The organism is Paraburkholderia sp. LEh10 (assembly GCF_017814945.1).
Taxonomy (GTDB): domain Bacteria; phylum Pseudomonadota; class Gammaproteobacteria; order Burkholderiales; family Burkholderiaceae; genus Paraburkholderia.
This window is the reverse complement of sequence record NZ_JAGIPX010000008.1, coordinates 1-114,162: the sequence shown is the minus strand read 5'-3', so window position 1 is coordinate 114,162 and position 114,162 is coordinate 1. Positions and strand designations below refer to the sequence as shown.

The 114,162-nt window shown below is 63.9% G+C and carries 102 protein-coding genes and 3 pseudogenes (1 of these 105 only partly in view); 55 read left to right on the top strand and 50 right to left on the bottom strand.

Features of this window, described 5'->3' with window-relative positions; all coding sequences use genetic code 11:
- Window positions 1-977, top strand: the 3' portion of a protein-coding gene (gene alc / locus J8I87_RS09190; protein WP_209931137.1) for an allantoicase. The gene continues 37 nt to the left of window position 1, outside the view; 977 of the gene's 1,014 nt are visible here — the last part of the coding sequence; its start codon lies off the left edge, out of view; the stop codon is at window positions 975-977.
- Window positions 974-1,486, top strand: a complete 513-nt coding sequence (locus J8I87_RS09185; RefSeq protein WP_209931136.1) for an ureidoglycolate lyase — start codon at window positions 974-976, stop codon at window positions 1,484-1,486. The genes alc and J8I87_RS09185 overlap by 4 nt, the downstream gene beginning before the upstream one ends.
- Window positions 1,487-2,070: 584 nt before the next feature.
- Here J8I87_RS09185 and J8I87_RS09180 read toward each other — a convergent pair.
- Both J8I87_RS09180 and uraH read right to left on the bottom strand, forming a co-directional pair.
- Window positions 2,071-3,264 carry a urate hydroxylase PuuD gene (locus J8I87_RS09180; RefSeq protein WP_209931135.1) on the bottom strand — a complete coding sequence of 398 codons (1,194 nt, stop codon included), beginning with the start codon at window positions 3,262-3,264 and terminating at the stop codon, window positions 2,071-2,073.
- Window positions 3,265-3,498: 234 nt separating this feature from the next.
- Entirely contained in the window at window positions 3,499-3,852 is a 354-nt protein-coding gene (uraH, locus tag J8I87_RS09175) for a hydroxyisourate hydrolase (protein ID WP_209931134.1), read from the bottom strand.
- 655 nt (window positions 3,853-4,507) lie between these two features.
- On the opposite strand from uraH, the gene J8I87_RS09170 reads away from it, so the two are divergent.
- The gene (locus tag J8I87_RS09170; RefSeq protein ID WP_409518737.1) at window positions 4,508-5,911 is read left to right on the top strand and encodes an 8-oxoguanine deaminase; all 1,404 of its coding nucleotides are present in this window, start codon (window positions 4,508-4,510) and stop codon (window positions 5,909-5,911) included.
- Window positions 5,912-5,966: 55 nt separating this feature from the next.
- Here the strand turns inward: J8I87_RS09170 and J8I87_RS09165 are convergent, their stop codons facing one another.
- Window positions 5,967-6,896, bottom strand: a complete 930-nt coding sequence (locus J8I87_RS09165) for a LysR substrate-binding domain-containing protein (protein ID WP_012400689.1) — start codon at window positions 6,894-6,896, stop codon at window positions 5,967-5,969.
- A gap of 268 nt (window positions 6,897-7,164) precedes the next feature.
- On the opposite strand from J8I87_RS09165, the gene J8I87_RS09160 reads away from it, so the two are divergent.
- The 4 genes from J8I87_RS09160 (at window position 7,165) to J8I87_RS09145 (ending at window position 12,062) form a co-directional block, all read left to right on the top strand.
- The gene (locus tag J8I87_RS09160) at window positions 7,165-8,778 is read left to right on the top strand and encodes an ABC transporter ATP-binding protein (protein WP_209931132.1); all 1,614 of its coding nucleotides are present in this window, start codon (window positions 7,165-7,167) and stop codon (window positions 8,776-8,778) included.
- 62 nt (window positions 8,779-8,840) lie between these two features.
- A complete protein-coding gene (locus tag J8I87_RS09155) occupies window positions 8,841-9,941 on the top strand; it encodes an ABC transporter permease (protein ID WP_209931131.1) in 1,101 nt (366 codons plus the stop codon).
- Between the two features lie 20 nt (window positions 9,942-9,961).
- The gene (locus J8I87_RS09150; protein ID WP_209931130.1) at window positions 9,962-10,891 is read left to right on the top strand and encodes an ABC transporter permease; all 930 of its coding nucleotides are present in this window, start codon (window positions 9,962-9,964) and stop codon (window positions 10,889-10,891) included.
- Between the two features lie 76 nt (window positions 10,892-10,967).
- Window positions 10,968-12,062, top strand: coding sequence for a BMP family ABC transporter substrate-binding protein (locus tag J8I87_RS09145; protein ID WP_209931129.1), 1,095 nt, complete (start codon window positions 10,968-10,970; stop codon window positions 12,060-12,062).
- A 230-nt stretch (window positions 12,063-12,292) separates the two neighbouring features.
- Here J8I87_RS09145 and J8I87_RS09140 read toward each other — a convergent pair whose 3' ends face one another.
- A complete protein-coding gene (locus J8I87_RS09140; protein ID WP_209931128.1) occupies window positions 12,293-12,502 on the bottom strand; it encodes a dodecin in 210 nt (69 codons plus the stop codon).
- A 157-nt stretch (window positions 12,503-12,659) separates the two neighbouring features.
- On the opposite strand from J8I87_RS09140, the gene J8I87_RS09135 reads away from it, so the two are divergent.
- The 5 genes from J8I87_RS09135 to J8I87_RS09115 all read left to right on the top strand — a co-directional run bounded on the left by J8I87_RS09135 (window position 12,660) and on the right by J8I87_RS09115 (window position 18,997).
- Complete coding sequence (locus J8I87_RS09135; protein ID WP_209931222.1) at window positions 12,660-13,586, top strand: NAD(P)-dependent oxidoreductase; 927 nt, start codon at window positions 12,660-12,662, stop codon at window positions 13,584-13,586.
- A 97-nt stretch (window positions 13,587-13,683) separates the two neighbouring features.
- Window positions 13,684-15,276, top strand: coding sequence for an ABC-F family ATPase (locus J8I87_RS09130; protein ID WP_209931127.1), 1,593 nt, complete (start codon window positions 13,684-13,686; stop codon window positions 15,274-15,276).
- Between the two features lie 169 nt (window positions 15,277-15,445).
- Window positions 15,446-16,882: an aldehyde dehydrogenase family protein gene (locus J8I87_RS09125; protein ID WP_209931126.1), complete on the top strand. Its 1,437-nt coding sequence runs from the start codon at window positions 15,446-15,448 to the stop codon at window positions 16,880-16,882.
- 186 nt (window positions 16,883-17,068) lie between these two features.
- The gene (locus J8I87_RS09120) at window positions 17,069-18,259 is read left to right on the top strand and encodes a nitronate monooxygenase family protein (protein ID WP_209931125.1); all 1,191 of its coding nucleotides are present in this window, start codon (window positions 17,069-17,071) and stop codon (window positions 18,257-18,259) included.
- A gap of 93 nt (window positions 18,260-18,352) precedes the next feature.
- Window positions 18,353-18,997, top strand: coding sequence for an OmpW/AlkL family protein (locus J8I87_RS09115; RefSeq protein WP_209931124.1), 645 nt, complete (start codon window positions 18,353-18,355; stop codon window positions 18,995-18,997).
- Window positions 18,998-19,109: 112 nt separating this feature from the next.
- On the opposite strand, the gene J8I87_RS09110 is transcribed toward J8I87_RS09115, so the two are convergent.
- From J8I87_RS09110 to J8I87_RS09105, 3 genes and pseudogenes are all read right to left on the bottom strand, one after another.
- Window positions 19,110-19,313, bottom strand: coding sequence for a DUF1289 domain-containing protein (locus J8I87_RS09110; protein ID WP_209931123.1), 204 nt, complete (start codon window positions 19,311-19,313; stop codon window positions 19,110-19,112).
- Window positions 19,314-19,415: 102 nt separating this feature from the next.
- A pseudogene (locus J8I87_RS44575) lies at window positions 19,416-19,682 on the bottom strand (phospholipase A); the annotation flags it as partial.
- A gap of 305 nt (window positions 19,683-19,987) precedes the next feature.
- Window positions 19,988-21,286, bottom strand: a complete 1,299-nt coding sequence (locus tag J8I87_RS09105) for an Nramp family divalent metal transporter (RefSeq protein ID WP_209931122.1) — start codon at window positions 21,284-21,286, stop codon at window positions 19,988-19,990.
- Window positions 21,287-21,803: 517 nt separating this feature from the next.
- On the opposite strand from J8I87_RS09105, the gene J8I87_RS09100 reads away from it, so the two are divergent.
- From J8I87_RS09100 to J8I87_RS09085, 4 genes are all read left to right on the top strand, one after another.
- A complete protein-coding gene (locus J8I87_RS09100) occupies window positions 21,804-22,904 on the top strand; it encodes a polyamine ABC transporter substrate-binding protein (protein WP_209931121.1) in 1,101 nt (366 codons plus the stop codon).
- A 103-nt stretch (window positions 22,905-23,007) separates the two neighbouring features.
- Window positions 23,008-24,171: an ABC transporter ATP-binding protein gene (locus J8I87_RS09095; protein WP_209931120.1), complete on the top strand. Its 1,164-nt coding sequence runs from the start codon at window positions 23,008-23,010 to the stop codon at window positions 24,169-24,171.
- A complete protein-coding gene (locus tag J8I87_RS09090) occupies window positions 24,168-25,097 on the top strand; it encodes an ABC transporter permease subunit (protein ID WP_209931119.1) in 930 nt (309 codons plus the stop codon). Before J8I87_RS09095 ends, J8I87_RS09090 begins: the two co-directional genes overlap by 4 nt.
- Entirely contained in the window at window positions 25,097-25,915 is an 819-nt protein-coding gene (locus J8I87_RS09085) for an ABC transporter permease subunit (protein WP_209931118.1), read from the top strand. Before J8I87_RS09090 ends, J8I87_RS09085 begins: the two co-directional genes overlap by 1 nt.
- Before the next feature lie 112 nt (window positions 25,916-26,027).
- On the opposite strand, the gene J8I87_RS09080 is transcribed toward J8I87_RS09085, so the two are convergent.
- Window positions 26,028-27,440 carry a methyl-accepting chemotaxis protein gene (locus J8I87_RS09080; protein WP_209931117.1) on the bottom strand — a complete coding sequence of 471 codons (1,413 nt, stop codon included), beginning with the start codon at window positions 27,438-27,440 and terminating at the stop codon, window positions 26,028-26,030.
- A 496-nt stretch (window positions 27,441-27,936) separates the two neighbouring features.
- Here J8I87_RS09080 and J8I87_RS09075 point away from each other — a divergent pair, with 496 nt between their 5' ends.
- On the top strand, window positions 27,937-28,710 hold the full coding sequence (locus tag J8I87_RS09075; protein ID WP_209931116.1) for a class I SAM-dependent methyltransferase: 774 nt from the start codon (window positions 27,937-27,939) through the stop codon (window positions 28,708-28,710).
- A gap of 56 nt (window positions 28,711-28,766) precedes the next feature.
- On the opposite strand, the gene J8I87_RS09070 is transcribed toward J8I87_RS09075, so the two are convergent.
- From J8I87_RS09070 to J8I87_RS09055, 4 genes are all read right to left on the bottom strand, one after another.
- Window positions 28,767-30,248, bottom strand: a complete 1,482-nt coding sequence (locus J8I87_RS09070; protein ID WP_209931115.1) for a flavin-containing monooxygenase — start codon at window positions 30,246-30,248, stop codon at window positions 28,767-28,769.
- 319 nt (window positions 30,249-30,567) lie between these two features.
- Complete coding sequence (locus J8I87_RS09065; protein WP_209931114.1) at window positions 30,568-31,815, bottom strand: tetratricopeptide repeat protein; 1,248 nt, start codon at window positions 31,813-31,815, stop codon at window positions 30,568-30,570.
- Window positions 31,816-31,923: 108 nt separating this feature from the next.
- Window positions 31,924-32,604, bottom strand: coding sequence for a PspA/IM30 family protein (locus J8I87_RS09060; RefSeq protein WP_209931113.1), 681 nt, complete (start codon window positions 32,602-32,604; stop codon window positions 31,924-31,926).
- Between the two features lie 480 nt (window positions 32,605-33,084).
- Window positions 33,085-33,786 carry a plasmid mobilization protein gene (locus J8I87_RS09055; protein WP_209931112.1) on the bottom strand — a complete coding sequence of 234 codons (702 nt, stop codon included), beginning with the start codon at window positions 33,784-33,786 and terminating at the stop codon, window positions 33,085-33,087.
- A gap of 618 nt (window positions 33,787-34,404) precedes the next feature.
- Between J8I87_RS09055 and J8I87_RS09050 the strand changes: the two genes are divergently transcribed.
- Entirely contained in the window at window positions 34,405-36,939 is a 2,535-nt protein-coding gene (locus J8I87_RS09050; RefSeq protein WP_209931111.1) for a penicillin-binding protein 1A, read from the top strand.
- Window positions 36,940-37,240: 301 nt separating this feature from the next.
- Here the strand turns inward: J8I87_RS09050 and J8I87_RS09045 are convergent, their stop codons facing one another.
- The 3 genes from J8I87_RS09045 to J8I87_RS09035 are packed head-to-tail and all read right to left on the bottom strand — an operon-like array spanning window position 37,241 to window position 42,962.
- Complete coding sequence (locus tag J8I87_RS09045) at window positions 37,241-38,731, bottom strand: efflux transporter outer membrane subunit (RefSeq protein ID WP_209931110.1); 1,491 nt, start codon at window positions 38,729-38,731, stop codon at window positions 37,241-37,243.
- Between the two features lie 2 nt (window positions 38,732-38,733).
- Entirely contained in the window at window positions 38,734-41,856 is a 3,123-nt protein-coding gene (locus J8I87_RS09040; protein WP_209931109.1) for an efflux RND transporter permease subunit, read from the bottom strand.
- Window positions 41,853-42,962, bottom strand: a complete 1,110-nt coding sequence (locus J8I87_RS09035; RefSeq protein WP_245253822.1) for an efflux RND transporter periplasmic adaptor subunit — start codon at window positions 42,960-42,962, stop codon at window positions 41,853-41,855. Before J8I87_RS09035 ends, J8I87_RS09040 begins: the two co-directional genes overlap by 4 nt.
- A gap of 257 nt (window positions 42,963-43,219) precedes the next feature.
- Here J8I87_RS09035 and J8I87_RS09030 point away from each other — a divergent pair, with 257 nt between their 5' ends.
- Window positions 43,220-43,840, top strand: coding sequence for a TetR/AcrR family transcriptional regulator (locus J8I87_RS09030; protein ID WP_209931107.1), 621 nt, complete (start codon window positions 43,220-43,222; stop codon window positions 43,838-43,840).
- A 62-nt stretch (window positions 43,841-43,902) separates the two neighbouring features.
- Here J8I87_RS09030 and J8I87_RS09025 read toward each other — a convergent pair whose 3' ends face one another.
- The 8 genes from J8I87_RS09025 to J8I87_RS08990 form a co-directional block, all read right to left on the bottom strand.
- On the bottom strand, window positions 43,903-44,277 hold the full coding sequence (locus J8I87_RS09025; RefSeq protein WP_209931106.1) for a cupin domain-containing protein: 375 nt from the start codon (window positions 44,275-44,277) through the stop codon (window positions 43,903-43,905).
- Between the two features lie 103 nt (window positions 44,278-44,380).
- The gene (locus J8I87_RS09020; protein ID WP_245253808.1) at window positions 44,381-45,289 is read right to left on the bottom strand and encodes an AraC family transcriptional regulator; all 909 of its coding nucleotides are present in this window, start codon (window positions 45,287-45,289) and stop codon (window positions 44,381-44,383) included.
- Between the two features lie 12 nt (window positions 45,290-45,301).
- The gene (locus J8I87_RS09015; protein WP_209931105.1) at window positions 45,302-45,532 is read right to left on the bottom strand and encodes a DUF2795 domain-containing protein; all 231 of its coding nucleotides are present in this window, start codon (window positions 45,530-45,532) and stop codon (window positions 45,302-45,304) included.
- A 75-nt stretch (window positions 45,533-45,607) separates the two neighbouring features.
- The gene (locus J8I87_RS09010) at window positions 45,608-45,859 is read right to left on the bottom strand and encodes a hypothetical protein (protein ID WP_209931104.1); all 252 of its coding nucleotides are present in this window, start codon (window positions 45,857-45,859) and stop codon (window positions 45,608-45,610) included.
- Window positions 45,860-46,169: 310 nt separating this feature from the next.
- Window positions 46,170-47,507, bottom strand: coding sequence for a C45 family peptidase (locus J8I87_RS09005; RefSeq protein ID WP_209931103.1), 1,338 nt, complete (start codon window positions 47,505-47,507; stop codon window positions 46,170-46,172).
- A 150-nt stretch (window positions 47,508-47,657) separates the two neighbouring features.
- Window positions 47,658-49,391: a ClcB-like voltage-gated chloride channel protein gene (locus J8I87_RS09000; RefSeq protein WP_209931102.1), complete on the bottom strand. Its 1,734-nt coding sequence runs from the start codon at window positions 49,389-49,391 to the stop codon at window positions 47,658-47,660.
- A 139-nt stretch (window positions 49,392-49,530) separates the two neighbouring features.
- A complete protein-coding gene (locus J8I87_RS08995; protein ID WP_209931101.1) occupies window positions 49,531-50,268 on the bottom strand; it encodes a glutathione S-transferase in 738 nt (245 codons plus the stop codon).
- Between the two features lie 133 nt (window positions 50,269-50,401).
- Window positions 50,402-51,481, bottom strand: coding sequence for a YeiH family protein (locus J8I87_RS08990; protein ID WP_209931100.1), 1,080 nt, complete (start codon window positions 51,479-51,481; stop codon window positions 50,402-50,404).
- A 120-nt stretch (window positions 51,482-51,601) separates the two neighbouring features.
- Here J8I87_RS08990 and J8I87_RS08985 point away from each other — a divergent pair, with 120 nt between their 5' ends.
- The 8 genes from J8I87_RS08985 to J8I87_RS08950 all read left to right on the top strand — a co-directional run bounded on the left by J8I87_RS08985 (window position 51,602) and on the right by J8I87_RS08950 (window position 59,117).
- Window positions 51,602-52,516, top strand: a complete 915-nt coding sequence (locus J8I87_RS08985) for a LysR family transcriptional regulator (RefSeq protein ID WP_209931099.1) — start codon at window positions 51,602-51,604, stop codon at window positions 52,514-52,516.
- Between the two features lie 128 nt (window positions 52,517-52,644).
- The gene (locus J8I87_RS08980) at window positions 52,645-53,406 is read left to right on the top strand and encodes a sugar phosphate isomerase/epimerase family protein (protein WP_209931098.1); all 762 of its coding nucleotides are present in this window, start codon (window positions 52,645-52,647) and stop codon (window positions 53,404-53,406) included.
- A 45-nt stretch (window positions 53,407-53,451) separates the two neighbouring features.
- Complete coding sequence (locus J8I87_RS08975; protein ID WP_209931097.1) at window positions 53,452-54,414, top strand: sugar kinase; 963 nt, start codon at window positions 53,452-53,454, stop codon at window positions 54,412-54,414.
- A gap of 49 nt (window positions 54,415-54,463) precedes the next feature.
- Window positions 54,464-55,744 (top strand): MFS transporter, encoded by a 1,281-nt coding sequence (locus tag J8I87_RS08970; RefSeq protein ID WP_209931096.1) that lies wholly within the window; start codon window positions 54,464-54,466, stop codon window positions 55,742-55,744.
- Between the two features lie 4 nt (window positions 55,745-55,748).
- The gene (locus J8I87_RS08965) at window positions 55,749-56,717 is read left to right on the top strand and encodes a D-glycerate dehydrogenase (protein WP_209931095.1); all 969 of its coding nucleotides are present in this window, start codon (window positions 55,749-55,751) and stop codon (window positions 56,715-56,717) included.
- Window positions 56,714-57,793 (top strand): LacI family DNA-binding transcriptional regulator, encoded by a 1,080-nt coding sequence (locus tag J8I87_RS08960; RefSeq protein ID WP_209931094.1) that lies wholly within the window; start codon window positions 56,714-56,716, stop codon window positions 57,791-57,793. Before J8I87_RS08965 ends, J8I87_RS08960 begins: the two co-directional genes overlap by 4 nt.
- Window positions 57,794-57,897: 104 nt before the next feature.
- Window positions 57,898-58,692: a YhfC family intramembrane metalloprotease gene (locus tag J8I87_RS08955; protein WP_209931220.1), complete on the top strand. Its 795-nt coding sequence runs from the start codon at window positions 57,898-57,900 to the stop codon at window positions 58,690-58,692.
- A 59-nt stretch (window positions 58,693-58,751) separates the two neighbouring features.
- Window positions 58,752-59,117 (top strand): DUF3022 domain-containing protein, encoded by a 366-nt coding sequence (locus tag J8I87_RS08950; RefSeq protein ID WP_209931093.1) that lies wholly within the window; start codon window positions 58,752-58,754, stop codon window positions 59,115-59,117.
- A gap of 63 nt (window positions 59,118-59,180) precedes the next feature.
- Here J8I87_RS08950 and J8I87_RS08945 read toward each other — a convergent pair whose 3' ends face one another.
- Window positions 59,181-59,618 carry a PGDYG domain-containing protein gene (locus J8I87_RS08945; RefSeq protein ID WP_209931092.1) on the bottom strand — a complete coding sequence of 146 codons (438 nt, stop codon included), beginning with the start codon at window positions 59,616-59,618 and terminating at the stop codon, window positions 59,181-59,183.
- A gap of 189 nt (window positions 59,619-59,807) precedes the next feature.
- Entirely contained in the window at window positions 59,808-60,308 is a 501-nt protein-coding gene (locus J8I87_RS08940; protein ID WP_209931091.1) for a Spy/CpxP family protein refolding chaperone, read from the bottom strand.
- Window positions 60,309-60,468: 160 nt separating this feature from the next.
- Here J8I87_RS08940 and J8I87_RS08935 point away from each other — a divergent pair, with 160 nt between their 5' ends.
- The 3 genes from J8I87_RS08935 (at window position 60,469) to J8I87_RS08925 (ending at window position 63,273) form a co-directional block, all read left to right on the top strand.
- Window positions 60,469-61,353 (top strand): LysR family transcriptional regulator, encoded by an 885-nt coding sequence (locus J8I87_RS08935; RefSeq protein WP_209931090.1) that lies wholly within the window; start codon window positions 60,469-60,471, stop codon window positions 61,351-61,353.
- A gap of 130 nt (window positions 61,354-61,483) precedes the next feature.
- Window positions 61,484-61,948, top strand: a complete 465-nt coding sequence (locus J8I87_RS08930; protein WP_209931089.1) for an Lrp/AsnC family transcriptional regulator — start codon at window positions 61,484-61,486, stop codon at window positions 61,946-61,948.
- A gap of 227 nt (window positions 61,949-62,175) precedes the next feature.
- Window positions 62,176-63,273, top strand: a complete 1,098-nt coding sequence (locus J8I87_RS08925; RefSeq protein ID WP_209931088.1) for a saccharopine dehydrogenase family protein — start codon at window positions 62,176-62,178, stop codon at window positions 63,271-63,273.
- Window positions 63,274-63,430: 157 nt separating this feature from the next.
- On the opposite strand, the gene J8I87_RS08920 is transcribed toward J8I87_RS08925, so the two are convergent.
- A complete protein-coding gene (locus tag J8I87_RS08920) occupies window positions 63,431-64,051 on the bottom strand; it encodes an AAA family ATPase (RefSeq protein ID WP_209931087.1) in 621 nt (206 codons plus the stop codon).
- A gap of 266 nt (window positions 64,052-64,317) precedes the next feature.
- On the opposite strand from J8I87_RS08920, the pseudogene J8I87_RS46275 reads away from it, so the two are divergent.
- From J8I87_RS46275 to corA, 3 genes and pseudogenes are all read left to right on the top strand, one after another.
- Window positions 64,318-64,528 (top strand): annotated as a pseudogene (locus tag J8I87_RS46275) (FitA-like ribbon-helix-helix domain-containing protein); the annotation flags it as partial.
- Between the two features lie 125 nt (window positions 64,529-64,653).
- A complete protein-coding gene (locus J8I87_RS08910; protein ID WP_209931229.1) occupies window positions 64,654-64,854 on the top strand; it encodes a hypothetical protein in 201 nt (66 codons plus the stop codon).
- A 164-nt stretch (window positions 64,855-65,018) separates the two neighbouring features.
- Entirely contained in the window at window positions 65,019-65,996 is a 978-nt protein-coding gene (gene corA, locus J8I87_RS08905; protein WP_209931085.1) for a magnesium/cobalt transporter CorA, read from the top strand.
- 39 nt (window positions 65,997-66,035) lie between these two features.
- Here corA and J8I87_RS08900 read toward each other — a convergent pair whose 3' ends face one another.
- Window positions 66,036-66,674, bottom strand: coding sequence for a LysE family translocator (locus tag J8I87_RS08900; protein ID WP_209931084.1), 639 nt, complete (start codon window positions 66,672-66,674; stop codon window positions 66,036-66,038).
- A 560-nt stretch (window positions 66,675-67,234) separates the two neighbouring features.
- Here J8I87_RS08900 and J8I87_RS08895 point away from each other — a divergent pair.
- The 11 genes from J8I87_RS08895 (at window position 67,235) to J8I87_RS08845 (ending at window position 84,144) form a co-directional block, all read left to right on the top strand.
- Window positions 67,235-68,191 carry a sugar ABC transporter substrate-binding protein gene (locus J8I87_RS08895; protein ID WP_209931083.1) on the top strand — a complete coding sequence of 319 codons (957 nt, stop codon included), beginning with the start codon at window positions 67,235-67,237 and terminating at the stop codon, window positions 68,189-68,191.
- A gap of 311 nt (window positions 68,192-68,502) precedes the next feature.
- Complete coding sequence (locus J8I87_RS08890; protein ID WP_209931219.1) at window positions 68,503-70,119, top strand: sugar ABC transporter ATP-binding protein; 1,617 nt, start codon at window positions 68,503-68,505, stop codon at window positions 70,117-70,119.
- The gene (locus tag J8I87_RS08885) at window positions 70,116-71,198 is read left to right on the top strand and encodes an ABC transporter permease (RefSeq protein WP_209931082.1); all 1,083 of its coding nucleotides are present in this window, start codon (window positions 70,116-70,118) and stop codon (window positions 71,196-71,198) included. The genes J8I87_RS08890 and J8I87_RS08885 overlap by 4 nt, the downstream gene beginning before the upstream one ends.
- Before the next feature lie 122 nt (window positions 71,199-71,320).
- A complete protein-coding gene (locus J8I87_RS08880) occupies window positions 71,321-72,352 on the top strand; it encodes a LacI family DNA-binding transcriptional regulator (protein WP_209931081.1) in 1,032 nt (343 codons plus the stop codon).
- A gap of 134 nt (window positions 72,353-72,486) precedes the next feature.
- Complete coding sequence (gene rbsK / locus J8I87_RS08875) at window positions 72,487-73,416, top strand: ribokinase (RefSeq protein ID WP_209931080.1); 930 nt, start codon at window positions 72,487-72,489, stop codon at window positions 73,414-73,416.
- A gap of 301 nt (window positions 73,417-73,717) precedes the next feature.
- Window positions 73,718-75,481 (top strand): methyl-accepting chemotaxis protein, encoded by a 1,764-nt coding sequence (locus tag J8I87_RS08870; protein WP_209931079.1) that lies wholly within the window; start codon window positions 73,718-73,720, stop codon window positions 75,479-75,481.
- A gap of 362 nt (window positions 75,482-75,843) precedes the next feature.
- The gene (locus J8I87_RS08865; RefSeq protein ID WP_209931078.1) at window positions 75,844-76,605 is read left to right on the top strand and encodes a 2-keto-4-pentenoate hydratase; all 762 of its coding nucleotides are present in this window, start codon (window positions 75,844-75,846) and stop codon (window positions 76,603-76,605) included.
- An 872-nt stretch (window positions 76,606-77,477) separates the two neighbouring features.
- Window positions 77,478-79,400 (top strand): PrkA family serine protein kinase, encoded by a 1,923-nt coding sequence (locus J8I87_RS08860; protein ID WP_209931077.1) that lies wholly within the window; start codon window positions 77,478-77,480, stop codon window positions 79,398-79,400.
- Between the two features lie 141 nt (window positions 79,401-79,541).
- Window positions 79,542-80,813 (top strand): YeaH/YhbH family protein, encoded by a 1,272-nt coding sequence (locus J8I87_RS08855; protein ID WP_209931076.1) that lies wholly within the window; start codon window positions 79,542-79,544, stop codon window positions 80,811-80,813.
- Window positions 80,810-82,534: a SpoVR family protein gene (locus tag J8I87_RS08850; protein WP_209931075.1), complete on the top strand. Its 1,725-nt coding sequence runs from the start codon at window positions 80,810-80,812 to the stop codon at window positions 82,532-82,534. The genes J8I87_RS08855 and J8I87_RS08850 overlap by 4 nt, the downstream gene beginning before the upstream one ends.
- Before the next feature lie 314 nt (window positions 82,535-82,848).
- Window positions 82,849-84,144 carry an MFS family transporter gene (locus J8I87_RS08845; protein WP_209931074.1) on the top strand — a complete coding sequence of 432 codons (1,296 nt, stop codon included), beginning with the start codon at window positions 82,849-82,851 and terminating at the stop codon, window positions 84,142-84,144.
- A 112-nt stretch (window positions 84,145-84,256) separates the two neighbouring features.
- On the opposite strand, the gene J8I87_RS08840 is transcribed toward J8I87_RS08845, so the two are convergent.
- Both J8I87_RS08840 and J8I87_RS08835 read right to left on the bottom strand, forming a co-directional pair.
- A complete protein-coding gene (locus tag J8I87_RS08840; RefSeq protein WP_209931073.1) occupies window positions 84,257-85,234 on the bottom strand; it encodes a glycosyltransferase family 2 protein in 978 nt (325 codons plus the stop codon).
- Window positions 85,235-85,480: 246 nt separating this feature from the next.
- Window positions 85,481-85,672 carry a hypothetical protein gene (locus tag J8I87_RS08835; protein ID WP_209931072.1) on the bottom strand — a complete coding sequence of 64 codons (192 nt, stop codon included), beginning with the start codon at window positions 85,670-85,672 and terminating at the stop codon, window positions 85,481-85,483.
- 135 nt (window positions 85,673-85,807) lie between these two features.
- Here J8I87_RS08835 and J8I87_RS08830 point away from each other — a divergent pair, with 135 nt between their 5' ends.
- Window positions 85,808-86,038 carry a hypothetical protein gene (locus J8I87_RS08830; RefSeq protein ID WP_209931071.1) on the top strand — a complete coding sequence of 77 codons (231 nt, stop codon included), beginning with the start codon at window positions 85,808-85,810 and terminating at the stop codon, window positions 86,036-86,038.
- 34 nt (window positions 86,039-86,072) lie between these two features.
- Here the strand turns inward: J8I87_RS08830 and J8I87_RS08825 are convergent, their stop codons facing one another.
- The gene (locus tag J8I87_RS08825; RefSeq protein ID WP_209931070.1) at window positions 86,073-86,537 is read right to left on the bottom strand and encodes a hypothetical protein; all 465 of its coding nucleotides are present in this window, start codon (window positions 86,535-86,537) and stop codon (window positions 86,073-86,075) included.
- A gap of 181 nt (window positions 86,538-86,718) precedes the next feature.
- Window positions 86,719-88,050 (bottom strand): MFS transporter, encoded by a 1,332-nt coding sequence (locus J8I87_RS08820; protein ID WP_409518734.1) that lies wholly within the window; start codon window positions 88,048-88,050, stop codon window positions 86,719-86,721.
- Between the two features lie 167 nt (window positions 88,051-88,217).
- On the opposite strand from J8I87_RS08820, the gene J8I87_RS08815 reads away from it, so the two are divergent.
- The 4 genes from J8I87_RS08815 (at window position 88,218) to cls (ending at window position 90,976) form a co-directional block, all read left to right on the top strand.
- Window positions 88,218-88,535, top strand: coding sequence for a hypothetical protein (locus J8I87_RS08815; RefSeq protein ID WP_209931069.1), 318 nt, complete (start codon window positions 88,218-88,220; stop codon window positions 88,533-88,535).
- Between the two features lie 298 nt (window positions 88,536-88,833).
- Window positions 88,834-89,046, top strand: coding sequence for a hypothetical protein (locus J8I87_RS08810; protein WP_209931068.1), 213 nt, complete (start codon window positions 88,834-88,836; stop codon window positions 89,044-89,046).
- A gap of 303 nt (window positions 89,047-89,349) precedes the next feature.
- Entirely contained in the window at window positions 89,350-89,610 is a 261-nt protein-coding gene (locus J8I87_RS08805) for a hypothetical protein (protein WP_209931067.1), read from the top strand.
- 103 nt (window positions 89,611-89,713) lie between these two features.
- The gene (cls, locus tag J8I87_RS08800; RefSeq protein ID WP_209931066.1) at window positions 89,714-90,976 is read left to right on the top strand and encodes a cardiolipin synthase; all 1,263 of its coding nucleotides are present in this window, start codon (window positions 89,714-89,716) and stop codon (window positions 90,974-90,976) included.
- On the opposite strand, the gene J8I87_RS08795 is transcribed toward cls, so the two are convergent.
- The 5 genes from J8I87_RS08795 to J8I87_RS08775 form a co-directional block, all read right to left on the bottom strand.
- Complete coding sequence (locus J8I87_RS08795; protein ID WP_209931065.1) at window positions 90,967-91,245, bottom strand: hypothetical protein; 279 nt, start codon at window positions 91,243-91,245, stop codon at window positions 90,967-90,969. The genes cls and J8I87_RS08795 overlap by 10 nt on opposite strands.
- Window positions 91,246-91,329: 84 nt before the next feature.
- Window positions 91,330-91,647, bottom strand: coding sequence for a high-potential iron-sulfur protein (locus J8I87_RS08790; RefSeq protein ID WP_209931064.1), 318 nt, complete (start codon window positions 91,645-91,647; stop codon window positions 91,330-91,332).
- A complete protein-coding gene (locus tag J8I87_RS08785; RefSeq protein WP_209931063.1) occupies window positions 91,628-92,398 on the bottom strand; it encodes a Pr6Pr family membrane protein in 771 nt (256 codons plus the stop codon). The genes J8I87_RS08790 and J8I87_RS08785 overlap by 20 nt, the downstream gene beginning before the upstream one ends.
- Window positions 92,399-92,545: 147 nt before the next feature.
- Entirely contained in the window at window positions 92,546-93,361 is an 816-nt protein-coding gene (locus J8I87_RS08780; RefSeq protein WP_313064319.1) for an esterase-like activity of phytase family protein, read from the bottom strand.
- Window positions 93,362-93,610: 249 nt separating this feature from the next.
- On the bottom strand, window positions 93,611-94,492 hold the full coding sequence (locus J8I87_RS08775; protein WP_245253815.1) for a formate/nitrite transporter family protein: 882 nt from the start codon (window positions 94,490-94,492) through the stop codon (window positions 93,611-93,613).
- 224 nt (window positions 94,493-94,716) lie between these two features.
- Between J8I87_RS08775 and J8I87_RS08770 the strand changes: the two genes are divergently transcribed.
- A complete protein-coding gene (locus tag J8I87_RS08770) occupies window positions 94,717-95,373 on the top strand; it encodes a J domain-containing protein (protein WP_209931061.1) in 657 nt (218 codons plus the stop codon).
- 81 nt (window positions 95,374-95,454) lie between these two features.
- The gene (locus J8I87_RS08765) at window positions 95,455-96,012 is read left to right on the top strand and encodes a hypothetical protein (RefSeq protein WP_209931060.1); all 558 of its coding nucleotides are present in this window, start codon (window positions 95,455-95,457) and stop codon (window positions 96,010-96,012) included.
- A gap of 120 nt (window positions 96,013-96,132) precedes the next feature.
- Here the strand turns inward: J8I87_RS08765 and J8I87_RS08760 are convergent, their stop codons facing one another.
- Both J8I87_RS08760 and hpaC read right to left on the bottom strand, forming a co-directional pair.
- On the bottom strand, window positions 96,133-96,441 hold the full coding sequence (locus tag J8I87_RS08760) for a hypothetical protein (protein ID WP_209931059.1): 309 nt from the start codon (window positions 96,439-96,441) through the stop codon (window positions 96,133-96,135).
- Window positions 96,442-96,589: 148 nt separating this feature from the next.
- Window positions 96,590-97,123: a 4-hydroxyphenylacetate 3-monooxygenase, reductase component gene (gene hpaC, locus J8I87_RS08755; RefSeq protein ID WP_209931058.1), complete on the bottom strand. Its 534-nt coding sequence runs from the start codon at window positions 97,121-97,123 to the stop codon at window positions 96,590-96,592.
- Window positions 97,124-97,468: 345 nt separating this feature from the next.
- On the opposite strand from hpaC, the gene J8I87_RS08750 reads away from it, so the two are divergent.
- Window positions 97,469-98,134, top strand: a complete 666-nt coding sequence (locus J8I87_RS08750; RefSeq protein WP_209931057.1) for a response regulator transcription factor — start codon at window positions 97,469-97,471, stop codon at window positions 98,132-98,134.
- Window positions 98,135-98,193: 59 nt separating this feature from the next.
- Here the strand turns inward: J8I87_RS08750 and J8I87_RS08745 are convergent, their stop codons facing one another.
- Genes J8I87_RS08745 through J8I87_RS08725 form a run of 5 tightly spaced genes read right to left on the bottom strand, consistent with a single transcriptional unit; the run spans window position 98,194 to window position 102,304 of the window.
- Entirely contained in the window at window positions 98,194-98,937 is a 744-nt protein-coding gene (locus J8I87_RS08745) for an SDR family NAD(P)-dependent oxidoreductase (RefSeq protein WP_209931056.1), read from the bottom strand.
- Window positions 98,938-98,996: 59 nt separating this feature from the next.
- The gene (locus tag J8I87_RS08740) at window positions 98,997-100,136 is read right to left on the bottom strand and encodes an amidase (protein WP_209931055.1); all 1,140 of its coding nucleotides are present in this window, start codon (window positions 100,134-100,136) and stop codon (window positions 98,997-98,999) included.
- Window positions 100,133-100,660: a nuclear transport factor 2 family protein gene (locus J8I87_RS08735; RefSeq protein ID WP_209931054.1), complete on the bottom strand. Its 528-nt coding sequence runs from the start codon at window positions 100,658-100,660 to the stop codon at window positions 100,133-100,135. The genes J8I87_RS08740 and J8I87_RS08735 overlap by 4 nt, the downstream gene beginning before the upstream one ends.
- A gap of 3 nt (window positions 100,661-100,663) precedes the next feature.
- Entirely contained in the window at window positions 100,664-101,056 is a 393-nt protein-coding gene (locus tag J8I87_RS08730) for a hypothetical protein (RefSeq protein WP_209931053.1), read from the bottom strand.
- A 51-nt stretch (window positions 101,057-101,107) separates the two neighbouring features.
- Window positions 101,108-102,304: an acyl-CoA dehydrogenase family protein gene (locus J8I87_RS08725; RefSeq protein ID WP_209931052.1), complete on the bottom strand. Its 1,197-nt coding sequence runs from the start codon at window positions 102,302-102,304 to the stop codon at window positions 101,108-101,110.
- A 196-nt stretch (window positions 102,305-102,500) separates the two neighbouring features.
- On the opposite strand from J8I87_RS08725, the gene J8I87_RS08720 reads away from it, so the two are divergent.
- Window positions 102,501-103,988: an ATP-binding protein gene (locus J8I87_RS08720; RefSeq protein ID WP_209931051.1), complete on the top strand. Its 1,488-nt coding sequence runs from the start codon at window positions 102,501-102,503 to the stop codon at window positions 103,986-103,988.
- 31 nt (window positions 103,989-104,019) lie between these two features.
- Here J8I87_RS08720 and J8I87_RS08715 read toward each other — a convergent pair whose 3' ends face one another.
- Window positions 104,020-104,520: an aromatic-ring-hydroxylating dioxygenase subunit beta gene (locus tag J8I87_RS08715; RefSeq protein WP_209931050.1), complete on the bottom strand. Its 501-nt coding sequence runs from the start codon at window positions 104,518-104,520 to the stop codon at window positions 104,020-104,022.
- On the bottom strand, window positions 104,517-105,797 hold the full coding sequence (locus tag J8I87_RS08710) for an aromatic ring-hydroxylating oxygenase subunit alpha (protein ID WP_209931049.1): 1,281 nt from the start codon (window positions 105,795-105,797) through the stop codon (window positions 104,517-104,519). The genes J8I87_RS08715 and J8I87_RS08710 overlap by 4 nt, the downstream gene beginning before the upstream one ends.
- 166 nt (window positions 105,798-105,963) lie before the next feature.
- Here J8I87_RS08710 and J8I87_RS08705 point away from each other — a divergent pair, with 166 nt between their 5' ends.
- Window positions 105,964-106,884: a LysR family transcriptional regulator gene (locus J8I87_RS08705; RefSeq protein ID WP_209931048.1), complete on the top strand. Its 921-nt coding sequence runs from the start codon at window positions 105,964-105,966 to the stop codon at window positions 106,882-106,884.
- A gap of 2 nt (window positions 106,885-106,886) precedes the next feature.
- Here the strand turns inward: J8I87_RS08705 and J8I87_RS08700 are convergent, their stop codons facing one another.
- Both J8I87_RS08700 and J8I87_RS08695 read right to left on the bottom strand, forming a co-directional pair.
- Complete coding sequence (locus tag J8I87_RS08700) at window positions 106,887-107,858, bottom strand: PDR/VanB family oxidoreductase (RefSeq protein ID WP_209931047.1); 972 nt, start codon at window positions 107,856-107,858, stop codon at window positions 106,887-106,889.
- Window positions 107,859-108,008: 150 nt separating this feature from the next.
- Window positions 108,009-108,989 carry an MDR family oxidoreductase gene (locus J8I87_RS08695; protein ID WP_209931046.1) on the bottom strand — a complete coding sequence of 327 codons (981 nt, stop codon included), beginning with the start codon at window positions 108,987-108,989 and terminating at the stop codon, window positions 108,009-108,011.
- 250 nt (window positions 108,990-109,239) lie between these two features.
- Between J8I87_RS08695 and J8I87_RS45940 the strand changes: the two genes are divergently transcribed.
- Window positions 109,240-109,605 carry a hypothetical protein gene (locus J8I87_RS45940; RefSeq protein ID WP_209931045.1) on the top strand — a complete coding sequence of 122 codons (366 nt, stop codon included), beginning with the start codon at window positions 109,240-109,242 and terminating at the stop codon, window positions 109,603-109,605.
- Between the two features lie 364 nt (window positions 109,606-109,969).
- On the opposite strand, the pseudogene J8I87_RS08685 reads toward J8I87_RS45940, so the two are convergent.
- The 3 genes and pseudogenes from J8I87_RS08685 to J8I87_RS08675 form a co-directional block, all read right to left on the bottom strand.
- Window positions 109,970-111,167, bottom strand: a pseudogene (locus J8I87_RS08685) (PQQ-binding-like beta-propeller repeat protein); the annotation flags it as partial.
- Between the two features lie 298 nt (window positions 111,168-111,465).
- Window positions 111,466-112,491, bottom strand: a complete 1,026-nt coding sequence (locus tag J8I87_RS08680; protein WP_209931044.1) for a hypothetical protein — start codon at window positions 112,489-112,491, stop codon at window positions 111,466-111,468.
- Between the two features lie 1,454 nt (window positions 112,492-113,945).
- A partial coding sequence (locus J8I87_RS08675; RefSeq protein WP_209931043.1) for a hypothetical protein occupies window positions 113,946-114,162 on the bottom strand: 217 nt, incomplete at its 5' end.

Here is a 114,162-nt window from a genome sequence, read left to right as displayed (position 1 = left end):
TCACGCGCCGTTTCGTGAATCTCGCGGACCCGCGTCTCGGCGCGCAGGCGCTCGAAGCCAGCGACGATTTCTTCGCGCCGAAGGACCGCATGCTCAATCCGGAGCCCGCCGTCTTCATCCCGGGCAAGTACGACGATCACGGCAAGTGGATGGACGGCTGGGAAACGCGCCGCAAACGCACCACGGGTTACGACTGGTGCATCGTGAAGCTCGCGCGTGCGGGCGTCATCAAGGGCTTCGATCTCGACACGAGCCACTTCACGGGTAACTTCCCGCCGGCGGCATCCGTTGAAGCGGCGCGCGTGGTCGATGGCGCGCCGAACCAGTCGACGCAATGGACCGAGATCGTTCCGTCGACGACGCTGCAAGGCAATAGCCACCACTACCTCGAAGTCGGCGACACGAACGCATATACGCACTTGCGCGTGAACATCTATCCGGACGGCGGCATCGCGCGTCTGCGTGTGTATGGCCAGCCGCAAGTCGATTGGGCGGACGCGAGCCGCACGGATCTGTTCGATCTGGCCGCGATGGAAAACGGCGCGTATCTCGTTGCCGCGAACAACCAGCATTTCGGCGCCGCATCGACGCTGCTGATGCCGGGCCGCGGCGTCAACATGGGCGACGGCTGGGAAACGCGGCGCCGCCGCGAACCCGGCAACGACTGGGCGATCGTCGCGCTCGCGCAGCCGGGCGTCATCAAGAAGATCGAGGTCGATACCGCGCACTTCAAGGGCAACTATCCGGACCGTTGCTCGATTCAGGCCGCGTATGTGACGGGCGGCACCGACAGCTCGCTGGTCACGCAGGCGATGTTCTGGCCCGTGCTGCTCGGCGAACAGAAGCTGCAGATGGACAAGCAGCACTTCTATGAAAGCGAGATCGCGGCGCTCGGTCCTATCACGCATATCCGCTTCAACATCATTCCGGACGGTGGCGTGTCGCGTCTGCGTCTATGGGGCACGCTCGCATCATGAAGACACTCGCTATCGAACCGCTGACGCGCGAAGCCTTCGCGCCGTTCGGCGACGTGATAGAACTGGAAGGCGCGAAGCAGATCCCGATCAATCTCGGCACGACGATCCGTTATCACGATCTGGCCAACGTCGATGTCACGGACGAAGGCGGCCGTACGCTCGTCAATCTGTTTCGCGGCCAGCCGCGTGCGCTGCCGTTCGAAGTGAAGATGCTCGAACGGCATCCGCTCGGCAGCCAGGCGTTCATCCCGCTCAATGACAAGCCGTATCTGGTCGTCGTCGCGCCCGCCGGCGTGCTCGACGAGTCGAAGATTCGCGCGTTCGTGACGAGCGGCTGGCAGGGCGTGAACTACGCAAAAGGCGTGTGGCACCATCCGCTGATCGCGCTGGGTGAAGTGAGCGATTTCGTCGTCGTGGATCGCGGCGGCGAAGGGCTTAATCTCAACGAGCAGGATCTGGCGGCGTCGCTTTGGCTGACCGAGGATGCGTTGAGCGCTGTCGCGGTTTGATGTGAAGTTCGCCGCGGTGGTTCGCGGCGCATGGTTGTGAAGAATGAAAAGCCCATCGCGGATGAATGTCCGCGATGGGCTTTTGCTTTGCTGGTTTGCCAGGTCGGCGGCTTGCCTGATGCCTGACATACGCTTCGATTGCCTTGGGCTCTTCACCACCGGACTGACTGCCTGGCGAGGTGCGATGGGGTCGGGAATTTTCGCCGTTTCGAATGAACTGCACGCGTCGCGTGTGCTTGCGCGCGTGAACGAGCCTCATCGCTGTGGCTCGATGGCGGGTGTTATCTGGCGACGATGATTTCGATCACCCGGCCGTATCCGTTGACAGCTTTACACGCTAACGGGCGACGTCTCGCGCACGCGGCAGCGTTGTGATGTCGTCTCGCTAGCGTCCCAACGCGCGCGGCCGTCATGCCCACGACGCCCGGGCCGCGCGCGAATGTCTTGGAGCCGGGCCCCGCGATCAACGCAGGCTTGCCCCGTTCGAAGCATCCAATCGACGAAAAAAAGCGGGCTGACGCTTGCGCGCACAGCCCGCCAACCTCGAAGAAACGGGCTTGCGCCCGTCATCGACACCACCTCTGTTATTTCACCGCGCCGCCCTGGAACCACGCGGCGATCTTCTGCCGTTCGTCGTCGGTCATGTGAGTGACGTTGCCAAGCGGCATCGCCTTGAGCGTCACGGCCTGCTGATAGATGCGCTGCGCGTTCGTCGAAATTTCTTCCGGCGTATCGAGCAGCACGCCGGCGGGCGCGCTGCCCATCAGCGTCGGATGCGCGGAGTGACACGCGACGCAGCGCTGCTGCAGCACGGGCACGATATCGGCGATCTTCATCACGGGCGCGTTTGCGGCTTCGGCGACGGGCACGACGGGCTTCGGCATGGTCCAGAAGAGCGCGCCGAACATCAGCGCGACGCCGGCAAGCGGCAGATACCACAGCACCTGGCCGCGATGGCGCATCACGAAGAACTGACGGATCAGCGCGCCTGCGAACATGATCACGACGAGCACCGCCCAGTTGTACGGATGGGTGTACGTCATCGCGTAGTGGTTCGACAGCATCGCGAACACGACGGGCAGCGTGAAGTACGTGTTGTGCACCGAGCGCTGCTTGCCGCGCTTGCCGTAGACGGGGTTCGGCGTCTCGCCCTTGAGCATCGCGTCGACCATCTTGCGCTGGCCAGGAATGATCACGAAGAACACGTTCGCCGACATGATCGTCGCGAGCATCGCGCCCATGATCAGATACGCGGCGCGTCCCGCGAAGATATGGCATGCGAGGTACGCGGCAATCAGCACGTAGATGCCCACGCAGATGCCGAGCAGCTTGTCCTTGTTGCCGAGGATCCGGCACAGCGAGTCATAGACGATCCACCCCGCAGCGAGAAAGCCGAGCGCGGAGAAGATCGCCACGACAGGGCCCATGTCGAGCACGTTCTTGTCGATCAGATACGTGTTCGGCGCAAACAGGTACAGCACGGTGAAGAGGCCGAAGCCGGACAGCCAGGTCGTGTACGACGGCCACTTCGACCAGTGCAGGTCATCGGGCATTTCGGGCGGCGCAACGGTGTACTTCTGCATGTTGTAGAAGCCGCCGCCGTGCACGTGCCACAATTCGCCGAACACGCCGCGCCGACGCTGGTTCGGGTCCGTAGGCGGCTTCAGGCTGTTGTCGAGCGCGACGAAGTAGAACGACTCCCCGATCCACGCGATCGCGGCGATGACGTGAAACCAGCGAATCGCCAGATTCAGCCAGTCGGTGATAAAGCCTTCCATGAAACTCCTCCACTCCTGATTCGTTGTTCGCGCAGCATCTCGGGTGTTGCGCGGCATGCGGGATTGTTGTGCCGCTACATGTTCGCTATCGGGTCAGTGCATGCAACGACAGTCGGATGAAATCGGGTACCGAATCAACGCGTCCCTTGGGCTTGCGCTTCGCATATGTCTCCATGCCATCTGCGAAATGCACGCACGCGCACGATCGTGCACGCGACGCGATCCCGGCCGCCGTCAGCTTCCGCGATACGTGCTATACGACCACGGCGACACCAGCAGCGGCACGTGATAATGCGCACCGGCGTCCGCCACGCCGAAACGCAGCACGACGCGATCGACGAAACGCGGTTGCGGCACTTTCGTGCCGATCGACGCGAAATAGTCGCCCGCGTGAAACACGAGTTCATATTCGCCGACGACGAGTGCATCGCCTTCGAGCAGCGGCTCGTTGCAGCGTCCGTCGTGATTGGTGGTAGTGGTTTTGAGCGCGCGGCGCGAGTCGCCGGAAAGCGCAAAGAGTTCGACCTTGATATCTGCGCCGGGACGGCCGTTTGCCGTGTCGAGCACGTGGGTAGTGAGCTTGCCCATTCGCGATTGTCCTTGTGTAGATGCGAGGTTTCAGCGGCGGCCCGATCCATCGGAGGTTGCGGCGGATCGAGGCTCCACGTCAGTGGCTACATACCCGTCGGCGGATTGAAGCGAGCGCCGTGACATCCATTGTAGAAACATTGTTCATCTCCGCGCGCGAGCGATAGGAAAGATAATGGTTGTCGCATGACGGCCCGCCTGTATGCGTCGCACAGGCAGTCCGCTGCGTGCGCGCTCGACGGCGCTGCACCGTTCGGATGCTACCGGCGCCAAAAATTCCGACTATATGCGCGGCCTGAACTCCGGTATGGCCGCCGCGCGAGTTGCCAGCGCAATTTTGTCGCCCGAAGGTTACGCCCATGCACGGTGCAACCGTGCATCCCGAAGACGGCGGAGCACGCCGGGTAACCGGGCCAATTGCGTTCGAACGCGACGCGGCGGCACGGTGGCGTGCCGGCCGGCATCGCGTTCGGACGACTTTGCGATTGCCCGGAATGCCGTGGACTGCGGCAACGAGTGGATCGATGCAGTTGCAGACGGCGGCATGCAGCGGGCGCAGTCAAATGCAGCAGTCAAATGCAGCAGTCGTATGCAGCAGCATCGTGAAGCGGCAACACAGGCGGCGAGCAGGGCAGCACTGGAGAAACCAATGACGATGCAAACCAATGCAACCGATGTAACCCGAACACCCGGCCGGCGCGGCAGGACGATGCTGGTCAGACATGCGGACGTGCTCGTGACGATGGATGGCGAGCGGCGCGAAGTCCGCGACGGCGGCCTCTATATCGAAGACAACCGGATCGTGGCCGTCGGAGCGACGGCGGAGCTACCCGCCACCGCGGACGACATCCTCGACATGCGGGGGCATCTCGTCATACCCGGCCTCGTCAATACGCACCACCACATGTACCAGAGCCTGACGCGCGCCATTCCCGCCGCCCAGGACGCCGAGTTGTTCGGCTGGCTGACGAACCTGTACAGGGTATGGGCGAATCTCACGCCGGAAATGATCGAGGTATCGACACTGACTGCGATGGCGGAACTTTTGCTGTCGGGCTGCACGACGTCGAGCGATCACCTGTACATCTACCCGAACGGCAGCCGGCTCGACGACAGCATCGCCGCCGCGCACCGCATCGGCATGCGCTTCCATGCAAGCCGCGGCAGCATGAGCGTAGGACAAAAGGACGGTGGCCTGCCGCCTGATTCCGTGGTCGAAAACGAAGCGGACATTCTGAAGGACACGCAGCGCCTGATCGAGACGTTTCACGACGACGGGCGCTACGCGATGTTGCGTGTCGTGGTCGCCCCATGCTCGCCGTTTTCCGTGAGCCGCGATCTGATGCGCGAGTCGGCTGCACTGGCGCGCCAATACGGCGTTTCGCTGCATACGCACCTCGCCGAAAACGTCAACGATATTGCATACAGCCGCGAGAAGTTCGGCATGACGCCCGCCGAGTACGCCGAGGACCTCGGCTGGATCGGCCGCGATGTCTGGCACGCGCATTGTGTGCAACTCGACGATGCGGGCATCGAACTGTTCGCGCGCACGGGAACGGGCGTCGCACATTGCCCGTGCTCGAACATGCGGCTCGCATCCGGCATCGCGCCCGTCAGAAAGATGCGGCTGGCGGGCGTGCCCGTCGGTCTGGGCGTCGACGGCTCGGCGTCGAACGACGGCGCGCAGATGGTCGCCGAAGTGCGTCAGGCGATGCTGTTGCAGCGCGTTGGTTTTGGCCCCGATGCGATGACCGCGCGCGAGGCGCTCGAGATCGCGACGCTCGGCGGCGCGCAGGTGCTGAACCGCGACGATGTCGGCGCGCTGGCGCCCGGCATGGCGGCGGACTTCGTCTCGTTCGACTTGCGCCAGCCGTTGTTTGCGGGCGCTCTGCACGATCCCGTCGCGGCGCTGGTGTTCTGCGCGCCGTCACAAGTCTCGACGAGTGTAATCGGCGGAAAGGTCGTGGTGAAAGACGGGGTCCTGACGACGCTGGATCTCGGGCCGGTCATCGAGCGGCACAACAGCCTCGCGAAGGCGCTGTACGAAAGCGCCCGATGAAAGCAGGGCGGCCGTCCAAAACCGGCGCCATCCAACACGGTGCTTATCGGTCTGCTTATCGGTCGATCAAGGTCTTGGTCGCTTCGGCGACCAGGCTGCGCAGCCAGCGCACTTCGTCGGAGTAATGCACGCGCTCGTGCCACAGCTGGTAGTACTGCATCGGCGGAAAGTCCAAGGGCGCGGGCACGACGGTCAGCGGCAGGAACTTCGCGTAGTAGTCGGCGAAGAGACGCGTGGTCGTGAAGATCAGGTCGGATTTGATCAGCACGTACGGCGCAAGGTTGAAGTACGGCAGTGTGACGACGACATGGCGCTTGAGGCGCTCGCGCGCGAGATGCACGTCGATCGCGCCGCGCTGGCCGACGGAATAGGGCGTCGGCGCGAGGTGCGGCGCGTTCAGGTACTGGTCGAGCGTGAGGCCGCCGCGCTTGGCGAACGGGTGCGTGTTGCTCATCAGGCACACGATCTGGTCGACGAACAGATTCGACAGGTGCAGTTGCTCGGGCGGTTCCGGCCAGTTGCCGACGACGATATCGAGCTTGCCGTCTTCGAGCGCCAGTTCATAGTCAAACGCGGGGCCGAGCGAGTGGAACTCGAGTGTCGCGTTCGGTGCGGCCTGACGGAAGCGTTCGACGACGGTCGGCACGAACAGCACGTTCAGGTAGTCCGGGCAGCCGATCCGGTAGCAGCGGATCGACGTTGCCGGATCGAAGTTGTGCTGCTGAAATTTAATGCGTTCGATTTCGCGCAGTGCATTCTGCACGGGCTCGAGCAGGCGCAGGCCGTACTCCGTCGGCACCATGCCGGATTTGCCGCGCACGAGCAACGGATCGCCGGTGATGTCGCGCAGGCGTCGCAGCGCGGCGCTGATGGCGGGCTGGGACTGGTTCAGCTTGACGGCGGCGCGCGTGACGCTGCGCTCCATCAAGAGTGTGTGCAGGACGCGCAGTAAGTAGGTATCGATCGCCTCGCGCTGTTGGCTCATGACTTCTCCGAAATATATGTTCTGGCTGATCGAACTGTCTTGTGGGTATATGCGTTTTAATATATAGACAAGGAGGCGTCAAGGGAGGGATACCCGCAAACCGTGCAACGGCGCGGGTCTGCGGGAATTTTGGCGGCTCGACTGACTGGGTCGATTTCGGTATCGTCGATCGCCTGCGGTAGCACGGCGAGCGTGTTCACCCGCCGATATCAGGCGGGGAGCGCGCGGCACGCGCATGCTGGCGGCCACACGCGTAATACGGAACAACATGAGCGACACACCTTCAGGCCGCCCGATGGGCGGCAGCGCACGCGCAAATGGCGCGAACCGTAGCGTCGGCGCGACACCGCGTCTCGCGCTGACGGGTATTAGCAAGGAATATCCCGCGGTGCGCGCGAACGACGACATTACGCTGATCGTCGCGCCCGGCGAAATCCACGCGGTGCTCGGCGAGAACGGCGCGGGCAAGAGCACGCTGATGAAGATCATCTACGGCGCGGTGCGGCCCGACGCGGGCGAGATCCATTGGGAAGGCCAACGGGTCGACATCGCGAATCCCGCGGCCGCGCGCAAGCTCGGCATCGGCATGGTGTTTCAGCACTTCTCGCTGTTCGAGACGCTGACGGTCGGCGAAAACATCGCGCTCGCACTCGACGAGCCGTTCGATCTGAAAGCGTTGGCGAGGCGCATCCGCGAAGTATCGGCGGATTATGGGCTCGATATCGATCCGCAGCGCCACGTGCACAGCCTCACCGTGGGCGAGCGGCAGCGCGTCGAAATCGTACGCTGTCTGCTGCAGAACCCGCGCCTGCTCATCATGGACGAGCCGACGTCGGTGCTCACGCCGCAAGCCGTGCGCAAGCTGTTCGAGACGCTGCGCCGTCTCGCGGCAGAAGGCTGCAGCATTCTCTACATCAGCCACAAGCTCGACGAAATCCAGGAACTCTGCGACACGGCAACCGTGATGCGCGGCGGCAAGGTGACGGGCCACGTGAAGCCGCGCGAAGAAACGCATGCATCGCTCGCGCAACTGATGGTCGGTCATTCTCTGCCCGACTACGAGCGACGCGCGCATTCACCTGGGGACGTGCTGCTCGACGTGAAAAATCTTTCAGCCACAAGCGACGATCCGTTCGGCACGTCGCTCGACGACGTGTCGTTCAGCGTGCACTCGGGTGAAATATTCGGCATCGCGGGTGTGTCGGGCAACGGGCAGGCCGAGCTGTTGGCGGCACTGTCGGGCGAGCACAAAGGCAATCGCGCCGATGCCGTCACGATCTGCGGTAAGCCCGCCGGTAAGCTGGGTGCAGCGGCGCGCCGCAGGCTCGGTTTTGCGTTCGTGCCGGAAGAGCGGCTCGGGCGCGGCGCGGTGCCGGCGATGTCGCTGGCCGAAAACGCGCTCTTGACGGCGCACCGGCAAAACATGGTCCGCTCGGGCTGGATCAGCGCGGGCGCGATGCGCGCGTTCGCACAGCGCTGCATCGATTCGTTCGACGTGCGCTGCGGCGGCGATGGCGCGCTGGCGCAGAGCCTGTCGGGCGGCAATCTGCAGAAGTTCATCGTCGGGCGCGAGATCCTGCAGGCACCGAAGGTGCTCGTCGTCGCGCAGCCGACATGGGGTGTCGATGTCGGCGCGGCCGCGTTCATCCGGCAGCAGTTGCTGGATCTGTCGGCGCGCGGCGTCGCGATTCTGGTGATTTCCGAGGAACTCGAAGAACTGTTCGATATTTGCGATCGGCTCGCCGTGCTGGCGCGTGGGCGTCTGTCGCCGTCGCGCAAGACAGGTGACACGAACGCGGAGGAGATCGGCCGCTGGATGGCGGGTCTTTTCGGAGACCGCGAAGGCACGCCGCCGTCCGCAGGGCAGCCGGCACACGCATGACGTAAAGTGCATCGCCCGACGCATGGGTGCATGTGCAGAAGACCACATCGACAACACGCACAATGATTCTTCCGTATCGACTCGAAGCCCGCACGACGCCCTCGCGAACGATGCAGCTCGCCGTGCCGCTGATCGCCGCTCTCCTCACGCTCGTGATCGGCTTTCTGATATTCAGTCTCGTCGGGCGTGATCCGGCGCAGGCGATGTTCGCGTTCTTCGTCGAGCCGCTGTCGAGCGTCAACGGCTGGGCGGAACTGCTGCTGAAAGCGTCGCCGCTGTGCCTGATCGGGCTGGGCCTCGCGATCGGCTATCGCGCGAACGTGTGGAACATCGGCGCGGAAGGGCAGATGGTGCTGGGCGGCATCGCGGCGAGCGGCGTCGCAATCTACTTCGATCAGGCGACAGGCTGGTGGATCCTGCCGGCGATGATGATCGCGGGCGTGCTGGGCGGCATGGTGTGGGCGGCGATTCCCGCGCTGCTCAAGAGCCGCTTCAACACCAATGAGATTCTCACGAGCCTGATGCTCACCTATGTCGCCACGCAATTGCTGATCTATCTGGTGAGCGGTCCGTGGCGCGACCCGCAGGGCATGAACTTCCCGCTTTCCGAAATGTTCTCGGGCGACGCGCTGTACCCGACGCTGTACGGCGACTGGCATTGGAAATTTCTGAAGGGCACGCGCGTCAACGCGTCGATCTTCGTGACGATCATCGCGATTCCGCTCGTGTGGCTCTTCATGCGCAAGAGCTTCGCGGGCTTCCGGATGAACGTCGGCGGTCTCGCACCGCTCGCCGCGCGCTATGCGGGCTTCTCGGACAAGAAGACGATCTGGACGTCGCTGCTCATCAGCGGCGCGCTGGCGGGCCTCGCGGGCATGGGCGAGATCGCCGGTCCCATCGGCCAGTTGCAGGCGACATGGTCGCCGGGCTACGGCTTTACCGCGATCATCGTCGTGTTCGTCGGACGGCTGCACCCAGTCGGCATCGTGCTCGCGAGTCTCCTGATGGCCTTGCTGTACCTCGGCGGCGAAGCGGTGCAGACATCGATGCAATTGCCGCAGGCGCTGTCCGGCGTGTTCCAGGGACTGCTGCTGTTCTGCCTGCTCGGCGCGGACCTGTTCGTCAACTATCGCGTTCGCCGCCGGGGCATCGCGGCATCTTAACCACGCTCGAAGCTATCAACATGGACATTCAACAAGCCAGCGCGCTCACGTCGAGTGCCGTCGCCGCCGCGATTCCGCTGATGTTCGCGGGCGTCGGCGAACTTGTCACTGAAAAGTCGGGCGTGCTCAACCTGGGCGTCGAGGGCATGATGCTGATGGGCGCGGTCGCGGGCTACGCTGTGACGGCGATCACGGGCAACCCGTGGCTCGGCGTGCTCGCCGCAATGGGCGCAGGCGTCGCGATGTCGCTGCTGTTCGCTTTCCTCGTGCTGTCGATGCTCGCCAACCAGGTCGCCACGGGGCTTTCGCTGACGATCTTCGGCATCGGTCTTTCCGCTTATGTCGGCAAGCCGTACACGTCGGCCGCCGTGCGCGAGTCGATCGGCACCTGGGTCATTCCCGGTCTTTCGAAGCTTCCTGTGCTCGGCCCCGCGCTCTTCAGCCTGACGCCGCTCGACTATCTCGCGTTCATCATGTTTGCCGTCGTCAGCTGGTTTCTGTACCGGACACGCGCTGGACTGATGTTGCGCTCGGTCGGCGAGTCGCCGCAGGTCGCGCATTCCGTCGGTTTTCCCGTGATCGGCGTGCGCTATGGCGCGACGCTGTTCGGCGGTGCAATGGCGGGACTGGCTGGAGGCTACTACTCGATCGTCAATCTGCACCTGTGGCAGGAGCAATTGACTTCAGGTCGCGGGTGGATTGCGCTTGCACTCGTCGTGTTCGCGACCTGGCGTCCGGGACGTCTGCTGATCGGTGCACTCCTGTTCGGTGCAGTCACGGGGCTGCAGTTTTATGCACAGGCGATCGGCGTACCCGTACCGACGCAGTTCCTCGCGATGCTGCCTTACGTTGCGACGATCGTCGTGCTCGTGCTGATCTCGCGTAATCCGAACACGATACGCCTGAATGCACCGGCATCGCTGGGCAAGCCGTTCTTCGCGGCGGGCTGAGCGCCCGTCGCATGCGTCGGTTGATCTGCACGCCAGTTCATCCATCGAGACACCCAATTCAACGTCAGGAGAAAACATGAAAAAAAGAACCATGCTGAGCGCGCTCGCGCTGACGGCTGCGTCGCTGGCTGCCGGCGGTGCACTGCCGCAGACGGCGTGGGCCGCCGACGTGCCCGGCGTCGCGTTCGTCTATCTCGGCAATCCGGGCGACGCGGGCTGGACCTACGCACACGACCAGGGTTCGAAGGAAGCGGAAGCAAAGTTCGGCAATAAGATCAAGATCACGCGCGTCGAGAACGTGCCGGAATCGGCCGACTCGGAGCGCGTGTTCCGCGATCTGGCGAACAAGGGCAACAAGATCATTTTTGGTTCGAGCTTCGGGTTCCAGGATTTCGAACTAAAGGTGGCGAAAGATTTTCCGGACACCGTCTTCCTGCATGCAACGGGCTACAAGAAGGCAGCCAACTTCGGCACGTATGACGTGCGCATGTATCAGGGTGCCTATCTGGCAGGGGTCGCTGCCGGCTACGTGACGAAGACGAATACGCTCGGCTTCGTCGCATCGGTGCCGATTCCCGAGGTGGTGCGCAACATCAATGCATACACGCTCGGTGCGCGTTCCGTGAATCCGAAGGTGCATACCAAGGTCATCTGGATCAATAGCTGGTTCGATCCGGGCAAGGAGAAGCAGGCGGCCGAAACGCTGATTGGCCAGGGCGCCGACGTGCTGTTGCAGAACACCGATTCGAGTGCGACGCTCGCGACGGCTTCCGAAAAGCACGTGCACGCATTCGGCTGGGATTCGGACATGAAGAAGTTCGGTCCTGACGCGCATCTGGGCTCGGTGGTCGCGCATTGGGGCGTGTATTACACGGCCGCGATCCAGCAGGTGCTCGACGGCAAGTGGAAGAACGACCCCGTGTGGTGGGGCATCCCGCAAAAGGCTGTCAATCTCGAGGACATGAACACGTCGGCCATCCCGGCCAACGCGATGAAGGATATCGACGCGAAGCGCCAGCAACTCGCGAGCGGCAAGTGGGATGTGTTCACGGGGCCCGTCAAGGATCAGTCGGGTGCAGTGAAGGTGCCGGCCGGCAAGACGCTGACCGATCCGGAACTGCAACGCCTGAACTGGTATGTAGAGGGCGTGGACGGCTCACTGCCGAAGTAAAGGGCAGGCGTGATGCGCCGGGACCAGGCGCACGACGCGGGCGCGCGCAGGTTGCGGGATTCGCCGCAGCCTTGAATTCGAGTGCATGCAATCCGTTGGACGCGTGCGAACGCTGAAGCTGCATCGGGCATTCAAGCCGGATGCAGCTTTTTTCGTATCGGCGCAAGCAGCAAGCGAACCGTGTCAGCGCGCGAGGCGGCGCGCGCTGCGTCCGTCGCCCGGCGCTGGCATCAATCCTCGATGCGCAGGCCGACCTTCAAGGTCACCTGCCAGTGCGAGACCTTGTTGTCCTCGATGTGACCGCGTGTCTCCACGACCTGAAACCAGTGAATGTTGCGCAGCGTTTTGCCTGCTTTTTCAATCGCGCACCGGACGGCGTCGTCGCTTGATGTCGTCGACGAACCGGTCAGTTCGATCTGCTTGTACACGTGCTCGCTCATGATGCACCTCCTGGTGGTCGAAAAAAGTATAGGCAATGCCTGTCGCGTGAACGAACCCGAATTCATGCCGCACATCGCGTGCCCGGCATGTTGCAACGCGACGCCGCCGGTATGATGGTCGATTCGAATGCCGTCGATCCTGGACGGCTGCGATCCGATGCAGGTCATGCATCGAACGGAGGAGAAACAAGTGGAAATCGGATTTTGCGGACCGGGGCTGATGGGTGCGCCGATCATCCGTCATCTGTTGAGTGCAGGTCATTCGGTGCAGGTGTGGAACCGGACACGCGCGAAGGCGGAAGCGCTCGTCCCGGACGGCGCGACCGTCGCGTCGACGCCTGCTGAACTCGCGGGCCGCGCGGAAGCGATTTTCCTCTGCGTGCTCGATGCAGCAGCCGTGGAGGAAGTCGTGTTCGGCGCAAACGGCATTGTGAAGGGCGTCGCCCGGGCGAGCGGGGACAGTCCTGTTCGCTGGATCGTCGATCACGGCAGCATTCCACCGTCGGCGACGCGCGCCTTCGCGCAACGGGCCGCCGAAGCGGACATCGGCTGGATCGATGCGCCCGTTTCGGGCGGCGTCGCGGGGGCGATCGCCGGCACGCTTGCCGTGATGGCAGGCGGCGAGGCGGCCGATGTCGCGGCCGTGACGCCCGTCATCGAAGCCTATGCGGCGCGCGTCACCCACATGGGCGCGGCGGGCGCCGGGCAAACCGCCAAGCTGTGCAACCAGGCGATCGTCACGTCGACGGTGGCGGCCATTGCCGAGGCCGTCAGCCTCGCGCAGCGCAGCGGCATCGACGCCGCGCGCCTCACGCAGGCGCTCGCCGGCGGCTGGGCCGACTCGGTGCTGTTGCAGACCTTCGTGCCGCGCATGACCCGGTCTGGGCAGCCGCCGATCGGCGCGCTCAGCACGTTCCAGAAGGACGTCGACACCATTGCGGCTGCAGCTTATGAAACGAGCACTCCAATGCCGGTTTCGGGCACAGTGCAGCAGCTATTGCGTCTGGGTGCAGCCATGGGGCTAGCCGATGCCGATCTGTCCGGTTTCATCGACGTGTTGCAAACCCCGCGTAAAAAGGGCTAGCAGGGCGATCGCGACAGCCCGCAGCGCGGCGCGCATGATGCGATAACCTGCTAAAATAATTGGTTTTTCGCCGATCTATCATTCAAAGGGACGCGCCGTGCTGTCTACTGCCAACATCACCATGCAATTCGGGCCGAAGCCCCTGTTCGAGAACATCTCGGTCAAATTCGGCGAAGGCAACCGCTACGGCCTGATCGGTGCGAACGGTTGCGGCAAATCGACGTTCATGAAGATTCTGGGCAGCGACCTGGAACCGAGCTCCGGCAACGTGATGCTCGAGCCGAACGTTCGCCTCGGCAAGCTGCGTCAGGACCAGTTCGCGTATGAAGACGTGCGGGTGCTCGATGTCGTGATGATGGGCCACACCGAAATGTGGGCGGCCATGACCGAGCGCGACGCGATCTACGCGAACCCGGAAGCCACCGACGACGACTACATGCACGCCGCGGAACTGGAAGCGAAGTTCGCCGAATACGACGGCTACACAGCCGAAGCCCGCGCGGGCGAACTGCTGCTCGGCATCGGCATCTCGATCGATCTGCACAACGGCCCGATGAGCAACGTCGCACCGGGCTGGAAGCTGCGCGTTCTGCTCGCGCAGGCGCTGTTCTCGAAGCCGGACGTGCTGCTGCTCGACGAGCCCACCAATAACCTGGACATCAACTCGATCCGCTGGCTCGAAGACGTGCTGAACGAGTACGACTCGACGATGATCATCATCTCGCACGACCGACACTTTCTGAACCAGGTCTGCACGCACATGGCGGACATGGACTATGGCACGCTGAAGGTTTATCCGGGCAACTACGACGACTACATGCTCGCGAGCACCCAGGCGCGCGAGCGTCAGCAGGCGGCCAACGCGAAGGCGAAGGAACGCGTCGCGGATCTGCAGGAATTCGTGCGCCGCTTCTCCGCCAACAAGTCGAAGGCGCGTCAGGCAACCAGCCGTCTGAAGATGATCGACAAGATCAAGATCGAGGAATTCAAGCCGTCGTCGCGTCAGAACCCGTTTATCCGCTTCGAGTACGAAAAGAAGCTGCACAATATTGCAGTGGTAGCGGACAGCATCACGAAGAAGTACGACCGCACGATCTTCAACAACTTCAACCTCAGCGTGCAGCCGGGCGAGCGCATCGCGATCATCGGCGAAAACGGCGCGGGCAAGACTACGCTGCTGCGTTCGCTGTTTGGCAATCTCACGCTCGAGCACGGCACGGTCAAGTGGGCTGAGAACGCGAACGTGGGCTACATGCCGCAGGACACGTACGAGGAGTTTCCAACCGACGTCACGCTGATGGACTGGATCGACCAGTACCGCAAGGAAGGCGACGACGAGCAGATGGTGCGCGGCACGCTCGGCCGTCTGCTTTTTAATGCAGACGACATCCGGAAGTCGGTGAAGGTGCTGTCGGGTGGCGAGAAGGGCCGCATGATCTGGGGCAAGCTGATGCTGGGCCGCCATAATGTGTTGCTGATGGACGAACCGACGAACCACATGGACATGGAGTCGATCGAGTCGCTGCAGATCGCGCTGGAAAAATACGACGGCACGCTGATTTTTGTGTCGCACGACCGTGAATTCGTGAGCGGGCTGGCTAGCCGCATCATCGAAGTGAAGACAGACGGCACGCTGAACGACTTTGGCGGCAATTACGAGGACTTCCTGTCGAGCCAAGGCCTGCAGTAAGCGATATCGGTGCGATATTCGTCGAAGCCCGCTTCATCCGAAGCGGGCTTTCTTTTTGGTGCCGCCGGTTCGCCCCGCAAGTAACATCGATCCGCCTCACATGTGTCCGATCGGCTCCCATGCTCCCGAGTAAAATAAATGGACTATCCAGGAGACAGGACGCAAGACAATGAAGACCTTCGAGCACTTCTATATCGACGGTAAGTGGATCAAGCCCTGCGGCACGGGCACCATCGACGTGATCGACTCTGGCACGGAAGAAATTCTTGGCCGCATTCCTGAAGGGATCGAAGCGGATGCCGAGGCAGCAATCAACGCGGCGCGTGCTGCATTCGACAGTTGGGCTGCGACGGCGCCGAAAACGCGCGGCGCCTACCTGCAAAAAATTGCCGACAACCTCAAGGCACGCACAGATGAGCTGGCAGGCTACATCTGCGGCGAAGTCGGCATGCCGATCAAGCTTGCGCGTGCAATTCAAGTGGGCGGTCCCGTGTACCACTGGAACGCGTATGCGAAGCTCGCGGGTGAATTCCAGTTCGAGCAGCGGGTCGGCAACTCGCTCGTCGTGCGTGAGCCCGTTGGCGTCGTGGCAGCGATCACGCCCTGGAACTATCCGCTAAATCAGATCACCCTGAAAGTTGCGGCGGCGCTCGCGGCAGGCTGCACTATCGTGCTCAAGCCATCCGAAGTGGCGCCGCTCAATGCATTCGTACTCGCCGAGGCAATTCATGACGCGGGGTTGCCCGCGGGCGTTTTCAACCTCGTCAGCGGTTACGGGCCTGTCGTCGGCGAGGTGTTGGCGAGTCATCCATCCGTCGACATGGTGTCGTTCACCGGCTCGACGCGCGCAGGCAAGCGCGTGTCGGAACTCGCGGCGGCATCGGTGAAGCGCGTTGCGTTGGAACTGGGCGGCAAGTCGGCATCGGTGATTCTCGACGACGCGGACTTTGCGGCGGCGATCAAGGGTACGGTGAGCGCGTGCTTCCTGAATTCGGGGCAAACGTGTTCGGCGCACACACGCATGATCGTGCCTGAGTCGCGCTACGACGAGGCGCGCGAACTCGCGAGGAAGGCGGCCGAATCATTCGTGGCGGGTGATCCGCGTGCCGAGACAACGCGGCTCGGTCCGCTTGCTTCCTCTTCCCAGCAATCACGCGTCCAGCATTATATTGCGCGTGGCATCGAGGAGGGGGCGGAGCTGGTCACGGGAGGCCTCGGCTTGCCCGATGGCATCGCGAAGGGCTTCTTCGTGAAACCAACAGTGTTCGGGCGTGTGCATCCCAAAGCAACCATTGCACAGGAGGAGATCTTCGGTCCCGTGCTGACGATCCTCACCTACAAGGACGAGGAAGAAGCGGTGCGCATCGCCAACGACTCGATCTATGGACTTGGTGGCGCGGTGTGGTCCGCCAGCGATGAACATGCAATCGGCGTCGCGCGGCGCATTCGCACGGGGCAGGTCGATATCAACGGCGGCGCATGGAACATGGCCGCGCCGTTCGGCGGCTTCAAGCAATCGGGACATGGCCGCGAAAACGGCACGTATGGGCTCGAAGAATATCTCGAGTACAAGTCAATGCAGTTGAAAGTGAACAAGCCTGCATAGCAGTGCATGAGTGTGACGTGCGGCGATTCATCCCGGAGTCGCGTGCATGACCAGTGACGGGGCGCAAGGAAAGCGCGTGTCGCCAGGCGGCACGCGCTTTTTGTTTGACCCTAGGCAAGATACTGCATACGCCAGTTGCGACCATCGAGGCTTTGCGTCGAACTCCATCGACGACGGAGGCCTCTCATGTTTCCCTCTCATCCGTTTGCGCCACTCGTGATACGTGGGCGGACACTATTGCCCGTCGTGCAGGGCGGCATGGGCGTCGGCGTGTCCGCGCACCGGCTTGCGGGCAGCGTCGCGCGCGAGGGCGCGCTCGGCACCATAGCCAGCATCGACCTGCGCCACCATCACGCCGACCTCATCGAGCGGTGCCGCGCGAGGCCCGATCGCGCGACGCTAGAAGACGCGAACCGCATCGCGCTGGCCCGTGAGATCGACGGTGCGAAGCGCCTCGCCGAGGGGCATGGAATGATCGCCGTCAACGTGATGAAGGCGGTCAACGCGCATGCGGATTACGTGCGTCTAGCGTGCGAAAAGGGCGCTGACGCGATCGTCATGGGCGCCGGTCTGCCGCTCGACCTGCCCGATCTGACACAGGGACACGACATCGCGTTGATCCCGATTCTGTCGGATAGCCGCGGCGTCGGCGTCGTGCTGAAGAAATGGATGAAGAAGGGGCGCTTGCCCGACGCGATCGTGATCGAACATCCGGCGCATGCGGGCGGTCACCTCGGGGTAACGAATCTCGACGACATGCACGACTGTCGTTTCGACTTCATGCGCGTGCTAAGCGAAATCGACGCGCTATTCGCGGCATTGCAGATCAGCCGAACTGAAGTGCCCGTGATCGTTGCCGGCGGAGTCAACAGTCATGACGCGGTGCGCGCCTGTCTGAGTGCGGGCGCCAATGGAGTGCAGGTCGGCACGCCCTTCGCCGTCACCGAAGAGGGCGACGCGCACCCGAATTTCAAGCGCGTGCTGGCAGACGCGAAACCGGACGACATCGTCGAATTCGTCAGTGTGACGGGGCTGCCCGCGCGTGCCGTGAAGACGCCCTGGCTCGAGCGCTACCTGCGCAATGAAGCACGCATACGCACGAAGATCGGTGCACTGAAGCGCGCATGTCCGACTGCACTCGAATGCCTGAGTGCATGCGGCTTGCGTGATGGCATCGAAAAGTTCGGTCACTTCTGCATCGATACACGACTCGCTGCCGCATTGCGTGGCGATGTGGCCAACGGCCTGTTTTTCCGTGGCCGCGAATCACTGCCGTTCGGTGATGCGATCCGCAGCGTGCGCGATCTTCTCGAATTGTTGCTGACGGGTGTGGCGCGACCGCCTGTCGCAGGACGTCTCGCGTTCTCGCTGGGTTGACGGGGGTCAATAAGCGCGCGGCGGAGAGCTTCGACAATGCGTTGCGCGTGACTTGGCACCGCACGCAACCACACAGAAAAATCAGGGTAGCTTATGAACAGGAAAATTCGATCAATTGCGGCCGCCCTCTGCGCAGCAGGGTTGGCGCTAACGGGCTCGCATGCGTTTGCGGCGCACGGCGATCCGGCGTCCGGCATTCACGCCGGCGACGTGCTCGTGCGTCTGCGCGCGATCACCATCGTGCCGCAGGTGCGTACCAGCGACACGCTGTCGGCGCTGAACGTCGGCGTCAACAACGCGACCGTGCCTGAACTCGACTTCACCTACATGATTCTTGACAACGTTGGCGTGGAGCTGATTCTCGCCACGTCGCGGCATCAGGTGACGTCGAACATCGGCGATCTTGGCGGCGTCAACGTGCTGCCGCCGACGCTGTTGCTGCAGTATCACTTCAATCATCAGGGACAGGTGCGGCCGTATGTCGGCGCGGGTGTGAACTACACATACTTCTACAACGACGGACTGCATGCCGGCGGCCAGCAGATCGCCGTCAAGCGCAGCAGTTTTGGTCCGGCGCTGCAAATGGGTGTCGACGTGCAACTGACGAAGTCGGTGTTCGCGAACGTCGATGTGAAGAAGGTATGGATGAAAACGGATGCATCGCTCAATGGTGCATCATTGGGCACGCTGCATATCGATCCATTGATCGTCGGCGTGGGTGTCGGGATGAAGTTCTGAGCGTCAACCGCCTGACCGACATGCAATGCAAAACGCCGGCCTCGAGCCGGCGTTTCCTTATCCACCGCTCATGCCAATGCATGAGTGTGGACCTGAACTGCGCTGAATCACATCATAGCTTGTCGTACTTGAAACGCATGGCCGTGCCCTCGCGCTCGATGCGTTCCCATACGGCGCGCTTTTCCTCATCGGCGAGAAACACCCAGTTCGACACCTCTGTCGCCGTGCGGCCACAGCCTTTGCACACTTCGTCGAAAAGCGTGGAGCAGACGCCGATGCAGGGGCTGTCGGGCAGGTCGTGCAGATTCGAAGACATCGAGTTACCTTGGACGGGAAGTGCGAGCGGTCCGCTATGGTAAACCAAAAGCGCAATCGGCTTCCGGCGCCAGTTTGAGGGTCGGCTGGCATGCATTCGAGTTCATCGGGCGTAGCTGTAGCTGATGAGTGCCGTCCGGTACCGCCGCTTGTTGCAGGCGAGCAGTTCTCGCCATAGCGATTGAAATATCCGATTCACAGATAGCCACCTCACGCGCTGCTTAGCGGGTAGGTCAGCTGCGCATCGACGCTGCCGTGCCAGTGCCTTCGTGCCTTTGCGCAGCGTCGTCGCGCGCTGCCAGTCGTCGGGGCTGCCGCATTTGAGCAGCAGCTCCACGTGGCCGCGGTAGTCGGCGATATCCGGGTTGTCGCGCTCAGCGAAATTCCGATGCAACGGATTGCATTGCACTGTGCTGCGTGCTTGTCAGCGCAAGGCTTGCAAACCGGCATCCGGCAACAACTCAAGGTCATTGTAAGAGCCAGCTTACAAAGGGAAAGTCCGCATGAAGCGACGAGCAGCAAGATCGTGCACTCGATAAGGCCCGCACAAGGCGCAGCCGCGCATCAGCGACGCGATCCAACGTGCTTCAGGTCGGCGGCGTCTCAGCGCATGCACCGACGGACCCATCGAGCGGACCTGATCCCGCTTTTCGATGCGCGCTCATGCACTCACGTCTATCCTGTCGCCGTTTCCCAAATCAACGCGCCATTCAGCGCGATGATCCCTGCAGCGCACATCCACGCGAGCACGAGGGGCACGCCTCGCACGCGCCACTCGCGCATCAGCCGCGCGTCCGATGCGAAACGGATCAACGGCAGGACGGCGAGCGGCAACTGCAGGCTCAAGACCACCTGGCTTGCAACCAGCAGTTGCGCCGAGCCATGCGGTCCGAACATCGCGACGGCCACGAGCGCGGGGCCGATCGCAAGCGAGCGCGTCAGTAGCGCGCGCTGCCAGCGTGGCAGCCGGATCTGCAGAAAGCCCTCCATCACGGCCTGGCCCGCGAGCGTGCCCGTGACGGTCGCGCTCAGCCCGCAAGCGAGGAGCGCCGCCGCAAACAGGATCGCCGCCCAGTGTGAGCCGACGATAGGCGCTATCAGCCGGTGTGCATCGGCAAGATCGGTGACGTTACGGTGGCCGCTCGCATGGAACACGGCCGCCGACACGATCAGCAGCGCGGCATTGATCACGAAGGCAAATGAAAGCGCGCTGAAGGTGCCGAAGTTGACGCCGCGCAGTGCATCGGCGATGTCGGCGTCGCTGTCGGAGCGCGCATGGTGCCTGACGAGGGCCGAGTGCAGATAGAGGTTGTGCGGCATCACTGTCGCGCCGAGGATGCCCGCCGCGAGCCACACCATGCCCGCGTTGCGCAGCAGTTCGGGGCTGGGCGTGGCGCCCGTCAACGCCGCACGCCAGTCGGGCCGCGCGAGCACCAGCTCGACCACGAAGCACAGTCCGACGAACACGATCAGCGCGACCACGGCCGCTTCGAGCGTGCGTCGGCCGTGCCGCTGCAACGCGAGCATCGCGAAGGTGCCCACGGCCGACGTCAGCACGCCCGCCGTCAGCGACACGCCGAACAGCAGTTGCAGCGCGACCGCGCTGCCGACCACCTCGGCGACATCGCAAGCGATGATCGCGACCTCGCTCGTCAGCCAGAGGAACAGCGTCGTGCGCCGGCCGGTTCGTTCGCGGCACATCTGCGCAAGATCGCGCCCTGTCACGACGCCGAGGCGCGACGACACCCACTGCAGCAGCATCGCCATCAGGCTCGACATGAACACGACGCCGAGCAGCCGATAGCCGTAGCCCGCACCGCCCGCGAGCGCCGTCGCCCAGTTGCCGGGGTCCATGTAGCCGACCGCGACGAGCGCTCCCGCGCCGATGAACGCCAGCCGGTTTCCGGCACGTGGAGGCCCCCTGCGCCGTCGGCGCCGGCGGGATGGAATCAACGTGAACGGGTTCGTGTTCATCGCAGTGTCGCGGATTCCGGAAGCTTTCGATCAGGCAAGCTGCATGCCGCGCTTTGCGGGTGCGTCTCGCAGTTACCACGATCTGGGCTTCTTTGACAGTCTATAGTGATGAGGAATGGGGCGGATCGGCACGATGCAATCCACTTCTGCGAACCTGCACTGCGCAGCGATTGCGCCGCCACGGAACGAGGTTTTTTTCGGGTGGACAGGACGCGATAACCGGATACAATTGCGCCCAATTTTGCGGTGGCGTGCCAGCCCGCGCCGTCCCAGTGCATGTCGAGCGAGGCGGGCGGGGCGGCTGCAGAGCGGGCGCATGGCACCTGCGGGGAAGCGAACCGGTGACGGATAAAAGCTGCGCGCGCTGTACCCTTTGCGCGACATCTGGCGTTTTTTTTTGAATCGGGCTTCGATTGATGGTAGTTTTCGGGTTTTTCAAGGGTAGCCGCCTGCGCCACGCAGCGGCTTGAAGCGGGGTAAGCGACCGGTTTTCGCGCCGGTCACAATGGAGAACGGGATGAAGAAACTGGTGGTGGGCCAACTGGCTGCGCTGGTGTTGTGCGCTACGCCTTTCATGTCGGCAACGGCAAAAGATACGCAACTGAATGTGTACAACTGGTCGGACTACATCGCCAAGGACACGATTCCGAACTTTACCAAGCAGACGGGCGTCCAGGTCAAGTACGACAACTACGATAGCGACGACACGCTGCAGGCCAAGCTGCTGACGGGCAACTCCGGCTATGACATCGTCGTGCCGACCAGCAACTACGCGGGCAAGCAGATCGCGGCGGGCATCTTCGCGCCGCTCGACAAGTCGAAGATTCCGAACCTCAAGTATCTCGACCCGTCGCTGATGGCGCTCGTCGCGGGCGCCGATCCCGGCAACCAGTACACGGTGCCCTGGGCGTACGGCACGACGGGCCTCGGCTACAACGTGACGAAGGCGCAGCAGATTCTCGGCAAGGGCGTCGCGCTCGACAACTGGGACATCCTCTTCAAGCCGGAAAACATTTCGAAGCTGAAAGCATGCGGCGTCTCCGTGCTCGATGCGCCGGACCAGATGTTTGCCGCCGCGCTGCACTACATCGGCAAGGACCCGATGAGCACCAACCCGGCCGACTATCGCGAAGCGCTCGCGATGATGAAGAAGATCCGTCCGTACATCACGCAGTTCAACTCGTCGGGCTATATCAACGACATGGTCGGCGGCGACGTCTGCTTCGCGTACGGCTGGTCGGGCGACGTCGTGATCGCGAAGCACCGCGCGGCGGAAGCGAAGAAGCCGTACAAGATCGACTACTACATTCCGAAGGGCGGCGCGCCTGTGTGGTTCGACGTGATGGCGATTCCGAAGGACGCGAAGCACAAGGAAGCTGCCCTCGAGTGGATCAACTACATCGAGACGCCGCAGGTCCACGCGGCGATCACGAACGCCGTCTACTATCCGAGCGCGAACCTCGAAGCGCGCAAGTATGTGGACAAGGATGTCGCGAACGACCCTGCCGTCTATCCGCCGGCGGACGTCGTCAAGACGCTGTTCCTGTTGAAGCCGCTGCCGGCTGAAATCCAGCGTCTGCAAACGCGGCTGTGGACTGAGTTCAAGTCCGGCCGCTAAGCAGGTCCGAGCCGGACGGTCGTGCAGGAAAGCAACATCATGAAGCCCTCGGTGTCCAGCCGGGGGCTTTGTTCGTCAAATGCAGGGAGAGAAGCAGCAGATCATGAGTGACCAGTCGAACGTGCTGGCAGGGGCCGGCGTGTCGTCCTCGGGCAATTCCGCCGCTGCGCAGCTCGCAGCGGAAAACTTCGTGCAGATCGTCGACGTCGTGAAGAAATTCGGCGAGACGGTCGCGGTCAAGGGCGTGAACCTGTCGGTGAAGAAGGGCGAACTGTTCGCGCTGCTCGGCAGTTCCGGCTGTGGCAAGTCGACCCTGTTGCGCATGCTCGCGGGGCTCGAGTCCGTGACGTCGGGCAAGATCCTGATCGACGGCGAAGATCTTGCGCAAATGCCGCCGTACCGGCGGCCCGTCAACATGATGTTCCAGTCGTACGCGCTCTTTCCGCATATGACGGTCGAATCGAATGTCGCGTTCGGCCTCAAGCAGGAGGGCGTGCCGAAAGCCGAGCTGAAGGAGCGCGTGCAATCCGCGCTCGAACTCGTGCAGATGGGGCGCTTCGCGAAGCGCAAACCTCATCAGTTGTCGGGCGGGCAGCAGCAGCGCGTCGCGCTCGCGCGCTCGCTTGTCAAGCGTCCGAAGCTCCTGCTGCTCGACGAGCCGATGTCCGCGCTCGACAAGCAGATCCGCCAGCGCACGCAGATCGAGCTCGTCAACATTCTCGACAAGGTCGGCGTCACCTGCATCATGGTCACGCACGATCAGGAAGAAGCGATGACGATGGCGAGCCGCCTCGCCGTGATGAGCGAAGGCGAGATCGTGCAGCTCGGCACGCCGAATGAGGTCTACGAATATCCGAACAGCCGCTTCTCGGCGGAGTTCATCGGCTCGACGAATCTGTTCGACGGCAACGTCGTCGAGGACGAGCCTGATCACGTGTATATCGAAACGCCGGACCTGCCTGTGCGCCTGTATGTGAGCCACGGCATCACGGGGCCGCTCGGCATGCCCGTGACGATCTCGGTGCGCCCCGAACGAATCGCGCTCACGCGCAAGCCGCCCGAAGGCGCGTTTAACTGGGGCAAGGGCGTCGTCACGAATATTGCGTACATGGGCGGCTACTCGCTGTATCACGTGAAGCTCGATGCGGGCAAGACGGTGATCGCTAACGTGTCGAGCCTCGCGTTGTCGGAAATCGAAACGCCGACGTGGGGCGACGAAGTGTACGTGCGCTGGAGCGCATCGGCGGGCGTGGTGCTGACGTCATGAAAAGCGCGCTGCATTCGTTCATGATGTGGCCCGCGAGCCGCTTCCGGCTGACAGGGCGCACGGCCGTCGTCGCCGGGCCGTTCATCTGGCTGTTGCTGTTCTTCCTCGTGCCGTTCCTGCTGGTCGTGAAGATCAGCTTCGCGGACTTGCAACTGGGCATTCCGCCCTATACGGAACTCACGACGATCAAGGACGGCGTGATTCACGTCGCGCTCGACCTGTCGCATTACGCGTTCCTGCTATCCGACAGTCTGTACTTCGCGACCTATGTGAACTCGGTGGTCGTCGCGGCGATCTCGACGGTGCTGTGCCTGCTGCTCGGCTATCCGATGGCGTACTACATCGCGCGCTCGAACCCCGCGACGCGCAACATCCTGATGATGGCGGTAATGCTGCCGTTCTGGACGTCGTTCCTGATTCGCGTGTATGCATGGATCGGCATTCTGAAGAACAACGGGCTGCTGAACAACTTCCTGATGTCGATGGGACTGATTCATTCGCCCATCGAGCTGTATCACACGAACACGGCCGTCTATATCGGCATGGTCTATTCATACCTGCCGTTTCTCGTGATGCCGCTCTACGCGCATCTCGTGAAGATGGACCTGACCTTGCTCGAAGCCGCGTACGATCTCGGCGCAAAGCCGTGGAAGGCGTTCTGGCAGATCACGCTGCCGCTGTCGAAGAACGGCATCATCGCGGGCTGCCTGCTGGTGTTCATCCCGGCCGTCGGCGAGTACGTGATTCCTGAACTGCTCGGCGGCGCGAATACGCTGATGATCGGCCGCGTGATGTGGAATGAGTTCTTCGACAACGCCGACTGGCCGATGGCCTCTGCCGTCACATGCGCAATGGTGCTGCTGCTGCTCGTGCCGATGGCGCTGTTCCAGTACTCGCAGGCGAAGGAACTGGAGGAGAAGCGCTGATGAAGCCGAGTCGTCTATTGCAGTTCTTTGCGCTCGCGATCGGCTTCTCGTTCCTGTATGTGCCGATCATCAGCCTCGTTGTGTACTCGTTCAATGAGTCGCAGCTCGTGACGGTGTGGACGCGCTTCTCAACGCGCTGGTATGCCGCGCTGTTGCAGGACGACGAGTTGATCGCCGCCGCATGGCTGTCGCTGCGCGTCGCGCTGTTGACGGCGTTCGCGTCGGTGATCATCGGCACGTGGGCGGGCTTCGTGCTCGCGCGCATGGGCCGGTTTCGCGGCTTCACGCTGTACACGGGGATGATCAATGCGCCGCTCGTGATTCCCGAAGTGATCCAGGGCATCTCGCTGCTGCTGCTGTTCATTGAAATGGGCAAGTGGCTCGGCTGGCCCGCGGGCCGCGGCATCTTCACGATCTGGATCGGCCACGTGATGCTGTGTATTTCCTACGTCGCGATCATCGTGCAGTCGCGCGTACGTGATCTGCATCCATCGCTCGAAGAAGCTGCACTGGACCTAGGTGCAACGCCGTTGCGCGTATTTTTCTCCATCACGCTGCCGCTGATCTCGCAGGCGCTGGTGGCGGGCTGGCTGCTGTCGTTCACACTGTCGATCGACGACGTGGTGCTGTCGGCGTTCCTGTCCGGGCCCGGCTCGACGACGCTGCCGCTGGTGGTGTTCTCGCGTGTCCGCCTTGGCCTGAATCCGGAGATGAATGCACTGGCAACGCTGTTCATCGCTGTCGTCACGGTGGGCGTGGTGGTGGCAAACCACTTCATGCAGCGCGCCGAGAAGCGGCGGCTTGCGATGGCGATCTAGTTCGGAGCGTCTCCTTGTCCTTTGCCGGCGCTGATGCGGGCGCCGGCAAAGCGAGCCCGTATCCGGGTCCGGCCGCGCGGCATCGCGCAGCACGGCGTCCTCAACGGCGTCCTCAGACGCGGTAGCCGATACGCAGGCCTCCCCAGTGCCTGCCGTTGACGAAAATGGGCGCTGAAGCATCCTTCATCAGCACATACTCGCCGCCGCCCATATCGCGCCGGTAGGTCTGCAGCAAAAAGCGTTTGATGCTGGTGCCGGCCGCGAGTCCGGTCCGGTCATTGAAGAGTCGCCTGTTCCTGCAGTTTGCTGCATTCCATACGGAATCGTCGCGCTGCGGCTGCGAGAACTTGAGGTTGTGGGTCGGCAGGTAGCCGCGCACATCGACGGCGGCGCAAAAGGCCACGCGCGGGTCGAGATCGAGCAGCGGCTCCTGGATCGACGGCAGCACGCGGTCGGTGAACTCGGTGAAGCGCGTCATGAACTGCGGCGGGTTCGTGCCGGGCAGCGACACATAGCGATCGTCGAACAGATCGTTCATCGAGAGTTCGCCGCGCGCGACGGCTGCTTCGAACAGCTTGCCGACTTGCGCGGCGGCCCGCTCGACGGCGTCGATAAACGGCGTGTCGGCCGTTGCGGCGCCCGTCGCTGCCGTCAGTTCGATCAGGTTTTCAGACACGCCCAGCAGATTGCCGAGTCGATTCTTGGCGTGCACGAAATTCGCGCTCGAATGTTCGACGTCCGTTGCGATTTCCAGCACCTGCGTCTCGAATGTATTGCATTGCTCTTCGATTTCGCCGGACAGCGTCGCGATCTGGTTCGCCTCTGCATTCAATTGCATGATCGCTTGGCCGGTCGAATGAACCGCGTCGCCGAGCATCCGCGTTCCTTCGCGCACGCGTTGCGCACGCGCGGTGTTCTCCGCGCCTTCCGTAATCAGACGCTCGGTTTGCTCGGTGAGCTTCGTGAGCGTGGTCTCGATCTGGCCCGTCGCCTGCGCCGTCTTCGCCGACAGCGTCTTCACTTCTGCCGCGACGACCGCGAAGCTCTTGCCGAACTCACCCGCGCGCGCGGCTTCGATCGCGGCGTTCAGCGCGAGCAGATGCGTCTGCCGCGCGATCAGCGAAATTTCCTCCGAAACGCGGCTCACATGCGACAGCGCCGCGCGCAACGCGCCGATCTGGCTTTCGATCACGGTCACGCCTTCGACCAGACCATGAATGTCCGACAGCGATGCTTCGAGCGTCTGCTGCGAGTGCCCGACGTCGTCCGCTGCCTGGGCGGTCACCGTGCGCATTTCGCGCGCGGCGGCGGCGATCCGGTGGTTGCCGGCGAGCGTCGCGGCAGCCGACTGGCGCAGCGTGTGGCATACGTCCGCTTGCCGCGCGACGCGCGCCGCGACTTCTTCGATATGACCCGACACGTCACAGATCTCGATGCCGAGCTTGCCTGCCTGCGAGGCGATATGCCCGACAACCGATGTAGTCCCGCCGGCACGGCGCGTGCGGCGCTTGAAAAAGCCTGTCATGGTCGAATCTCCGGGGCGGCGCAGTGCAGATGCGCGTCGTCCAATGTCCGTTGAATGTGGCCGTCAGTGCATGACGCGCGCGGCGGCTGCACGGATTGCCGCCGTCGATGAACTGCGGCACATGAACTGCGGCACATGAATTGCACTTCTTTCGCTTACGTTTTCTATACGGCGCTTTGCGGAGTCGCTTGATAGGGACTATCCCGCAGTCGATTCGGGTACGATCGGTGGTCTCCTCGCGAACCGTCGCGCCTGCCTGTCTGCCGAATCCGCCAACCAATGACCGATGATTGAATCCTTCGCGCGCGTGTCGGGCTGGGACCAGCTGGTGTATCTATGGGAACTGATCGTGATGGTGTGCAAGTTCCTGTGGAGTCTGCTGCGCCTGCTGAGCGGCGGTTGAAGCACGATGTAGCACGATGTCACGCACTGTCATGCAGGCTGAGCTGAACTACAGTAAGCTGCATCGCAATGCATTTGCCGTCGCATCCTTAAGATGACCAGCGATTCCACTCAGCGCTTTACCGATCGTGTCGCCGATTACGTCAAGTACCGGCCGAGCTATCCGCGCGAGGTCGTGACGTTCCTGCGCACGGTCTGCGGAATCGCCGAAGACGCGCGCGTCGCCGACATCGGCGCGGGCACGGGCATTTCGGCGCAGCTTTTTCTCAATGCGGGGCATGCCGTTGTCGCCGTGGAACCGAATCAGGCGATGCGCGCTGCCGCCGACGGATGGCTCAACGACTATTCCGGCTATTCGAGCGTTCACGGCACCGCCGAGGCAACGACTTTGCAATCCGGCAGCATCGATCTCGTGATCGCCGCGCAAGCGTTCCACTGGTTCGATCCCACCGCCGCGCGACGTGAATTCGCTCGCATTCTCAAACCCCGTGGTCTGATCGCGTTGTTCTGGAACAGTCGGTCGCTTGACGGCACGCCATTTCTTGCGGGCTACGAAGCACTGCTGCAACGCTTCAGCGACGACTACCAGGCAGTTGCCGAACGCTATGCGGACGATGAGTCGATGGCCGCATGGTTCGGCGAGGGCCATGCGCACAACGCGCGTTTTCCGAACGTGCAGCGGCTGGACTTCGATGGCCTGAGGGGGCGGCTGATGTCGTCGTCGTATGCGCCGAAGGCTGGGCATCCGAATCACGAGCCGATGCTCGCTGCTTTGCGGGCATTGTTCGACCGTACTGCACAAGACGGTACGGTCGAATTTGTCTATGAAACACGCGTGTACGCCGGTCGTGCACAGGACGGAAGCTAGACGGGCGAGGGCGGGCGACGCTGCGCCCGTTCAATCCGCCTGCAATGCACTTCCTCTTAACGTGAAAAGATGTACTCGGCGGCGCGCACGCGGCGCGTGCGGCGGCGGAAACTGAATGTAAAGCCCGGCCAGATGGCCGTCACCTTGCCGCTCCTCGTCTGATACCAGCTATGGCAGCCGCTCGCCCAGACGGATCGCTGCATCTGGCGCTGAAGGTCGTCATTGAATGCGCGCTGCACGTCGCTGCGCAGGTTCATCGTGCGCGCGCCGCGTCGCTGCAGTTCCCGCAGGCAATCGGCAATGTATTGCACCTGCGATTCGATCATGTAGATCATCGAGTTGTGGCCGAGGGCCGTGTTCGGTCCGACCATCATGAAGAAATTCGGAAAGTCCGCGATGCTGGTGCCGAGATACGCTTGCGGTCCGTCGCGCAGCCAGAGCGCGCCGAGTTCGGCGCCGCCGATGCCTGTCACGTCGAACGGCGCGCCGACGTCGTTCACCTGGAACCCGGTGCCACAGATGATCGCGTCGACGGCATGATGCACGCCATTGGCCGTCACGATGCCGTCACGCACGACCGTCTGGATCGGCGACGTCACCACATCGACATTCGGCTGGTTGAGCGCGGGCAAGTAGTCGCTCGACAGTAACACGCGTTTGCATCCCAACCGATAGTCGGGCGTGAGCTTGGCGCGCAGCGCCGGGTCCTTGACGCGGCGTTCCAGATAACTGCGCGCGAACTTCATTGCAGGTTCTGTCAGCTTGGGATTCACGAAAAACGCAATGCCGCGCGACTCCATCTGCCAGTAGATCGCGCCGCGCACGCAGCGTTGCGTGAAAGGCAGATGCTTGAAGAACCAGCGCGCGCGTTCGCCGATCAGCTTGTCGGGCTTCGGCAAGACCCACGGTGCGGTGCGCTGGAAGAGCATCAGCCGCGCGACCCTCGGCTGGATGCGTGGTACGAACTGGATTGCACTTGCGCCAGTGCCGATCACAGCGACGCGTTTGCCGTCAAGCGCGTACTCGTGATCCCAGCGCGCTGAATGAAATATCTTGCCGCCAAACGCATCGAGTCCATCGATCTTCGGCATGGCCGGGCGTGACAGCGGGCCGTTGGCCGCGATGACAAAATCGGCCTCGACGCTTTCATGCACGCCATTGCATGAAATATCGAGCAGCCAGACGAGTCGCGCCTCGTCGAAACGTGCAGCCATGACGCGCGCATCGAAGCGGATTGCACTGTCGATACCGTACTTGCGTGCACAATGCTTCAGATAAGCGAGTATCTCGTGCTGATGGCTGAATGCGCGTGACCATGACGGGTTCGCTTCGAACGAAAACGAATAGAGATGCGAAGGCACATCGCATGCGGCGCCTGGATAGGTGTTGTCGCGCCACGTGCCGCCCAGGTCGCTCGCTGCTTCGTAGATCGTGAATGAGGTGTATCCGAGGCGTTTTAGCCGGATCGCCATGCCGATGCCGGAGAAGCCGCTTCCGATAATCGCGATACGCATCGCGGCACGGCGGGGTGAGGGCATATGATCGGCGCTCCAGCGTAACCTCGGAGTCCAACACTCCGATAAACAGTAAGAAGACGAGAATGAAGACGGGGGTTGTCTACGTTCGTCAACGACAGCAGAAGCGCAGGGTAGACAACTGTACAGGGGCCGTCAATATCGTTGTAACGTGCCGGCTCCAGGGACGGGATGTTGGGCCATCATGATCGTCAGGCTGTTCGCGGGCGCAGCAGTCCTCGCGCAGAGCATCAGCCGTGCGCTCAGCTTCTCCATTCGAAGCCCAATGTAAAAGGGCTCCGTGAGGAGCCCTGCGTTCGATGCCGATAGTGGGCGGGCGAGATCAGGTGTCGTTCCAGCCGCCCGAATCATCGCTGCCCATATCGACGTCGCCCCCGCCGTCGCTCCAGTCGTTGGAGCCCTGGCCGAAGTCGACGGAGCCGGGGTCGTTGGTGCTGCGCTTGCGCGCTTCGTCGTCGACGATCACATCGCGCTCGATCACGCGTTCACGCCCGGAGTTGAGCGCTTCGCCGAGCAGCACGCCCGTCAGCAGCCCGCCCATGCCGGCACCGAAGCCGCCGCCCTGTTGCACGACGACGGGCGGCTGCTGTTGCTGCGGCGGATACGGATAAGGCGCTTGCGGCGCATAACCGGGTGGATAGCCAGGTGGATAAGCTTGCTGCTGGCCACGCCCGAACGCCTCGTTCGCTTCGCGCGCGTACGCGGATTCACCCCCTGTGCCCGCCGCTGCCGCCGGGGCCGCATTCGGGTCGGGCCGGCCTTCGGCGCGTGCCTTGAGACTCGCAACCTGCCGCTCGATTTCTTCGATCTGATACGGCGGCACGGGGTTCTTGCTGTTCGACAGTGCTTCGACCAGTTGGCGCAACTGCGTTTCAGCGCCTTCGACTTCCCGTTCGAGCGCTTCGTGTCCGGGTGCAGTCGATAGCTTCACGTCGAGTTTGAGCGAGCGCACTTCGTTGAGCAGGTCAGTGGCGCGCTTCAACTGGATGCGGCGGTCGTCGCCGGCGCGCGTGTCTTCCTGTGAACGCGCGCGGCGCAGCGTCCAGCGCAGGATCAGCGCAATCGCGGCGATCAGCACGGCGATGCCGATCCACATGCCCATCGACGGACCGTGCCGTTGCGGCGCCTGCTGCAACGCGGACGTCGCGGGCCCGGCTTCCTGCTGCGCGAACGGATTGTTGGTGCGATGCGTGCTATTGGTGCTGAGGCCGCCCGCCGCACCGCCGCCGACGCGCGCGGCGTCGGCGCGAAGACGCGCTTCCGTCTGCGCGAAGCGGTCGGGGTCGGTGAAGCGCACCTGCGGGTCGAGGGTCTTCGCCTGCTGCAGCTGCGCGAGCGCTTCGGAGGGGCGGCCCTCGCGATCGAGCACCTGTGCGTACAGATAGTGCGCGCGAGCGCTGTCGGGATGCGCCTTCAGCACTTCGTTCAATTGCGAGTCGGCCTTCTGCCAGTTGCCCTGTTGAATCGTCGTTTCGATCTGCGTCGCCGTCGGCACTGCAAATGCGGCGCCCGGTGCGAGCATCAGCGAGAGCGTCAGGGACAGACCGGCTGCTGCAAGGAGTTTTTTCATGATGTGGGCCGGGCGGATTGACGCCCGTCTCCATGACTATCGAGTTGCCGTGCCGCGCAAGCGTCGCATGGGATCACGGATGCCGCGCGGCACGTTGCCTGCAATGCGTTACTGCGCAGGCGTGTCCAGCTGCTTCTTCAGCGCAGCAAGACGGTCGTCGATCGACGGGCCGCGGTTCAGGTCCGCGAGCTTGTCGTCGAGCGCCTTGCCGCTTTTCACGTCGGCGGAGTCGAGGCGCGCGTCGGAGCGCGCATTCGACAGCGCGACCTTGTCTTCCAGCTTCTGAAAGTCCTCAGCAAGATTCTTGCCGCCGATGCCGCCCAGCGCCGTCGCCGCCGTATCTTTGGCCTGCGCGATCTGCTGCTTGGCCTGCAGGATGTTCGAGCGCGCATTGAGGTCATTGCGGCGCTGACGCATGTCGTCGATCTGCGTCTTCAACTGCTCGACGGAGGGCTCAAGCGTCGCGAGTTCCTTCGCGAGCGCATCGCGTTCCGCCTCGGCCGTGGCCTGCGCGCCGAGCGCCTCGCGCGCGAGCGCTTCGTCGCCGGCCTGCAGCGCGCGCTTCGCGCCGTCTTCGTATTTCTTTGCCTTGTCGGCGGCCACGTCGCGCTTGCTTTGCTGCGTGGCGACCTGCGCCTGGATTTCGATCAGCGAGTTCTCCGCCTTCGCGATGCTCTCGTCGAGTTCGCGCACGATCTGGCGCGCATCACGCGACGGGTCCTGCACGGAATCGGCTGCGTCGTTCAAGAGACCCTTGACTGTCCGCGTGATGCTGTCAAAAAGCGACATGAATACCTCCATTGATTGAAATCGACGCTGAATACCCGGCGCGTTGCACATCGCGCGAACCGAAGTCGACAGTACGTAGTTTACGCCGCGACGCGTGGGGCTGCGGGTCGTGCTGCACGCCATCAGACCGCGCGTGAGTGCCCATGTTGCAAGATGACGGATCAACTGGACCTGACATCGGGGCGCGCGTGAGGAATGCAATAGCCGCAAACAAATTTAAACGCTCGTGACGCTTCGGATGCACGTTGCGACGGGTACATGAACGGGTGTTCAACAGCTCGCGGATATTACACCACGCGCACCCTTAAAACGGTCTTAAAGTGCCATTTCTTGCGGGTCGCGGCGGCTGCATTCGCACGGTTTGCGACATGCGCGCGCGAGGGCAACGAGACGAAGGAGTCAGGTCGGCAGATTGGTGAAATCGCGCTGTTGGATTCTTTCGGATAGCCGACGATGCATCGCCACATGACAGCGCAGGGCTCAGGCGAAGCGGCCGTTGCCTTCCGCGGGATCGACGCCCGCTTCGTCGTCTTCCTGCTCGTGCGGGCGCTTGCGGGTGGCGCCGCCTTTCGATGACAGCAGTGTGGACGGTCTGGATGGCGTGTGCGCGTCGGCATGTGTGTCGATGTGCGGATCGGCATGCGCGCGGCGGGTGTCGGGCGCGTCGCGCGACGCCAGCGCGGCGGCTTTCGCGGCCGCGACGCGCGCGGCTGCCTCAGCGGCATCTTCGTCCCGATGCTCGAGCGTGCTGGCGGCCGCGAGCGCTGCAACGGGAGAAACGGCCGTCAAGGGATTGGCGGGATCGACGGGGCGCGCGAGATCGATCGGCGCAAGCGTGTCGTGCTGAGCGTCGGCGTCTGCGAAGACGCTATCGCTGTCGCTTGCGGCCGGCTTGCCGCGCGTCGCGGCCGGCTTTAGCGCGGCAGGTGTGTTTTGCCGGAGCCGGTTGCTCGCCCGGGCGACGCGCTGCAGCGCTTCGTTCAACGCGTCCGGCCCGCGCGGCGCGCGTAGCCGGTCGACGATGCTCGCCGCCTTGACCTGCTCGCTGGTCGCGCCGAAGCTCAACACCGCGCGGCGCATGAGTTCGCTGATGCTGATGCCCAGGTTGTCCGCCGCTGCGGAGATGGCGCGTTTCTGCGCGGGCGTCACGAAGACGACGATGCGTTCGCTAGGCTTGTTCATAGATCGGCTCGCGTTCATTGTTGGTGTTGAACTGCGGAGGAATCCGGGCAGGTTGGCGAGGCCTGCTTGGCGCGCGTCGAATCATCATAAGACTAAAACGCGATGCGCGGTGGCGCGCGCCCGCAAATCAGGCGGGGCGTAAAATTGCTGTCACATCAATGGGTTGCCAGAGTTGCGCGAAGATTGTCCACAGGGCTCTCCACGGGATATGTTGATAACCGCACGAGCGTGCCGCACGACGGCTCGCGCAGTCTCGCCTAGTGTTTTTCGGCACTTCGGGGCGCAATCATGAGGGAATTCTTACAAAAAAATCACGTTCTGCGCCGCTTGATTTCTTTAAAATGCGCTGTTACGTTGCGCCAGACATTGCACCGGCGCGCCGTGCGACCGGCCGGGGTAGCGTGCCGCGCGGTGCTTGTCGTCGGGGCAGAGCCGCCGACCTGCGTTGCGCTGCGCCGTGTGCGTCCTGCGCGCCGCTGCCGCTGCATCGGCGGCAAGACGCCGCTCTCTGGCGCGAAACGATGTCGCGCTGCGCCCGCACGAGCGGCACCACGATCACGATTCGAGCGCACTGCGCGAGCATAGCCGGCGTGCAGAAAAGCGCCAATCATTCCAGTCATGCCAATCATTAAACGACCGCATTCTTCCAGTTCTTCCAGGCACCCAGGGCGCGAGCCATCTTTCGGCAGCAACGACAACCCGAGCCGCGACTACCGCTACGCGCAGCGTGAAGAAGACGACCGCGACGAGCGTGGCCAGCGCGGCGGCCGCTCGATTGGCGGCACGATTGCGATGTGGTTCGCCGGGCTGTTTGCGACCGTGCTGGTGGTCGGCGCGTTGATCGTCGGCTACGCGCTCGTCGTGATGGGGCCGCAGTTGCCTTCCCTCGATGCGCTGACCGATTACCGGCCCAAGGTGCCGCTGCGCATCTACACGGCGGACCACGTGCTGATCGGCGAATTCGGCGAGGAACGCCGCAGCCTCGTGCGGTTCCAGGACATCCCCGACGTGCAGAAAAAGGCGGTGCTCGCGATCGAGGACTACCGTTTCTATGAGCATGGCGGTGTCGACTTCATCGGCATTTTGCGCGCGGGCTTCGCCGACATCATGCACGGCGGCTCGTCGCAGGGCGCGAGCACGATCACGATGCAGGTCGCGCGCAACTTCTTCCTGTCGAGCGAGAAGACGTACACGCGCAAGGTCTACGAAATGATGCTCGCGTACAAGATCGAGCGCGCGCTGACCAAGGACCAGATTCTCGAGCTGTACATGAACCAGATCTATCTGGGCGAGCGCGCGTATGGCTTTGCGGCCGCCGCGCGCGTGTACTTCGGCAAGGACCTGAAGGACATCACGCTCGCCGAAGCGGCGATGCTGGCCGGGTTGCCGAAGGCGCCGTCCGCGTACAACCCGGTCGTCAATCCGAAGCGCGCGAAGATCCGTCAGGAGTACATCCTCAAGCGGATGCTCGGTCTGAACTACATTACGCAAGCGCAGTACAACCAGGCCGTCAAGGAAGAGATCCATACGAAGACGGCGGGCAACGAGTACAGCGTGCACGCCGAGTACATCTCGGAGATGGTGCGCCAGATGATGTACGCGCAGTACAAGGACGAAACCTATACGCGCGGCCTGAACGTCACGACGACGATCGACTCCGCCGACCAGGAAGCCGCGTATCGCGCGGTGCGCAAGGGCGTGATGGACTATGAGCGCCGTCACGGCTATCGCGGTCCGGAAGGCTTCATCGAACTGCCGCCAGCGGGCGACGAGCGCGACGAGGCAATCGAAGACGCGCTGAACGATCATCCGGACAACGGTGAGATCGTGGCCGCCGTCGTGACATCGGCGACGGCGAAGGAAGTGAAGGCACAGTTGCTCGACGGCACGCAGGCGAGCGTGACGGGCGACGGCCTGCGCTTCGCGGCCGGCTCGCTGTCGGCACGCGCGGCGCAGGCACAGCGCATCCGGGCGGGTTCGATCGTGCGCCTGATCGCGGATGCGAACGGCAACTGGCAGATCACGCAACTGCCGCAAGTGGAAGGCGCGCTCGTGTCGATGACGCCGCAGGATGGCGCGATCCGCGCGCTCGTCGGCGGCTTCGACTTCAACAAGAACAAGTTCAACCACATCACGCAGGCGTGGCGCCAGCCGGGTTCGAGCTTCAAGCCGTTCATCTATTCGGCCGCGCTCGACAAGGGCCTCGGACCGGCGACGATCATCAACGACGCGCCGCTGTACTTTCCGCCGAGCGCGCCTGGCGGCGACGCGTGGGAGCCGAAGGACGACGACCAGCCCGACGGCCCGATGCCGCTGCGTCTCGCGCTGCAGAAGTCGAAGAATCTCGTGTCGATCCGCATTCTGTCGTACATCGGCACGAAGTACGCGCAGGACTACGTGACGCAGCGTTTCGGCTTCGACGCCGACAAGACGCCGCCGTATCTGCCGATGGCGCTCGGCGCGGGACTGGTCACGCCATTGCAGTCGGCGGGTGCGTACAGCGTGTTCGCGAACGGCGGTTACCGGATCAATCCATATCTGATCGCCGAAGTCGATGACGCGCACGGCCAGCCGCTGTCGCGCGCGCAGCCGCTGACGGCGGGCCGCGATGCACCGCGCACGCTGGAGCCGCGCAACGCGTACATCATGAACAGCCTGCTGCATTCCGTCGCGACGGCGGGCACGGGCGCGGGCACGAACGTGCTGCATCGTAGCGACCTGCAGGGCAAGACGGGTACGACCAACGACGCGAAGGACGGCTGGTTCGCCGGCTATCAGCAGTCGCTCGTGGCCGTTGCGTGGATGGGCTACGACCAGCCGAAGTCGCTTGGCAGCCGCGAATTCGGCGCTCAACTGGCGCTGCCCATCTGGGTCGAGTACATGCAGCGCGCGCTACGGGGCGTGCCGCAGGCCGAGCCGGAAATGCCGCCGGGCGTGACGAGCGTCGATGGCGAACTGTTCTATGCGGATATGACGCCGGGCAGCGGGTTTGTCGCGAGCATCGGCATGGATTCGTCGAATCCGCTGGCGAGCGGCGGCGATGCCGTGGGTGGCGTCGGGCCCGCGGGCATGACGCCGCCCGCGCCGCCACCAAATGTCACGTCGACGGAGAAAAAGCAGATCATGGATCTGTTCGAGTCGAACAAGCCGTGATGGCGTGAGGTTTTGATGTGCTGAAGGACGCGCCCGTGGTGGACATCATGGGCGCGTTTTTTTCTGCTTGCGGCGCGTGCATCAACAGACGATTTCGATGCAGGGTCAACGGCTTGGCGCAATTGTCCAGAGCTTATCAACAGCCCTGTCAACGGAATCTGTTGATAACGCGCGGCAAAACGGCAGCGCGCAATCCACATCGCGAGCCAAAACCGTTGCTGGCTCAACGGTTTAGCTCGCTTGTCCCGACGTTCTCAACAACCTCTTCCCCAAAAACTGGGGATAACCGTGTCGCGCGGACTCACTGCGCAGCGGCCGGACCCGTGGTGGAAGCGGATTTCGCATCGCCTGAAGGCGGCGGATTGCCCATCGCCTGAAACAGCGCCGCCGTATCGTTCAACCGCGCGCCTGTATAGCGGATCTCATCGAGCCTTGCGTTGCGATACTGCTGTTCACTGGAGCGCGACGCCGTCACAGGCACCGCGCCCAACCGATACCGCGCCGACGTTTCTTCGAACGAGCGCTGCGCCGCGCGCGCCGCGACATTCGCGGCATCGAGCGACTGCGCGTCATGCTCGAGCGAAGCCAGCGTGTCCGCGACATTCTGAAACGCGGCGAGCACTGTCTGCTTGTACTGCGACGTCGCGGCATCATACGAAGCGACAGCCGCGCGCCGCTGCGCGAACAATGCGCCGCCATGAAAGATCGGCTGCGTCAGCGATGCGCCGATGCTCCAGATCGCCCCCGCGCCCGACAGTGCGAGGGGCCAGCTAAATCCGCCTTGTCCCATCGATGCATTCAGCGTCAGGCTCGGAAACATCTGCGCCGTCGCGACGCCGACATCGGCGGCCGCCGCCTTGAGCGTCGCATCGGCCGCCTGGATGTCCGGGCGGGCCTCCAGCAGATCCGAAGGCACGGACACGGGCACCTGTCCGGGCACATGCAGCGACGCCAGATCCAGAGGCGGCGGCGCCTCGTCCGGCGTGCGCCCGAGCAGCACGGCGAGCGCGTGGCGCGTCGTCAGCAGTTGCTGGCGCGCGGCGGGCAGGCTCGCGGCGAGCGACGCGGCGCTCTGCTGTGCATTGAGCAGATCGGTATGGGGCACTGCGCCGAGATCGTAACGACGCTGCGTGTCGCGTGCCTGCTCGTTGGCGAGCGCGACAAGGCGCTCGGTCGTTTGCACCTGCGCGTCGAGCATCGCCGCGGAGATCGCCGCTGTCACGATGTTCGCGGCCAGCGCGCGCCGCGCCGCGTCGAACTGATACGCCTGCACGTTCACGCGCGAAGCGAGCGCCGCATTCGCCAGCCGCGACGCGCCGAAAATGTCGAACGTGTACTGCGCCTGCAACTGGCCGACGAACACGTTGTACAGAAACGTATTCGGCCCGACCTCGGGAATGCCGAGCGCGCGTTGCCGCGTGGCCTGCCCGCCGGCATCGATGCTCGGCAGCATGTTGCCGCCGATCTGCGCGCGCAACTGTTCGCGCGCGGCCGTGAGGCTCTTGTCGGTGGCTGCGAGGCTCGGGCTGTTGCGCAAGCCTTCATCGACGAGCGCATTGAGTTCGTCCGATTCAAACGCGCGCCACCACTGCGGCACCGCCTTCGCGCCGACGACGAACTGCTGCGCGACGCCTTGCGCGGGCACAGTCTGCGTCGGCTGTGGCTCGGCGCCGTAATGCGTGGGCTCGGGCATCGCGGGCGGATTGCCGTTGGGGCCGAACGAGCAGGCGGCGGCAACGCACACGGCCACGGCCGATGCGCAAGCCGTACGGGTCATCGAAGAGAAGCTCATGATCAATTCCCCGAATGTTCGGACGGCGCGGGACGCGGATCGCGCTCGTCGCCGCGCACGCGGAACCACGTGGCGTACAGCGCGGGCAGATAGAACAGCGTGAGCACGGTCGCGCTCGTGATGCCGCCCATCAACGCGGTTGCCATCGGGCCGAAGAAGTTGGAGCGCAAGAGCGGAATCAGCGCGAGCACGGCGGCCGCCGCCGTCAGCGTGATCGGGCGGAAGCGCCGCACCGTCGCGCCGACGATCGCATCGAAGCGCTTGTGCCCCTGCGCGATGTCCTGCTCGATCTGATCGACGAGGATCACCGAGTTGCGCATGATGATGCCGAACATCGCAATCACGCCGAGCATCGCGACAAAGCCGAACGGCTTGCCGAACAACAGCAGCGTCGCGACCACGCCGATCAGGCCGAGCGGCGCCGTGAGCACCACCATCAGCACGCGCGCGAAGCTCTGCAACTGAATCATCAGCAGCGTGAGCACCGCAATGACCATGATCGGCATCTGCGCGTTGATCGACGTCTGTCCCTTCGCGCTTTCCTCGACCGAGCCGCCGATCTCGATCCGGTAGCCGACGGGCAGCGTCGAGCGGATCTGCGCAAGCTGTCTGTCGACGGCATGCGTGACGTCGATCCCTTGTGCGTTGCCGCGCACGTCGGATTGCACGGTGATCGTCGGCTGACGGTCGCGCTCCCAGATCACGCCGTATTCGAGGTCATTGCGCATGCGGCCAAGCGTGCCGAGCGGCACCGAGCCGCTGGGCGTCGGCATCGCGAGCGTCAGCAGTTGCGACGGATCGATGCGCTCGTTCTTCGGCGCGCGCAGATCGACGCTGATCAGCTTGTCGCGCTCGCGGTATTGCGCGACCGTGTAGCCGGACAGCGTCATCGCGAGAAAGCTCGATACGTCCGTCGACGTGACGCCGAGCTCGCGCGCTTTCTTCTGATCGACTTCGAAGCGCACCGAGCGCTCGGCGGGTTCGTCCCAGTCGAACTGCACGTTTGCCGTGTTCTGGTTCGCGCGCATCGTCGCCGCGACTCTTTCGGCGATGCCACGCACCGTCGCAATGTCGTCGCCGCTCACGCGAAACTGCACGGGGTAACCGACGGGCGGGCCGTTTTCGAGGCGCGACAGACGCGTGCGGATCGCCGGGAAGTCATTGCGCAGCTTCGGTTCGAGCCAGCGCGCGAGCTTTTCGCGGTCTTCGATGGACTTCGCGGTGATCACGAACTGCGCGAAGTTCGGCTGCTGCAACTGCTGGTCGAGGGGCAGATAGAAGCGCGGTGCGCCCGTGCCGACGAAGTCCACCGCATGGTCGATCTCGGGCCGGCCTTCGAGCGCTTTTTCGATGCGCTGCGCCTGGCGCAGCGTGGCCTCGAACGATGCGCCTTCGGGCAGCCGCACATCGACGAGCAGTTCGGGCCGGTCCGAGCTTGGGAAGAACTGCTGCGGCACGAGCGTGAAGCCCGCCAGCGACACGACGAACAGAATCACGGTGATCGCGAGCACGACGAAGCGCCGCTCGACGCACCAGCTGATCCAGCCCGTCAGCCTTCGATAGAAGCGCGTTCCGTAGATATCGTGCTCGTGGTCATCCGGCTCGTGCGCTTGCCGTTTGCGCTCGGGCAGCAGGTGATAGCCGAGCATCGGGATCAGCACGACGGCGGCGAGCCACGACGCGATCAGCGCAATCGCCGACACCTCGAAAATGGAGCGCGTGTATTCGCCCGTGCTCGACTTCGCGAGCGCAATGGGCAGAAAGCCCGACACAGTGACGAGCGTGCCCGTCAGCATCGGAAAAGCGGTGCTCGTGTACGCATAGGCTGCGGCGCGCGTGCGGTTCCAGCCCTGTTCGAGCTTCACGGCCATCATTTCGACGGCGATGATCGCATCGTCGACGAGCAGGCCGAGCGCGAGCACGAGCGTGCCCAGCGACACCTTATGCAAGCCGATGTCGAACAGATACATGCACAGCGCGGTGGCGGCGAGCACGACGGGGATCGAGATCACGACCACCATGCCCGTGCGCACGCCCAACGAGACGAGACTCACGACGAGCACGATCGCCACGGCTTCGGCGACGGCTTCGAGAAAATCGTCGACGGAACGCGAGACCGCGCGCGGCATGCTCGACACTTCGGCCAGCTTCAGTCCCGCGGGCAGATGCGCCTGCAATTCCGTCATCTTCGCGTCGAGCGCCTTGCCGAGCTGGATCACGTCGCCGCCGGGCTGCATCGTCACGCCGATGCCGAGCACGGGCTTGCCCTGAAAGCGCATCTGCGTGACGGGCGGATCGTCGTAGCCGCGCTTGATCGCCGCGATGTCGCCGAGCCGGAACGAGCGGCCGTTGATGCGGATCAGCGTGTCGGCGAGCGCGTTCAGGTCGGTGAATTGCCCCGTGGGACGCACGAACACGCGGTCGTCGCGGGTCGTCAGCGTGCCGGACGGCGACACGCTGTTCTGCGAGCTGATCGCCTGCGCGAGCTGCGTCGGCGAAATGCCCAGGCGCGTCAGCTGCGTGTTCGTGATCTCGACATAGATGTGCTGGTCGGGGTCGCCGAAATAGTCGACCTTCGCGACGCCGGGCACGCGCAGCAACACCGTGCGCAATTCGTCCGCGTAGTCGTGCAGCTGCGCCGCCGAAAAGCCATCGCCTTCGAGCGTGTAGATGTTCGTGTAGACGTCGCCGAATTCGTCGTTGAAGTACGGTCCCTGAATGCTTTGCGGCAGCGTCTGCCCGATATCGCCGACCTTCTTGCGCACCTGATACCAGGTTTGCGGCACGTCCTTGACGGGCGCAGAGTCCTTCATCGTGAAGAAGATCAGCGATTCGCCGGGGCGCGAGTAGCTGCGCAAAAAATCGATCGCGGGTGTTTCCTGCAGCTTGCGGCCGATGCGGTCGGTGACTTCCTCTTGCACCTGGCGCGCCGTCGCGCCGGGCCAGAACGTGCGGATCACCATCACGCGGAAGGTGAACGGTGGATCTTCCGATTGTGCGAGCTTCGTATAGGCGAGGATGCCGAATGCCGTCGCGAGCGAGATCAGAAAAACGACCAGTGCCTGGTGACGCAGCGCCCACGCGGACAGGTTGAAGCGTCCCTCTTCGTCGTGCGCTGCGCTCATGACGCGAAATCCTCGGGATGCAGCGGCGGCACGACGCGGACCTTTTCTCCCGCCGTCACGGTATGCACGCCTTGCCAGACGACACGCTCGCCATTGTTCAGACCGTGCGAGATCGCGATGGTCCGCTCGCCGTATTGCGCCACCTGCACTCGGCGCAGTTCCAGCTGCTCGCTGCCGTTGCGCACGACCCAGACGGCGGGCGCCGTGCCGTCATGAAAGAGCGCGGTGGCGGGCAGCGTGAACAGGGATGGGTGATTCGACGCGCCATCGTGCGCGAAGTCGATGTCGGCCGTCATGCCGAGACGCACGTCCGGGCCGGGTTGCTCGAGCGTGAGTTTCGCGCGGTATGTGCGGCTTTGCGGATCGGCGGCGGGTGACAGCTCGCGTATGCGCGCATTGAACGTGCGGCCGGGCAGCGCGCCTAGCCTGACGGTTGCCGCCTGGCCGGCGCGCAGCGAAGCGAGCGCGCCCTCGGGCACGTCGCATACGACATCGATGTCTCCCGACCACGCGAGGTTGTAGACGGCCTGTCCCACGGACACGTTCTGCCCCGTATCCGCCTGTTCCGCCGTGATCACGCCCGCGTGATCGGCGGCGAGCGTCGTGTATTGCAACTGGTCTTTCGCGAGCGCGGCCTGCTGCGCGGCCTGATCGCGTTGTGCCGCCGCCGACGCGTAGGCGTCTTCCGTTTGTTCGAGCTGGGTTTGCGCGATCAGGTTCTCGCGCGCCTGCGCACGGTCGCGATCGAGCTGCTGCTTCGCGTAGACGAGCCGGTGCTGCGCGCCTTCGAGTTGGGCGCTGGCGCTGGCGGCATTTTTCTGCGCGTCGGCGGGATCGAGCCGCGCGACGATCTGGCCGTTCTGTACGACGTCGCCGAGCCTCACGCGCCGCTCGATGATCTTGCCAGCGATACGGAACGACAGCGGCGTCGAATAGCGCGCCTGCACTTCGCCAGGCAGCGACGCGGCAAGCGGCAACCCGTCGGGATGCGCGGCGACGGCCACGACGGGCCGCGGCGCGGACGCGGCGGCTTCGTTGCGGTGGCACGCCGCCAGCGTCAGCGCGCCCGCGATGACGATCACGCCGAGCTTCGCACGGTGAAACAGCAGACGGGACGACGGCGCAGATGCCTGAACTGACGCGCTTGAGCAAAACGGCTTACGCGCGATGAGCGGCGCGCCACGACGGGAACGATTCACGATACCCCCAGGCTGGTGATGCGAACGGTTACGGCAAGCCAGAGGCCACCGACGACATGCAGCGAAGCGGCTCGCTGCTTCAGATGTTGGTTTGCATTCTAATACATGCATGTATTTGAATGCAAAGATGAATCTCGTCGTGGATCGATGCTAGACTGTCAAACATGAAACGCCAACGACTCACACGCGAACAGAGCAAGGATCAGACGCGCCTGCGTCTGCTGGATGCTGCGCAAGCCATTTTCATGAAGAAGGGGTTCGTCGCGGCGAGTGTCGAAGACATCGCGGAGGCGGCGGGATACACGCGCGGCGCGTTCTATTCGAACTTCCGCAGCAAGCCCGAGCTCTTTCTCGAACTGCTGCGGCGCGACCATGAATCCATGCAGGCGGAACTGCACAGCATCTTCGAAGAGAACGCGACGCGCGAGGAAATGGAAGCGAACGTGCTGCGCTACTACAGCCGTCTGCCGCGCGACAACAAGTATTTCCTGCTATGGGTCGAAGCGAAGCTGCTCGCCGCGCGCGACGCACGCTTTCGCGCGCGCTTCAACGCGTTCCTTCACGAGAAAGTCGAGCAGTTGAGCGAATACATCACCGAGTTTTCGGTGCGCGTCGGCACGCCGCTGCCGTTGCCCGCCGAAACGCTGGCGCTCGGGCTGATGGGCTTATGCGACGGCATGCAGTTTTTCTTCACCGTCGATCCGCAGCGCGTTTCGGGCGAACGCACGGAAGAGGTGCTGGGCAATTTTTTTGCACGCGTCGTCTTCGGCAGGATGATGGAGTGAGGCGCGGGGCGCGGACGCCGCGCTCGCCCTTCACGCAGGGCGATGGACGGCAGGTCGGCCCGTCAGATCCATACGTCGTTGGCCGCTGTGCGTTCGCTCGTTTCGCTGCCCGTATTCTTCACGCCACGCGGCTCGATCAATAGCAGCTTCACTTCTTTTTCGGCGTAGGGCTTGTGCTCCTTGCCTTTCGGCACGACGAACATTTCTCCCGCCGCCAGACGCACTGCACCGTCGCGAAAGTCGATACGCAGGTCGCCCTCCAGCACGATGAAGGTTTCGTCGGTATCGGCGTGGTCATGCCAGATGAAATCGCCTTCGATCTTGACCACCTTGAACTGGTAGTCGTTCATCTCGGCGACCACGCGCGGCTGCCATTGGTCGTGGATGCGGCTCAGCTTGTCGGTGAGATTGATCGCGCGATAGGGGTGGGCGGACATGGTGGCTCCTGGCTGAAGTCGAGGTCATCCACTGTAGGCGACTGCGGGCAGAGCGTCTTGAACGTTTGTGCGAGCCCGCGCTGGTGTCATCCACCCGGGCGATTCAGCGATTCTGCTGGCTTTGCAGCATCTTCAGCCAGCGCGACGGCGTGACGCCATAAGCGGCCATGAAATGCCGCGTCATATGGCTCTGATCCGCGAAGCCGACGTCAGCGGCGGCGTCCGCGAGCGTCGTGCCGCGCAGCATCGATTGACGCGCGGCGTCGAGCCTGCGCATCGTCAGATACCGGTGCGGGCTGGTGCCGAAAAACGCGCGGAAGTCGCGCGACAGGCTCCAGCGGTCGCGCCCGCTCGCGGCAGCCAGTTCGTCGAGCGTGACGGCGCGCTCCAGCGCCGCGTGGAGGTAGTCGCGCGCCAGTTGCGCCGCGCGAAAATCGGCGCTGGCGCGCAGCGGCCGCGCGCCCGACACGGCATCGAGCGCGTGCGCGAGATCGAAGAGGGCGTCGTCCAGTTCGAGGGGATCCAGTGCGCGGTCGATGCCTTGCAGCAACGCTTCTGTCGCCGCCGCGAGGCGCGGATCGTTCGACAGGCCGCCCTCGATGAACGGCAAAGGCTTGCCTCCCAGCGCCGCCTGGAAGAGGGCGGGTTCGACGTAAATCATCCGGTAGCGAAAGCCTTCGTCGGTGCCCGCCTGGCCGTCGTGCGCCTCGTCGGGGTGCAACACCATCGTTCCACCAGGCAGGCTGTTGCACACGCTGCGCCGGTAATGAAAGCTCTGCACGCCCGCAAGCGTGCGGCCGATCGCGTATGTATCGTGCCGATGCAGCGCGTAGCCGTTGTGCTGGAAGAAGGCCTCGATGCGCTCGACGCCGCCCTGCGCGGGCGCGCGCCGGATCCAGTCGCGCGTTGCCCGTTCGGCCGATGACGAATCCGCGTGGCCAGGCGCGCTCGGGCATGCCTCGCTTTGCAGCAAAGGCGTTTCGGCCTGCCGTGTGGTGGTTCGCTTGCGCATGCCGGATGGGGTTCAGATGCTGAGGCCTGGGCCGAAATTGCTGCCGATCAGCTTGGTCACGGAGTCGATATCCGCGTAATCCTGCTCGGGCAGGCCGTCGAGCATTGACAGCACTTCGTTGCTCGCGCCAGCCTCGCGCGCCGCGTCGACGAGTGCGTCCTTGTTCAGCGGGTAAGTCACGCCACGCAGGATATCCGCAATCTGCAGGTCAATCGATTCACCAGGAATAGCCGATCCCGTCATGCTCGCGCTCCAGTGTTCTGAAAGTTGGCGACGGGTGCGGGCCATCCGTGGCTCGGATCAGGATGGCGCGCGCCGTCATGTCTGCAGATGTTCGTCCTGCGCGATGAAGCCGCGCTCCAGGTGCCGTGATTTGGGCAGTGAAATGTGCTCCCACCGCTCGGGACTGATGTCCGTCTGGGCCGCGACGTCCGGCGCGGCGGGCGCGACGGGTGCGGAGTTGGCGCGGGCGGCGGCCGTGTCGAGCGTGCCGTCCTTCGCCATATGGACGGGCGCCGCGAAGCAAGAGGCCGACAACGTCACCATGATCAACAGCGTCGAGGTTTTCATCGCTCGACCTCCTTTTGCCATGCAGCGCAGGAACTGCAGCAAGCGTTATGCCATTCCGGTGGCGGCGGAGTGGCGCCCGCCCGGCGCGGATGCCGTCTGCGAGCACCGCGCGTTCTCAACATATTACGCCAGTTATTTTTACAAGCACGGGTGAGGCACCGGGAAAGGGTGGCTTTGGCGGTTGATGCCGGATGTTCGGGCTGCTTTCGCCGCGTGACGTCGCGCGTCGCCGCGCCGGCGCGCGCGCCGTGCGGCGCGGGGGGCATCCCGTATGTAGAAAGCGGATCGCGTTAACCCGGCGTCTGATTGTCTAGCGCAGCACGTCGAATCGCGTCCACGGCCACGAGGGCCGGTCGCGCATGTAGCCGTTCAGCCAGTTCCATTGCGGGTGGCGTTTCATGAATGCCTGCGCGTCGAAAGGGCGGCCGCACGGATGGCCCCAGCGCGCAAAGAACGCCATGTCGCGCGCCATCTCGCTGTCGACGACCTTGCCATCGTTCGCGCCCCACGGGTTGAACGGGCCGTGGTCGGAGCCGCCGAAGCGCTGGTCGTCGAGTTCGAGGTGTCCGCAGATGGTCCGCGAGCACGGGTTGTCGGGGCGGTCGAGGTAGACGTCGTGATGATCGGCGATCATCGCCTTCGCGAGCTCGACGTCGATCTTGCCGCGATGCATCTCCTCCAGCTGCATGAAGCGTAGCCGCCGCGCGCCGTTTCTGCGCACGTCGGTGTAGTCCTCGCCTTCGCCCATGCATTCCTGGTTGCGGATCTTCAGGTCGGTGGCCGTGTTGTAGCCGCTGTAGAAGCCGTCCTTCGTGCTTTCGAAGCCGGAGTAGTGCAGGCCGAGCTCGTAGCGGGCGATCTCGCCCGTCTTCGTGTCGCCGAGAAGCCAGCTGTTCGCATAGCCGCCGTTGTTCGCGATCGCGAACATCTCGCACCATTCGCCGATGCTGTTCGCATACTGGGTCGCGCGCCGCGAGCGATAGAACTCCGGCGCGCCCGACGCGTTGTAGCCCGCGAAATTCGAAATCGTGGTTTCCGTCACCAACAGACCCGCCGACGTCACCCAGAAGTCCGTCAGGCTCGAAATGCAGCCGGGCAGCCCCTGCATCAGAATGCGGTTGCCCGATTCGGGAACGATATCGAAGACGACGTTGAACGCGTCGCCCGCCGCATAGCGGTCCCACGAGTTGTGCGCCATCACGATGCGGCCGTCGCGGGTTGCGCTGCCCGTGGCGATGAACGCGCTGCAATGATGTCCGCGCCGTCCGCGCCACGGCTTCAGGCCGAGTTCCGGCTTTTGCCGCGCGGCGTGCTGCGGCCACCAGCTTTGCAGCAGGTCCATGTAGCCGTTCCACGCGAGCACTTCGGCGAACGTGAGCTTCGCGCCGTCCGCGATGCCCTGGATTTCGTCGGCGAATTCGGCGTCGATTCTGGGCGCGAACTGTTGGACGGCGGCATCGATGAACGTATCGAATTCTTCGCCCGTGTCCCATTTCGCGAGGTAGCGGGCCGTGCGGATCGCGTTCTGGATTTCGGCGGCGAGCAGCTGGCCGTGCTGTTCGCCGCGGTCGTACGGCTCGCCTTCTGTGTGTACGAAGATCCAGCCCGCATGATCGCGGCGCACGGCATCGATGGACGGCTCGCTCATCCTTGCTCCCGTTCGCGAAAGCGCGCATCGCCGCCGGCGTTGCTCAGCGCCATGCGACGCGGGATGCGGCTCGTTTATGGACAATTCATTGTAGGGAAATTGCCGCGCTTTGCCATGCGCCGAACGGGAACGGCGCGAGCGGGAACGGCGCTATCGCGCCGGATTCATGCGGAAGTACGCATCGAGCAGCGAGGTCTTGTAGACGACGCCCGCAAGCGTCGGCCGCGCCGCGCTTTCGACGACGGGCAGCCGTTCGCCCTGGAACGCCATGAAATGCTGAAGCGCCACGCCAAGCGGCATGTCAGGCGTGAGCACGTCGAAATGCGGCTGCAGATAGTCCGCGGCTGTCTTCGTCGCGGTTTCGCGCTTGTCGAGCAGATCGGACGTGATGTCCTTCAATGCGACGACGCCCAGAAAGCAGCCATTCCCGTCCGTCACGTACAGATACTTGACGGGATATTCGAGGAACACGCGCGTCATGTCGTGCACGGTCGCGTTCGGTTGCACCACGGTCTGCGGCGGGCGGATCAGCTCGCGCATCTGCGTCGAGCGCAGGCGCATGCGTTCTTTTTCTTCGCGGTTGCGGTGCAGCGTGATCTCGTACATCGACGTCTTGCCGATCGCGCGCGCCGCGAAGTACGCGACCACGCACGACACCATCAGCGGCAGCACGACCTGATAGCTCAATGTCATTTCGAAGATCATCAGGATCGCCATCAGCGGGGCCTGGGTCGCGCCCGCGAGAAACGCGCCCATGCCGACCATCGCGTACGCGAACGGCGCGGACGTGCCGTGCGGCCACATTGCGTGCATGCCGAGCCCGAACAGCGAGCCGAGCACCGCACCGACGAAGAGCGTCGGCGTGAACACGCCGCCCACGGCGCCCGAGCCGACGGTGGCCGCCGTCGCGATCAGCTTGAACACGAGCACGACGACGAGCGCCGACAAGGTCCACGGCGAATGCAGGATCGAGTTGACGACGCTATAACCGTTGCCCCACACCTCGGGCGTCCACACTGACAGGATGCCGACGACGAGGCCGCCGAGCGCGAGCGTCACGGGCAACGGCATGGCCAGGCGGCGAAAGCCCGCCTTGCTGATGTCGATCAGGCGCAGGAACTGCGGCGCCGCCGCGCCGCACAGCAGACCGAGCGCGACGAAGAGCAGCACTTCGAGGCCCGCGACGGGCGGAAACACGGGCATTTCGTAAGGCGGCTTGTAGCCGGCGAATTCGCGCATCACGATGTTCGACACCACCGACGACACCACGACCGGCCCGAAGCTTTCCATCGCGATCGAGCCGAGCACGATTTCGGTGACGAAAAACGCGCCCGCGATGGGCGCGTTATAGGCGGACGTGATGCCCGCCGCCGCGCCGCACGCGACGAGCAGACGCAGCCGCGGCGGATCGAAATGCACGACGCGCCCGATCAGCGACGCGCACAGCGCCGCCAGTTGCACCATCGGACCCTCGCGGCCGATCGAGCCGCCGCTCGCGATCGTAAACAGCGACGACACGCTGCGCCACAAGCTGACGCGAACGGGCACGACACCGTCGCCGATCACAACAGCTTCCATGTAGTCGGTGTGCTGTTTCCTGTCCGCGCCGCGTTGCGCGACGAGCAGCAAAGCGCCCGCGATCAGGCCGCCAAACGCGGGCAGCGCGATGCGCATCGCAAGCGGCAGGCGCTTGGCCATTTCGACGAGGCTGCCGTCCTGGCCGGTGAATATGCGCTGCAGCAGCGAAATGCCTTCGCGAAACGCGATCGTCGCGAAGGCGCCCGCAATGCCGACGATCACCGACCACACCAGCATCGTGTGCGCATCGGACAGGCGGAACAGATTGGCGGCGCGTGTGCGCAGTCTCAGCAGGAATGAAAGCACGGCAGGAGGGGCGTCTGAAGGTGGGTTGTGCGTCGGCGCGTGCGCGCGAGAATACCATCGCGCGACTCGGGTTTTAAGGGCGGCGCACGGTGCCTGCTCGCGCGCCCGGGACATGGTGAAACGGCGAAGTCAGCTGATCTCAGCGCAGGTCCTTGTCGAGTTCGGGATAGTGGCGAAACACGCACGCCTCGTTGTAGGGCAGACGCCGTTCCGATGCGAGGTACGCGGCGATGTTCGGGCGCTCGAGCACGGCGTCGTGCAGCGCGGCGAGACGCGGATAGTGCTCGCCGAAATGCTTCATCGCGCGTGGGAATGCATAGTGCAGGGCGTCGATCAGCTGGAACATCGACAGATCGACGTAAGTGAGCGTGTCACCGACCATGTGCTCGTCGCCGGCGGGGTTCTGCCCGAGCACGCGCTCGAAATAGCGCATGAACTTCGGGATGCGATGATCGATGAAATCCGTCGCGCGGACTTTCGCGGCTTCTTTCTGTTGCTCGTAGTACATGCCCGAGGCGAGCGGGTGATGCGTGTCGTGGGCTTCCGTGACCATGTCGGCGATGGTCAGCTGCAGGCCGTTCGCGACGTAGCGCAGGCTTTCGATGTTCGGTGCCAGGTTCAGCTTCGGTCCGAGGTAGAACAGGATGTTCGCCGTCTGCGAGACGATCAGGTCGCCGTCCTGCAGGAATGGCGGCGCGTAGGGCGGATAGGGCTCAGACTTGCTGTTCATCACGTCGATCATCGAGCCCGTGCCGAGCCCGTCGTTCTCATCGCCGCGCGCGACTTCGACGTAATCGGCGCGCGCTTCTTCCAGTGCCAGCCGCACGAATTCGCCTCGGCCTTGCAATCCATCCCAGTAGTAGAGTTGATAAGTCATCGATCGGTCCTCACTCGGTTGGCAGCGGCGTCGGTTGATGCCGCGCGTGCAATCGGTTCGAAGCCAGAATTATGCCGCGCGAAAAGCACAACAGCCTCGCGCGAGGCGAGGCTTGATCGAAGGGGAGCGGGGCTTAGCCGAGCAGATGCTGGACGAGCCATGTGATGCCCAGACCGCCTGCGAAGAGCCACACATACAGGATCAGACCGGTCGTCAGCGCGCGGGGGCCGGCGTCGCGGATCTGCGACAGACGCGTTTCGATGCCGAGCGCGGTCATGGCCATTGTCAGTGCGAAGGTGTCGAGCATGTTGATCGTGCTGGTAGCGGCTTCCGGCAGGATATGCAGCGAGTTCACGGCGACACAGGCGAGAAAGCCAAGAGCGAACCAGGGCACGGCGAGCTTGCGCGGCGCATGGCCGGCTGCATCGTGCGCACCTTTAGCGGCGCGGGCCGAGCGGCTCACCCACATGCCGACGACGAGCAGCACGGGCACGAGCAGCATCACGCGGGTCATCTTGACGATGGTGGCGATATGCGTCGCTTCCGGGCTCACGTTGCTCGCCGCGCCGACCACCTGCGCGACTTCATGGATCGTGCCGCCGAAGAAGAGGCCCACGCCCGTCGTGTCCAGATGGATGATGCCGGCGCGCAGCAGCGCGGGATAGAGGAACATCGACAGCGTGCCGAACAGCACGACGCTGCCGACGGCCATCGCGCTCTTGTGCGGCTTCGATTGCAGCGTCGATTCGAAGGCGAGCACGGCCGCCGCGCCGCAGATCGCGCTGCCCGCTGCCGTGAGCAGCGCGCTGTCGCGATCGAGCTTCATCAGCTTCATGCCCGCCCAGGTGCCGATCACGAGCGTGCTGACCACGATCAGCAGCGATTCGGCGAGGCCCGGCAGGCCGACCTGCGCGATTTCCTGAATACTCACGCGCAGCCCGAAGAACGCGACCGCGATGCGCAGCAGCTTGCGCGCCGAGAAATTGACGCCGGCCGCCCAGCTTGCGGGCATGCCGTCTTTCAGCGCATTGCCATAAATCATCCCGCCGACGATGCCGACGATCAGCGGGCTAATGCCCAGACCGGCGATGGACGGAATCGCGGCGATTCGCGTGACGGCCGCCGCAAAAAGCGCGACGAACAGGATTCCGTTTATCTGGCCGCGCGTCGACGGCGCGGACGCTGGGACGGCGTGGGGATGGGTGGTGGTCATGGGTTTCAACCTCTTCGGTCAAGCTGTTTGAAGCGATGGCGCAATCCTAATTTAGATATATGAATATGAAAAATCGTGATTTAGAATGTAATGTATCGGCTAGTCTGATACATTCACGCCATGACCCCCGATCAGCTTATAACGTTCGCCGCCGTCGCCGAGCATCGCAACATCAGCCGGGCCGCGCTTGCGCTGCATCTGTCGCAGCCGGCCGTGTCCGGCCAGTTGCGCCAGTTGCAGGACGAATTCGGCGAGCCGCTGTACCTGCGCGATGGGCGCGGCGTGCGACTCACGCCCGCCGGCGAGCAACTGGCGAGCTACGCCGCGCGCCTGCGCGACACGTTCCGCCAGGCGCATGCGTACCGCGACGCGCTGCGCGGCATGGAGCAGGGCACGCTGCGCATCGGCGCGAGCACGACGCCCGCGAGCTATTTGCTGCCGTATCTGATCGCCGAGTTCACCCGCCGGTATCCCGACCTCACCGTGCATACGGACGACGGCAACACGGCGGATATCATTGGCGCGCTCGCTTCATTCGATATCGCGCTGGTCGAGGGGCATGTCGGTTCCGATTTGCCGCCGGACACCGCCGTTCATCCGTGGCGCGAGGACGAGATCGTCGCGATCATGCCGCGCACCCATCCGCTTGCTGCCGCGGGCCTCGCGGCTGTGACGCTCGCCGATCTGAGCGCGCATGCGTTGGTGCTGCGCGAGGAGGGTTCGGGCGTGCGGCAACTGATCGAACGCGGATTCGCGCGGGCGGGCGTGCCGATGCGGGTCGCGCTGGCGATCGCGGGCGTCGAGGGCGTGAAGGAGGCGGTGCGCGCCGGCATGGGCGTCGGCTTCGTGTCGGCGATGTCGATGCGCCACGAAGACGAAGCGCTGTGCCGCTTGCCCCTCGGCCCCGAGCCGCTCACGCGCCGTTTTTCGATCCTCGTGCCGCACGCGAGCGCGCCGTCGCGCATCGTCGGGCGTTTTCTCGAACTGTGCCTGAACGGCGACGCCCGGCCCGGGACGGAGGCCGTGCCCGTTTAGGGATTTCCACTATGGCGTGGGCACGCACGGCGGCGCAGTATTCGCAACGAGCGCTGCCGCGCTTTTTTAATACCCGTCTTTGGAACCGATTCCAAAGGCCGATTCGAGCCGAAATAGGGTGGGTTCTCATGCCGAAAGTCGTCATCGTGGCGAGCGCATTTGGGGTGGACGCGATCCGCAAGAGCGGTCATCACGCGTGGCTGAAGACAGCAGCCCAGGCGGGCGCCGCCGGTTTCGAAGTGCGCCGGGAGCTGTTCGCGCTGGAGGCGGAGGCGACATCTGAGGCGCTTTCCGCGCTCGGCAAGGCGATCGCGGCATGCGGGATGTGGTCCGTGTACTCGACGCCCGCCGAACTCTACGCGCCCGACGGCGCGCTCGACGAAGCCGCGCTGCGTGAGGCGCTAATCGAAGCGACGGCGCTCGGCGCGCGCTTCGTCAAGCTGCAACTGGGCGGCTTCGCGGGACGCGCGCACGGCAACACAATCGCGATGTGCACGAAGGGTATCGCGGCGCGCCTCGTCGTCGAGAACGGGCAACTGACGCGCGGCGGCTCGCTCGCGCAGTTCGAGGGACTCTTCGATGCGCTCGCGAAGGAACGGCGCAGCAGCGTGCTCGGCATGACGTTCGATATCGGCAATTGGCAATGGCCGGGCGTCGATCCCGTCGAAGCGGCGCGCAAGCTGGCGAAGCACGTCGAGTACATCCATTGCAAGGCGGTCGCGGGCGAGGGCGCGCGCCGGTTCGCCGTCGCGCCCGCCGCCGACCCCGTGTTCGCGGCCGTGCTGCCGCTGCTGCCGCGCGACGTGCCGCGCGGCATCGAATTTCCGTTCGACGCGCAGCGCCTCGCCGCCGATGCGTCGCACTACGTCGCATGGCTTGCGTCCGTGTGAAAGCGGCGGCCGCGGACTGAATCACGAGCATCACGAGGAGAATTCATGCATCCGACACTTGATGTCATCACCTACGGCGAAGCAATGGCGATGTTCGTCGCGGCCGAGACGGGCCCTCTTGCGGGCGTCGGCCAGTTCACGAAGCGCGTCGCGGGCGCCGATCTCAATGTGGCGATCGGGCTGTCGCGGCTGGGCTTCAAGGTGGGCTGGATGAGCCGCGTCGGCGCGGATTCGTTCGGCCAGTACGTGCGCGACACGCTCTCGAAGGAAGGCATCGACGCGAGCTGCGTGACGACGGATGTGCGTTATCCGACGGGCTTTCAGCTGAAGTCGAAGAACGACGACGGCAGCGACCCCGCCGTCGAGTATTTCCGCAAGGGCTCGGCGGCGAGCCATCTGTCGCTCGCCGACTACGTGCCGCAGTACGTGCTGCCCGCGCGCCATCTGCACCTGACGGGCGTCGCGCCCGCCATTTCGGCGAGCTCGCGCGAACTGGCGCTCCATCTGGCGCGCGAAATGCGGCAGGCGGGCAAGACGATCTCATTCGATCCGAACCTGCGCCCGACGCTATGGCCGTCGCGCGAAGCGATGGCTGCCGCGCTGAACGAGCTGGCGACGTTTGCCGACTGGGTGCTGCCCGGCATCGGTGAAGGCGCGATTCTGACGGGCTACACGAAAGCGGAAGACATCGCGCAGTTTTATCTCGATCGTGGCGCGAAGGGCGTGATCGTCAAGCTCGGCGCGCAAGGCGCGTACTACCGCACGGCAACCGATTCGGGGATCGTCGCGGCGCAGCCCGTCGAGCACGTCGTCGACACCGTCGGCGCGGGCGATGGCTTCGCCGTCGGCGTGGTGAGCGGACTGCTCGAAGGGCGCGCGCTGCCGCGGGCGGTGGCGCGCGGCAATCGTATCGGCGCGCTCGCGATCCAGGTGATCGGCGATTCGGAGGGCCTGCCGACGCGCGCCGAACTCGATGCCTTCGAACGCGCCGATGTGATGGCCGCGTGACAGGCGCGCTCGACGTATCGAGTAATACAGGACAACAAAGGAGACATCAATGTCATCATCACTCGCGATTCGCCGTTGGTGGACGATCATGCCGATCGTGTTCATCACCTATAGCCTCGCCTATCTCGACCGCGCGAACTACGGCTTTGCGGCCGCAGCCGGCATCAATCAGGATCTCGGCATCAGCAAGGGGCTGTCGTCGCTGATCGGCGCACTATTCTTCCTCGGCTACTTCTTCTTTCAGATTCCCGGCGCGATCTACGCGGAACGGCGCAGCGTGAAAAAGCTCGTATTCTGGAGCCTCGTGCTGTGGGGCGGCTGCGCGGCGCTGACGGGTATCGTCAGCAACATTCCGTCGCTGATGGTGATCCGCTTCCTGCTCGGCGTCGTCGAGGCGGCCGTGATGCCCGCGATGCTGATCTTCATCAGCAACTGGTTCACGAAGCGCGAGCGCTCGCGCGCGAACACGTTCCTGATTCTCGGCAACCCGGTGACAGTGCTGTGGATGTCGGTCGTGTCGGGCTATCTGGTGCATTCGTTCGGCTGGCGGCATATGTTCGTCGCGGAGGGCCTGCCCGCCGTCGTCTGGGCCGTGTGCTGGTGGTTCATCGTGAAGGACAAGCCCGAGCAGGTCTCGTGGCTGTCGGATGCCGACAAGCAGCAGCTCGCCGACACGCTGCACGCCGAGCAGGCCGCGATCAAGCCAATGCGCAACTACGGCGAAGCGTTCCGCACGCCCGCCGTCATCAAGCTGTGCGCGCAGTATTTCTGCTGGAGCATCGGCGTGTACGGCTTCGTGCTGTGGCTGCCGTCCATTCTCAAGAACGGTTCGACGCTCGGCATGGTCGAAACGGGCTGGCTCTCCGCGCTGCCGTATCTGGCCGCGACGATCGCGATGCTCGCCGCGTCATGGGCGTCGGATAAACTCAACAACCGGCGCGCGTTCGTGTGGCCGTTCCTGCTGATCGGCGCGGCGGCTTTTGCAGGCTCGTACGCGCTCGGCTCGACGCACTTCTGGATGTCATATGCGTTGCTCGTGATCGCGGGCGCCGCGATGTACGCGCCGTACGGCCCGTTCTTTGCGATCGTGCCGGAACTGCTGCCGAAGAACGTCGCGGGCGGCGCGATGGCGCTGATCAACAGCATGGGGGCGCTCGGCTCGTTTGTCGGCTCCTATGTGGTCGGTTATCTGAACGGCGCGACGGGCTCGCCTGCTGCGTCGTACGTGTTCATGAGCGTCGCGCTGGTCGCCGCCGTGGTGCTGACGCTTGCCGTCAAGTCGCAGCCGATGCAGACTTCGACGCTCGCCACTCCGTTGCAAGGAAAGTGAATCGATGAAGCGAAAGATCGTCGCCTACAAGCCGTTGCCGGATGATGTGCTGGCGTATCTCCAGCAGCATGCCGAAGTCGTGCAGGTGGACGCCGCGCAGCGCGACGCGCTCGTTGCCGCGCTGAACGACGCCGACGGCGCGATCGGCGCGAGCGTGAAGATCGCACCCGACATGCTCGACGGCGCGACGAAGCTCAAGGCGCTCTCGACGATCTCAGTGGGCTACGACAACTTCGACGTCGCTGATCTGACGAAGCGCGGCATCGTGCTCGCACACACGCCGGACGTGCTGACGGAATCGACGGCAGACACCGTGTTTTCGCTGATCCTGGCGAGCGCGCGCCGCGTCGTCGAACTCGCCGACTGGGTGAAGGCGGGCGAGTGGAAGGCGAGCATCGGGCCGGAGCTGTTCGGCGTCGATGTGCAGGGCAAGACGCTCGGCATCGTCGGGCTGGGGCGCATCGGCGGGGCGGTCGCGCGGCGCGCCGCGCTCGGCTTCAACATGAAGGTGCTGTACACGAACCGCAGCGCGAACGCAGAGGCTGAAGAGCGCTACGGCGCGCGCCGCGTCGAGCTCGATGAACTGCTCGCGACTTCCGACTTCGTCTGCCTGCAAGTGCCGTTGACGCCGCAAACGCGTCACCTGATCGGCGCGAGCGAACTGCGCAAGATGAAGAAGAGCGCGATCCTGATCAACGCGTCGCGCGGACAGACCGTCGATGAGAACGCACTGATCGAAGCGTTGCGGGCGGGCACGATCCACGGCGCGGGACTCGACGTGTTCGACCGGGAGCCCCTCGACGCAAGCTCGCCGCTGCTGACCATGAAGAATGTGGTCGCGCTGCCGCATATCGGCTCGGCGACGCACGAGACGCGTCACGCGATGGCGCGCTGCGCGGCGGAAAACCTGGTCGGCGCGCTCGACGGCACGCTGAAGATCAACATCGTCAACCGCGAAGTGCTGTCGCGATGAGCACGCCGACGGCTGGCGCGCCGCGCCGCGCAACCATCAGCGACGTCGCCCGCGAGGCGGGCACGGGCAAGACGAGCATCTCGCGTTATCTGAACGGCGAGCTCAGCGTGCTGTCGCCTCAACTGCGCGCGCGCATCGAAGCCGCGATCGAGCGGCTCGACTATCAGCCGAACCAGATGGCGCGTGGACTCAAGCGCGGCCGCAACCGGCTGATCGGCATGCTCGTCGCCGACCTGACGAACCCGTATTCCGTCGAAGTGCTGCAAGGCGTCGAGGCCGCGTGTCACGCGCTCGGCTATATGCCGCTCATCTGCCATGCGGCGAACGAAGTCGATATGGAGCGGCGCTTCGTGCAACTGCTGACCACTTACCGCGTCGAAGGCGTGATCGTCAATGCACTCGGGGTCAGCGAAGAGACGTTGCGGCCTGTCGGCGGCGGCGGGATTCCGGCCGTGCTGGTCGACCGGTCGGTGGAAGGGCTCGTCGCCGATATGGTCGGGCTCGACAACGAAGGCGCGACGGCGCTCGCGACCCGCCATCTCGTCGAGCGCGGCTTCGATCAGCTATGGTTCGTCGTGCAGCCGTTCGCGCACATCAGCTCGCGCCGCCAGCGCGAAGCCGCATTTCATCAGGCATTGCGGCAGTATCCGCAGGCGAGCGGGCGCACCGTCGTGCTCGAACTCGACGATGCGGACGAACTCGCGCAGACACTGAGCGCGCTCGATGCCGAACTGGATGCCGCGATCGCCGCGCGCGAACAGCGCGACGGCGCGCTCGCTTCATCCGCAGCGCCACGCGTCGCGCTCTTCGCGGCGAACGGTCCCGTCGCGCTGGCGCTTGCGCGGCACCTGAACCAGCGGCACGGCGCGAACTGGCAGAAGCGCGTCGCGCTGCTGTCGATCGACGATCCCGAATGGGCCGAACTCGCCGGCATCACGACGATCCGCCAGCCGACCTACGACATCGGCTATCGCGCCGTCGAGTTCCTGCATGAGCGCATCGACGGCGCGCAGGCCAGCGCGCGCGACTGCCTGTTGCCGGGTGAACTGATCGAGCGCGCGTCGACGGCACGCTGAACTTCGGGCATTCGGCCGGCGGCGCGCTTACAATGCGCGGCGGATTGCGCAGTTGCGCAGCCTGGTTCACGCGCCTGCTGCGCACCGATTCCACACCCCGGCCCATGCCCGTCTTACCCGTTTCACCCATCACGCTTGCCGTCCTCGCCGCCGCGACGATCTGCGTCGCGGTGCTTCCCATCGTTCTGTACCGCCGCTGGCGCATGCCGTTCGCGCTGAACCGGCGCGACGCGATAGCGGGCATCGCCGTGTTCGCGCTGTCCGCGATGGTGATCGAGCGCGCGCTCAACGATTACCTGTTGCGGCAGAACGCGGCCGCGAGCGGATGGCTGTCGAATCCGCTGGCGTTCGTCGTCTATGGCGTATTCATCGCGGGGATCTGCGAGGAGGTAGGGCGCTTCATCGCGATGCGCTGGCTCGCGCGGCGCGCATCGAACCCCGGCCGCGCGGACGGTACGGCGCTCGCGTACGGTCTGGGTCATGGCGGCGCCGAGGCGTGGTTCGTCGGCGTGCTCGTGCAGGCGCAGTGGATCGCGTTCGGCGTGCTCGCGGATCGCGGCCAGCTCGATACGTATCTCGCCAACCTTCCGCCCGAGTCGATGTTGCGCATCCATGTGCTGCTCGCGAGCCTGTCGCCGGCGATGGCGGGCATCTTCGTGCTCGAGCGCGTGGCGGCGCTGGTGTTTCAGATCGGGCTGTCGGTGTTGATGTGGCGCGGCGTGCGCGCGGGATCGCGTGCCATACTGCCCCTTGCGGTCGTCGCGCATGCGCTGATCGATGTGCCCGCTGCGCTGTCACAGGCGCAGCTGTTGCCGCTCGTGGCCGTCGATGCGATCTACGCGCTCGTGGCCATTGCTGTGGCGGCCGCGCTGATCAGATTGCACAGGCGCGCCGCGTGAAACGGACAGCCCCCGCGCACCATTTGCCCATCTAGACCAACAGGCCAGAAGCCAACGACATGGAAGCCTATCAGTACCAATGCGCGAACCCCGAGATCGAAGAACTGGCGCGCGTCATCAGCGATCTCTTTCCCGAGCAGACGCAGTTCATCGAGCGCCCTGACGAAAACGGCGTGCCGCAGGTCGTCGTGCATTGGGTCGCGATGCGCTTCGGTTCGACGGCGCGCAGGATGGAACTGACGGTCGCGCTCGCGCCTGCCGCGCTCGCACGCTACCGCGCGATGCCGCCGCGTGCGCGCGGCCGCAGTTTCGCGGTGTTGCGCGCGTACGTGGAGGCGACGTTGGGATCGCTGGAAGAAGAGCATGCGCAGGGCAAGAACGTGCCGCGCGAAGTCACGGTCGAGCTCGGCGACGAGTTCGCGTGAGGGGAGCCGGACGGGTCTCGTTCGACAGCAGGCACCGGGCAGGCACGGGCATGCCGCGCGCGCTCAGTCGGCGCGCCGGTAGACCTTGGCGAAGCGCGCGGCCTGCACGACGCCGTAGTCGCCGGGCGCGTACTGCATGATCCAGTCGCCTGCCGTGCCCTTGAGCACGTCGCCGCCTTGCGCGGAACGCGCGAGCGAGAACGCTTCGTTCATCTGCTTCGCGAGCACGATGGCCGGGCGGTTGCGATACGCGCCGGGTTCGCCGTGGACGAGCGCAGTATCGGCGGGCAGGTACTTCGCGTCGAAGCGCTCGCGCGACACGACCCAGCGGTCGCCCGTCGAGCCCGTGATCAGCGCGTCGCCGAGCGTATAGCGGTTCGGTCCTTCGAGGCTCATCAGTTCGCCGTCGCCCGCGGCGAATTGCACGGCGACGGTTTCGTCCTTGACGACGCGTTGCGCGGCCGGGTCGGTGAGCAGGTCGATGTTCTTCAGTTCGATCATGTAGCGAGCAGGCGTCTGAAATTGAAGGGGCCGCGTAAGCGGGCGTCGGTGCAAAACGCAGACAGCGAGCAAACGCGGCGCAGGCACGCATGATGCCAGATTCTGGCGGCGTGAAAGCAAAAAACGCCTGCCGGTGAGGGCAGGCGCTGTATGCGTTGCGTGCAACCGCGTGCGTGGTCCCGTGGCCCGTTATGGCTTGACGGTCGCATCCGAAGCGGGCGCGGCCTGCTTGCCCGAGCTGCGATGCGGACGGCCTTCAGCGGGCTGACGGCGGAACGTCTCGTCGGCTAGCTTCTTCTGTTCGGGCGAGAAGCTGTTATAAAGCGGCTCGAATGCATCGACGAGCTTCTTCGTGCCGTCGGCATGCGCCTGCGTGATTTCGGCGTAGCCCTTCATGTCGTCGAGCGCGGACGTGTTCTGGTTCGCCTTGCGCTGCTCGAACAGGTTGCCCATCGTTTCGCTGTTGCTGCGCATGACACCCGCGAACGCGTTCCATTGCGACTCCTGCGCCGACGTGATCTTCAGTTGCGTGTGCAGGTACTGGATGCGGTCTTCGACACGTTGTTCGTGGCGCGCCTTGCCCGATGCCTGCGCGGCGGCCGGCGCGGATGCGCCTGCGGGAGCGGCTGTCTGCGCGAATGCAGCGCTCATCGAAAGCGCGGAGGCAAGAATAACCAGCGTTTTTTTCATTGAGACTCCTGTTGTCCGTTCGTATGAGACTGAAGCTTGACAAAGCGTGGCGCGCGTCTTCGACGCCCATCAAGCTGTGCGGCTATTAGTATCACGTTAGCGCGCCATTGAGACCGCATTGCGACAACTCCTTACAACCGAAACGATCGGGAAATAGGCGGTGGACAAATTCGTCAGCATGGAAATCTTCGTTGCCGTGGTCGAAGCGGGCAGCCTGACGGCGGCCGCGGAGCGCTTCGATCTGTCGTCGGCGATGGTCGGCAAGCATATCCGCTCGCTCGAAACGCAGCTGCGCGCGCGTCTGCTCGCGCGCACGACGCGCCGTCAGAGCCTGACCGAAATCGGCCGCCAGTATTACGAGCAGTGCCGGCGCATCCTCGCCGACGTGAAGGCGGCCGAATCGCTCGCCGAGGCGATGACGTCCGCGCCGCGCGGCACGCTGAAGGTGACGGTGCCGCTCACGTACGGCGTGGAAGTGTTCGCGCCGGCGATGACCGACTATCTCGGCGCGTGCCCCGAGGTCAGTCTCGAACTCGATCTGTCGAACCGCATCATCGATCTCGTCGAGGAAGGCTTCGACGCGGCCGTTCGCATCGGACGACTGCCCGATTCGAGTCTCGTCGCAAGGCCGTTGAAGCCGTACCGGATGCGCGCGTGCGCGTCGCCCGCGTATCTGGAACGCGTGGGCACGCCGACGACGCCCGCCGATCTCGTTCATCACGAATGCCTCGGCTTCCTGCACTGGGGCCGCGAAGGGCTGTGGCGTCTTGAAGGCGACGCGCAAACCGACTGCCAGTTGCGCCCCGGACGCTTTCGCGCGAACAACGGCCAGGCGCTGAAGGTCGCCGCGCTGCGCGGCTTTGGCCTCGTGCTGCAGCCGGAAGCGCTGCTCGCGCGTGAGATCGAACGCGGCGAACTCGTGCCCGTGCTGGACGAGTGGCTGCCCGACGGCGCGCCCGTGCATCTGATCTATCCGCGTGACCGTCAGCCGACGCCGAAGCTCACCACGTTCATCGATTTCGTGATCGAGCGCTTCGGCGCATGACACCTGCACCGAACCGAAATGCGATATGTGCAGCGCGCATGCATCGCGCGAGGTGCATAATCCGCGTGATCGGCCCGCCGTGCGGCGGCCTTGCACTTCAAGCTTGTACTCCAACATTGAACTGGAATCGATGAGACCACCGCGCCTCGATCAACTCGACGAACTCGACCGCAACCTCGTTGCGCTGCTGCAGGCCAATGCGCGCGAAAGCGTCGCGAATCTCGCGCGCCAACTGGGTGTCGCGCGCACCACCGTGATCGCGCGGATCGCGCGGCTGGAAAAGGCCAATGTGATCGCCGGCTACAGCGTGCGGCTCGGCCAGGACGTGCTCGACGCGAGCATCTATGCGTTCGTCGGCATCATCATCGCGCCGAAGTACGGACAGGACGTGCAGAAGAAGCTCAACCGGATGCCCGAAGTGCAGTTGCTCTGCGCCGTGAGCGGCGAGTTCGACTACGTCGCGTGGCTGCGCGCCGATTCGCCGGAGCGCCTGAACGATCTGCTCGACCAGATCGGCGGACTGGCGGGCGTCGAGCGCACGACGACGTCGATCATCCTGTCGCGCAAGATCGATCGCGGCACGATCGGCGGGTGAGCTTGCGGCGCGGCGGCGCGGGCGCATCATGCCCGCAGACATCCCGCCATCTACATGGTTTTTACGCGTTATCGACGATTCGACGGAACGCTTCGTCAAAACGTCGAAATTGATGGTCATTGCGCAGCACTTTGCGCCTATAAACCGACTCAGGTTCTCCCTAAACTTCTTTGCATAGGTTCGCTGCGGCGCACCGACATCAACCAGAGAAAACAAAGGAGAAGCGCATGAAAGTTGCCATCGTTGGCGCAGGTCTGATCGGTCACACCATTGCTCACATGCTGCGTGAGACGGGTGATTACGAAGTGGTCGCGATGGACCGCGATCAGCATGCGCTCGACAAGCTGGCCGCCCAAGGCATTCCGACCCGCCGCGTCGATTCCGCCGATCCCGCCGCGCTGCGCGCCGAAATTCAGGGCTTCGATGCCCTCGTCAATGCGCTGCCTTATTACCTCGCTGTCAGCGTCGCATCGGCGGCGAAGGGCGCGGGCGTCCACTATTTCGACCTGACGGAAGACGTGCGCGCCACCCACGCAATTCGCGCGATCGCCGACGGCGCGGATCACGCGTTCATGCCGCAGTGCGGTCTCGCGCCGGGCTTCATCGGCATTGCCGCGCATGAACTGGCGAACCGCTTCACCGAGATCCGCGATGTGAAGATGCGCGTGGGCGCGCTGCCCGAGTTTCCGACCAATGCGCTGAAGTACAACCTGACGTGGAGCGTCGACGGCCTCATCAACGAATACTGCCAGCCGTGCGAAGCGATCCGTGACAGCCGCACGCAGTGGGTGCAGCCGCTCGAAGGCCTCGAGCACTTTTCGCTGGACGGCATCGAATACGAGGCGTTCAACACGTCGGGTGGTCTGGGCACGCTTTGCGAGACGCTGTCGGGCCGCGTCGAGACGCTCGACTACAAGTCGGTGCGCTATCCGGGCCATCGCGATCTGATGCAGTTCCTGCTCGAAGACCTGCGTCTTTCGAGCGACCGCGACACGCTGAAGTCGATCATGCGGCGTTCCGTGCCGTCGACGGCCCAGGATGTCGTGCTGGTTTTCATCACCGTGACGGGCGTGCGCGACGGCCAACTGGTGCAGGAAGTGTTCACGCGCAAGATCTTCGCGAAGACCGTCTGCGGCGTGCCGATGAGCGCGATCCAGATCACGACGGCGGGCGCGATGTGCGCGGTGCTCGATCTGTTCCGCGAAAAGAAGCTGCCGCAAAGCGGCTTCGTGCGTCAGGAGCAGGTGTCGCTGCGCGAGTTCCTTGCCAACCGCTTTGGACAACTGTACGAAGGCCGCGTGCTGGACGCGATGGCCACCGTCTGATTGCGCGGCCGGCAGCGCCCGCGCCGAGGGCCGGCATGAACGGGTGAGGCTTCGCAGAAAGCCAATATCGAGCAGTATCAGACAGTCGCAAAACGGGCGTTCGACCTTTGGGCCGAACGCCCGTTTTGTCATTCTGGCCACCCGCCGCGCGGACGGCTCACACGGGCAGCGGCGGCAGCATCACGCCCGACGGCTGCGGCGCCTGCACGATCCGCGCGAGCAGCGCGTCGTAATCGGCGGGCCTGGGCGCGGTGTTGTCGAACATCAGCAGCCCGTCGCACTCGCTGCCCGTCGGCACGAAGCGCCGCTGCCGGTACTCGTCCCAGTGCGCGAGCTTGTAGGCGTCGTTCGGATTGCCGCGTGCGGCGATCCGCTCGCGCGCCGTCTCTTCGTCGGCCGATACCCACACGACGCTGATCGTCACGTCCTTCGGCACGCCCAGCCATTTCTGATCGAACAGCTTGTGTTCGCGCACTTCACGCGATAGCGGGCCGACCGCGATCACGCCGATACCGAGCTGCAGATTCTCGGCGGCCGTATCGAACAGGCCGCGATACTCCGGGTCGCGAAAATGCTGGAGAAAGAGCGGGCTATCGCGATCGTTCGGATCGCCTGTCAGCGCGCCGATCGCGGCCGCGCTATAGACGCCGTAGAGCGTGTCCTTGTCGAGCAGGCAGAAGGCGTCGCCCGTCGCCTTCATCAAAGGGCCGATCAGGCGTTTGGCGAGCGTCGTCTTGCCCGTGCCCGCGTGGCCACAGATAAAAACCAGATGCGTCACGTCGTTGAATCCCCCGTTGTCGCGATGTCAGAAAGGCCGTTGCCTGGCAGGCGAGCCCTGCCGTCAGTGTCGCGCAGTCTGTCCGTGTGTGCAGCCGCTCATCGCGCGGCGTCTGGGCGAGCCGGTCATGAACGGTCGCAAGACCTGCCGCGAGACTTGCCACGATGCCTGCCGCGAGACTTGCCGCAACGCCTGCGCGGTTCGGCCGGATCGACGGTGGGCTTGCCGTTGATATCATTGATACCACACGCGTACCAGGAGGCGAAGTGGCCAATCTTTTGGTCCGAGGTCTCGGACGATGCGTTGGTGCAATGTCTCTCGTGAGCAGGCCGCGGCTCACGGGCGCAGCGTCGAAGCGCAACATCAGGACATATCCTCGCGCAGGCGCTGTTTCAGCCGTAGAGGCTCGGCTTCGCGCCGTTGCTGATGAGCATGCCGGACGTCGGCGAAGACGCCGACTTCGAGCGTCCGCATGATCCAACTGACGAAAGCGAGGAACGGGTCTATTTGATTGGAATGTCCTGACTCGACGACAAAACAACCGGGGAGACGAATCATCAGACGCGCGCAGCGGCTCGCGCCGGCAACGGACCCTGCCGTCGATGCTACCGCTGATGCTGCCATTGCCGCCGCTCATCGTCTTCTGGCTCACGCCCGGCACGCATCGCATCGGCATGTCGACGCAGTTCGATCCCGTCGTCGAAATCAGCTTCATCGTGACGGCGGACACGCGCTACTCGAATCGCGCAAGTGTCTCGTTCAACGACGATCACCGCATCATGCTGCACCGCGTCGCCAACTGAAGCCGATGGTCGCACCGTGCGTGATTGACAATTCGACGCAGCGCGGCGAGCCGACTCAACGTAAGATCGTGAATCGACACTGCGCGCCGCGCGCATCAGAGCTTTGCCTCGTGACTAACAATTTGTAATCCGCAAAGCCGATTCGTATTCAAGGTATTCAAATCATGCTGATCAACTGCGCCGCGTATCAGGATGGCCGCAAGCTGGCCGACATCGAAATCGATGACATCAGCGTTTATGTCGCGAAGCGCGAGTGCTTCGTGTGGGTCGCGCTAAAGGACCCCGGCCCCGGCGAACTGGAAGTGATGAAGCACGAGTTCGGGCTTCACGAACTGGCTGTCGAAGACGTGCGTCATGGCCATCAGCGTCCGAAGATCGAGGAATACGGCGACTCGCTGTTCGCCGTCATGCACACCATCGAAACCGACGACGACGGTGAGTTCGTGATCGGCGAAGTGGACGTGTTCGTCGGCGCGAATTATGTGCTGTCCGTGCGGCGCGGCACGCGGCACGGCTTTCAGGAGGTCCGCGCGCGCTGCGAGCGCGAGCCGCAGTTGCTCAAGGAGGGCGCGGCGTTCGTGCTGTATGCACTCGCCGACAATGTCGTCGATCGCTACTTCCCGCTGCTGGAAGCCATGGGCACCGAAATCGAGGAAATCGAGGACCGCATCTTCGACAAGCATGACCTCGCGGCGTCACGCGCGATCATCGAAGACCTGTATTCACTGAAGCGCCGCCTCGTCATGCTTCAGCATCACATCGCGCCGCTGCTCGAAGGCATAGGCAAGCTGACGGGCGGGCGCATTCCAGCCATCTGTGTCGGCATGCAGGCCTATTTCCGCGATGTCTACGATCACCTCGACCGCATCGTGCGGACCATCGAAGGACGCCGCGAAATCATCGTCACGGCCATTCAGGTCAATCTCGGCATGATCTCGCTCGCCGAGAACGAAGTGACCAAGCGTCTCGGCTCGTTCGCGGCGCTATTCGCCGTGCCGACCATGATCGCCGGCATCTACGGGATGAACTTCGAGCACATCCCCGAGTTGCATTTCCAGTACGGCTATCCCGTCTGCATCCTGGCAATGGTGATTGTCGATATTGCGTTGTACTGGCGTTTCAAGAAGGCCAACTGGCTATAGGCCGTGCCGCCGGAACCAGCGGAGGTCCGCGGCGTCTCGTCAGCGTTTCGTCAACGCGAGCCGCACGCCCAATCCGATGAACCCGGCGCCCACCACACGGTCGATCCACCGCCGCACGCGAGGCTGCGCGCGCACGGCGCGCGCAGCCGTCGCGGCGAGCCACGCGATCACGCAGTCGTTGATGAGCCCGAGCGTCACGAACACAGCGCCCAGCACGAGGAAGGCCCAGGTCTTATGGGGACTGTCGGCGGCGACGAACTGCGGAAAGAACGCAATATAGAACAGCAGCACCTTCGGGTTCGATGCGTTGGTCACGAAACCGCGAAATAGCAGCGTGCCGCGTGACAGGTGCGGCGCCGCGGGCGGCGTCTCGCCTTTAGCGACGGCGGCCGCCGACGGCCACAGCATCCTCAGGCCGAGATACATCAGATACGCGGCGCCGATCCATTTGATGGCGTTGAACGCGCCGGGCGACGCAGCCAGTACGGCCGTCATGCCTAGCGCGCACGCGACGGTATGCATGCAGCCGCCGAACGCGACGCCCACGGCCGAGAGCAGGCCCGAGCGCCTGCCTTGCGCGATGCTCTGGCCCGCGACATACGCGATGTCGGGCCCGGGCGTCAGATTGAGGACCGTCACGGCGGCGAGAAATAGCGGGAACTGGCTGATGCCGAACATGGCGAACTCCGCGTGGGATGTCGGTGGGTGTTGCCGCCGGCGCGACCAGCCACGCAACGACCGACCCATCCCGTTGATGATACGCACATCGCCTCTGTTGCGCAGATGGCGACGGCTTGCGCTTTTCCCTTGCGGCGTGCGCAAGAAAGGCTCAGCATATGCGTCCGGCTTGCCACAGAACTTGCGGCTCGCGGGAGGATGGAAAGCCGCCGTCAGAAACTGCCCGCGCATCGCATCGCCGGGCAGGCAGCAATGAGCTTGCTTGGGGGCAGCGGGGACCGTGCCGCTGGCAACGGAGCCTCTTCGTCACCCAGGCCAGATCATCAGGTAGAACAAAAGGCAGAACCAAGCGAGCGATCCTTGCCACGACGACATTCGAAGAACTGCGCAAGCGCGGCAACGCCTGCGTCCCGCCATGCGTCGCAGACGCCGGCGCGCGGTGCAGCGCAGCACCGCCTGTCGTTGACACCGCGACCAGGCGCCGTCGAGAATAGCGCTCGCAAACGTTTGCGCACAATCAAAAACGGGCTCGCGCCGAGTCCAACAACTGGAGATACTGCATGAACCAACGCATTCGCCGCCGCGTTTTGACCGCCGCTGTCGTGCTCACCGCAGCCGCCGCAATGCCTGTTTCATCGGCCTGGGCCCAAGCCGCGAAAAAACCCAAAGTCGCGCTGGTGATGAAGTCCCTCGCCAACGAATTCTTCCTCACGATGGAAACGGGCGCGAAGGACTATCAGAAGCACAACGCGAACACCTTCGACCTGATCACGAACGGCATCAAGGACGAAACGGATACGGCGAACCAGATCCGCATCGTCGAACAGATGATCGTCTCGAAGGTCGATGCGATCGTGCTCGCGCCGGCCGATTCGAAGGCGCTCGTGCCCGTGGTCAAGAAGGCGGTGGATGCCGGCATCATCGTCGTCAACATCGACAACCGGCTCGACACCGACGTGCTGAAGTCGAAGGACCTCAATGTGCCGTTCGTCGGCCCGGACAATGCGAAGGGCGCCGAGAAGGTCGGCGATTATCTGGCGAAGAAGCTGAAGGCGGGCGACGAGGTCGGCATCATCGAAGGCGTATCGACGACGACCAATGCGCAGCAGCGCACGGCCGGCTTCAAGGCGGCGATGCAGAAGGTCGGCGCGAAGGTCGACTCGGTGCAGTCGGGCGAATGGGAAATCGACAAGGGAAACGCGATCGCTTCTTCGATGCTCAACGCGTATCCGAACGTCAAGGCGCTGCTGTGCGGCAACGACAACATGGCGATCGGCGCGGTCTCGGCCGTGCGCGCGGCGGGCAAGCAAGGCAAGGTCTACGTGGTCGGCTACGACAACATCAACGCGATCAAGCCGATGCTCAAGGACGGACGCGTGCTCGCGACGGCCGATCAATACGCGGCGAAGCAGGCCGTGTTCGGCATCGACGTGGCCCTCAAGGCGATCTCCGAGCACAAGAAGCAGTCGGACCTGTCAGGCGTCGTCGAAACGCCTGTCGATCTGGTCACGAAGTAAGCGGCTCGCACGGGCATCGCGCGGCGCCGCTGGCATCGCGTCACGCCCGTGCGCAAGTGTCAAATGCGCGCTCAAGTATTTTGCCGCGCCGCCGTTATGTCAGAGGTAAGCGTCATGACGGCCGGCAAGCCGCGCGCAATGGCGCGCAATGGCGGACAGCGCGCCGCCCGAACGGTCTTGTTTCGGGATGCGCACGACTTTGCGTGCGCGGCCCACATGACGGCGCGGCCCTCCGGCGGCGCTTCGCGACGGGCGGCCTGCAGGGCCGGTCCGCGCGGGCGCCGCGCGGCGGCGACGAGATCTGGATCACGATGGCATCGACCGACCGAGTAGCAGACCAAGACGCAGTGCCTGCCGTACTGTCCGTGACGGGCATCGGCAAGACCTACGCCGAGCCTGTGCTGGCCGGCGTCTCGCTGGCGTTGCACGCCGGGGAGGCGCTCGCGCTGACGGGCGAGAACGGCGCGGGCAAGAGCACCCTGTCGAAGATCATCGGCGGGCTGGTGGATCCGACGACGGGCTCGATGCAGCTCGGAGGCAGACCGTACGCGCCCGCGAGCCGCACGCAAGCCGAGGCGCTCGGCGTTCGCATGGTGATGCAGGAGCTGAACCTGCTGCCGACGCTATCGGTCGCGGAGAACCTGTTTTTGAACCGCCTGCCGCGCAAGGGCAAGCTGAGCTTCGGCTGGATCGACGGCAGGAAGCTGCGTGAAGACGCCCGCGAGGCGATGGCGCAGGTCGGCCTGGAAGCGATCGACCCGGACACGCTGGTCGGCGAGCTGGGGATCGGTCATCAGCAGATGGTCGAGATCGCGCGCAATCTGATCGGCGATTGCCGCGTGCTGATTCTCGACGAGCCGACCGCGATGCTGACCGCGCGCGAAGTCGAACTGCTGTTCGAGCAGATCGACGGGCTGAAGGCGCGCGGCGTTGCGCTCGTGTACATCTCGCACCGGCTCGAAGAACTGGCGCGGGTGGCCGAGCGCGTGGCCGTGCTGCGCGACGGCAAGCTGGTGCACGTCGATGCGATGGCGAACCTGACGAGCGACCAGATCGTCACGCTGATGGTGGGGCGCGAGATCGGCGAGCGGATCGAGCTGGGCGTGCGCAACATCGGCGCGACGCTGTTGAAGGTCGACGGGATGAGCCGCGCACCCGTCGTGCGCGACGTGTCGTTCGAGGTGAAGGCGGGCGAGATATTCGGCGTGAGCGGGCTGATCGGCGCGGGCCGCACGGAGCTGATGCGGCTCATCTACGGCGCGGACCAGAAGGATGGCGGCACGGTGTCGCTGGCGGCGACGCCAGGCGCAACGCCGACGCCGGTGCAGATCGCCGCGCCCGCTGACGCCGTGAAGCACGGCATCGCGCTGATCACGGAAGACCGCAAGGGCGAAGGCCTGTTGCTGCCGCAGCCGATTGCCGCGAACGTGTCGCTCGGCAACATCGGCAGCGTGGCGCGGCACGGCATCGTCGATGCGAAGCGCGAGAACGCGCTGGCGAGGCGCCAGATCGACGCGATGCGCATCCGCACGTCGGGCCCCGCGCAGCCGGTCGGCGAGCTGTCGGGCGGCAACCAGCAAAAGGTCGTGATCGGCCGGTGGCTCGCGCGCGACTGCAAGGTTTTGCTGTTCGACGAACCGACGCGCGGCATCGATGTCGGCGCGAAGTTCGATATTTACGGATTGATGGGCGCGCTGGCCCGCGAAGGGCGCGCGCTCGTGGTCGTGTCGAGCGACCTGCGCGAGCTGATGCTGATCTGCGACCGGATCGGCGTGATGTCGGCGGGACGCATGACGGGCGTGTTCAGGCGCAACGAGTGGACGCAGGACGCGTTGCTCGCGGCGGCATTTGCCGGCTATCGCAATCGCGAGGCGCTGCTGCACACGCATGAGACGCACGACGGGCATCAAGGAGACACTCGGTCATGAGCAACCAACGGGTCAACCGCACAGTCACGGACAAGGACTCGACGGCCGCGGGCAGCAGTGCGGCGGCGGCTCAGTCAGCCGCTCAGCCAGCCGGTCCGTCAGCCGATCCGTCGGCGCCGCTTGCGAGCGGCAAGCCGACGGGCACGCGTCTGGGCTTTTCGAACTACCTCGGCCTCGCGGGCGCGCTGGTCGCGATGATCGCGCTGTTTTCGGTGCTGAGCTCGCACTTCCTGACGTACGACACGTTCATCACGATCGCGAACCAGATTCCCGATCTCGTCGTGATGTCGGTGGGGATGACATTCGTGCTGATCATCGCGGGCATCGACCTGTCGGTCGGCTCGGTGCTGGCGCTCGGCGCGTCGATCGTGAGCGTCGCGGCGCTGAAGTGGCAGCTCGGGCCGATAGCGGCCGCCGCGCTGGGTCTTGCCGGGGCGGCGCTGACGGGCACCATTACGGGCGCGGTGACGGTGGGCTGGAGGATTCCGTCGTTCATCGTATCGCTCGGCGTGCTGGAAGCGGCGCGCGGCCTCGCGTACCAGATGACGAACTCCCGCACCGCCTATATCGGCGACGCGTTCGACTTCCTGTCCAACCCGATCGCCGTCGGCATCTCGCCGGCGTTCCTGATCGCGGTGGCCGTGATGATCGTCGCGCAACTGGTGCTCACGCGCACGGTGTTCGGCCGCTATCTGGTCGGCATCGGCACGAACGAGGAAGCGGTGCGGCTCGCGGGCGTGAACCCGAAGCCGTACAAGGTGATCGTGTTCGCGCTGATGGGCGCGCTGTCGGGGCTTGCGGCCCTCTTTCAGATCTCGCGTCTGGAAGCGGCCGATCCGAATGCGGGCGTCGGTCTGGAGCTGCAGGTGATCGCGGCCGTGGTGATCGGCGGCACGAGCCTGATGGGCGGGCGCGGCTCCGTCATCAGCACGTTCTTCGGCGTGTTGATCATTTCGGTGCTCGCGGCGGGCCTCGCGCAGATCGGCGCGAACGAGCCGACCAAGCGCATCATCACGGGCGCCGTGATCGTGGTCGCCGTCGTGTTGGATACGTACCGCAGCAGGCGTAAGCGCAGTTGAGCGATGGGCTGGCCGCCGTGGCGCGGGACGGCGGCGGCCCGGGAAGAACTAACGAGAGAACCGCGGATGCAGCATGAGCTGCATTGGCCAGCAGTAAAAAAACAGGCAGGGGGTATCAGCTTATGGCGACGATCAAGGATGTGGCGGCCGTAGCCGGTGTGTCGTTCACGACGGTGTCGCATGTCGTGAACAACACGCGGCCGGTGTCGGCGGACGTGCGCTCGAAGGTCGAACTGGCGATCCGCCAGCTCAACTATGTGCCGTCGGCCGTCGCGCGGTCGCTGAAGGCGCGTTCGACGGCGACGATCGGACTGGTCGTGCCGAACAGCACGAATCCGTACTTCGCGGAGTTGGCGCGCGGCATCGAGGACGGTTGCGCGCGCAATGGCTACTGCGTGTTCTTCTGCAACTCGGACGACGACCCGGCGAAGCAGCGCAACTACCTGCGCGTGCTGCAGGAAAAGCGCATCGACGGGCTGATCGTCGCGTCGGCGGGCGATGACGCAACGCTCGCGCAGACACTCGCCGATTCGCGCGAGCCGCTCGTGATCGTCGATCGCAACATCGAAGGCGTGTCCGCCGATCTCGTGCAGATCGACCACGAGAAGGGCGCGTATCTGGCCACGCGCCATCTGCTGCAACTCGGGCACTCGAAAATCGGCTGCATCACGGGCCCGATCGAAACGGCCGTCAGCGCGATGCGCGTGCACGGCTTCATCCGCGCGATGGCCGAGCGCGGCATCGAGATCGCGCCGAACGGCATCGTCGAAAGCGACTTCTCGGGCAGCGGCGGATATCGCGCGGCGGCCGAGCTGTTCGACACGGTGCAGCCGACGGCGATCTTCGCGGGCAACGACATGATGGGCATCGGCGCGCTGCGCGCGGCGGCCGAGCGCGGCATACGGGTGCCGCAGGACTGCTCGATCATCGGCTTCGATGATATCGAGCTTGGGCGCTTCACCTATCCGGCGCTCTCGACGGTTGGCCAGTCGGTGCGCGCGCTCGGCGAGATGGCGGCGCAGACGCTGATCGAGCGGATCAACGGCACATCGACGGACGCCGTGTTCCGGCGCCGCGTGATCGCGCCGCGCCTGATCTTGCGCGAATCGACGGCTGCGTTCGCGGGCGCGCGCCGCAACGTCCAGGCGGCGTGATTCACGCGTGCGGGAGGCGAAGCACGGGCAGGTCATCAGAACGTGAAGGGCGATTATCTTGCCTGGGACGAGGGCGATGCGCTCAAGCGCCGCCTCGGAGCGGCAAGGTTGTATGGAACGGGAAGGAGTCAGCAGTGGCAACCAACGAAGCGCGCGGACACGTAACCGTGGTCGGCAGCCTGAACATGGATCTCGTCGCGCGCGCACCGCGCATGCCGCAGCCGGGCGAGACGCTCGCGGGCCATGCGTTCGCGCAGGTCGCGGGCGGCAAGGGCGGCAATCAGGCCGTCGCCGCCGCGCGCCTCGGCGCGCAGGTCGCGATGCTCGGCTGCGTCGGCGCCGACGCGAACGGCGCGCAGTTGCGCGCGGGCCTCGAAGCGGAAGGCATCGACTGCACGGCGCTCGAAACCAGCGCGACGGCGCCGACGGGCGTCGCGCTCATCATCGTCGATGATGGCAGCCAGAACTCGATCGTCATCATTGCGGGCAGCAACGGCGAAGTGACGCCCGAAACGCTCGCGCGCCACGAAGCGGCGCTGGCGGGCGCGCAAGTCGTGATCTGCCAGCTCGAGACGCCGCCCGCCGCCGTGCATGCCGCGCTCGCCGCCGCACACCGGCTCGGCAAGACGGTCATCCTGAACCCGGCGCCCGCGACCGGCCCGCTGCCCGATGGCTGGCTCGCGCTGATCGACTACCTGATCCCGAACGAACTCGAAGCGGCGATGCTCACGGGGCTGCCCGTGTCGTCGCCCGAACAGGCGCTGGCCGCGGCCAGCGCACTGCGCCGGGCGGGCGCGCGCAACGTGATCGTGACGATCGGCGCGCAGGGCGTCGTCGCCGCGCTCGGCGACGACGATCCACTGCATTTCGATGCCCCGCGCGTGAAAGCCGTCGATACGACAGCGGCGGGCGATACCTTCATCGGTGGCTTTGCGGCGCAACTCGCGCGGGGCGCGAACGTCACGGAAGCGATCCGCTTCGCACAGCGCGCCGCGTCGATTTCGGTGACGTGCGCGGGCGCACAGCCGTCCATCCCGACCCGCGCGCAGGTCGACACGCCGTGAACCAGCCTCGACGGACGGCACGCGGCCGCACGACGGCCCGCGTGCCGCCGCCGGGACATGTTGTTCGCAAGCCGTTTGCTGTTTGTAATACTTACCCATCTCTTTCGCTTCTTTCCTCAGTCTTTATAGAAGCTTCAAGTTCTTCCGCCCGACTGCCGTAAACAGGCCAAAGCGCTGACCAAAGCGCTGGCCAAGCTGCGGCCGGAGCGTCATGACGAAGATCAGGCGCCACGCGAGCCGCCGCACACGAAGCGCGTTGCGACGACGACGCGCCATTCATCGACACGTCACAGGAAGAAGCATGAACAAGGGGATCACCATCAAGGCTCGAATCGGCCTGACGATGGCTTTTCTGGCCGCGCTGCTGATCGCGATCGGACTGCTCGGGCTATTTGGCCTGGGCCGCTCGAACGATTCCGTGCAGGACATGTACACCAACCAGATGCCGGGCGCCGTCGATATCGGCAATGCTGAGATGTACGCTGCCCGCGAGCGCCTCGCGCTGGATCGCGCCGCATTCCAGATCGGCACGCCCGAAGTGCCCGCCACGCTGGAGCGCGCCCGTTCGATGCGCGCGATCTCGGACGAATGGTGGAAGCGCTATCTCGCGTTGCCGCGCGAAAGCGACGAGGACCGTCTCGCACAGGACGTGTCGGCCAAGCGCGAAACCCTGCATCAGGCAATGGAGGCGTTTTACGCAACCGTTAGCGCAAACGATCAACCGAACATCGTCGACGGCACAAAGCGTCTGCAGGCGGCCTACAACGAACTGTCGACAGCCGACGACACGCTGCGCAAATACCAGTTCGACGCCGCGAAGACGGGCTTCGACAATGCGCAATCGAGCTATTCGACGTTCCGCGTGATCACGTTCGTCGCCCTGGTCGCGGGCGTGCTCGCCGCGCTGTTCTCGTACTTCACGCTGCGCAAGGCGATTGCCCGGCCGCTCGCGGACGCGCTCGGCCACTTCGACGCGATTTCCGCGGGCGATCTGCGCCGGCCGGTCGTCGCGGCCTCGCGCGACGAAATGGGTCAACTGATCGACGGCATCGGCAGGATGCAGCGCAGCCTGACCGACACCGTGCGCGCGGTGCGCGCAGGCAGCGAGTCGATCGCGACGGCCACGCGCCAGATCGCGGCGGGCAATATCGATCTGTCGTCGCGCACGGAACAGCAGGCGTCCGCGCTGCAGGAAACGGCATCGAGCATGGATCAGCTCACGGGCACCGTAAAGCAGAACGCCGACAACGCCCGCCAGGCGAGCGCGCTAGCGGCGAATGCGTCGGAAATCGCCAGCAAGGGCAGTGCCGTGGTCGGCCAGGTGGTCGGCACGATGGGCGATATCAACCAGAGTTCGGCGAGGATCGCGGACATCATCGCGATCATCGAAGGCATTGCGTTCCAGACCAACATCCTTGCGCTGAACGCGGCCGTCGAAGCGGCGCGCGCGGGCGAGGAAGGCCGCGGCTTCGCGGTCGTCGCGGGCGAAGTGCGCAGTCTCGCGCAGCGTTCGTCGGCGGCGGCGAAGGAAATCAAGGAACTGATCGACACGTCTGTCGAGCGCGTGCAGACGGGGTCGGCCCTCGTCGACGAAGCGGGCCGCACGATGAGCGAAATCATCGGTGCAGTGCAGCGCGTGACGGACATCATGGGCGAAATCGCGGCGGCTTCGGAAGAGCAGAGCAGCGGCATCGACCAGGTCGCGCGCGCCGTCACGCAGATGGACGAGGTCACGCAGCAGAACGCGGCGCTCGTCGAGGAAGCCGCGGCGGCCGCGTCGTCGCTCGAGGAGCAGGCGGCCAGGCTGCGCACGACCGTGTCCGTGTTCCAGCTCGACGACTCGGGTGGTGCTTCCGCTGCCGCGATGCCGGCCGCGCGCGCGATGAGCCATGTAGCGCCAGCGAAGGCGGCCCCGCGCAAGGTCGCGCCCCCCGCAGCCGCGCCGTCCGTGTCCGCGCCGGCGCCCGCCGCGCCCGCCGCTCCCGCCGTTACTCAGGCGCCCGCGCGCCCGGCCGCGCCGCAGAAAGCAGCCGCGCCGTCGGATGCCGATTGGGAGACGTTCTGACGCACCAAAAGCGGGCTTGCGCTGCGCGTCGGTGAGCGACGCGACGGCAACACGGCGCAGTGTCGGCGCGCGCTGAGACATTCAGCTAAATCGAGATGAAGACGGCTGGCCGCGAGGCGCAGTCGTCTTTTTATTTTCCGCGGGGTGAGGCGACCCAGCGCGCCATTGTTCCGGTACATTGACGAACGCGGTTGCAAGCGTGCTGCAACACCCATACCGCATCAGCGCACGCTTGATCCGTATGAAGGGAGGGTCGCGCGCATGCATGTTGCGCAGCCTTCGCCTGCCGCAGCCGCGACGCCACCTGGTTGCATCCGCCCCGCGCCAGACCAACAGCCACGACAGCCATGAAGAGTAACGACATGACGGATCACGACCTCGCGCAACACCTCGTGCAGGCGCGCCGCCAGCACCGCGCCATCGGCTCGCTGCCGCTCGATTCGCTTCCCCCCGACGCCGCCACGGCCTATGCGATCCAGCAGGCGGTCATTGCAGGGCTCGGCGGCGGCACGGGCGGATGGAAAATCGGTGCCAAAGCTCCTGGCGGCCTGGTATCCGGCGCGCCGATTCCCGCTGCATTGACGGTTGCGTCGCCGGCGCGGCTCGAACACGGTTCGTTTTTCCGCGTGCTGCTGGAGCTCGAAGTCGCGTTCCGTTTCGCCGAACCCATCGAGCCGCAAGGGCAAGCCTATGCGCGCGACGAAGTGCTCTCGCGCGTCGGTTCAGTGCTGCCCGCCATCGAGATCGTCGACAGCCGCTTTGCCGAATGGCCGAACGTCGCGCCCCTCGCGCAACTCGCCGACGCGCAGAACAATGGCGCGCTCGTGACGGGGCATGCGCTGCCCTATGCGCCGCTCGCGCGTTCGTTCGATTTCGTTGCCCCCGAACTCGAACTGGCTTTCGACGGCAAATCGCTCGTGCCGGAGTCGCCAGGCAATCCCGCCGGCGATCCGCGCGAACTGCTCGTGTGGTTCGTCAACCATTGCGCGGCCATGGGTATCACGATCGACTCCGACTGGACCATCACCACGGGCTCCTATGTCGGCGCGCATCGCGTCGAGGGGCCGGGGCGTGTGTACGGCCATATCGACGGTCTGGGCGAAGTCGAAGTCGAATTGACGTAAACCAGTAAGCCAGCTGGCATCATCCAGCATCATCGAACCATGCGCGGCAGCGGCGGCTCCTTGCCGCTGCATGCGCGCATTCGTGCCCCCTATCCGTCCGCGATAGCGCCCACCCTCCGTAACGGCGGCGAGGGCAATCACCCGGCTACATCTCCTTATTCAGACGCAAGCCTCGCACGTCGTCATATAGACATAGGGCACGTGCATGCCCGCCTTGTCCGCATCACGGATATCGCGCAGCCGCCACGTAGCGCGCATGCGCCGAAAGCGGGTCTGTACATGCGATTGCGCGCCCGTTGAACGAATTGACACGCATGCTGACGAACAGCAGGAAATGCGCGCAAGCGCACATGCGAAAACATGTAACACAGTGGCGGACCTGTCGTCGCAAGCACGGATACGTGCGTTATGGCAGAAAGGGCTGGCAGCGAAAACGTTGTCGTGCGCACGCAGCGTCGAAGCCGATGTCACATGCACTGCAGACGCGCGCAAGACGAAGTAATGTGCGGAAATGATGTGTGCAGGCAGACAGCGTGCTGCACGGGTCCTTTGCGACTGTGCGCAAAAAATGCATGGGCTGCGTGATGTCCCGCGTATGGGGTCACGCGTATGGGATGAAGCGTGCGGCGTGGGGAAGGAACGCAAGATGCGATGCAGCAGTTCGGCATGCTTCTAGCACGGTGTGGGCAAATGATTGTAGGTGACCGAATTTGCGTCATCAAGCGAGGGTTGGCGGGAGCTAGCTGTGGCGCGATTTTCACAACGTAGTTCGTGAAAAAAAATTTAAAAGGGTTTAGGATGAATTCGAGCGATGTCGTTTCCTGATAGCGCGCCGCGCACGACATCGTCCCAGACTTCGGCGAGGAGGTAGCATGGATATCTACAGCAGTTTCGCGACCCGCTTCGAGAAAACACGAGAGGAGGAATTCTCACTCGAGGAGTATCTCGCGCTCTGCAAAGACAATCCCGCCGCGTACGCCACGGCCGGCGAACGCATGTTGACGGCAATCGGGGAACCGGAACAGATCGACACTCGCAACGATCCGCGCCTGTCGCGTATCTTCGCGAACAAGGTGATCAAGGTATACCCCGCGTTCCGTGAGTTCTACGGAATGGAAGACGTGATCGAGCAGGTGGTCGCCTACTTCAGGCACGCTGCCCAAGGGCTCGAAGAAAAGAAGCAGATTCTCTATCTGTTGGGCCCGGTGGGCGGCGGCAAGTCGTCGATCGCCGAGCGGCTCAAGCAGCTGATGGAACGCGTGCCGTTTTATTCGATCAAGGGTTCGCCCGTCAACGAATCGCCGCTGGGCCTGTTCGATTACGACGAAGACGGTCCCATCCTCGAAGAGCAATACGGCATACCGCGCCGCTACCTGAAAAGCATTCTGAGCCCGTGGGCGGTCAAGCGCCTGCACGAATACAACGGCGATATCCGCAAGTTCCGCGTGGTGCGCCGCTATCCGTCCATCCTGCGGCAGATCGGCATCGCGAAGACGGAGCCTGGTGACGAAAACAATCAGGATATTTCGTCGCTCGTCGGCAAGGTCGATATCCGCAAACTGGAACAGTATGCGCAGGACGACGCGGATGCTTATAGCTATTCCGGCGGCCTGTGCCTCGCGAACCAGGGCCTGCTCGAGTTCGTCGAAATGTTCAAGGCGCCGATCAAGGTGCTGCACCCGCTGCTCACGGCGACCCAGGAAGGCAACTTCAAGGGTACGGAAGGCTTCGGCGCGATTCCGTTCGACGGCATCATCCTCGCGCACTCGAACGAGTCCGAATGGAAGGCGTTCCGCAACAACCGCAACAACGAGGCACTGCTCGACCGTATCTTCGTCGTGAAGGTGCCGTACTGCCTGCGCTACTCGGAAGAGATGAAGATCTACGAGAAGCTGCTGCGCAATTCGTCGCTGTCCAACGCCGTCTGCGCGCCCGGCACGCTGAAGATGATGGCGCAGATGTCGGTGCTCACGCGCCTGCAGGAACCCGAGAATTCGAGCCTCTTCTCGAAGATGCAGGTGTATGACGGCGAGAACCTGAAAGACACCGATCCAAAGGCGAAGTCGTATCAGGAGTATCGCGATTTCGCCGGCGTCGACGAAGGGATGACGGGCGTCTCGACGCGCTTCGCGTTCAAGATCCTGTCGCGCGTGTTCAACTTCGACACGACGGAAGTCGCCGCGAACCCGGTGCACCTGATGTATGTGCTCGAACAGCAGATCGAGCGCGAGCAGTTCCCGCCGGAAACCGAGCAGAAGTATCTGTCGTTCATCAAGGACGTGCTCGCGTCCCGTTATGCGGAGTTCATCGGCAAGGAGATTCAGACCGCGTATCTGGAGTCGTATTCCGAGTATGGGCAGAACATTTTCGATCGCTATGTGACGTACGCCGACTTCTGGATTCAGGACCAGGAGTTCCGCGACCACGACACGGGCGAGAGCTTCGACCGTGCGGCCCTGAACGCCGAGCTGGAGAAGATCGAGAAGCCTGCCGGCATCAGCAACCCGAAGGACTTCCGCAACGAGATCGTGAATTTCGTGTTGCGCGCGCGCGCCGCGAACGGGGGCAAGAACCCCGCGTGGATCAGCTATGAAAAGCTGCGCGTCGTGATCGAAAAGAAAATGTTCTCGAATACGGAAGAACTTCTGCCCGTTATTTCGTTCAATGCGAAAGGGTCGGCGGAGGAACAGCGCAAGCACGAAGACTTCGTCAACCGCATGGTTACCAAGGGCTATACGCCGAAGCAGGTGCGGCTCTTGTGCGACTGGTATCTGCGTGTGCGCAAGTCGTCATGAAAGGCGTAGCGCAACGCCCGCGCAAACGGGTTCGCTTCACCCGGTTCGCGCGGGCCTGCTGCGAGGCGCAAGCCGCATGGACATAACATTGCATGCGCAACTTGCGCCCCGCGTATTCCAAATCGGAGCGGGAGACCGGATGTGCTTCATCAAATCATCGACCGCAGGCTGGCAGGCAAGAACAAGAGCATTGCAAACCGCGAACGCTTTCTGCGTCGCGTGAAGGGCTATATTCGGCGCGCGGTGTCGGAAGCGGTGCGCGACCGGAGCATCAAGGATATCCAGAACACCCAGAGCATCACGATTCCGCGCAAGGACATTGCGGAGCCTTCGTTCCGGCACGGCCCGGGCGGCAAGCGCGAAATGGTGCACCCGGGTAACGCCGACTACATACGCGGCGACAAGATTCCGCGCCCGCAAGGTGGCGGCGGCAGCGGCGGAGGCGGCAGCGCCAGCAACGAGGGCGAAGGTCAGGACGATTTCGTTTTCGAGCTGAGCCGCGACGAGTTCATGCAGTATTTCTTCGACGACCTCGAACTGCCGCGCCTCGTCAAGACCCATCTGCTTGCCGTGCCTACGTGGAAGAGCATCCGCGCGGGCTGGGCGGCGGAGGGCACGCCGAACAACATCGACGTCGTGCGTTCGCTGCGCAGCGCATTGGGCCGGCGCATTGCGCTCGGCGCGCCGCTCGTCAACGAACTGCACGAACTCGAAAAGCAGCTCGAAGAGATGCAGGCGGACCCGGCCGACCGTCGCGAAGAGATCAAGCTGCTCGAAGAGGACATCCATCATCTGCGGGGCCGCATCTGGCGCATTCCGTTCATCGATCCGTTCGACCTGCGTTACGTGAACCGCGTGAAGCAGCCGCAACCGTCGAGCCAGGCCGTGATGTTTTGTCTGATGGATGTGTCGGGCTCGATGGACGAGCAGCGCAAGGATCTTGCCAAGCGCTTCTTCATCCTGCTGTATCTGTTCCTCAAGCGGAACTACGAGAAGATCGAAGTGGTGTTCATCCGTCACCACACGCGCGCCGAAGAAGTGGATGAGGACACGTTCTTTCATTCGACGGAAAGCGGTGGCACGGTCGTATCGAGCGCGCTCGAACTGATGCAGAAGATCCTCGACGAACGCTATTCGCCGACTGAATGGAACATTTACGGTGCGCAGGCATCGGACGGTGACAACTGGACCGACGACTCGCCGAAGTGCCGCAAGATCCTCTCAGATGACATTCTCGATAAGGTGCGGTATTTTGCGTACATTCAGGTGACGCCTGAGGAACAGAACCTGTGGCTCGAATATGCGCAACTCGCGCAAACGATGCCGCATCTGGCGATGAAGAAGGTCGAGACGGCTGCGGATATCTATCCAGTGTTCCGAGAGCTGTTTGAGAAGCAGGTGGAAGCGGCATGACGACTCGCCACCTGCACAACGAAGCGCGCGGGTATCAGCCCGAGCGTCGTAAAGGCGTGCCGAAGCGAAGTGAGGCCGGGCATGCCGAGGCGAACCCGGCGCATGCGCGGGACGTGCATGCGCCCGATGCCGGAGCAGGCGTAGCGCCTGACGCAGCTGCAGCACGGGGACCCACCGAAGGGCAAAGGGAAGTCCGTATGAACGTTGCCGATAGAAGGCCGTTGCCGTGTCCATCCGACTGGACCTTCGAGCTGATCGAAGAGTACGACACGCACATTGCTCATGTTGCAGAGCAATATGAACTCGATGTCTATCCGATCCAGCTCGAACTCATCAGCGCTGAACAGATGATGGACGCGTACGCGTCCGTCGGCATGCCGGTCAACTACCGTCACTGGTCGTTCGGCAAGCACTTTCTCGCGACCGAAAAGAGCTACAGACGCGGGCAGATGGGCCTCGCGTATGAAATCGTCATCAACTCGAACCCCTGCATCGCGTATCTGATGGAAGAGAACACGATGACGATGCAGGCGCTCGTCATCGCGCACGCGGCCTACGGGCACAACTCGTTCTTCAAGGGCAACTACCTGTTCCGCTTGTGGACGGATGCGCACGCGATCATCGATTACCTCGTTTACGCGAAGAATTACATCGCGGAGTGCGAAGAGCGTTATGGGCTGGATCGCGTCGAAGAACTGCTCGACTCGTGCCATGCGCTGATGAACTACGGCGTGGACCGCTACAAGCGTCCGCAAAAGCTGTCGCTGCAAAAGGAACTCGAAGCCCGCCGTGAGCGTGAAGCATATCTGCAGTCGCAGGTGAACGAACTGTGGCGCACGCTGCCGACGCGTCATACGCCGATGCCCGAAGAAGTGGAAGGGCGCTATCCGCCGGAGCCGCAAGAGAATTTGCTGTACTTCGCGGAGAAGAACGCACCGCTGCTCGAACCGTGGGAGCGCGAAGTCATTCGCATCGTGCGCAAGATCGGGCAATACTTCTATCCGCAGCGCCAGACACAGGTGATGAACGAAGGCTGGGCCACGTTCTGGCATTACACGCTGCTCAATACGATGTACAACGAGGGCAAGCTCGAAGACGGCTTCATGATGGAGTTCCTCCATTCGCATAGCAACGTCGTCTACCAGCCGCCCGTGACAAAGCCGTATTACAGCGGCATCAATCCGTACGCGCTCGGTTTTTCGATGATGAGCGACATTCGCCGCATCTGCGAAAACCCGACGGAGGAGGACCGCAAGTGGTTCCCGGAACTCGCGGGCAGTCCGTGGCTGCAGGCGTTGCACTACGCGATGCGCAACTTCAAGGACGAGAGCTTCGTCGCGCAATATCTGTCGCCGCATCTGATCCGCGAAATGCGGCTCTTCTCGGTGCTCGACGACGACATGCGCGATGCGCTCGAAGTCTCCGCGATCCATGACGACAGCGGTTACCAGTACGTGCGTCAGGCGTTGTCGCGGCAGTACGACATGCATCATCGCGAGCCGAACATCCAGGTGTGGTCCGTGAACACGCGCGGCGACCGCAGTCTCACGCTGCGCCATTTCATGAGCGACAACCGGCATCTGTCGAACGACAGCGACGAGGTGCTCAAGCACATGGCGCGCTTGTGGCAGTTCGACGTGTACCTCGAAAGTGTCGACGAAAACGGCACCGTCAGGAAGCGCTATGAGTGCCGTTATACGGCACCTGCCGTGCGCGTCTGACGACGACCTATCCTTCCGGCAAGTTTTTCAGCGCAAGAGCCAGCCTTCGGGCTGGCTTTTTCATTTGGGGCCAGCGGCCGCACGCATGCAGTGTGCCGAAAGACTGGCGAAACCCTTCAGGAGTACATTCGCATGCCGATATCCAGCGATATCCGTTAAGATACCGACCGCGTCAAAGCTTACACAACTCTACAATCTCGCACGCGTGCTGCAACCCGGTTGCAACGAGACCGAAACCTGGCTGCAAACCAGGTTGGAGCGCAAGACAAGGCGGCGTCACGACCGCTAAACCTTCAGAAGGGACCGACACCAGCATGACCGATACAACCGTCTTCACTCCCTCCGACACCCGGCGGCGCATCTTCGCGATCGTCGGCGCTTCGTCGGGCAATCTCGTCGAGTGGTTCGACTTCTATGTCTACTCCTTCTGCGCGCTGTACTTCGCGCCGGCGTTTTTTCCGAAAGGGGATACGACGGCGCAACTGCTAAATACGGCGGGCGTGTTCGCGGCGGGCTTCCTGATGCGCCCGATTGGCGGCTGGTTCTTCGGGCGTCTCGCCGACAAGCGCGGCCGCCGTTTCGCGATGATGGTGTCGGTGTTCATGATGTGCGGCGGCTCGCTGGTGATCGCCGTGGTGCCGACCTATGCACAGATCGGAGCGCTCGCGCCTTTGCTGCTGCTGCTCGCGCGTCTGTTCCAGGGCTTGTCGGTGGGCGGCGAGTACGGCACGAGCGCGACCTACATGAGCGAAGTCGCGTTGCAGGGCCGGCGCGGCTTCTTCGCGTCGTTCCAGTACGTGACGCTGATCGGCGGACAACTGTTCGCGCTGCTCGTGCTCGTGATCCTGCAACAACTGCTGACGACGGAAGAACTGAAGGCTTGGGGCTGGCGGATTCCGTTCGTAGTCGGCGCGCTCTCGGCGCTCGTCGCGCTGTACCTGCGCCGCTCGCTCGACGAAACGACGACAGCCGAGACGCGCCAGCGCAAGGAAGCGGGCACGCTGCGCGGCATGTGGCAGCACAAGGGCGCGTTTTTCACGGTGCTCGGCTTCACGGCAGGCGGCTCGCTGATTTTCTACACGTTCACGACGTACATGCAGAAGTACCTGGTCAACACGGCGGGGATGCACGCGAAGACGGCGAGCAACGTGATGACGGCTGCCCTTTTCGTGTACATGATCATCCAGCCGCTGTTCGGCGCGCTGTCCGACCGTATCGGCCGCCGTCAGTCGATGCTGCTGTTCGGCTTCTTTGCGACGATCGGCACGGTGCCGCTGCTGCACGCGTTGAAAGACGTGACGAGCCCCGTGATGGCGTTCGTGCTGGTTGTGATCGCGCTTGCCATCGTCAGCTTCTATACGTCGATCAGCGGCCTCATCAAGGCCGAGATGTTCCCGCCCGAAGTGCGCGCGCTGGGTGTCGGCCTGTCGTATGCCGTTGCGAATGCGATCTTCGGCGGCTCGGCGGAATACGTCGCGCTGTGGCTCAAGCAGGCGGGCAGCGAGTCGATGTTCTACTGGTACGTGACGGCGTTGTGCGCGATCGCGGGACTCGTATCGTTCCGCATGCGCGATCCGTCGAAAGTCGGATACCTGCGCAACGAACCATGATGCGTTGCGCGTCATTTGACGCGCTGCACGTAAAAGCGGCTCGTGCGGATCGCGGAGCCGCTTTTTTTATGTCGCGCTTTTTTAAAGCGATGTCATGCGACGGCCACGCGTTTCAACGAAACCGCGGCGCCGAAGGCGGCAGCCCACGCGGCTTCGTCGGAATGAGAGCGCGCACGATCAGCGACAGGTGATAGTAGAACCTCGCATCGAGCCCGTACGCATACGCATAGGGATGTTCGAACGCGACGCGCAGCGCGGCAAGCGGCGCATCGTTCTTCGCGTATAGCGACACGACGATCGGCGCGAGCCTGCGCAACGCAAGCCTGCGCGCGGGTTCGAGCGACGGATCGAGCCTGAGTCGCGTGACGAACCAGAAGGCCGTCAGCGAGGCTGCCGATGTCAAGCCGCGCGTGTTTCGCGAGATCGACACGTCGGTCTTGCGGTAGTACGACACGTACCGATGCAGGTAGTAGACCTGGGATGCCGCAAGGCATAGCTGCGAGCCGAACACGTAGTCGCAGCACATGCCGACGTCGTCGCGATAGCCGACGCGCTTGACGAGCCGGGCGTCCGCAAGCCAGCCGTTGTTCGGGAACATCTGCACGAGACCCGTTCGCCCCGGCTGCTTCTGCATGCCTTGCGCGCGTTCCGTGCGATGGAAGGCGGCGTTCAGCGCCGCGCTTTTGAGGGGATCGGCATTGCCCTGCGCATCGGTTTCATACTGATCCCCGAACGCGACCTCGAGTTGCGGATGCCGCTGCCAGAGTTCGAGCAGGCTTTGGATGCCGTCCTTCGCGAAGTAGTCGTCGTCGTGGATCAGGGCGATCTTGTCGCCGCTCGCGCGCGCGAACAGACTCGCGACGTTGCGCGCCTGGCCGAGCGGCGGCTCGTTCTTCACGTAACGGATGCGCGCGTCGTACGCATAGCGCTGCTCGATCAGCCGTCGCGTGCGGTCATCGGCGGAATCGTCGCCGATCAGGATCTCGATGTTCGTATGGGTCTGGGCCAGGCACGCGTCCAGGCATTCGACGATCAGTTCGGGCCTGTTGCACGTGGGGACGCAAATGGAAACCTTGCAGGTTGTCGTCATTGTTTACCGCCTCGCTGCATGATGGGAATGCAGCGAAGCCTTCATATGACGAAATCTTTCGCTGCTTGCAGCAAGGTAGATGAAGGAAACATAAAAGTAACCAGAAATAATTCACCAAAAAATGCACCCGCGCGGCAGGAGAATGCGCGAGTCACAATCAAAAATGCGGCGGCCCTGCATCTCGTGCAGGCCGCCGTATTTTTTGCTCCCTTTGACGCGTGTTGCACGCTAGTTGCGCGATTTGCGTTAGCCGACGGACGGCTCGCCTTCGCCCGGTTTTTTTCCGGGCCGGTCCGACGGCGCCTGCTTGCGGCTATCGTCGTTACGCTCGGGCATGTCGCTCTTTTCGTTATCGCTGTGGACGGGGGGCTTTGGATGCTCGATATCGCCGCCGGGATCGGGCGATGCTGATGCGCGCTGCTGCTTGTCTGTGCTCATGGAACGCTCCCTCAGAACGATGCATGCCGTTCATCGAGCAATTGCCGCTCCCGTTCCCGCATTGATAGACTCGACGGCAGGGCGCTACACGATCAGAACACGCATACAAGAAGGCCTGACGGCGGGAGACAACTCATGAGCAGAATCGCGTTTCAGGATTTCGAACGGCAGGTCTTGCAACGCCACATGATCCGGGGACACGTGTACGAGAACGCAGCCGCGCTCGTCGATCGCGCGAATGCGTGGATCGCGGAGCACAACGTCGATGTGATCAACGTCGAAAGTCTGTCGACGTTCGGCTCCGGCGACGATACGAGCGTCAGTCACTGGTATTCGGGCATACGCGTCTGGTATCGGCTCGAATAATGGGCGGTTGTACGTGTGAGGCTGCCGCACTGCGCTATTTGCCCGATACGACCAGTTTCACCTTGCTCGCACCGGCTGGCATCGCGGTGATCTGCGTGCGCGCCTCGCGCGGACCGATGTAAAAGTGCTGACGGGCAGGCGAATTCACGTCATGGGTCGCGTCGGGCAGGCATGAGGCGATGTCGGCAGCGACGGCCTGCAACGCCGCCGTCCTCGATCCCGCGCCGCCCGTCGGCGTCCACAGGCATTCGTAGCTGCCGCTTTGTGCGCCGCATTGCGCGTCGTTGCCGTAGGGCTGCGCGACCCCTTTGCCGTCGTCGGGCGTGAGTTGCGCGAAGCCCGCCGGCGCGGCCGCGACAATGCGCTTGAGCGCGGCGCACGGATTCGCGGCATCGTCGGCGCTCGCATGCAACGGCATCAGCGCGCCGGCCGCGAGGGCTGCGAGCGCGCCGATCTGGCGGACGGAGCGAACGAACTGGGCGTGTCGTGTGGAATGCATGGCGGCTCCTCATCGGCTGGCAGGATGGCCGTGCGGATTTCGCTCACGGCCGATCTCCCGGCGGGTGCGCAATGATCGCGCCCGGACCTTGGGCGCATCGGTACAGGCTCGATCTGTCTGGGTGCGCGCGCGTCGTGATACTTCCGTTCGCGTCGCGTGCCGAACGTGAGCGACACACGCTCTATGCGTTCGCGGCGCTTTGATGCTCTTCGCGTTCGAGCGTGCGCGTTCGCCGCAACTCCGGAAAGAGCTTCATCCACAGCAGCGCGATCGCGATGGTCGCGCAACCACCGACGAGCACGGCAGGTTGCGCGCCCCACCAGCCCGCCGTCACGCCCGACTCGAACTCGCCGAGCTGGTTTGACGTGCCGATGAACAACGAGTTGACGGCGCTCACGCGCCCGAGCATGTCGTCGGGCGTGCGCAATTGCACGAGCGACAGCCGCACGACCACGCTGATCACGTCGGATGCGCCGAGCGCCGTCAAAGCCAGCAGCGACACGACGAAGTGATGCGACACGCCGAACACGAGCGTCGCCACGCCGAACGCGATCACGCCGCCGAACATCGCCGCGCCGGGCCGCTTGCGCAGCGGGAAATGCGCAAGCCAGATCGTGCCGCCGAGCGCGCCGACGGCCGATGCCGAGCGCAGCAGGCCAAGACCGACCGGGCCGGTGTGTAGCACGTCGCGCGCGAAAATCGGCAGGAGGGCCGTCGCGCCGCCGAACAGCACGGCGAACAGATCTAGCGACAGCGCGCCGAGTATCACCGGCTGGCTGCGGATGAAGCGCACCCCGGAGAACACGGATTCGAGCGTGACGGGCGCGCGCGGCACGGGCTTCGTGCGTAACGGGATCGTGCTGACGGCAGCGGATGCGAGCGCGAACGACAGCGCGCACGCGAGATATGCGGCGGCGGGGCAGATTCCGTAGAGCAGGCCGCCCAGGGCCGGTCCGCCGATCTGCGCGGCCTGGTTGGCGGACGTGGCCCACGCGGTCGCCTGCGACAACTGCGTGCGCGGCACGACGCCCGGCAACAGCGACGAAACGGCGGGCGACTCAAACGCACGCGCCGCGCCCACGCACGCTGCAAGCACGTAGATCGCGGGCGCGCTGATCCATCCGCCGAGCGTGCCCCACGCGAACAGCGCGGCCGCCACGCATTCGAGCGCCTGGCAGATGGCCGCGATGCGGCGCCGGTCGTAGCGGTCGGCGACCTGGCCGACGACGAGCGTCAGCACGAACATCGGCATGAACTGCGCAAGGCCGACGAGGCCAAGCGCGAATGCGCTATGCGTCAGCGCGTAGATGTGCCAGCCCATCGCGACAGCAAGCATCTGGAACGACAGCGATGACAACACGCGCGTGCACCAGAAACGCTGGAACGGCATTTGTCGCGGCAGGCTGATGTCGGGCTCACGGCCGGCATCGTCGATCAGCGCATCGAACGTGTCGGCGGCCTCGGGGCAATCGGAGCGGACATTCGCGCGCGTATCGGCTGGCGGAGTGTTCATCGATGAATGGATTGCGTCCCATATAACGGGGCGTTGATGCGTGGATGGGTTGTTTTTCCGCTGCGCGCCGGCACGCTCGGGCGCCGCAATTTGCACCCGCGTGGACCAGGAACTTACAGCGCAACCGCTGTTCTGTCGCGGCTCTGTTCGGGCCGCCAGTGTAGTGCATGTCGGCCGCGCTTGCCGCGTCCGTCGAGTGGCCGCTGTGTACCGGGCGTACCTGGTGTGCGGTGTTACGTCCAACCGATCCGCGCGTACTCGGCGGCGCGACGGTCGCGCCCGTCGTGACGGCGTCGGATTGTCCGCAGGGCGGCAGCGCGCAATTGCGGATCGCCGTCTGGATGAGCGGGGCGGATGGGCAACTCGCCGCTGAAGATTTGCGTCTGCGCGCCCGAGCGGTGCTCGACGAAGCGGGTTGCAGCACGACGCCCGTGGGCGCACGCGGGAGACACCGCATGCACGAGCCGAAGACGCCATACGCGTGACGTGTGCATTCTCGCGTCGCCAGTTCATGTTGCGGTGTGCATGACAATGCATGCATGTCTATGCATCGGATTTCGATGCATCTTTGTTCCGGTTCGATACGCGCCAGGCGCGCATGCACGATAGACGCGCTCCCTGCGTCAGTCTCGCGCGCACATTCACAACGGCGACACGTCTTTCGCGTCCGGTGATCCCGCCTTGGCGCGTCTCATTGGCATGGCACTTTGCACAGTCGCAATCGTGACCTAGGTGAAAACCCTAGGTTTGAGATAGAATGCGAACTCATAGGAAGAGACTGCCATGCCGCCCCATTTTCAGATCTTTGAAAAAATTGCCTTTACGCTGGTTGTGATGTCCGCCGTGCTGTGCTCCGGCTATATCGCCTGGGAAACGTCGCCGGGTTTCCAGGAAGCCGTTCATGCCACCGCCGCCGCCGTCCGCTGGAGCGGCGACTATTCGTTCATCTGCGCGTCGACGGCGACGAACGCCTGCGATCAGTTGCCCGTCGACTGACTCCTCGACACCGATTCGCGCAACACGCTGGCGCGTCTCACGACGCAGGCCGGCGAGCAGCGTCGCGTAATTTTCACTCCTTCCGTCGGTGCTTTTTTCAATGCACCGGCCGGCCATCGCGGGTAAGCCGCGCCCCGTCTTGAACACGCATTCGGAACGCTACTTGCTTGCAACTAGCGGCTGGCCTCGTTCGTCGCGATGACACGAAGCCCGCGTTCCTTCGAAAACCGTCCTGCCCGTCGTCGGTTGTGAACGGCGGGCCCTAACGGCCTGGAACCATTCCTGTGCATGAGGAGCCGCGCCATGACACCCGTCACCAAGTATGAAATGCAGATCCTGCAAGCTGATATGCGCATGCTCCTCGCCGTCGACGACAAGGCGATCGAGCTGGTTACGGCCAAGGTCGCCGGCGGCGAGGCGGGCAAGTGCTACGCGGTGCTCCACACCGATTCGCTCGCGACACTGTGCGGCTGGCGCGAAGTGATGCAGGAAGGCGGGCGCCCGCATCGGCTCGTGAACAACCTGTACGGCTATCGTCAGGAAGTGAACAACCCGGACTGGTAGTGCACAGCTTCGCGCGCCGACGCGCTGATGCAGCAAGGCGCGCGCAATCCTCTTCGGGGGCGCTTCCCCGACTCTTGCAAAAGCACATGGCTGAACGCGGCGCATGCTGACGATACTGCTCACAGTCGTCGTCACGCTCGTCGTCGTGCTCGTGATCGCCAATCTGTCGACGGGCGAAAAGAAGATCGAGCACAAGATCGAGCGTCTGTACGGCAGCCACGATCCCCAGTTCATCCGCTCGATGGGCCTGCTGCTCGGGCCGCCCGTCGTGTCCGGCAACCGCTTCGAGGTGCTCGTCAACGGCGACGAGATCTTTCCGTCGATGCTCGAAGCGATCGACGGCGCGCAGAAAACCATCACGTTCGAAACGTTCATCTACTGGTCCGGCGCGATCGGCGAGCAGATCGCGGCGGCGCTGTCGAAGAAGGCGCGCGCGGGCGTCGCAGTGCATGTGCTGCTCGACTGGGTCGGCTCGCAGAAGATGGACCCGCGCTATCTGCGCATGCTCAAGGATGCAGGTGCGCAGGTGATCCAGTATCACAAGCCGCACTGGACGGGACTTGGCCGCATGAACGATCGCACGCACCGCAAACTGCTCGTGATCGATGGACGCATCGGCTTTACAGGCGGTGTCGGCATTGCGCAGGAATGGACGGGACATGCACAAGACGACATGCACTGGCGCGACACGCATTTCCGCGTCACGGGCCCCGTAGTCGGACACATGCAGGCCGTCTTCATGGACAACTGGATGAAGACCACAGGCAATGTATTGCACGGGCCCGATTACTTTCCGTCGCCGAGCGACGACGGCGAGGGGCTCGCGCACATGTTCAGCAGTTCACCTTCGGGCGGTAGCGACGACATGCAGTTGATGTATCTGATGGCGATCACGGCAGCGGCCCGCTCGATCCATCTCGCGAGCGCCTATTTCGTTCCCGACCGGCTGACGATCAACGCGATCGTCGAAGCGGCAAAGCGCGGCGTCGCGGTGCAGATCCTGACGCCCGGCAAGCGCATCGATGCGCATACCGTGCGCGAGGCCTCGCGCGCATGCTGGGGACCGTTGCTCGAAGCTGGCGTGCAGATGTTCGAGTATCAGCCGACGATGTTCCACGTCAAGCTCCTCGTCGTCGACGAATGCCTCGTGTCGGTCGGCTCGACGAATTTCGATTCGCGCTCGTTCAAGCTGAACGACGAAGCGAACCTCAACATCTACGACGCTGCCTTCGCGCGCCGTCAGATGCAGATTTTCGCGGACGATCTCGCGAAGTCGAAGCGCGTGACGCTCGCTGACTGGAACAGCCGGTCATGGGCCGAGAAACTCGTCGACCGGGTGGTCGCGCTGCTCGATCCTCAGCTTTGACGTGCGACGCCGGATACGTGCCGCTCCTGCGGCGCGGCGCGCGTCATGTGCATCGGCGGTTCGCGCGCGGGCGGATCACCTGCAGGCGGCTCCTGAAAAGGCGGTCCGCGATCCGGTTCGCGTTCCGGTATGGGCGGAGAGTCGGTGCCCGGGTCGGGGTCGTCGTCGGGCGGCGGCGCCGGGTCGGGATCGACCTCGGGCGGCATCGGCGTGTGCAGATGCTCGCGTAGTCGCCAGGGCAGCGGGGTGTGAAACGCAGTTTGATTCATCGCGTGGGTCCCGTGAGTGCAGTTCAACACACTGACGAAATCCGCAATGCATGTGCCATCTGCCGCAAGCGTCTCCGCGAGCAACTACATGTTCGTGTATGAACTACACCAGCCGCCGCCCGCCACCTGTTTCGCGCCGAACAGCGAGCAGCCGCCCCATGCATCCGTCGGGCTGCCCTGAAACAGCGAACAGTTGTTGCAGGTCTGCCCTGTCTTGTAATCCGGGAAGCGTGACTTGTCGACTTTCGCGGCGACGCTCACGTAACCGACCGCCGTTGCCGCGGGATCGGATTCGCTGAGTCTGTCGTCCGCGCGGGCGTCGCGGCTTGCTGTCAGCGCGGCGCACAGGCCCACTGCGGAACCGATGCCCACTACGATGAATTCACGCCGGGTCGTTGTCATGATGAGTCTCCCGCAGGCCGGGCACGGACGCGGATGAGATCGACGGCATGGGGCGCCCGTGATTGATCGCGACGAACAGGGCCATCAGCAGCAGAAAAGCGAATACGAGCAGGCTCGCGTTGATCAGCGCGCGCTCATAGCCAAGCTCACCCGCGTCGATGAACGGATAAGGATAGAAGTCGGAGAACGCGCCGCGCACCATCGTCAGCGCGAGATAGCCGAGCGGATAGACGAGCCACAAAAGCAGATGGCGCAGCGTCAGATGCAGGCGCGGCACGAACAGCAGCCAGTACAGCGCGATGAGCACAGGGACGATCGTGTGCAGGCTTTCGTTGAGCAGCATGCGCCAGCCGGACGGCGTCCACAGCTGGCGCAGCAGCAGGTTGTACGCGAAGCCGACGAACACGATATAGACGGTCACGGCCGTCACGACGGCAGGGTGCCGGAAGAAGCGCACGACGGGCATGCGGCTGCGCGGCGAGAAGAACGCCACACAGCTGAAGCACAGCGCACAGGTGAAGATGGTCAGATTGGTCAGGTAGCTGGTGAGCCGCTCGATGCCGTCGAATACACCAAAGCCGCGCGTCAGCATGCGGTGCATCGTGATGTCCGTCTGCGCGGCGAACGCGAGCCAGGCGATCAGCGCGATCGACGCAGCCAGCGCCACCGATGCGGCGCCCGGCGCATGCAGCGGCAATTCGGGCTCGATATCGGCAAGCGGCGGCGAAGCGGGGGACGCGGACTCTTTCATGAGTCGATTCTATACGCGCGAGCCAGCGTGTGCAGGACGCGCGCCGATGCGAAACGGCAACCCGCCAAAAAAGAGAGCCGTCCGCGGATTGCCGCGGCCGGCCCATCTCAACGTCCGTCAGGGGACGCAGGAACTCAGCGGGTCGTTTCAGTGACCATGGCCGTCGTGGTCATGATCGTGGTCACGGTCTTGATCGTCGTCGTCCCGGCCGCACACGTCATCGTGCTCGCGGCCGGTCTTCGACATGCGCTGCAAACGCTGCGCGACATAGTCCGGCAGATCGGCCAGGTCGATGGCGAGGACGAAAAACTGGTTCGGATTCGCGATGCCAGACGGGTGATTCGAGTCGGTCACCGTCGCGGGGAAGTCGTTGTCGTTCGCGACGAAGAGCGTGCGCTTCTGCACGCCGCGCACCGTCACGTCCGGGCCGAATGCGATGCCTTCGATTTTCGCGGGAATGTCGTTCGCGGTGTAGCCGTGCGCCTGCAGCACGGCGACCACGTCGAGGAACAGCGTCTTTTTTACCGCATACGGCTTGAGGCCCGTGTCGCCGCTTGCCTGGCTCACGTCCTGCGCGCCCGTCAGATCGATGCGCGAGATCTGCTTGAACGAAGCCGTCGAATTGTCGCCGAGGCCCTTGCCGTCGCGCTCGTCCACCAGCAGCTCGTGATCGTTGATGGCGAGCACGTCGCTGATCGTCGGGTACTTCGGCTTGTCCGTCGTGCCGATGTTCGTGAGGGGATACGCGTATTGCGTCGTGCGTCCCGTGCGGATGTCGATCTTCACGATACGCGTGAACTGGCCGTGCGTGCCGCCGTCCTGGATCAGCGGGCTTTGCATCGCGCCGTAAAGCGTGGTGCCATCCGGTGTGATCGCAAGACCCTCCATGCCCTTGTTCGCGACACGGCCCGACTTGTTCATGCTGATTTCGTCGTTGCCGACGGGCGATAGCGGGCGCAGCACGGAAGTGTCCTTGAAAGGAGCGATGCAATGAGGGCGGCGCCGGGCGCAAACGGCGACTGCGCGCAAGCAACCCGAACGCAAGCTTTCTTGCTTTTTATTTCCGGGGTCCGATGTTGCGTCACATGTATGTCCCTGGCGTGACCGGGGTCCGCGCGCGTTGTGGCGCTATGTGTGGCGGCGCACATTTCACATGCGCATTCGTCATTCGTGCGCATGCGCCCGCGACCTCGCGGCATGAACGGCGCGCATTCAGCGCCGCTCGCCGATTTCCGGTGCGATCGCCGCATGATTGAGCAACGCGACGAGCGACATGCCGCCGACCACATTGCCCGCGAGCGTCGGCAGCAAAAAGCGGCTGAAGTAATCGGCAATCGACGCGTCACCCGCCAGCACGGCATACGCAACTTCCGTCGATCCGGCGATGATGTGCGATAGCTTCGCGACGCCGACCACCCACGTGATCAGCAGCACGGTCAGAAGACGCGCGGATTGCGCGCTCGGCAGCAGCCACACCATCAGTGCGATGAGCCATCCGCCGAACACAGCGCGCATGAATGTCGGGAAGGTGTCGGCGGGACCGACGGCCGCGCGCGCGGTTTCGCCGAGGGCATCGACGATGTCGGCTCCGAGCACGCCGGGCACGCGCAGCATCATGGCGAAAATCCACGAGCTGCACAGATTGAAAAACAGTACGACGATCCACAGGCGCAGCGCCTTGAGGAAGCAGCTCATCTCGCGCCGCGTGAGCACGGGCAGCACGACCGTCAACGTGCTTTCGCTAAAGAGCTGCTGACGCCCCAGGATGACGAGCACGAAGCCCGTCGAATACCCGAAGCTCGACACGAGATGCCGCCACGACGTATCGGGCAGACCGGCATCGAGGACGGCTGACGTCAGAAACGAGAATCCCATCGACAGGCCCGCCGCGACAGAGGACCACATCAGCGCGACCACAGTGCGCTCGAGCGCGGCTTCGCCTTCTTCGCGCACGATCTCATGCAACATCAACGCGTGGGGCGCGGTATGTTGCGCGGCCTGATCCTTCTCGCCCTCGTCGAGATGCGGCGATTGCGCGCCGGCTTTTTCCGGGCGGACCTGGGTTCGATCTGGGGGCTCCGCACGCCCGGTCATGCCGTGATCGGGGTGCCCTTCCTGAGATTCGGTCTGTCGTGTCATGGGGCGCTCGCTTGCTGCGCGGGTCGGTCGCATGCGCATCGCGTAGCGTTTTGCAAAAACGGTGCCTGCATCGACGACATGGTGATTGCCTTTCGTCGGACAAGGCCGCTTCGGATCAGCGAGGGCGGCATGCTACGATGAATGCGACCGTTACCCGCCAACCGTGAACCGAACGCGACATGACAACGCTTTACGCGAAGCTCGGCGTGTCTCAAGACGCCACCACCGAAGAGATCAAACGCGCGTACCGGAAGGCCGCGATGAAGTGGCACCCGGATCGCAACGCCGGACAGGAAGACGCTGCGCGTGCGGCGTTCCAGGAGATCAAGGACGCATACGCGATTCTCTCCGACGAGGATCAGCGCAAGATCTACGACAACGTCTACGAACAGGAGATGCGGCGCTGGCAGGCGCTGCAAAAGCGCCAGCAGGAGGTGGAAGCGGCGCGTGCGCGCAAGGCGCAGGCCGCCGCGCAGGCGCAATATGCGAAGATGGTCGGCGTCGCGATGCGCTTTGCCGACGAGGGCCACAATCGTGACGTGCTGTTCGGTGTGCTGCTCGGACGCGACTGCGACGCCGGCACTGCACAGCGCATCGCCGACGGCGTGTGGGCGTTGCAGCAGTCGCGCCGCGCCGCGCAGCAAGCTGAAGCGGTCGATGGCGTGGACGCGGACAAGGCCGCGCAATCCACCGCAGCGCCGTCGAAGCCCGCCGAAAACGAAGCGCCGCCGCAGCCTCAGAGCGCTGCATCGAAACACGACAAGCCCTCACAGGAGCCGCGTGGTGCCGGTCTTTTCGATTCGCTGTGGCACGGCTTTTTCGGCGTGCGTTCATAACGCACCGCCCGTACGCCACGCTGGCCTCACGTCCCGCGTTCTTTAAAATGGCGCGATGGACTCACGCATGGACATGCTTCAATGAAAGACGCTTTTGAACGACGCGCTTTGCTGCTGCATCTCGGCGACGCGCTACACGCAATCGAGATCGCGCTTGCTGGCGACGCGCGCCGATACACATTGCAGGATCTGCTGAACGCACATGCCGGGCTTGCCGCTCACGCATGGCTCGCAGCCGTACCGCCCGAAACGAGTGCAGAGGACTTTGCAAGGCGCGCGAGCGCATCGTTCGCGGGATGGCCCGCGCAACTGCTCGAAGAACAGGTCGATTACACGCGCCTCGCACTCGCCGTGCGCGACAACCTGTTCGCTGACCACCTCGCGGGATGGCACGCCTATGTCGACGCGATGAAGCCCGAAGTGGCATGGTTCGGCGACGGGCTGCCTGCTGTAGAAGCCGTGGAAGCATCGCGAATCGCCGAGGCATCCGAGGACACGCAAGCGCGTGCGGCCGATATGGCTGATGCCGCTGATAGATCCGATGTCGAGCGCGCTGAAGAGCGTGGCGAAACGCAGCGTGAAAGCGTCGAGAGCAATGCGGGAGTCTATCCTTCGTGGCCGTGGAAGCCCGGCGTGTGACGCGCATCGATACCGGATGGCGAAGCGCAAGGAAGTAGACAGGACTGAAAGGATATCGCCTCGCGACAGCCGGCCAGCTTCCGGCTGCGGCGAGGCGACAGGGGACACGTCAGGCCTCGATCAATAACCCCAGCGTGCGCGGTCGCGTTCACGCCATTCGTGCTCACGCCAGGCCTCGTGGCGGCGCCATTCGCGCTCGCGCCACTCACGCTCCCGCCATGCGCGGCGCGCGCGCCAGTCCTCGTCCGCGCGCCAGTCGTCGCCATAACCGACCACGACGGGGGCGGGCGCAGCGTACACGGGCTGCACAGGCGCCACGATCACACCCGGCACGCCGAGGCCGACAGCGACATCGACGTGCGCTGACGCCGCCGCCGAAGCGGCCAGCATTGTCAAGCCGATGGCTGCACCCAGCATCATCTTCTTCATTTTTTGCTCCCTGCGCGTGTTTGCGCGTCACTGAAGACGGCTTCAGTCTAGGGGCGCGCTTTCGACACAGGTGCTACGGCGTTGCGAGAAAAGTAACGCCGGGTAACAGCGTGAACGCTCGCGAAGCGTGAGCGCGATCGAGCCGCCATCAGGCCGCGCAGAGCCTCGGCACCCGATGGAAGTTGCGGTCGAAATAAATGAGACTGTCGCCATCGGCGCGCACGCGGATCTGTTGCGCTTCGACGAACATCACAGAATGCGAGCCCACTTCCTTCAGTTCGACGATGCGCCCTTGCAGACTTGCCAGCGCATCGCGCAGCACGGGCACGCGATGCATCCCTTCGTCCCAGACGGGCAAGCTGAAGCGCGCTTCCATCGATAGCTGCGTGAGCCCCGCGAAGTGGCGCGCCAGCAATTCGTGATGCCCCGGCAGCACGTTGATGCAGACGTCGCGATTGCGTTCGAACACGGCGTGCATCGCACTCGAACGGTTCAGGCAGACGAGCAGCGTCGGCGGTGCGTCCGTCACGGAGCATACGGCGCTCGCCGTGATGCCGCAGCGTCCGGATGGCCCGCACGTCGTGATGATGTTGACGGCCGCGCCGAGATGCGCCATGGCCTGGCGGAACTGCTTGCGCGCGTCATCGGGTGCGGTGAGGCTGGGGCGGTGAGTGTCGGACATACGAGTGGCTTCCTGCAGTTGGTTCGCTGCTGTTCGATCGTTCGCCCGCGACGGTTGCGCGCGCGACGTTTCCCATGCAGCAAGCGTACGGCAGACGCGAGGTCAATGTAATCCGCGTGAGCCGCACACAGGTTGGCGGCGCTCCCGAGCCGCCTAAAGGTTTTACCAGGTTGCGTTCGACAGGCAACTGCGCATCGCATTCCCACGCGTGTCGAAGCGGAAAAAGCCTGCATTTAAGGCTTTTCACGGGAATTTGTGCTGGTTATGATGGGTCTTCTCAAAATGAAACGGGCAACGCGAAGAGACGGCCGGACCATACGGCACGCGTTGCGACAGGTAGCAGACATGACAGCAGCCAGCAAGGCGCCATCGACGGGCTCGACCGCCCCCATCGTGTATATCGTCGACGACGACAACGGCATGCGCACATCGCTCGCGTGGCTGTTGGAATCGGTTGGTGTGAAGTCGGAAGGGTTCGCGAACGCGGCGCAGTTTCTGCAAGCCTTCGATGCCAACGTGCCGGCCTGCCTGGTGCTTGATGTGCGAATGCCCGAGACGAGCGGCTTCGACGTGCAAGGGGAACTGAACCGGCGCGGCGCGACATTGCCGATCATTTTCGTCAGCGGCCAAGGCGATATACCGATGTCGGTGCGCGCATTGCAGAACGGCGCAATCGACTTCGTCGAGAAGCCCTACAACTCGCAACAGATGCTCGAGCGCATCCAGCGCGCGATGAAACTCGCCGCGCAGCGGCATGCATCGGATCAGAAGCATCGCGAGCTGCGTCAGCGGATCGAATCGCTGACGGCACGCGAAAAAGAAGTGCTGCGCGGCGTGCTGGATGGCAAGGGCAGCAAGCGCATCGCATCGGATCTGTCGATCAGCGTGAAGACGGTCGACGTGCATCGCGCGAGCATCAAGGACAAGCTCGGCGCATCGTCGATCGCGACGCTCGTGCGCGATGTGATGGCCGTGTGGAGTCCGGGCGAGGACGTGCACCACGAGCGTTGAAAGCAACGAGGGCACGGCCTTAGCGCGGCGCGGCACCGTGCCGTTCAAAGGGTTGCGCGCTAGCGCATGTACAAACCGCCGTTTACGTCCCAGCACGCACCGTTGGCGAAATACGCATCGCCCGATGCAAGCAGCAATGCCATCTGAGCCACGTAGTCCGCCGAGCCTAGACGGCCAACGGGAATGCTTGCGATGACCGTGTCGAGCTTGTCGGCGGGCACGCTTTCGTGAACGATGGGCAGATCGAGCGGGCCAGGCGATATCGCGTTGACGGTCACGCCGCGCGCGGCGAGATCGCGCGCGAACACCTTGGTCAGCGTGATCGCGCCGCCTTTGGCCGCGGCGTAGTGCGCGCCTGTCGCCGAGCCGCCGTTCTGACCCGCCAGCGAAGCGATATTGACGATCCGTCCCGCTCCGCGATCCGCGAAGTACTGGCCGAACACCTGGCAGCCGAACAGCACGCTGCGCAGATTGATGTCGATGACCTGATCGAACTGCTCGGCGGTGATCTCCATGACGGGCACGACTTTCGATGCGCCCGCGTTGTTCACGAGCACATCGACGTGACCCCAACGCCCGATCAACGCGTCGCGTGCCGCTTCGAAGTCCGCTTTCCTCGTGACGTCGAGTTCAATCGCACACGCCGTTTCCTGATCCGCGCTCAGTTCGGCAGCGAGCGTGTGTGCGGCATCGATCGCGATATCGGCGAGCGCGACCTTATAGCCATTGCAGTGGAAATGCCGGGCGACGACGGCGCCCAAACCGCGCGCCGCGCCCGTCACGATGACGACTCTGTTCGACATGAATGATGTTCCTTCGATGCGTGCGTCCACATGAACGCAGGCGGTTGACGGCTGTTCTCTTACGACGCCGCAAGCGCCGTTTCGAAACGCGCGGCGACGGCGCACACCTGTTCGTCCGCGCCCTTGCGCCCGACGATTTGAAGACCCGCTTTCAACGATGAGCCCGCGATCGGCAACGGGAGGCTCAACGCGGGATGGCCGCTCAGGTTGAACGGGCGAATCAGCGACGACATCGCGATCACCGACGTGCCGTTGCGCGCCGCTTCGACGGTGATCGGCAGGGCGGGCAAGGTGGGCAGCACGAGCACGTCAGCATGCTCCAGCGCGCGATCGACGGCCTCGGTGAAGTTGCGCCGCACACGCTCGGCCGCGTCGAGTTGCGCGTCGGTCGTCTGGGCCGCCGCGCGCAGACGCGCGTCGAGGTCGGCGCCGAGCTTGCCCGTTTCGACGAGGTGGCCGAATGCGCGCGACGTTTCCACGTTGATGACGGCCAGGCCCGCATCGAACGCGTCTTTCAGCCAGGCGAGCTCGATGATGCGCGACGCGCATTCTGCGCGCCGGACCGCGCGTTCGACGCCCTCACGGATCGATGCGTCCGCGTCGACGGAAACGATCGCGACGTTCGGCGCGGCGCTGTCGCGTCTTGCCGCACCCATGTCGAACGCGGGCGCGATGGCCGCCATCGCGTCGACGAGCGTGACCATCTCGCGTGCAAACGGACCGACGCAATCGAGCGTCGAATGGCGCGGCACGACACCGCGCCGCGATACGCGCCCGAACGTCGGCTTGAGTCCGATCACGCCGCAACACGCGGCAGGTCCGCGAATCGAGCCGCCCGTGTCGGTGCCGAGCGCGGCGTCGACGAGCCGCAGTCCGACGGCCGCCGCCGATCCGCTCGACGATCCGCCCGGAATGCGCGCCGCGTCTTGCGGATTCACGGGCGTGCCCGTGTAGTCGTTGATGCCCGTCATGCCGAACGCGAGCTCATGCATGTTCGTCTTGCCCGCGATGCGCCAGCCCGCATCGAGCAGACGCTGCACGACCTCGGCATGCGCGGCGGCGGGCGGCTCGCCGGCGAGCGCGCGGCTCGCTCCCGTCGTCGGATAGCCCGCGATGTCGATCGAATCCTTGATCGCGATGGCCGGGCCCTGCGCGCAAGGGTCCGCGCTCAACGTGAACGCGCTGATGAATGCCGTCATGATGTCGTGTCCTTGCGGCTGTTGACGTGCCAGGGCGCATCGAAAAGACGCTCGGTGCGAAAGTGCTGGATCTGCCACGTGCGGCCATCGGGCGCGGGCGTGAAGTCCACTTCGAGGCGCGCCGCGATCAGTTCGGCGCGCGTATCGACATAGCCCGATGCCTGCAGCATGATCCAGCGGCCTTTCGCGCGTGTGCCGTCGACATCGATTGTCTCCGAGGTCAGGAAATGCACGTTGGTCGCGAAATGCGGCGCAGGCGGCAGATAGCGCTGCAGCATCGCGAGAATGTCGGCACTGCCTTGCAGGCGGCCGAACTTCTGCGTGTATTGTGGACCGATGCCTTCCCACACGGCATCTTGCGTGAACAGCGCGGCGAGCGATTCACCGTCGAGCGCGCCCGAAGGCACATCGCACAGCGCCATGTAGCGCGCGATCGTTTCGCGCACCGCGCGTTCGGCTTCGAGCGCCGCGATGCGCGCGTGCAGCGCGTCGAGCGTGGCGGCGGATACCGGGGTGTCGCTCATCGCTCAGGCCCCGCTGTGCGCCGCGCTATGAGCCGTTGCCGGCGGCACCGTCAGCGCACGCCCCACGCGTGCCTCGATCTTGCCGTAGCGCCATAGGTTGTAGTCGCCGACGGGCGTGGTGCGATACAGATTGCAGACAGCGACGGCCGTGTCGAAGTCGGCGACGTCGGCCATGATGTAGAAAGTCCACGGCGCGCCGTCGGACTGTCCGACGACGAGGCGGTCGTCGTCCATGATGCCGAGCACGCGCACGTTGTCCATTGCTTCGATGGCGGACAGCATCTTGCCGTAGGCCTGCCATACTTCGCCGATCTGCTCGCGCGGCAAGTCGAAGAAATTCTGCGTGACGCCGCAGCAGAACAGAACACGCAACGGCAGCGAACGATTGTCAGTCATGAAGCGAAACTCCCTTGAAAACAGGCATGAAACGATGAGTATCCAAAGCGGTTACAGATAACCCGGAATCGGCGGCACGCCGACGAAGACAGCACCCGCGCCGTCGTAGTTGCCTTCGCCGAGAAACGCGTGCTGCGTGACGACCATTGCATCGCGCATCAGACGCTGCAGCGGGTGCGTGCGATAGATCGCCATCGTCCCGCCCAGCCGATAAGCGCGCCCGACGACGTCCGCGCCTTCGCGCGCGATCTGCGTCGCGGCGAGGCGCAACAGGCTGACCTGGTCCGGCGTCACGTCGTTGCCGGCGAGGATCGACTGCCACACGCCGTCGGTCGATTCATAAAAGAACGCGCGCGCCGAGCGCAACTGCGCCTCGGCTTTCGCGAGCTCGATGCGGTAATACGCGCGCTGCGCGAGTTGCGGCGCGCCCGTCGTCGTCTTGCGGCCACCTGCCATCTGGTTCGCGACGTCGAGCGCCGCGCGTGCGAGCCCGAGGTTCACGACGGCGAGCACCTGCGCTGCGTAGGCGATGGTCGGATAGCGGTACAGCGGCTCATCGACGCTCGGCGTGCCACCGCGCACGAAGGTCCACTCGTCGGCGACGAACTGGCCGGTGACGCGCAGATCGTGGCTGCCCGTGCCCTGCATGCCGACCACGTCCCAGTTCTCGACGATCTCGACCTGTTCCGGCCGGAACACGGCCGTGCGCGGCTTGCCGGGGGCGGCGCCGTCGTTGCCCCCCGTTCCTATCCCGACGCCCAGCCAGTCCGCGCCCTTGCAGCCGCTCGCGAACTTCCACGTGCCATCGACGCGCCATCCGCCGGGCGAGGGCTGCGCGGCCTGCACGGGAAAGAGGCCGCCCGCGAAGACCTGGTCCGGGCCCGCCGCATAGATGATTTCCTGCGTGGCGAGCGGCAGCGCGGCGAGATACACGTTCGCGGAGCCGAAGCTCGCGACCCACGCGGCCGAACCGTCCGCGACGGCGATGCGTTCGATCATCGCGAGAAACTCGCCCGGCGCACGCGCATCGCCGCCGAAACGCCGGGGCGTGCCCGCACGATAGATGCCGGCGCGTTTGAGTTTCGCGATCACGTCGCGCGGCACATGCGAAACGCGCTCGAATTCCTCGCGGCGCGCGAAGATTTCAGCGATCACGTCGTCGAGCGGCAATGCATCGGCGGGCCCGCTTTCGAGCGGTCGCGCGGCGTGATCGTCATACGAGGCGAGGGCAGTTGCGGCGGCTGACATGTCGAAGTCTCCTGGATGCGTTAGACGCGATTGACGTTCAGGCCAGTCTAAAAACGCAAAAAGCCTTCAACAATTGGGGCACCCGTGCGCATCGCCTGGTATCGACGCCTGCCTGCCTAAAGAATTCTTTAGCGCTTCGATGCACGGCGCGAGTGTTATGGTTAGGCCTGCATTCATGCTCTGTTGCGCGTGTCTCATGACTTTTCCAGCCGAAGAAGATTTTCAGCGTCTGCTCGACGCATTGACGCAGTGCGTGCTGCTGCACGACGCGCACACGAAGGCAATCGTATGGGCCAACCGCGCCGCGTGCGTCGCATTGGGCTTTTCGCTCGAAGAACTGCTGCCACTCAAGGCGCCCGACATGACGCGTCCCGAGCCGAAGTACCGGCGCGAGATCGGCGTGGCCGCGATGGACCGCGCGATCACGGAGGGGCCGCAGGTGTACGAGTGGTGTTATCGCTCGCGCTCGGGCGTGGACATGCTGTCGGAGGCAATTGCGACGTATGTGCCGCTGCGCGAGCGGGCCGTCGTGATGGTGCAGTTCCGCGACATCAGCGCGCAAGAAGCGATGCGGCAGAAACTGCGTCGCTACGAAACGCGTCTGCGCGAGTTCATGCAGGATCTCGGCGAAGGCGTCGCGGTTCTCACGCCGCGCGGCAAGCTCGAATTCATCAGCGAATCGGGGCGCCGCGTGCTGGGTGTTGCGCCGGGTGAGCCGCCTGGTGGCGTGCTCGACTACTGCACGCGCGCCGATCGTGACAGGCTCGTCGCGCAATTGCGTCAGGCCGCGGGCGAGCAGCCGATGCACGCGCAGCGCTATCGCATCACACGACGCGATGGGACGACTTGCTGGTTGCGCGTCACATGCCGCCGCGTCGCGATTGAAAACGAACTGAACGGCTTGTTGATTCACTTCCGCGACATCAGCGAGGAGGTCGCGATGGAGGAGGCGCGGCGCACGGAAGCTCGCATGCTCGAATACGCGGGGCGCTACAACGCAATGGGTGAAATGGCGACGGCGATCGCACATGAGCTGAGTCAGCCGCTCGCCGCCGTGCGTAATTTCATCGAAGGCGCGATCCAGCGGCTCAATCAGCCGGGCGGGATCGAGTCCGCTATCTGGGGGCTGCGCAGCGCGGACCGGCAGGCCGAGCATGCGGCGCTCATCATCAAGAGCGTGCGCGAGTACATCGTCAGGCGCGACCCGACGGAGACGCATGCCGATCTGCGCGACATCTTGACGGATGTCGCTTACTTCATCGCGTTGCGCGCGAAAGAAGAAGGCGTGCGCGTGCGCATCGAACAGGCGAGCGTGCCTTTGCCCGTGTTCTGTGAGCGCGTGCTGATCGGTCAGGTCGTGCTGAATCTCGCCTTCAACGCGCTCGACGCGTTGACGGGCGCAAAGGCCGCGCACGGCGTCGTGACGCTCGCGACGGCGATGGCGGAGGGACAGGCGGAACTGCGCGTGACGGACAACGGCCCCGGCGTGCCCGCCGATGCACATGAACGTCTGTTCGACGGCTTCTCGTCGTCGAAAGCGGGCGGTAACGGCATCGGCCTTTCGCTGTGCAAGAACATCGTCACGCGGCACGGCGGACGGATCTGGGCACAGGCGGCGCAAAGCGGAGGACTCGACTGCCGCTTCGCGTTGCCGCTTGCGCGCGCCACGGGGGCGCGCGCTTAGCCGAGTGCTCGAAGCCACGCTCAAAGCGAGCTCAAAGCAGAAAGCCGATTGCGCTCAACGCGTCCGTCGAATCGATCAGGCGAATCACCTTTTCCGCGAGACGCGGCTCGCCCGTCGCGAAACTGATTTTGTGCGTGAGATCGGCGGCGAAAATCGTCGATACGCCGCGCTTGTGCGCGACGATCACCTGCGCCGATTTCACTTCGACGATATCGGCGGCCTCGCTCGTCGGCGTGAAGCGCGACACCGTGCGCACCGTGCGCGCAGCGTCCGACGCCGATGCCGAATAGCCCGACGTCATGCGCTGCACGCGCTTTTCGCGCATGTCGTGGTCGTCGTACGCGTAGTTCAGCGTCGCGGCGTAGTCGGTCGTCTGCGCATCGATGGGGACGACGTAGAAGCCTGTCGTGTCCCACAGGTCGAGCCACGCGCGATAGTCGCGGCGATCCAGCAGCTCGGCTTCGCGCCAGATGAATTCGATTGAACGCGCGAAGGTCTGTTGCGAGAAGAGTGCGTTGCGGTCGTCCATCATGCCTCCATCATTGCGCGCCATTGGCGGTACGCTTCGCGCATGCCCGTTTCGTCGGTTGCGTGCGCGGTCTTTTCGCCGTTCGCGGCGGTCGTTTCGCGGTTCAGTCCACGGTTCACGAGAATGGGGACATCGGGACCCGCATGCGAGCCGCGCTGCACACGCTCCCATGCTTCGGCATCGTCGGGGCTGCCGAACCCGAACGGGCCCTGGAAGTGTTCATGAATGCGCAGGCGAACGCGATTTGCGTCGTCGGGGCCGCCGTCCATCGCAAGCGCGACGTGACGGATCTCCGTTTCGTCCACGGAGATGGGACGCAGCACACGGAAAAACGCCATCGACAGCGCGAGGTTCGGAAACAGATTCAGATTGAAGCCGACGCCCATCAGCGAGCGCACGATGCGCCGCACTTCTTGCGGCGAATGACGTTCGCCCAGTTTCGCGGCAAGCTCGCTGAAGCGCTCGGGCAGCGGCGCGCCGTCGTCCTTGTCGAGATCGACGAGTTCGGGCACGAGCACGGCGAGGCTATGACCGTTGCCGAGCGAACGGCAGAACGCGTCTTCGCTCGTCATGAAGCTCGTGATGGCAGCCGCCGTTTCGTCGTCGATCGACTTCATCCACGATTTGTGCACGACGGGGAAGTGATACAGATCGGTCGTGTTTTCGAGCTGGATTTTCCAGTTGCCCTTGAACTTGAACTTGTGCTCGCCGTTCGCCTTGATCGGATAGCCGGCGCCTTGCTTCATGAACAGATCAATCCAGGGCTTGGCGCCACCGAGAAAATCTTCGAGCGGTTCGATGTCGTCGTTGAAGCTCGCGAAGATCAGCCCTTGATAGATGCCGACCCGCAACTTGACGAGGGGAAGATCGCCTTTCTCGCAGACGCCTTCGTAGCCGTCGCCATAGGGCAGTGCGCGCAGCGTGCCGTCGAGCGCATATGACCAGCTGTGATACGGGCACGTAAAGCCCTTCGCATTGCCCTTGTGCTCTTCGCACACGGTCGCACCGCGATGGCGGCAGCGATTGTGCAATACGTTCACCGTGCCCGTCTTGTCGCGCACGACGATGACGGGCTGCCGGCCGATCGTGGTCGTGCGGAAGTCGCCGGGATTCGGCAGTTCGCTTTCGTGTGCGACCCAGATCCAGGTCTTGTTGAAAATCTTCTCGAGCTCGGCTTCGAACAGGTTCGGGTCGTAGTACAGCGAGGGCGCAATGCGATCGCTCTGAGCGCGGTCGCGCAGCGCACGCGTATCGATGGTCTGCCAGGTAGTGTCGCTCATCGGTGTGATGTGTCGGGACGTGATTGTCGAAAAGGAAAACAGGCGAAAGCGCGCATCTGTCGTGGTTCTTTCGCGTTGACACCAGTCTCCCTTTGCGACGATCATGCGTCAAATCGATTAAAAATGAGCCAGCCAATAAGTCCGGCAAATAGTCGGAAATCACATCATGTCGTCTCTCGATCACGTCGATCTCAATCTGCTGCGTGTATTTCAGGCGATCGTCGAAGAGCGCAGCCTCACCAAAGCAGGCGAGCGGCTCGCGCTCTCGCAGCCTGCCATCAGCTATTCGCTGGCCCGTTTGCGCACGCTGTTCGACGACCCGTTGTTCATCCGCACGCGCTCGGGCATGCAGCCGACGCCGATCGCGCTGGAGCTCGCGAGCATCGTGGGCCGCGCGCTCGATACCGTGCGTGAGGCGCTGCGCTACGCGGAGAGCTTCGATCCCGCGACGAGCACGCGCACGTTCCGGCTGTCGCTATCCGATGCGGGAGAAATGGCGTATCTGCCTGCGATCTGCGAGGCGCTGCACGAGCGCGCGCCGCGCGTAAAGCTGTCGGTCGAGCCGCTGCCTGTGGAAGAGATCGAAGACGCGCTGCGTTCGAGCAGGCTGGATTTCGCAATCGGGAATCTGCCGACGCTGATGGCAAGCACGCGCCATCAGTTGCTATTCGAAGAGACGTATGTGTGCATGACGCGCAAGCGCCGCGGCTTGCCCGCTGGCGCCGCGTTGAGCCTCGAGCATTTTCTGCAGGCGTCGCATGTGCAGGTGCGCTCCGTCGAGCACAGTCATCACGCCCTCGACGACGCGTTGCGCGCGCAAGGCGTCGGCCGCAACATCGCGCTTCAGTTGCCGCATTTCGTCGCGCTGCCGGGCGTGCTGGCCGTCACCGATCTGTTCGCGACTTTGCCGCAAAGGCTCGCGGGCATCCTCAACCGCAACGACGCGTTTCGCATTTATACATTGCCTGTCGCGATACCGCAGGCCACCGTGACGATGCACTGGCACGAGCACTTTCACGAAGACGAAGGCATCGCGTGGATGCGCGGGCTGATGGCGGAGATGGTGGGGCGCTTCGACCAGAAGTAGCGTCAGAGGTCGAGCACGAGCACGGGCGAGCGGGAACGCGACACGCAGCAGCAGATCACGCTGTTGCTCGCGCGTTCCGCCTTGCTCAGGCAATGGTCGCGATGCTCGGGCTCGCCGCTCACCACGTCCACCATGCAGGTGCCGCAGACGCCTTCGCCGCATGACGTATCCACTTCGATGCCGATCGTCGCGAGCGCTTCGACGATCGAGGTCTTGCCGTCCACGCGCACCGTTTGTCCCGTGCTGGCGAGTTGCACATCGAAGCTGTCGAGTGTCGCGTCGCTGGCGGGCGCGAGCGGCTGCGCAGCGAAACGTTCGAGATGAATGGCGTCGGCGGGCAGGCGCGCTTCGCCCGCTGCGACGACGCGGTCCATGAATGCCACCGGCCCGCACGTGTAGGCGTGCGTGCCTTGCCGCGCATCGGCGAGACAGGCATCGAGCACGGCGTCGAGCGCATCGGGCTCGATGCCGAAGTGCAGCGTGACATATCGATCGAACGGCGCGCGCGTGAGCAGCGGAAGAAACGCCGCGTGCTCCGCGCTTCGCGCGAAATAGTGCAGTTCGAACGGCGTGTTCGTCCTGATGAGCCGGTAAGCCATCGAAAGCAGCGGCGTAATGCCGATGCCCGCGCCAATCAGCAGATGCCCACGTGCGCCTTCGGCGAGACGGAACAGGTTGCGCGGCGCACCGACTGACAACTCGGTGCCGATCTGAACATCGTCATGCAGCGAACGCGAACCGCCGCGCGATCGCGTTTCCTTCTTGACGGCGAACAGATGCGCGTCGCGGCAGTCGGGGTCGCCGCACAGCGAATATTGACGTGTCACGCCCGAGGGGCTCGTGACGTCGATGTGCGCGCCGGGTTCGTAGGACTCGAACGGCAAGCCGTCGAGCCGCGAGATGACGAATGAACGGACGCCGTGCGCTTCGTCGCGCACGGCATCGACGCGAACCTTGAACGAATGGGCTTGCATGGTGCGATCCAGTTGTTGCTTGATGGGCGGAGTCGCAACCAGCTTAAGGTTCGCACTGGGATCAGGCAAATCGATTAAAAATAGGCGAACGCATAAGTCAAATCGATAATGCGAGGATGCGGCGGCAATCAGCCATTGATCAGCCGTTGATCAGCCATTGACGTCGACCACGAGGCGTCCCCGCACTTTTCCATCGAGCACATCGGGGGCCGCGGCGAGCGCCTTGTCGAGTCCGATCGCGGTGACCATCGATGCAAGCCTTTCGGTGCTCAGGTCCTGCGCAATGCGTTGCCATGCTTCGACGCGGCGGGCGCGCGGCGCCATCACGCTGTCGATGCCCGCAAGCGTCACGCTGCGCAAAATGAACGGCGCGACGGTGGCCGGGAAGTCCATCCCCTGCGCGAGCCCGCAAGCCGCGACGATGCCGCCGTATGCCGTGCCTGCGCATGCGTTGGCGAGCGTATGGCTGCCGACGGCATCAATCGCGGCGACCCAGCGTTCCTTGGCGAGCGGCTTGCCGGGTGACGACAGTTCCGCGCGATCGATGATCTCTTCGGCGCCAAGCTCGTGCAGATAAGCCGATTCAGCCGGGCGTCCAGTTGAGGCGATCACGTGATAGCCGCGCTTCGCGAGCAACATGATCGCGACACTGCCGACTCCGCCCGCCGCGCCCGTCACGAGCACCTTGCCCTGCTCGGGCGTCACGCCGTGACGTTCGAGCGCGAGCACGCACAGCATCGCGGTGTAGCCGGCCGTGCCGACTGCCATCGCATCGCGCGAGGTCAGCGGCGCGGGCGTGCGGACGAGCCAGTCGCCACTCACGCGCGCGCGTTGCGCGAGGCCGCCCCAATGCTTTTCGCCGACGCCATAGCCATTCAGGATCACCTCGTCGCCGGCTTTCCATTCCGGCTGTCCGCTCGACTCGACGACACCCGCGAAATCGATGCCGGGCACCATCGGAAAGCTGCGCACGACGGGCGAGCGGCCCGTAATCGCCAGTGCATCCTTGTAGTTCAGCGTCGACCATTCGATGCGCACCGTTACGTCGCCCTCGGGCAGATTGGCTTCATCGATGGTCGTGACGGACGCGCGGCTGCCGTTGTCCTGCTTCTCGATCAAGATTCCTTTCATGATTCCGTCCGTTGAATTCGCGGGTTGTCGGGGTGTTGTCGGGTGCCTATTAGTCTAGGCGAATGCGGACGGTTTGATCTGGCGCGCGGCACTCAATAATGCACTGAGCCGTTGCCGTGCAGGTGTAAATGCGTGGCCGGCACGCACGCGTGCCGGTTCGTCTTTCGTCGAATGAATGGGGTGTCGCGTTCAGCGCGTGAAATAGCCGCGCTGCTGCATGCACTTCGCGTACGCGCGCCAGTAACGGACCATGGGCGGCTCGGGCGGAGGCGGGGGCGGCATCTCGGCGAGCGAACCGGACGCCGGCATCGGCGCGCTGGCTGCCGAGGCCGTGATCGCACCCGATGCGGCGGGCGCCCCCGATGCTGCCCCGAGCGTCGCCGCCGCGCCGCTCGCGCCGCTTGCAGCGCCTGCGACGGCAGGCCCGGACGCGGCCGACGGCGCGGAAGCCGCCGTCGCGCCGGATGCGCCCGAGATCGCAGCAGGCAATGGCGGGTTGACAGGCGCCGGCGCAACGATGGGCCGCGGCGCCATGGTCGCGGCCTGGCTGGGCGGCGGCGGACGTTGCGACTCGCGCGCCATGTTCACGCGCGTCAACCTGTTTGCGTCGGCGTAGCAGGCGGCCGTATCGACGGCTTGCTGTCCCGGGCTTTGACTGCGTCCGGGCCAGGTCGGCGGCTGCTGCGCGAAGGATGCGCTACTGATGACGAAAAGCGCAATTGCGGCGTGGGCAAAGCGTCTCATAAGCGAGCGGACTCCCCTGGCGAAGTTTTGATCTTGTCGGTGCGCATTCGCGTCGCGAGGTACGCATGAAGCCTTCCGTGCGCCATCGCAGGGGCGGCCAGTCTGCCCGTGGCTGGCTGAAAGGTTTGCCATTCCAGCATATCGCGTCGCAGCGGCCTAACACGCCAGAAGTACGGCATTCGTCGCCAAATTCCGTGCTGCAATGCGGTATATGTCACACCATGATCATTGCCGCATCCGAGAACCGCAACGCCGTTGTTCGCGCCGACGTAGGTCTTGCCGCGTGAATCATCGGCGCGATGAACTTGTTGCCCGCGCCCCACTGGTCGCGCGCGCCCGCCTGATTGCTATTGTAGAACTCGCGTCCCAGATTGGTGGCGTCATACGCGTGCAATGCCCCCGTCGCGCCGTTTTCGGCGGGCCACAGTATCGCGTTCGATGTCCCATTCGCCGGGATCGCCGGGACGGCGCCCGGATAGGCAAGCGCCGTCGGGCTTCTGGAAGCCGCTGTCGTCGCGAGCAACGCCTTGGTGACGGGCAGCGCCTTGATGTGGTCGTTCAACCCGCCGTAGTAAAGCGTGCCGTTGAAGTACGCGGGCGAGCCCCAGATGCCGCCCGCCAGTGCGCCCGTCAGCACCTGCCAGATAGTGTTCGAGGTGGGGTTGAACTTGCCCATCGCGTCGCGATCGACGACATAGATCTTGTTGTAGATCTTGTTGTCCTTGCCCGCGGCGACGGCGAGATGCTTGACGTTGCCATCGGCCATCTTCTGATCCGGCAGCAGCATCGCGCCGCCTGAGCCGAAATCGTTGTCGGTGTTGGCGAGCTGCACGACCTTTCGTCATCGCAACGGCGTACAGCACGCCGTTCGGTCCTCGATTGCGGTCGATGACGGGCGTCGACGTGATGCCGATTTCCGGCGTGATGTCGCCGCAGCCGCGATTGTCGCTCGGTGTTTCGTTCGTGCCCGACAGAGACACCGTCCACAGTTGCGCGTCATTGTCCGCATCGTACGCATAGACGCTGTTGTGCCCGGTCGCGACATAGGTCACGTTATGAGTGGTACCGTTGATTCGCAGGCGTGAGACCGATAGCGGTTGAGCGTCGACCTTGGCGTCGGCGCAAGAAACGCGACTTTGCCGAACGATGTGGAGTTGACGTTCAAGGGCGTGAGTATCGTTTCGGCAAGCATTTGCCTCGTGCGCGCGAGATCGTTGTGCTGCATCAGCACATCCGTCGCGAATGTGGCCGTGGTGGGCGTCGAAGGAGTATTGCCCGTCGTGTTGTTGGCGAGCCGGAACCAGATCCCGGGCTGGAACCTGAACGGGAGCCCGAGCCAGTGCCGCTACCCGTGATCGAACCAGAGCCTGATCCCGCGTTGCCATGCGCGCCTGAACGATTGGCGCCCGTGTTGTTGGACGAGCGTATCCGCATCCCACGCGAAAGAGCGCAAGCGCCAACGCAATGGAAGCCCTGCTCCGACGTGTGAGCGTTCGAGATGAACACCCGTTCGAACGAGCCAGCGATATTGAATGTGGCCGAAGCATACGTGTTTGTCCCTACACCCGCGTGGGCGCGCTCGCACGGGGGCGTGGCGCGCTCTTTTATGCTTATGCGGCGCGACCTATCCCGTCATGTTATGAAGGTCGGCTCGGGAAGTTGCGACATCGCTTACTGAGTTTCCGCCAGCTGTTCCTGTGCTCGTGAAGTAACGCGGGTACCTGGGAAGATCTTAGTGCTGGCGGTAAATCTGCACATCGTCGACGACGGGTGGCGGCGCTGGAATATCGCGCGGCGAATAAGCCTGCATGGTGACGGGCAGCGGGCGTTGCACGGGTTCGACGGACGTCCCGGCAGCGGCCTTTCGTGAAGCGACCGCAGTGGCGTGGGGTTTGCGCTGCGCAGTCGTGGTGGACGACCTCATCAGCTTGTGTGTAGTTTGCGCATTTGCCTGTATGCAAGGCGAGCGTGGCCCGCAAACCTGACTCGCAGGCTTTGCGCTGACTCGATGCACCTGTAGCGCCGTCGTCGTGCTGTTATTGGCGCGTGCGGGCGGAGCGCTGGCCAGCTGGCGCGTGCGCGGCGCAGGCTGTGGCAAGGGAGGCGGGGGTTGCTTTGCCGACGACGGTTTGCCGGGCGTCCCATCGGAAGATGCAAATCGTGGTGTTGGTACGGACGGCAGGGTCGGCACGCTGCTCGCAAGCGAGCTGCTATGTGCGCTTGCGCTCGGATTTGAGGCTGCTCCCGCCACGACCGCGGCGTCGGTCGGATCGCGACTGTGCAGTGCTTCGATCTGGTTGCGTAAGGTTCGCGCGAGTTCTTGCGCGCGTTCCGCAATGGTTGCGTGTTCACGGCGCGGCATGGCGCGCAGTTCATTCTGGCTCGCCACGCGGCGCAAACGGTTTTGCATCGCGTCGCGTTGCGTGAGCGTGATGTAGGTCCCAACGCCGATTGCCAGGCCGAGCAGCACGACAGCCGCACCGATACTCAGGCTCCAGTCCGGCGTGCCGACGGAGGCGGGCGCAGCGAGACGGCGCGGCTTCGGCGTGATACGTCTGAAAAGCGGAGAACGTGCCGTGTGCAGAACGCGCGCATCGTTTTCCGATGCCCTCTCGATGACCTCACCCGCACAAGAGTCGAGTTGAAACAGTAGATCGAGTGGCCGTGCAGGGTGGCCTTGCTGCACGTCAGCGTTTGTCTCCGGGGTCCCGTCGCGTTGCTTGTGCTGCGGCGCGGGACTCTTGCGAATCGTGTCCATGGACGGACTCCCATGCCGCCACCCGGACGGCATCGCATGTTCTTCTCATTGGCAACCATCGTGCGAAGGACATGGCCCCGTTACGGCGCGAATTGGCCTTCATCGCAATGGTTATCAAGCAATATGGGTCAGCTTGCGTAGAAGGTCAAATAAAAGTCCGAATGCGAATTGGAAACTGTTGTTTTGTGCGAAATGGAAATGTGCCGATAGCGGGCGGTTTCGGGGCGTTGAGGGCGGCCCCTTCGGTTGTCTTGTCGACGTAAAACGGGGCGCAATTCGATTCAATACTTGCGATTCGAAAATTCGGAAGAAGGGAAATGGGCGCGGATGGGTTGGATGCTTAAAAAGTAGAAGTAAATGGAAAAAAATTGCTTAGTATTTTTTCGCCAATAATTGCACCCTATTAAAAGCTGTGGCCTGGATGGGTAACTTCGACCGATTCACTCCTCCGCGGCGTACGGCCTTGCATGTAGATTTTCTTTCTGCGTGCGATGCGAGCGTTCGGATGATCCGCGCAACATGCGCCAATGCTTAGGGACATTTTTACCAGGCCTTTTCGGACATCTTTTAATCGCCATTTCCTATTTTCTTGCAAGGCAATTACGGCCGTACCTCTCATGCGCTTGCGCGATCGCAGTGGCAGTTTCGCCGTGCCGCAGTGCAGCCGAAACGACCTCGATCTGCAACTCGTTGTTCGCCGGTTATTTCACCATTTCAGGCAACCTGGCGGCGGTCGTGGCCCATTGCCGCAAGGGGTTACATGTGCGATGGGCCTGCAACTTTTTCGGCGTGGTTCCGAAGGTGCCCGGCAGCGGAGTCGTTGTAACTTATTCGAAGCAACTTCGGCACGTGGGGTGAGAGCGATTGCGCAGCCGTGCTCGCAGGTCTCGTCATTACGCAAATGATTGACCACCGACAACTGTCGACGATGGAAGCGCCTTATTCGTCTCAATGTGCTTGGCGCGTGGGGCGACCGCGTTGGAGATTCATCGTGCCTGCAGAGTCAGATGAGCTGCGTTGGCAACGGGTCGACGCAATCCGGTCGATGTAGTTCGCGAAGCAGTCTGCGAACTTCTTGCAGGTGACATCGATCTCGTTGCTGTGAATACGACAAACGCATTGAACCACTCGAGAGGTACACAAGGTCTGCACACATGACGGGTAACCCGAGGACGCTGAACTACACAAACGGCACGTCGAAGCTAAATCTCATGGAAGCGCGGCTCTATGTCATATCGAAGAACGCGAGTGTCGCGAAGAGCAACCCAAGCCGACGGGTTTCGTTGGATCTTGATGGATCGTATATCGGGGTGCGTACGTTGGCCAGCGTAGCCGCTAGTACTTTTGTATCTATGGCTCTTTTGCTCGCGACATCGAGTCCACATCGCGAATGCGAGTCCAGCTCGAACTTTGACGGAACGGATAAGCAGGTGGTGACAAACGCAAGGCATGCGTCACGTGTCCAAAAAAGGGGCCTCGCAAGAAATTTCGTGGGTCGCGAAATAAGTGCTTGACAGCCCCCATGGGCCCCCGCATAATTCGGCCTCTCCAAACGACGGAGACGCAAAAAAGCAGCGCAAAACAGCGCCTTTTAGCGAATGTTCTTTAAAAATCAACAGCCGATAAGTGTGGGTGCTCGATGGCGAGCGCGCGGCGGTTTTCGGACCGCCG

Bases quoted from the DNA above. Each gene is read 5' to 3' on its own strand.
- J8I87_RS09045 (WP_209931110.1), bottom strand. From the start codon at position 38,731: ATGAGCTTCTCTTCGATGACCCGTACGGCTTGCGCATCGGCCGTGGCC.
- J8I87_RS09020 (WP_245253808.1), bottom strand. From the start codon at position 45,289: ATGCGCAAGCGAACCACCACACGGCAGGCCGAAACGCCTTTGCTGCAA.
- J8I87_RS09095 (WP_209931120.1), top strand. From the start codon at position 23,008: ATGAGTGACCAGTCGAACGTGCTGGCAGGGGCCGGCGTGTCGTCCTCG.
- J8I87_RS09120 (WP_209931125.1), top strand. From the start codon at position 17,069: ATGTTTCCCTCTCATCCGTTTGCGCCACTCGTGATACGTGGGCGGACA.
- hpaC (WP_209931058.1), bottom strand. From the start codon at position 97,123: ATGTCCGACACTCACCGCCCCAGCCTCACCGCACCCGATGACGCGCGC.
- J8I87_RS08835 (WP_209931072.1), bottom strand. From the start codon at position 85,672: ATGAGCACAGACAAGCAGCAGCGCGCATCAGCATCGCCCGATCCCGGC.
- J8I87_RS09085 (WP_209931118.1), top strand. From the start codon at position 25,097: ATGAAGCCGAGTCGTCTATTGCAGTTCTTTGCGCTCGCGATCGGCTTC.
- cls (WP_209931066.1), top strand. From the start codon at position 89,714: ATGCTGACGATACTGCTCACAGTCGTCGTCACGCTCGTCGTCGTGCTC.
- J8I87_RS08830 (WP_209931071.1), top strand. From the start codon at position 85,808: ATGAGCAGAATCGCGTTTCAGGATTTCGAACGGCAGGTCTTGCAACGC.
- J8I87_RS08980 (WP_209931098.1), top strand. From the start codon at position 52,645: ATGCCGAAAGTCGTCATCGTGGCGAGCGCATTTGGGGTGGACGCGATC.
- J8I87_RS09040 (WP_209931109.1), bottom strand. From the start codon at position 41,856: ATGAGCGCAGCGCACGACGAAGAGGGACGCTTCAACCTGTCCGCGTGG.
- J8I87_RS08900 (WP_209931084.1), bottom strand. From the start codon at position 66,674: ATGTTCGGCATCAGCCAGTTCCCGCTATTTCTCGCCGCCGTGACGGTC.
- J8I87_RS08910 (WP_209931229.1), top strand. From the start codon at position 64,654: ATGCTACCGCTGATGCTGCCATTGCCGCCGCTCATCGTCTTCTGGCTC.
- J8I87_RS09005 (WP_209931103.1), bottom strand. From the start codon at position 47,507: ATGAGCGAGCCGTCCATCGATGCCGTGCGCCGCGATCATGCGGGCTGG.
- J8I87_RS08740 (WP_209931055.1), bottom strand. From the start codon at position 100,136: ATGACGGCATTCATCAGCGCGTTCACGTTGAGCGCGGACCCTTGCGCG.
- J8I87_RS09010 (WP_209931104.1), bottom strand. From the start codon at position 45,859: ATGAAAACCTCGACGCTGTTGATCATGGTGACGTTGTCGGCCTCTTGC.
- corA (WP_209931085.1), top strand. From the start codon at position 65,019: ATGCTGATCAACTGCGCCGCGTATCAGGATGGCCGCAAGCTGGCCGAC.
- J8I87_RS08965 (WP_209931095.1), top strand. From the start codon at position 55,749: ATGAAGCGAAAGATCGTCGCCTACAAGCCGTTGCCGGATGATGTGCTG.
- J8I87_RS08955 (WP_209931220.1), top strand. From the start codon at position 57,898: ATGCCCGTCTTACCCGTTTCACCCATCACGCTTGCCGTCCTCGCCGCC.
- J8I87_RS09075 (WP_209931116.1), top strand. From the start codon at position 27,937: ATGACCAGCGATTCCACTCAGCGCTTTACCGATCGTGTCGCCGATTAC.
- J8I87_RS08790 (WP_209931064.1), bottom strand. From the start codon at position 91,647: ATGACAACGACCCGGCGTGAATTCATCGTAGTGGGCATCGGTTCCGCA.
- J8I87_RS08860 (WP_209931077.1), top strand. From the start codon at position 77,478: ATGGATATCTACAGCAGTTTCGCGACCCGCTTCGAGAAAACACGAGAG.
- J8I87_RS08750 (WP_209931057.1), top strand. From the start codon at position 97,469: ATGACAGCAGCCAGCAAGGCGCCATCGACGGGCTCGACCGCCCCCATC.
- J8I87_RS08760 (WP_209931059.1), bottom strand. From the start codon at position 96,441: ATGAAGAAGATGATGCTGGGTGCAGCCATCGGCTTGACAATGCTGGCC.
- J8I87_RS08720 (WP_209931051.1), top strand. From the start codon at position 102,501: ATGACTTTTCCAGCCGAAGAAGATTTTCAGCGTCTGCTCGACGCATTG.
- J8I87_RS08850 (WP_209931075.1), top strand. From the start codon at position 80,810: ATGACGACTCGCCACCTGCACAACGAAGCGCGCGGGTATCAGCCCGAG.
- J8I87_RS08880 (WP_209931081.1), top strand. From the start codon at position 71,321: ATGGCGACGATCAAGGATGTGGCGGCCGTAGCCGGTGTGTCGTTCACG.
- J8I87_RS09030 (WP_209931107.1), top strand. From the start codon at position 43,220: ATGAAACGCCAACGACTCACACGCGAACAGAGCAAGGATCAGACGCGC.
- J8I87_RS08845 (WP_209931074.1), top strand. From the start codon at position 82,849: ATGACCGATACAACCGTCTTCACTCCCTCCGACACCCGGCGGCGCATC.
- J8I87_RS08735 (WP_209931054.1), bottom strand. From the start codon at position 100,660: ATGAGCGACACCCCGGTATCCGCCGCCACGCTCGACGCGCTGCACGCG.
- J8I87_RS09145 (WP_209931129.1), top strand. From the start codon at position 10,968: ATGAAAAAAAGAACCATGCTGAGCGCGCTCGCGCTGACGGCTGCGTCG.
- J8I87_RS08985 (WP_209931099.1), top strand. From the start codon at position 51,602: ATGACCCCCGATCAGCTTATAACGTTCGCCGCCGTCGCCGAGCATCGC.
- J8I87_RS08680 (WP_209931044.1), bottom strand. From the start codon at position 112,491: ATGGACACGATTCGCAAGAGTCCCGCGCCGCAGCACAAGCAACGCGAC.
- J8I87_RS08705 (WP_209931048.1), top strand. From the start codon at position 105,964: ATGTCGTCTCTCGATCACGTCGATCTCAATCTGCTGCGTGTATTTCAG.
- J8I87_RS08895 (WP_209931083.1), top strand. From the start codon at position 67,235: ATGAACCAACGCATTCGCCGCCGCGTTTTGACCGCCGCTGTCGTGCTC.
- J8I87_RS08700 (WP_209931047.1), bottom strand. From the start codon at position 107,858: ATGCAAGCCCATTCGTTCAAGGTTCGCGTCGATGCCGTGCGCGACGAA.
- J8I87_RS09150 (WP_209931130.1), top strand. From the start codon at position 9,962: ATGGACATTCAACAAGCCAGCGCGCTCACGTCGAGTGCCGTCGCCGCC.
- J8I87_RS09160 (WP_209931132.1), top strand. From the start codon at position 7,165: ATGAGCGACACACCTTCAGGCCGCCCGATGGGCGGCAGCGCACGCGCA.
- J8I87_RS09065 (WP_209931114.1), bottom strand. From the start codon at position 31,815: ATGAAAAAACTCCTTGCAGCAGCCGGTCTGTCCCTGACGCTCTCGCTG.
- uraH (WP_209931134.1), bottom strand. From the start codon at position 3,852: ATGGGCAAGCTCACTACCCACGTGCTCGACACGGCAAACGGCCGTCCC.
- J8I87_RS09185 (WP_209931136.1), top strand. From the start codon at position 974: ATGAAGACACTCGCTATCGAACCGCTGACGCGCGAAGCCTTCGCGCCG.
- J8I87_RS09170 (WP_409518737.1), top strand. From the start codon at position 4,508: ATGCAAACCAATGCAACCGATGTAACCCGAACACCCGGCCGGCGCGGC.
- J8I87_RS08810 (WP_209931068.1), top strand. From the start codon at position 88,834: ATGCCGCCCCATTTTCAGATCTTTGAAAAAATTGCCTTTACGCTGGTT.
- J8I87_RS08885 (WP_209931082.1), top strand. From the start codon at position 70,116: ATGAGCAACCAACGGGTCAACCGCACAGTCACGGACAAGGACTCGACG.
- J8I87_RS08770 (WP_209931061.1), top strand. From the start codon at position 94,717: ATGACAACGCTTTACGCGAAGCTCGGCGTGTCTCAAGACGCCACCACC.
- J8I87_RS08715 (WP_209931050.1), bottom strand. From the start codon at position 104,520: ATGATGGACGACCGCAACGCACTCTTCTCGCAACAGACCTTCGCGCGT.
- J8I87_RS09180 (WP_209931135.1), bottom strand. From the start codon at position 3,264: ATGGAAGGCTTTATCACCGACTGGCTGAATCTGGCGATTCGCTGGTTT.
- J8I87_RS08775 (WP_245253815.1), bottom strand. From the start codon at position 94,492: ATGACCGGGCGTGCGGAGCCCCCAGATCGAACCCAGGTCCGCCCGGAA.
- J8I87_RS08710 (WP_209931049.1), bottom strand. From the start codon at position 105,797: ATGAGCGACACTACCTGGCAGACCATCGATACGCGTGCGCTGCGCGAC.
- J8I87_RS09100 (WP_209931121.1), top strand. From the start codon at position 21,804: ATGAAGAAACTGGTGGTGGGCCAACTGGCTGCGCTGGTGTTGTGCGCT.
- J8I87_RS08695 (WP_209931046.1), bottom strand. From the start codon at position 108,989: ATGAAAGGAATCTTGATCGAGAAGCAGGACAACGGCAGCCGCGCGTCC.
- J8I87_RS09165 (WP_012400689.1), bottom strand. From the start codon at position 6,896: ATGAGCCAACAGCGCGAGGCGATCGATACCTACTTACTGCGCGTCCTG.
- J8I87_RS08930 (WP_209931089.1), top strand. From the start codon at position 61,484: ATGAGACCACCGCGCCTCGATCAACTCGACGAACTCGACCGCAACCTC.
- J8I87_RS08950 (WP_209931093.1), top strand. From the start codon at position 58,752: ATGGAAGCCTATCAGTACCAATGCGCGAACCCCGAGATCGAAGAACTG.
- J8I87_RS08940 (WP_209931091.1), bottom strand. From the start codon at position 60,308: ATGAAAAAAACGCTGGTTATTCTTGCCTCCGCGCTTTCGATGAGCGCT.
- J8I87_RS09140 (WP_209931128.1), bottom strand. From the start codon at position 12,502: ATGAGCGAGCACGTGTACAAGCAGATCGAACTGACCGGTTCGTCGACG.
- J8I87_RS09055 (WP_209931112.1), bottom strand. From the start codon at position 33,786: ATGAACAAGCCTAGCGAACGCATCGTCGTCTTCGTGACGCCCGCGCAG.
- J8I87_RS09155 (WP_209931131.1), top strand. From the start codon at position 8,841: ATGATTCTTCCGTATCGACTCGAAGCCCGCACGACGCCCTCGCGAACG.
- J8I87_RS08805 (WP_209931067.1), top strand. From the start codon at position 89,350: ATGACACCCGTCACCAAGTATGAAATGCAGATCCTGCAAGCTGATATG.
- J8I87_RS08825 (WP_209931070.1), bottom strand. From the start codon at position 86,537: ATGCATTCCACACGACACGCCCAGTTCGTTCGCTCCGTCCGCCAGATC.
- J8I87_RS08730 (WP_209931053.1), bottom strand. From the start codon at position 101,056: ATGACTGACAATCGTTCGCTGCCGTTGCGTGTTCTGTTCTGCTGCGGC.
- J8I87_RS08785 (WP_209931063.1), bottom strand. From the start codon at position 92,398: ATGAAAGAGTCCGCGTCCCCCGCTTCGCCGCCGCTTGCCGATATCGAG.
- J8I87_RS09110 (WP_209931123.1), bottom strand. From the start codon at position 19,313: ATGTCTTCGAATCTGCACGACCTGCCCGACAGCCCCTGCATCGGCGTC.
- J8I87_RS08960 (WP_209931094.1), top strand. From the start codon at position 56,714: ATGAGCACGCCGACGGCTGGCGCGCCGCGCCGCGCAACCATCAGCGAC.
- J8I87_RS08995 (WP_209931101.1), bottom strand. From the start codon at position 50,268: ATGACTTATCAACTCTACTACTGGGATGGATTGCAAGGCCGAGGCGAA.
- J8I87_RS08725 (WP_209931052.1), bottom strand. From the start codon at position 102,304: ATGTCAGCCGCCGCAACTGCCCTCGCCTCGTATGACGATCACGCCGCG.
- J8I87_RS08795 (WP_209931065.1), bottom strand. From the start codon at position 91,245: ATGAATCAAACTGCGTTTCACACCCCGCTGCCCTGGCGACTACGCGAG.
- J8I87_RS09025 (WP_209931106.1), bottom strand. From the start codon at position 44,277: ATGTCCGCCCACCCCTATCGCGCGATCAATCTCACCGACAAGCTGAGC.
- J8I87_RS08945 (WP_209931092.1), bottom strand. From the start codon at position 59,618: ATGATCGAACTGAAGAACATCGACCTGCTCACCGACCCGGCCGCGCAA.
- J8I87_RS08840 (WP_209931073.1), bottom strand. From the start codon at position 85,234: ATGACGACAACCTGCAAGGTTTCCATTTGCGTCCCCACGTGCAACAGG.
- J8I87_RS09125 (WP_209931126.1), top strand. From the start codon at position 15,446: ATGAAGACCTTCGAGCACTTCTATATCGACGGTAAGTGGATCAAGCCC.
- J8I87_RS08745 (WP_209931056.1), bottom strand. From the start codon at position 98,937: ATGTCGAACAGAGTCGTCATCGTGACGGGCGCGGCGCGCGGTTTGGGC.
- J8I87_RS08975 (WP_209931097.1), top strand. From the start codon at position 53,452: ATGCATCCGACACTTGATGTCATCACCTACGGCGAAGCAATGGCGATG.
- J8I87_RS08815 (WP_209931069.1), top strand. From the start codon at position 88,218: ATGTCGGCCGCGCTTGCCGCGTCCGTCGAGTGGCCGCTGTGTACCGGG.
- J8I87_RS08990 (WP_209931100.1), bottom strand. From the start codon at position 51,481: ATGACCACCACCCATCCCCACGCCGTCCCAGCGTCCGCGCCGTCGACG.
- J8I87_RS08925 (WP_209931088.1), top strand. From the start codon at position 62,176: ATGAAAGTTGCCATCGTTGGCGCAGGTCTGATCGGTCACACCATTGCT.
- J8I87_RS08820 (WP_409518734.1), bottom strand. From the start codon at position 88,050: ATGAACACTCCGCCAGCCGATACGCGCGCGAATGTCCGCTCCGATTGC.
- J8I87_RS08870 (WP_209931079.1), top strand. From the start codon at position 73,718: ATGAACAAGGGGATCACCATCAAGGCTCGAATCGGCCTGACGATGGCT.
- J8I87_RS09135 (WP_209931222.1), top strand. From the start codon at position 12,660: ATGCAGGTCATGCATCGAACGGAGGAGAAACAAGTGGAAATCGGATTT.
- J8I87_RS45940 (WP_209931045.1), top strand. From the start codon at position 109,240: ATGGGCGGCTCGGGCGGAGGCGGGGGCGGCATCTCGGCGAGCGAACCG.
- J8I87_RS09060 (WP_209931113.1), bottom strand. From the start codon at position 32,604: ATGTCGCTTTTTGACAGCATCACGCGGACAGTCAAGGGTCTCTTGAAC.
- J8I87_RS09050 (WP_209931111.1), top strand. From the start codon at position 34,405: ATGCCAATCATTAAACGACCGCATTCTTCCAGTTCTTCCAGGCACCCA.
- J8I87_RS09105 (WP_209931122.1), bottom strand. From the start codon at position 21,286: ATGAACACGAACCCGTTCACGTTGATTCCATCCCGCCGGCGCCGACGG.
- J8I87_RS09070 (WP_209931115.1), bottom strand. From the start codon at position 30,248: ATGCCCTCACCCCGCCGTGCCGCGATGCGTATCGCGATTATCGGAAGC.
- J8I87_RS08765 (WP_209931060.1), top strand. From the start codon at position 95,455: ATGAAAGACGCTTTTGAACGACGCGCTTTGCTGCTGCATCTCGGCGAC.
- J8I87_RS08890 (WP_209931219.1), top strand. From the start codon at position 68,503: ATGGCATCGACCGACCGAGTAGCAGACCAAGACGCAGTGCCTGCCGTA.
- J8I87_RS08865 (WP_209931078.1), top strand. From the start codon at position 75,844: ATGACGGATCACGACCTCGCGCAACACCTCGTGCAGGCGCGCCGCCAG.
- J8I87_RS09015 (WP_209931105.1), bottom strand. From the start codon at position 45,532: ATGACGGGATCGGCTATTCCTGGTGAATCGATTGACCTGCAGATTGCG.
- J8I87_RS09090 (WP_209931119.1), top strand. From the start codon at position 24,168: ATGAAAAGCGCGCTGCATTCGTTCATGATGTGGCCCGCGAGCCGCTTC.
- J8I87_RS09080 (WP_209931117.1), bottom strand. From the start codon at position 27,440: ATGACAGGCTTTTTCAAGCGCCGCACGCGCCGTGCCGGCGGGACTACA.
- J8I87_RS09115 (WP_209931124.1), top strand. From the start codon at position 18,353: ATGAACAGGAAAATTCGATCAATTGCGGCCGCCCTCTGCGCAGCAGGG.
- J8I87_RS08970 (WP_209931096.1), top strand. From the start codon at position 54,464: ATGTCATCATCACTCGCGATTCGCCGTTGGTGGACGATCATGCCGATC.